The sequence below is a fragment of the Shimia sp. R9_3 genome (genome assembly GCF_017743755.1).
GTDB lineage: Bacteria > Pseudomonadota > Alphaproteobacteria > Rhodobacterales > Rhodobacteraceae > Shimia.
On sequence record NZ_JAGHRP010000004.1, the window covers coordinates 1 to 114,237 of the forward strand.

Sequence of the window (114,237 nt, forward strand, 5' to 3'; positions counted from 1 at the left end):
CCCTTGATCGGCGGACGCCGCGCGAGGCATATTGGTACGGCTTGGAAGAGCAAAAAGCAGCATGAAACCTAAACCCGATACACCTTAGAAACGCTGCAAAACTGTCCAAAAAGATGGGACCACTTCAATCCGCTTTGCGGTCATTCGCTGCGATTGCAAAATCGAGCCAGTGGCGAACTGGGTGTCTGCGTGACCATGGTACCTTTGCTTAATTTGAAAAGGCCGGCAATTTTGCACGCTAACTACCAGTTGCAAGGAACCGTGCTACGAACTTAATCGCGTCGTTAGCTTTAAGCATTAAGTCTGTGGCAGTGTTGACGCGGTCAACCGTTTCCCAGTTGTTCTCTGGGCGGCGAGGTATTGCGCCACGACGCGACACCCTTGAGACGCCATTTGAAAAAGACAAACTACTGATGGCTGTATGTATGGCTTCTAGCTTGTTCTTTTCATCACTGAGTTTTTCAGCGAGAGATTTCGCAGATTGCCTATCTAACGAACCAAATTCTTCTTCGCGAAGATTATCAATCCGTTTTTGAAGGCTAAAAATCTTTGGCCAGCGATTGTCCAACTTTGCAGCAGGAAAGTCCGACAAAAAGCTTTGCATGACAACCGACTTCTGTTCCTCGTTCAACTCACTTGACGATAATGCTGACAATATTGGTAAGGCCTTATCAACTGACGAGGCATACTTTGTCACGATACCATGAGCGGCTTTCTCGATCTTCTTAAGCTTAGCTTCTGCTTCGCCCGCATGCCCCTTGCTCGCCTTGATCCGCTGTAAAATCTCGGGTGCTTCAAAGTCTCTTAGCAACAAATCTCGTTCGACACGCTCGATTAAATCGGCCACTTTTTCTAGCCACTTAATCAGGTGTTCTTCGGTCGGCTGCGCGGGGCACTTTGTGACGTTGAAGGTGTGCACCCCCTTCACCAAAGTTATCAAGCAGGGCAACTCAGATCGCGAAATTCCGTAAAGTTCCATGAAGTCCGGCACCATTCGTGCCGTGCTTTGAGCGAGAGCTTTGCTGGCATCTCTGTAGTATTCTTTGTCTGACAGTTGATCGCCGTTCCGCCACCTCTCCATGTTGAACTCTGAGATAAATTCTCTCGCGACAAGAGTTTCGGCTTGGGGTCGTTTATATACGCCATTGATAATGTTCTCCCTCCCGCCTGGCTGACCGACCGAAGAAGCTGCGCGAAGGCCGTCTGCACAGAGCAGAAAACCCGTTTTTCGACCTATGATTCCATCAACGTGCGAAGCCTGTTCGATCAGCCAACTAAGCATTTCTACGTCCTCTCTGGACGTTCCCAAAAAGATGCTCAGTACAATCTCGTCGGTTTTCTCAGTTATGAACCAATTGTGGATGTCTTCTGCCGTTCCTTCCTTAATGATCATACAAGCTCTCCATTAAAGGTATTCCCGTCCAACAAAGCCCCTCAGGTGGACCGTCTGTCATGCTTTTTAACCTGCTTTGACATTTCGGACACTAGTGCACATATCAGCATGAATAACAAAGGGCTCGGTACCGACATTCTCTGCGTTCTATACAGATGTCAGCAGCGCAAACATAACCTCCGGTTAACCAAACCTTAACGCGCGTAAGTGTATAATTTCATTGTGCCTTTTGAAGACAAATACAATGAAACACGACTAGCGGAACGTTTTGCAAGAGAAGCGCGGGACTTTAGCGACCTACAGAACGAGATAGCTGGCCGCGATGTAGGCAGGATTGGACGTTTCTTGTCTGACGGCGTGAAGAACGCTGATCCTTCGGGCAAGGCGAGACAAGAACACGCCGAGACGCTGACGCGCCTGCAACTGGTGCTTCTGAACGATCCGGCCTATGCCGCACTCTATGATGAAACAGCCCAAGCCTTGAACGATGCTCAGAGCCGCCTAGACAGACTGCTAGAACGCGTCGCCACGGAAATAGAGAGCGGCAAAAACGCACTTATGGAAGCCTTAGATCAAGCTGCCAATCTTCCAGATGGCACCAAAGTATTCAGAGACAAGAACGGTGATGCGCGCACACGTGACGGTTCTCTTGCCTCAGACGAGCTAGTCGAAACCATTGTATGGCGGGGGAATGAGCCGAGCTATGAAGATATCCAAGAACAGATCGAACGCCTCGCACGTCTGCGTGCGATAGAAGCAAAAATCCATTCTGGTCAGGCAGAAATAGGTGATTTGCAAATCGCTCTTGGCAACGCAAACGATGTTAAATCTCCCGATGAACTGCACGACACGCAAAAACGTGCTGAAGACATTGTAGACGACGTGGAAAGCAGTTTTGCTGCTGAGCTAGAGCGAGATCACATAGCCCCTGAAACAGAAAGACCTAACGTTGAAACTTCATCTACAATAGCCGTTCCAGAGCTTTAGAAGTCTCCGCATTCTTTTTCAACAACTGCCAGAATGACCGCCTGTGGGTGGTAGTTTGACAGTCCCTTCATTACTTCACGAATCTGAGCAGACCGAGCAGACTGGCTGTCGTTGCCGCCTCCATGCCAAGCGTCGATACATCTGGCTATATGCTCTTTTCCTTCAACTTGCGTCGCAACAATCCCGATCATCGTTACAGAGGATTGAAAATATCCGTCCTGCTGCTTTTCGCTCCACTCCAACACGTCGGCACTTGTGAAGCCGTCCGCCAGGGAAGGCTGTGGAAGAAATGCAAGAAGACCAATAAAAATATTTGAAATCAGTGTTTTGCGGGTGATCATATACGAAGGATTTTGAACACCTATACTTTAAAGAGGCATATGAAAACAGTATATTCCAGAACGTATGGAAACCGAGGCTTTCACCGATTGCATCCACATTCAATCGCGCTTAGCGCCGCCTGTTCAGAAAGGTTCGTTTTTGATCAGGAGGTCGCATGAGCATCTGGCCACACATAGCAACGACAGGGCGACTTATCGGGTACGCGCGCGTTTCCACCAAGGACCAAAGGCTGCGAATGCAGCTTGATGCGCTAAACGGTGTGAATTGCGATCTTATCTATAAAGACCACGGCGTTTCCGGCGCGAAAGCCAGCCGAAGTGGCCTGGACGCCATGCTGGCAGAATTGCACGAAGGCGATACTGTGGTCGTATTCAAGCTCGACCGCTTGGGCCGTTCAGTTCTGCATCTTGCAGACCTGCTGGTACGATTTCAAAACGAGGGTATCCACTTTTGCTCCATCAGCGAAGGCATCAACACCACGACACCTGGAGGTAAACTCGTCTTCCACCTGTTCAGCGCTTTCGCCGAGTTCCAACGCGACATTATCGCAGAGAACACGCGGGCAGGGCTCGATGCCGCTCGAAAGCGAGGGGCAAAGCTTGGTAGGCCACCTGCGATTGATATCGGTGTCGTTTTGGAAGCTCACCGCACGATCCAACAAGAAGGCTTGACGATCTCCGGTGCCGCACGGCTATTGGAGGTGGACCGGAGCACTCTTTCTCGACATCTCAACAATACACGAACGCTCAGTTTTTGATTAAAAACTCTTGATAGCAGCCAATCTATGTTTCAAGGGTTTAGGTCGCATGAGTCTGAGAACGTATTTGTAAAGGTGCAGCCGAGGAATTGATCGCCATATGCCCAGACGACTGTGCCAATGAGTGTCAGCGCCAGGCTAAATTTTGCTGCTTTCCTTTCCGCAAATTCCATTGGCAAACCAAGAATATTCTGGACCGATTTCTTGAGGTTGTCTCTGGTAGTATTATTGCCAACCTGCTCCCATCTAGCACGAATCGTACGAACTTCGCGCGCGGCATTCATTGTCGATAGGAGCCCAGCGATTACTACTATTGCTCCTGCCCGTGGAAACTCCGAAGGTTGTCCAGTTTCTACAGATCGCAAAACCCCAAGAACTAGCAACGCAGAGGAGAATACCAACAGACCAATATTGTATCTATCGACAAACCAAGTCGATCCGATCATCCGATAAGCCAAGTGTCTCTTTATCGAACGAACTGGGAAACGGATTGCCTCACCGTCTGCGGGGGGAAAGCCAATACTTGAGACATGTCGAAGAAACATGAAATGCTCTAAAATTTTGTAGATGCAAAAAACCAGGCAGGCCAACAAGAAAATGTAAATAGCACCAAGTCGATGTCCAATTGCATCCCAAAATAATTCTTGCAACAATATTTAGTCCTTGAGTAAGTTCATTCTTCTTGCGGCAAAGTCTAGGCAGCCATCCGCTCTACGAGCATTCAAATCGACGTGCCGAATAGCAATAAGCGTCCCGGTTCGTTTTGATAAATTTAGCATGAAGGTAGCTCTCAAACCAAGTGTTTCAATGAAGTGGAAGGCAGAAACCTCCTTCATGTTAATGAACTCGGTCGGTATTCCTGACCTTTCGCATTCAACATCCGAAGCTTTTCGAAAATTTTGATACTCTATCTTTCCTTCCGACCTCTTTATAAGTCGCCAAATGGACTGAAATTTTAACAGCGAATTTCGAGCTAGAGGATCATTATCAGTTTCACTATCCATCGCTTCTATCACATCGTGCATTATCGAATCGATGTCAGATTTACTAACCTCCTCGTGTTCGTTGAATACGGAAATAATGGTCGATTTCGCAATCAAAGAAAGTATCCAATAAAACAAAAAGACAGCAACTTGAGCCTAGGTCGGCTCGTCAAGTTTCTGAAGGGCTTTAGCTATTCCATTAGCAGCAACTGACTTACTCGTTCCAGCAGGAACAGACACAGCATCAAGATCATCCCAATCAAAGTTCATCTTTTGGTTCTGCATAGGCATAGTCACCTCACTTTTTGTGGGTTTCGCACCAAATTTAAACAATTTCATAAGTGACTCCAGCATTTTCGATTTTACTATTACATGAATTTGACAAAAGGTCAATAGAGTGTACCTATTTGTTCAGCCTAGCAATAAAAGTAATGTCAATTTGGTCTGCGCGTAACGCGCGATATGTGCTCTGGATGGTCCAAAGCCTGATGTGCGAGATGTGCTTTGAAGGGGCCAAAAACTGAACTGAATCGATCGTACGCAAGATGTGTGCGTGGTAGTACCACTCACATCTTGGCAAGGGGGCCCGCTCCAGAACTAACGTCCTTGCGCGCCCCCGTTGCATCCCCCCGGCCTATGGCTCCGATCAGGGCATTGAACCCTTGCCGTAGCCAGTAGAACGTGTGGCCGTTCAATCACCACCATGTCATGGAGACCAACCCTTCGCGGTTTGGATGCGCGCCACTTCATGGAGACGATTTCATCGAGACCAGGAAGGAAGCACTTCGTAGCTGCCCTTACCTTGGAACCTTCCCATCGAGCCAAGGTGCTATCGCGCCCCCTGACAACCCACTCTTTGGACTTGGAGACGTGCCTCTCCACCAACACCGAACCAAACACGAACTGTAGGTTGCTCGACCACCGACATCTACCCACGATATTGCGACCCTCTCCTGTGGATAGAAGCACATTCCGAAAATTTAGAGATGAACACGCTGTATGTGCCTGCTACGATTGGTTAAAACGAGCGGAAAACAAGTCGAGAGGCAGAGCGTGTCACGTTTAACCGATCTATTAGAACTGGCGAAAGCCAAAGACGTCGATCTCGGGTGTGATGAATCGGACTATATCTTATGACTGACGAGCCGATAGAGGTAGTCGCAAAGATCGCCCAGAATTGCATCCAGAACGTTCCCGCTATTGTGCTCGGCAGCGGCGCGTCAATTCCCCATCAAATTCGAGGGATGGGGCCGCTTGCAAAGCATTTGATTGAACACGTCGATCCAGTTGGAGACGAAGAAATCGACGCGTGGACCTTAATCCGAACTGCACTTGCGAACGGCGACGGGCTCGAAGAAGCACTCCTAGGAACGGCTGCCCCAGCTTCTTTGGTGAAAAAAATAGTACACCAAACATGGACGGCGATAGCGCTTGATGATCTCGCTGTATTACAACGTGCCACCACCGCAGCAGAGGCATTCCCGCTATCGGATATGATCCAAGGGTTGTTCAAGAGCACGGCCAGCACCGTGCATATCGTTACGCCAAACTATGACCGGGTCGCCGAGTACGCCAGCGATGTAGCTGATGTCGTTCACATTAACGGCTTTGTCCCTGGTTTGATCCGTCGCAGAGAAGGCGCAGACACAATTTTGATCCGGCGAGGCAACTATCCAGCAAGGACAGTTCGCATCTGGAAAGTTCATGGGTCTTTGGACTGGTTTGAAGACCAGCATGGGGCTGTGTTGTCCCTTCCTCTTTCAGGCAGCATACCTGACGGCCTTCGACCACTCATAGTCACTCCCGGTGTTAGCAAGTATGAACGCACCCACGACGAACCCTTTAGGTCTGCGCTTCAAGGCGCAGACACGGCACTCAGCGCTGCCTCGGCTTTTCTATGTGTAGGCTATGGTTTTCGGGATGCGCATATCCAACCCAAGTTGGTCGAACGTTGCCGCCAGAAAAACGTACCCATCGTGATCCTCGCAAGAACGCTCACTGACGAAGCCAAGCAGTTCCTCCAGAACAGTGCGGGCAGAGCGTATTTGGCCATGGAACACCATGACGAAGGAACGTGTGCATATTCACCGGATTTCCCTAAGGGAATTACAATACCAGGGCACAGTCTTTGGTCCTTTGACCAGTTTAACAAACTCGTGTTGTGAGGATTTAGATGACTATATTCGATTACAAAGACAATGAAGCTCTTGGCAGAATTATCGCTGTTGACAGCGCAGTTGTCGTTGTCCGTGTCGATGAGTTGGAGCGTCTTAAACGTATTCAAGTCAATCGCCTTGTCGCACTTCAAAGCAGTAAGGCGGGGCAGCATCTCGTCGGGGTAGTTTCTCGCATAACAAGAAAAGCTCCGGACGGCACCGTTGAGGCAGAGCCAGAAGACGCCGAAGTCATTGAGCTCCCAGAAAACAATCTCGTTCGCATCTCTTTAATTGGCACGCTCATTGACCATATCGGCACCGCAAAGAACGTCTTCCGCCGAACCTTAGAAACTGTGCCCGAAATTGATGCCAACTGCTTCGCTTTGGAAGGGGAGCGCCTAACAAACTTCATGCAGGTGATCTCGAACGTCATCGGCGACGGTCCTCAACTGGAGATCGGCAAATACACGCTCGACGAAGACGCCACAGCCTACCTCAACGGTAACCGGTTGTTTCAGCGACATGCGATTGTTGTCGGAAGTACAGGTTCGGGAAAATCCTGGACGACGGCGCGATTGTTAGACCAAGTCGCAGCTCTGAAGCAAGCCAATGCAATCCTGTTCGATATACACGGTGAATACAAGACGTTGGTTGGAGAGGAATTCAGGCATTTCAGAATAGCCGGACCTGGAGATTTGGATGGGGGCGACGCTCTGAGTGACGGTGTTTTATACCTGCCATACTGGCTCCTTGGGTACGAGCCGATGGTGTCCTTATTTGTTGAACGATCTGATCAAAATGCACCCAATCAAGCGATGGTTATGGCGCGCTGTATCACGGATGCTAAACGTGCCTATCTCGAAGGTGGCGGACACACAGACATTCTTGAGAATTTTACGGTCGACAGCCCTGTGCCGTTCGACATCAATTCTGTGGTCGACGAGTTGGAAAGGTTAGACAAGGAACGCGTTGAGGGGGCCAAAGCTGGAACCACTAAAGCGGGTGACTTTAACGGCAAGCTGAGCCGACTGATAGCTCGGTTCGCTTCCAAGCGCCTTGATCGTCGTCTTGGTTTCTTGTTCCAGCCTCACGCCGAATGCATGGAAATGGATTGGCTTGTGCATGTTGCGCACAACCTCATTGGTGGGCGAGGTTCTCAAGAGGACGGAAATGGCGGAATTAAGATCGTCGATTTCTCAGAGGTTCCATCCGACATCCTGCCGCTAATGGTGAGCCTACTGGCAAAGTTGATATTCACAGTGATGCAGTGGACAGATATCGAAAAAAGGCACCCCGTCGCGCTCTTTTGTGACGAAGCTCATCTTTATATTCCAGAGCGGCCCAGCAGTGAATCCGTAGACGATATTTCTGTTGGAATTTTTGAAAGAATTGCGAAAGAAGGTCGAAAATATGGCGTGGGGCTAGTCGTAATTAGCCAGCGTCCTTCTGAGGTTAATCGCACAGTACTTAGCCAGTGCAACAACGTTGTCGCGATGCGTCTTACCAATGGCGAAGATCAGGCTGTCATCAGGCGATTGTTACCCGATAGTCTCGGCGGTTTTGGTGACTTGCTACCTGTATTGGACGTCGGTGAAGCACTGGTTGTAGGCGATGCCAGTTTGCTTCCAACGCGTGTGCGTGTGGCCGAACCAAAGTACAAGCCTGACAGTGCGACCGTTCAATTCTGGGATCGATGGAGTGAAGACGATCCTGTCTCTGACACGGAAAAAGCTGTTGAATCCTGGCGAAAACAGAGCGTTCAATAGTCTTTTTCGGCGTAATACTGACGCGAGAGGTCTCGGACATGCAGCATCCATTTCATGCGTGGCCTCAGACCTACTGCGAGCGGCTTATACTGTCTCTTTTGGTTTAGGACCTTGCTAGCGCACGGACTTCAGTCCGTGATCAAAGTCGAGGATAGAGATGAAGTTGCCGCAAAAAGTGGCCCCCAAAAATATGAGGAATTTGTGCAATCTGATCAATGTGGTAGCATCCTGCTATGACTGAACCGCAATTGCCACAGACTGCGCCAGAGGTATTTTTCCAGCTCTTGCGCATAAACGAGGAACGTAAAGCTCGTGAAAAGGATGAGGTTGCGTCGGAAATTGGAACTGCAGCACTCCCATTGCCCGACGACTTACTAGCCAAAGTGTTGGGCTTATTCCCGGCCACTGCTAAGGAAGTCCTTAGAGAACATCCTGGATTTATTTTGTCCGAACGCCGCAGTCACTACTTGGCAAGCCTGTCTATAATGCGTTTGGCATTCGATGATCTGTTCGCACTACTGATAAGTTTCGAGAACCTCATCAGCACAGGCAAAGCAGAGATCACGAAACTCAAAAACCGCAATAAATTGGAAACCCTTGAACTGCGAATTCAAAAAGAGCTTTACGCAACCGCCAGTGCAGCAGCTTCAGTTGTCGACCATTCTAGGCGGCTTCAAAAGCGTTTCGAGTTCAAGCAGTTTAGAGTTCAGCTTGGCCAGGCATTTGGTGACGATGGCTTGCATGATCTAATTATCGGTATGAGAGTGCTTTTGCATCATCTCCATATGTTTAAGGCCAGCTGGAGCGAGCAACGCGATTTTCGCACTGGTGTCAGCACAGGTGCCTTTGAGGTGTACAAATCCGATCTTGAGCATGCAATCGATCTTCATCCAGAACGGTTTGGCGGCAAAAAAGGCAAGCCCCTAAGGGATTTCGTGAGTGGTAGTCCCGATAGGATAAATCTGCGTTTTTTGTTTGAGGACTATCAGAAACGTTTTGAGAGATTCCATAAATGGATGGAAGGACAACTGATAGTAGCAGCACCTGAAAAACTTCGTGACTATGACCGTTGCATCCTTTCCGTGGATCAGCGATCAAGCCGTATGATGTGGGATGCGCTGATCGGCAACTGGTTACAATGGGAACGTATCCCTAGCATTCACGATTACCTCCAAGACTATTTCGATTGCGAGCAGCTTAAAGAAGTCTACCAGCTACCGCGCAATTCGAAAGAACAGGCTGATAAGATCATTGATTTTCTAGATACATTTGGCGCTGCCGATTGCGAATTCCGCGAACGTGTCCATCAACTTTTCGAGCGTCTAAATGCTCAAGAGAAAGGCATATAGCAAATCTAGAGGAATGAAGAACGACCAGCTTTGCGGCTGGTCGTGGGTAATTTAGAAGCTTGGAGTGCGACACGCCAGCTCGTGCTCGATTGCTTCGAGTGACGCCAGTGCATCGCGGCGTTGCTGAGAGCCGCGCGGGGCGGAGGCAAGTGCGTTGAACGCCTGACGCAGTAGACCATGCAGCTCTTCGAGACTGAGCCTAGCCGCTTCATGTCGTGTGATAAGTTTCATTGTATCCTCCTTGAGGTAAGGAGGCCCCGACCATCGGAGCCTTTCGGCCCCGGACACCCACATAATTATTGGGGTTAGAAGGCATCCGCATGGACGGCGGACACCGCTAGGTCATGGATGATCGGTGATACTTGTCTTGGTGATGTAAAGCGGCTTTAGGCCAGCAAGGCGCGCAGCATGGTTTCTTGTTCTTCAAGGTCAGGCACTTGCTTCCGCCACGGCCAATACTCGCGTTCTTCAGCAATCAGACGGTCGAGCTTGGCTTGGTCGAGGTTAGTCTGGCCGTGCTGTATGGCGTTCACATAGGCGAGGAGGCGGTCGCGACCTTCGCTGCCTTCGGTCAGATACTTGGTGGCTTTTCCGGCATCGTACATGTGGCCTTGTTTCTGGAAGTTTGCCTGCGCTTGGCGCAACGAATACCCAGAGTTTGGGCTTCCGCGTACTTCATCGTCGGGAAGGTCTTGGCCATCGGCTTCCCACCAGCAAATCGAACACGTCGCGGCAATAAGAGTTGGCAGCGACGGAAATCCGCAGCACGGGCATGGGTATCTGTGCGTTTGTTCAGCCATGGTCTGCATATAGTCGCTAGAGCGGTTGGATTGAACCGTTGAGTAGCCGGACGGCTACAAGAGTTTTGATTTAGAAGGCTTTGGGGCTTTGCCCCCGCGCGGCGCAAGGGGTGGGTCCTCGCCATGCTCGCTTCATTACATTGCAGCTCCGCGTGCTTCTGGTCCCGCTCTTCGAGCGCTCTGGCACCTTGCTCCCCCTCACTTCGCCAGTGGGTCAGCTGGTTTGCATGCGCAAACCATAACAGGAGGAAAAGACATGAGTTTTCAAAATGAAATCATCTGCGGAGAGTCCGTAAAAACACTAAAAACCATATCAGAGGGCAGCATTGATCTAATCGTGACAGACCCGCCTTACGGCGTGAACTATCGTGACCGGACAGGCCGTAAGGTAAAAAACGACGACGACTTACGCTTTGTGTTGCCAGTCTTTGAACAAGCGTTTCGGGCATTGAAGCAGGATAGCTACTGCATTTCATTCTACGGTTGGAACAAGGCGGACCTGTTCTTGAAGGCCTGGAAAGATGCAGGGTTTCGGGTTGTGGGGCATCTGGTCTGGACGAAGAACTATGCTTCTCGAACAGGCGTGGTGAAATACCACCATGAGCAAGCCTATGTATTGGCGAAGGGAAGACCATCAAGACCGAAGAATCCCATTGCAGACGTGTTGCCGTGGACGGCGACAGGGAACCGCGCTCACCCAACAGAAAAAGCGGTTCAATCACTTACGCCGTTGATCTGGTCCTTTTCAAAACCGGGTGAACTGGTGTGTGACCCATTCGCAGGGTCAGGTAGCACATGCGTAGCGGCAGCGTTGGCAGGCAGGAACTATCTCGGAATTGAACTCGAAGACAAATACTGCACCCATGCCCGCAAGCGCCTTTCGGGCGTAGAGCGATACATGGCGACCAAGGAACGGAAGCAAGCTGCCTAGAAGCATAAATACTTGAAAAAGAGAACACCGCCCCAGCGATGGAGCGGTGTTAAGTGTTCTGGGATTTGATCTTATTCATTGTCAAAATTTTCCTCGCGCTTTGCGCTCGGTTTGAACTTCGGAACAAGGACATCTGGCTTGCCGATGCGTGCATGCGCCAGCCGAATGGCCAGCCGCACCGTGTCCTCGGCTTTGAGCCGGAAGTGCTTGGTTAGATCGTACAATTGTGCGGCGTGCGCCGCATCCAGATTGAGCATCAATGTATGTCGCATATGTTCAGTCATTGGCGACCTCCTTTCTTTTTGCTCGTTAAAACTCAGCTCCATAGCCGCGATCACGACCACGTTCGCGGGTACGTTCATTGCGAACGCGTTCTCGCTGGGTGTCATCGCGCTTGTGTTGTTGGTCTTTGTTTTTGGCTGTCTCTTTGGCTTGGTAGGCCGCATCAAGGCTTGGTACATCGCCGCGCTTCATCGAGATGTATGCAGCAATTTCCCGCTTGATTTCAGCCACTTCCTTCGCACGATCCTCGCGCATCTTGTTGAGTGCAGACTGGAGTCTTTGGCGTTGATCAAGCTGCTTTTGAACAAGCGAATCCTTCTCGGCGCGGTCACGCTGCCATGAGCGAAGCGCAGCAAATTCGTTCTCTCGTTTGATGTCCGATAGCTTGCCCGTCAGGCGACTCCAGAGAGCGCTGAAGCCTTTGGGCAGCTTGGCCGCGCGCTCGGCCATCTCGCGTTGTTCGCGCTGCAAAATGCGGCGGTTGTTCTCCTCGCGTTGGCGCTGATGCGCAGCAATCATTTCCTGCTTTTTCAGCTCGACGGCAGGAGAGACCCGCCTATGCGCAGCATCAACTTCTTCCACGTAAGCCTTGAGCTTATCAGTCATGCGAGAAGCGATTTGCGCTTTGGTGTCATCGACGCTCGGAAGCTCGATATCCTTTCCAAGACGCTCGCGCACATCCTTTGTCTTCACGCCCGACCAGCGGGAGAGTGAGTAGACCTCTCCTTTTACATCGACGGCCACGGCTGCCCGCCTGTCACCTTTGGCCAGGAAGAAGCCTTTCTCTTCCAGCGCCGCTTTGAGCGTTTCGGCATTGTCGGATGTGCGCCAGCATTCCTGAATTGCGGCTTTGAGCAGCCTCGGGTCTTGTTTGGCACGTTTGGCTTGTTGCCATTCAGCATGGCTATAGTTGAGCGGATTGCGCATGGAGCGGTCCAGTAGCCCAGCGGGCATGTCCCATCCATTCTCCAGGTACAGATCGCGGGACACGTCCATCAGCTTTTGCTTGTAGAAGGACATGTTCTTCGCGCGCATCTCTTCGGAATCGATGCGGCTCCAGACAGCATGCGCATGCCGACGGCCTTCTTTTTCATGAAAGACAATGGCGCGTTGATGTTCGGTCAGCTCCAACTTGCGCTCGATCTTATCAATCGCTTGTTCGAAGATATGCCGATCCACTTGTTGATCTTGCGGCGGGTTCAAGCTCATGGAGAAGAGATGCTTCTCGCATTTGGTGCCTTTGGATAGGGCTTCCGCCTCTTCAAAGGCCGATTCCAGATCATCGCTGACGAAGCCGCGTAAATCGTGCAGCTCGACATGTTCATTGCCTTCCATCGAAAGCAGGTATTTTGCGAGCTGGGGAGCGTTACCACGTTCTTTGGCCTTTAAGATCATGAGCTGCCTCCAATCTGGAGGGCACGCATCAGCTCTGCGCGCATAGCCGCGATATCGGCGCAAGCCTGCTTGATCTCGTCTTCCGTCTCAGGCGTGACAGGCAGGGCGCCCATATTTGTCGCCCGTGCGAGCTGGTTCATGTTCTGAGACAGGCGCGACTTGCCTAGCTGCCCTAAGACACGGCCTAGGCTTTCAGTGTCCACCGCCGGAGCAGCCGGAACACCTTTGTCCTTCGCAATCGCCTCGCGCAGGATCGCCTTGATCAATCCGCCAATCGGTTTGCCCTTGGCCATCTTTTGCAGCGCAGCACGCTCTTCAAAGCTCAAACGCAGCGAGAACGGCGCTTCACGCTTCTTTTTGGGCTTAGTAGACGCTATGTCATTGAAATTATTCCGAGGACTGTTCATCGCCGCACCTCGGATCATTGTCCTGAGTTACGGTGTTAAGAGAGTTCTCAATAGCTTGCAGATGGCGCTCCCACTCTTCTAGAGCCTCGAAGAGAGAGTTCGAACTTTCTCCTCCTAGGTGCGCCATTTCTCCTACAAAAAACTCTCGTGAACCGAATCTGCGACTCGCCCTAATGGGGTGTTTTTGTGGCAGTCGGATCGATTGTGTCAGCCAGGTTGAGGCAGTGAGTCGCTCGCGTGTTTAGAATGTGGCAAGAATTGGGCGATCAGCATCTTCTTAAAATTTTGACAATAGGATGCAATTGTCTGGCGGATTGTTGCACTTTGAAAATCATATTATTTACAGTGACTTACGTCGAAAATCTCCCAAGTTTTTAGTTCTCTGCAAATTTGAGAGAACTTGAAAATTCAATGTTTTGGCTTCGTTAAGCGGAAAGTCCTACCAATAGAGGTGGGATTTGTAACGGCCTGGGAAGGCCTTATCGTGGGGACACAGTCATGTTTCTCAAGCAGTACAGCTTTGCCAAGAGCAAGCCGCATAGCCAGGACGCTATGCCTTTAGGCGGACGTATGGCCGCACAGCAGGTCGCAGGACGCGCCGCGCACTAATACTCAGTCTGAGGACAGTTTGATGCCTATCACCATTACTGTGGATCGCAGTAGTGCGCCAGTCGAAGTGCGCGCGGAAATGTTTGGAGCCAACCTCCTTGGCACAACCAATGAGGTCAATGGCGTCCCCACAGACGAGTTTTCTGATGCCATTGACGTTCTGGGCTCCACAAGGCTGCGCTATCCCGGTGGCCGCGCTGCGAGCGAGAACATCATTGAGCTGGACCGCTCTGAAAGCGGCACGGACCAGCTGCGCGAGGATCTGCGGAATTATCTCGACTGGGTGATGGAGACCGGCAACCGGACCACTTTGGTGGTGCCTGCGCTGTCACCTGAGAACGCCAATCAGCAGGATGTGCGCGATTGGGCCAACCTGATGCTGCAGTATATGGGCGATAAGGCGGAGCTGATTGTCGGCTATGAAATCGGCAATGAGTTCTGGCAGCACATTGATGAGCGCGAATACGGCGAATACGCCCATGACATTGCGCGCGGCCTGAGCGGGGCTTCGATCAATGGCTATCAGCCCGATATCTGGGTGCAGAGCTCCAATGTGGTCGGGGATGGCTCTAACTATAAAGGCGGCAGCTTTGGGAGCATTTCGGATGAAGATGCGATTGCGGCCATGCAGCATTGGGACCGCGACGTGCGACCGGCGGATTGGTCTGACGCGCAATCTGGCGAAGACTATTATCGCAGCCTGAGCGGCTTTGAAAAACGCATCGTGAAGGGCAACCTCGAGCTCATCGAGCAGTTGGATGCCGACCGCGATATCACCAACGGCTTCCAGACAGACAGTGCCTCTGGCGCTGTCGACGGGGTGATTGCGCATTACTATTTTGACGATGAGGTGGACGGCTATGACCTCAGCCCGGCCGCCAGCCGTTCGGAGCTGAAGAACCTTGATCTGCGTCTGGCAACCTGGGAGGGGCTGATCCCTAAGGACCTCGATCTGCAACTTACGGAATGGAATGTCGAAATCGGCCATTGGTCCTATCTCGGCCTGCGCGCGGCTGGCGCGATTGTGGAGCAATTCCACAGCATGGTAGAGCTGGGCGTGGATGGGGCGGATTTCTGGACCATCCGCCACAATACCGCGTCCGCGATTGCGGGTGGCAACAATGATGCTGGTCCGGTTGAACTGACCCCCGCGGGTGTCGCGCTGAAACTGATGACCGAGAGCCTGCACCCGGAGAACGGCGCGATGTATGCGGTCAGCCTAGGGGGCTTTGATCCGACGCAGCTGGAGGTGAATGCCTTTACCAACGGCTACCGGACGGTTGTCTATGTGACCTCCCACAGCGAAAATTTTGGCCAGGACTTTACGCTCGATTTGTCCGATCTTGCAGGTATGGCTGAAAGCTGGAGCGGGCGGCTGATCGGGTTTGACGCGGCAACCTCTGACGGTTTGAGCGACAATGCGGCCTATGATGAATATGGCGATCTGGCCTCGCGTAACCCGCGGCGGACCATTGATCAGGCTGAGCTGAATGCGCTGCGTGATGTTCTGGGAGATGCCTGGGATGACAGTTTGATCAAAACTGTTGGCGGAGCGACCAAAACCTACCTGCCGCAGCCACAGGACATTCTGTTGCGCCCCGGTGTGTCGCGTGCAACCAGCCTGAATGATTTCTATTTCGCGACGGAAACCGATATCACGGGCACGATCACCGATGTCTCGCAGCAGGCGCTTGGTAGCGATGTTTCCAATCTGACGGCGACGCTCAATCCCTATGAGGTGATTGAAATCACCATCGTGCATGAAGATGTCATCTTCGGCACCAATTCCGCAGAAGTTCTCGAAGGCGGCGACGGCGAAGATGGCTTTGATGGCAGCGGCGGGGACGACTATATCAACGGGCGCGACGGGGATGATTTCCTGGTGGGCGGCACCGGCGATGACACCGTTATTGGGGGGCGCAACGACGACCGTTTGGAAGGGCGCGACGGTGAGGACCGGCTTTATGGCGGCAGCGGCGATGACCGGCTGATCGGCGGGGATGGCGATGACTATCTGCGCGATGAAAACGGCAGGGATGAGTTTGTCGGTGGCGCTGGCAATGACACGGCCTCCTATTGGGGGCACCACTACGGCGTTTATGTTGATCTGCACACCGGCAAGAACAACAGCTCGGACACTTATGACAGCATCGAAAATCTCTACGGGTCCAATGAAGCCAATGACACGCTGGTGGGCAGCCGTGGTGACAATCTGCTCTATGGTGCTTTCGGGGATGACCGCCTCTATGGGCGCGCCGGGGACGACACGCTGAGAGGTGGTGATGGCGATGACTATCTGCGTGATGAAAACGGCCGGGATGTCTTTGAAGGCGGTGCCGGACAGGACACTGTGTCTTACTGGGGGCACAAATACGGTGTGGCGGCGAGCCTGACCACCGGCAAGAACACCAGTGGTGACACCTATGACAGCATCGAGCACCTGCTTGGGTCCAATATTGCAGACGACCGTTTCTACGGCAATGAGGTGGCAAACCGTCTGGACGGGGCTGGCGGCAATGACTCGCTGCATGGCTATGACGGGCATGACACGCTGATCGGTGGAGAAGGCACAGACCGGCTTTATGGCGGCGAGGGCAATGACCTGCTGGAAGGTGGTGCAGGGGATGACTATCTGCGCGATGATGACGGCAACGATGTGTTTGACGGCGGCGAAGGTTTTGACACCGCCAGCTATTGGGGCCATGCGACCGGCGTGACTGCCAACCTGCAGACCGGCGAAAACTCCAGTTCTGACACCTATGTCAGCATCGAAGGGCTTGTGGGATCGCAAGAGGCTTCCGACCATCTGACCGGTGATGCGGGTGACAACTATATCCGTGGTGCGGCAGGCAACGATACGCTGATTGGTGGTGGTGGTGATGACACCCTGCGCGGCGATGCGGGCAATGACCGCATGACAGGTGGCATGGGCGTGGATGTGTTTGTCTTCCACAACGGCTTTGGCAACGATGTGGTGACCGACTTTGACGTGGATGGTGATGCGGATGTGCTGGACTTCTCTGAGGTCACAGAGATCAAGAGCTTCTCCGATCTGATGTCAAATCACGCCAAGCAGAGCGGGGCTGATGTGGTGATCTCGCTGGGCAGCCACAATATCACTTTGGAAGATGTGCAGCTCAATGATCTGAGCAGCGACCACTTCCTGTTCTAAGAGTGCTGTTCTAAGATCTCTTCTCTAAGACTGGGGCGCGGCTTGGGTTTGATCCTGCGCCGCGCGCCAGTTTTCCCATTGCTCCGGTGTGTCCAGATCAATGAGGGCATGATCGCCGGGCAAAGGGATCAGCTTCACCACATCATGGTTGGCTTTCAAAATATCGCGCGCGCCGACATCGCCTGACAGTTTGCGCAAATCTTCAAAGAAGCGACTTGGAAAGAGTACCGGATGGCCGGGTTTGTCGGTGCTGGTTGCCCCCCGCAGAATAGCTTTTGGATCGTCTTGATGCGCGGCAGTGAGTGTTTGAAAATCCTCGGCCGTGAGCTCCGGCATATCCGCAGGCAAGATCATCACGGCGCTGGTCTTCTCCGGCAATGCCGCAATACCGCCGCGCAGAGAGTGGGCCATGCCTTCATGTGCATCAGAAACTTCAACGATGGCGACGTTCAGACCGTCCAAAGCGTCGCGGCGCTGACGCCTGTCGGTGGGCAAGGCAACCAGAACCTCTGCGCCGGTCTTCATGGCCCGTAGGGCCAGAGTGCGCAGCAGTGGGGCGCCCTCTACCTCCTCCAGCAATTTGTCTCCGCCCCGCATGCGAGATGAAGATCCTGCTGCAAGTATCAGTATCGAAATCATTTTCTTGATTTAGTACCCATTTCGGGCGCCGCAGGTGTTACGGCGCCTTTGTTTTCTAAGGCGATACTAGCCCCGCATGCGCGTGCCGTCTGCATCAAATGGCGGAGTTGTCATGATCTTCGCCGGGCGCATTTTTCCGAGGATTTCGATCTCGACCTCCAGATCAGCGGTGATCTGTTTGGTGGGCACAAAACCAATGGCGATGGATTTCTGCGCGTGATGCGAGTAGCCGCCGGATGTGCAGAAGCCAACGACCTTACCATCGAGCCAGATCGGCTCATAGGCGTGAACATCGGCGTCCTCTGCCTCAACCTCAAAGCAGCACAGTTTGCGGGTTGCGCCTTCGGCTTTCTGAGCTTCCGCTGCTTCACGACCGATGAAAGCGCCTTCTTTCTTAAAGGAGATAAAACGGTCCAATCCGGTTTCTGCGGCGGTGTAATCGGGGGAATATTCCGAAAGCCAGGAGCCGAAGAATTTGTCGAGCCGCAAAGACATCATGGCGCGCATGCCAAAGGGACGCATGCCAAGCGGCTCTCCGGCATCCCAAAGTGTGTTCCAGAGGGCGCGTTGTGCCATCGGATCGCAGTAGATCTCAAAGCCCAGATCACCTGTGTAGCTGACCCGTTGGACAATGCAGTCCGCCATGCCGATGGTCAGCGGCCGCACATCCATGAAGGCCATGTCTGAGATATCGCTGCGGGTGCAAGCCTGCAGGACTTCGCGGGCTTTGGGACCCGCGATTTGGAAACCTGTGAGGCGGTCAGACACGTTTTTGACCAGCACGCCTTCGGCCTCGTTCTGCTCAAACCACCGCATGTGATAGGCTTGCGCGCCGTAAGAGGCGGTCAACTGGAAGGCATCCTCTGACAGGCAGGACACGGTGAAGTCGCCGATCAAGCGGCCTTTGTGGGACAGCATAGGGGTGAGGCTCAGGCGGCCCGGTTCCGGAATGCGGCCCGCCATGATCTTGTTGAGCCATTTGCGGGCATTCGGGCCGGTGACCATGTATTTCCCGAAGTTGTGGACTTCGTTGATGCCCACGGCTTCGCGCACGGCTTTGACCTCGCGCGCGGTGGCGTCAAAGGCGTTCGAGCGGCGGAAAGACGGGGTTTCATAACGCGGTTCATCGCCTTCTGCGAAGTAGTTCACCACCTCAAGGCCAAACTGCTGCCCCCAGACAGCACCCATTTTGTCAAACACGTCATACATCGGCGTCTGCCGGAACGGGCGCGCGGCGGGCAATTCTTCGTTTGGATAGGAGACCGAGAAGCGGGTTTGATAGTTTTCGATGACTTTCGGGCGGGTGTAGCCCGGTGTGATCCAATCGCCAAACCGTGCGCAATCCATGGCGAAGGTGTCGCGCTCGCATTCTCCTTCGACCATCCATTGCGCCAGCATCAGCCCAACGCCGCCGCCCTGGCTGAAGCCGGCCATCACGGCACATGCGGACCAGTAGTTGCGCATACCGGGCACGGGGCCGACAAGCGGGTTACCGTCCGGGGCAAAGGTGAAGGGGCCGTGGATTACGGATTTCACACCTGCCGTCTGCAGGGCAGGGAAGCGGTTATAAGCAAAGGCAATGCTGTCTTCGATCTTGTCAAAATCATCCGGCAGCAGCTCATGGCCAAAGTCCCAAGGGGTGCCATCGACCGCCCAGGGGCGGCAGGGTTGCTCATAAAAGCCGATGCAAAGGCCGCGGCCTTCCTGACGGAAATAGCTTTCTCCGGCGGGGTCCATCACATGCGGGTGCTCTTTGCCGTCCTGCATCATTTCGACAATCAGAGGCACATCTTCGGTGACGATGTATTGATGCTCCATGGGATGCAGCGGGAAATAGACACCGGCCATGGCCCCAACTTCGCGCGCCCAGAGGCCCGCCGCATTGACCACATGCTCCGCATGGATTGTGCCCTTGTCGGTGATCACATCCCAGGTGCCATCAGCGCGCTGTTTGGTGGCCAGAACCTTGGTGTGGGTCTGGATCGTTGCACCACCAAGACGTGCAGCTTTGGCGTAGGCATGGGTGGTGCCGGAGGGGTCAAGGTGCCCGTCCAGCGGATCATAGAGCGCGCCGAGGATGCCCTCGATATTGGTGGCAGGGGCGAATTTCTGAATTTCCTCCGGCGTGAGGATTTCGGTGTCCAGCCCCATAAAGCGATGCTTTGCCCGTTCGGCCAACAGCATGTCAAACCGGTCCTGATTGTCTGCCAGCGTGACGCCTCCGACGTGGTGCAGGCCGCAGGACATGCCGGTGAGTTCTTCAAGTTCCTTGTAGAGGTTGATTGTGTAGCCCTGAAGGGCCGCCATATTGGTGTCGCCGTTCAACGTGTGAAAGCCGCCCGCAGCGTGCCAGGTCGAACCAGAGGTCAGCTCATTGCGCTCCAGAAGCATGACGTCAGACCAGCCAAGCTTGGTCAGATGGTACAATACCGAGCAGCCAACAACGCCGCCCCCAATAACGGCCACGCGGGTGGTGGTCTCCATGGCGATCTCCCTCTTGTTGTTGGTTTCATCAAACGAACAACGCAAACGCCCCGGCATGTCGGATTGCGACAGAAAGTGTCGCATCTGGATTTTGGGGGCTCACGATCTTTGGTGGTGCCGGTTCTGGGAGGCTCGCTTTTCTGGCGGCACTGGCAAACAAAAAGGCCCGCTGCAGCGCAACGGACCTGATCCCCTCAGATGGGGTAAACCTGTGCCTGACGGGCTGTTATTTCTTGATCGGTACTCCGTAGAGTTCCAGCCGATGGCCCTTGAGCGCATAGCCGAGCTTTTCGGCAATCTTTTCCTGAAGCGCTTCGATCTCTGGATCGACAAATTCAATGACCTCACCGGAGTTGATGTCAATCAGGTGGTCATGATGGGCGCGCTCCGCATCCTCATAGCGCGCGCGGCCGTCGCCAAACTCGTGTTTGTCAAGGATGCCCGCTTCTTCAAAGAGTTTCACGGTGCGGTAGACGGTGGCCAGTGAAATGCCGGAATCGCGCGCCGAAGCGCGGGCATAGAGTTCTTCGACATCGGGGTGGTCATCACAGTCCTGTAAAACGGCCGCGATGGTCCTGCGTTGTCCTGTCATGCGTAAGCCTTTGGCTTCGCAGCGTTCTATGATGGTGTCGCCCATGATCGCCCGTTTTGGATGCCTTGTTTTTCTGGCTTTCCTGTCTATCCAAAGACGTCATCAAATTCCACAGCAATTTGCCAAGATTTCTGGGGAAAACTCCGGATTAGAGGGTCAGATTCCCTGACATGACCCGCACGGCGCTCCCCGCGACGGCCACGCCTGCGCTGTCGGCCCGCACGGAGATCTCGCTGCGCCGTCCCATGTCTTCGCCCTGTACGATGGAGAGCGACACCTGCACGCCTTCGATGCGGTGGAGCAAAGCACCAAGGGTGGCGCAGGCGCTGCCGGTCGCTGGGTCTTCGGGAATATTGTCTAGCGGGGCAAACATGCGAGCATCGACATGGTTGCCGTCGCGCACATAGGCAAATTGCGCAAAATCAAGGCCGGAGGGGTGTTTGGCGTTGCCTTCCCTGAAGGCAGTAATGTCCGTGGTCAGGTTGGCGAGCACCTCACGGGATTTGAGCTGTGTGATTGTGAAGGGCAATCCAAGAGAGGCCATGACGGGCGGATGGGTGGCAAAGACGATGTTGTCGGTGCGGGTGCCAAGTGCTGCGGCAACCAGCGCGGGGTCAGGTTCGGCCTGCAAATCCAGCGCGGCGGTTGTGACAAACTCTGCATGTCGTCCGTTGATCTTGCAGGCAACGGGGCCGATGCCGAGTTCCAGCGTCAGATCTCCCTGGGCGCCTTCATCGGCGAGCGCGAGCGCGGTGCCGACAACCGGATGCCCGGCGAATGGGATTTCCATGGTCGGGGTGAAAATTCGAACCTTTGTAGTGTGTTGCGCCTCATTTGGCGGGTAAACGAAGGTCGTTTCAGAGAAGTTGAACTCGCGGGCGATCTTTTGGAGCTGATCTTCGGCGAGCGTTGTCGCGTCGGGGATCACCGCCAAAGGATTGCCACCAAAGGGCGCTTCGGTGAAGACGTCATAGACAAAATATTTGGTCATAAAGAGCCCTTTGTGTTTGCTTTCTAAAGCGCGTTTAGGTGCCGCAGAAGGTGTGTGTGACGACCTCTCCCGGTTCTGGAGGTGCGGTGAGGTCGGCAAATTCCTCAATGACATCATAGGGCTGCGCGAGTGCGGCGTGCAGCCTGTGAAACGGGGCATAGTCACCCTGAAGCGCGGCTTGAATGAGCGCTTCGATGCGGTGGTTGCGCGGGATGCGCACCGGGTTGGCCGCAGCCATGGTGGCTTTGGGATCAGTGGTTTCCGCCTCCAGGCGACGCTGCCATCTGCTGTGCCAGTCCTGGAAGGTGTCAATGGCACCAAGAGGTGACTCTGTGGCAGTTCCATCCGTTAGGGCACTGAAACTATTGGTGAAATCGACCTTGGTGTCGGTCATGATTTCCAGCAAGTCCGCAATCAAGTCTTCATCCTCGGCCACAACTTCCGTGATGCCCAACTTGGCGGCAAAGCGGTTGCGCCACCCGGTGCGGATCATCTCGGGCATGGCGTGCACCAGCTTGGTGAATTCTTGCACAGCGGCGTCGGAATTGCTTTCCAGCGGCAGCAGTGCGGTGGCCAGTTGTGCCATGTTCCAAGCGGCGATTTCCGGTTGATTGCCATAGGCATAGCGGCCGTAGTGGTCGATGGAGGAGAACACTTTTCCGGGGTGGAACGCATCCATGAAGGCGCAGGGGCCATAGTCGATGGTTTCGCCCGAAATGCTGCAGTTGTCTGTGTTCATCACCCCATGAATGAAGCCTAGGGCCATCCAATGGGCCACCAGCGCGGCTTGGCGTGCGATGACGGAGGCCAGAAATTCCGCAGGGCTCGAAGCCTCAGGATAATGGCGCGCGCAGGAATAGCTCATAATGGATTGAAGCCCCTCAATATCTTGGCGGGCAGTGAGGACTTGAAAGGTGCCAACACGGATGTGGCTGCTGGCGACACGGGTGAGGATGCCACCGGGTTGTGGGCGCTCGCGAAAGACGGTTTCACCGGTTTCCACGGCGGCAAGGGCGCGGGTGGTTGGAACGCCGAAGGCATGCATAGCCTCGGAGACAATATACTCGCGCAGAACGGGGCCGAGCCACGAGCGGCCATCGCCACGACGGGAGAAGGGGGTTTTCCCAGAGCCCTTGAGTTGAATGTCGTAACCTTTTGATTCTCCTAAGAGAACCGCACGACCGTCACCCAGTTGCGGGTTCCAGTTGCCAAACTGATGACCGGCATAAAGCTGTGCGATTGGGTCTGAGCCTTCTGGCAGCTGGGTGCCAGAAAAGACCTGCGCGAGTTCTGCCTCGTCCGTGTCCTCAGTGATGCCCAGTTCCGCACCAAGGGGCGCGTTATAGGCGATCAATTTGGGGGCACGGACCGGGGTGGGTTTCTGGCGGGCAAACAGGCGATCGGGGAGATCGACGTAGCTGTTTTCAAAGGGAATATGCAGGCTCATATAGGCAAGATAATCCGCCCGCTCCAGAAATCCAGAGGCTTTGCGTCAGCGTTTCGTGCGGGTCATCAAAGCGTAGCGGTCACGACGTGTGAACCCCGCGCGCTCATAGAGCTTCTGCGTGGAGGCATCTTCGCGATCCACTTCGATATGAAACGCGGTTATGCCATTGGTTTCAAGCGCTTCACAGATGCTGTAAAGCGCGCTGGAGGCCATGCCACGGCCGCGTACATTGGGGCGGATGTAGAATTCGTCGATGGCGGTGTCCATTCCGGCAAACTCCACCGACCAGCTGAAGGTCACCACAAGATAGCCAACCGGGGCGCGGCGCGGGCCGATCAGGTAGGCGCTTCCATAGGGCGAGCCATTTAACAGCGGCACCAGCGCATCGGCGCGCTTCTCTGGCGAGCTTGCCATGTGCATTTCAGCGTGAAATGCGGCCACAAGCGCGTCCAGACGGTGAAAATCTGCCTCGGTGGCGAGATGTACGGCGCCGCTCATAGTCGTGCGAGCCGTTCGGTGAGCAGGCCAAAGAAGCCGTCAGCATCCACATCGCCAATGAACAGCGCGTTGGGTTTGCGGTCGGTGACGCCCCACCAATCGGCGACGGTCATGCCCATGGTCAGTTCTGACTGGGTTTCAATCTCCACATTGATGTGGCGGCCGGTGAACAGATCGGGGTTGATCAGGTAGGCGGTGACGCAGGGATCATGCAGCGGTGCGCCTTCGGAGCCGTATTTCTCGCGATCAAAACGTTCAAAGAAATCAGTCATTTCTGCAACGGCGACGCCGGCTTTGGTGCCCAGCGCGCGGAAGGCGTCGTTGCGGGATTTGGTCACCAGCGCCTTATGGGTGACATCCAGCGGCATCACCACAATTGGAACGCCGGATTTAAACACGATATCAGCGGCTTGCGGGTCCACATATATGTTGAACTCGGCTGCGGGCGTGATGTTGCCCACCTCAAAGTAGGCGCCGCCCATCAGGACAATTTCCTGAACCTTTTCAATGATATCAGGCGCTTTCTCAAAAGCCGTCGCGATGTTGGTGAGCGGGCCAAGCGGGCAGAGCGTGACGGTGCCAGCTTCATGTGCGCGCAGGGTTTCGATAATGAAATCAACGCCGTGCATGTCCTGAAGCGGCATTTCAGGATCGGGAAGCACGGGGCCGTTGAGGCCTGTTTCGCCGTGCACATGCTCTGCGGTCACCAGAACGCGGCCCATTGGGCGTTCACACCCGGCAAAGACCTTCACGTCGGATTTGCCTGCTAACTCACAGACAATACGCGCATTTTTAGCAGTCAGAGAGAGTGGCACGTTGCCAGCAACGGCGGAGATGCCAAGAACGTCGATCTCCTCGGGGCTGGCCAGCGCCAGCAGAATGGCGACGGCGTCGTCTTGCCCGGGGTCCGTGTCGATGATGATCTTGCGCGCGCTCATAGCCGTCCTCTTTGATGGTTGAGAGCGCACACTTACAATGTGGGCAGGCGATGTCTAGCGGCCATGGCGCTGGCGGGGTTAATTCTTTACCGTTCGGTCGAAATCCGCTCATTTTTGGCTTCGGTATCGCGTCGGTATTGCGGCTGTATCGCGGAGGTGCCGTTTTGCGCCGCATTGCAGTGCAACACCGCGCAACAGGCAGGCTTTTCGTCGCCGTAAATCACGTTTTGGTAGAAGGGTGTTACAGGGCTCTGGCTTGGGGTATCCAAGGGCAAATTGGACGGATGAGGCGCAGAGACAGAATGCCGATGACTGCTGACAGGATGCTGACCCGCGATCTGGTTCTGGTGGGGGGCGGCCATGCCCATGCGCTGCTGTTGCGCATGTGGGGGATGCAGCCGGTGGCCGGTGTGCAGGTCACGCTGATCAATCCCGGAGCGACGGCGCCCTATTCGGGGATGCTGCCGGGACATATTGCCGGGCATTACAGCCGGGAAGCGCTGGATATTGATCTGGTGAAGCTGGCGGCATGGGCCGGAGTTCGGGTGATCGATGGTGCGGCAACCGCGATTGACCCTACGGCACGGGTTGTGACGGTAGAGGATGCCATCCTTGGAACGCGTGAAATCCCCTACGATGTTGCGTCGTTGGACGTGGGGCTGCATGCGGTTACGCCTCATATTTCCGGATTTGCCAAATACGGCGTTGGGGCGAAGCCCTTGGGGCTTTATGCTGACAGATGGGCGGGGTTCCTCAAACAAGTCGAGATGGGACAGGCTGAGGGCCGTGTGGCGGTAATTGGCGGCGGGGTCGCCGGATCGGAGCTGGCAATGGCGATGGCGCACCACCTGCGCCAGATTGGCCGACCGGGCGGGGTGCATCTGATTGAGGCGGGGGCAAAGCTTGGCACTGGGGTGCCGGGAGCGGATGCGCCATTGCGCGCCGCCATGTCAGCGCTTGGCATCACGGTGCATGTGAACGCGAAGGTGAGCCAGGTGCGTGCGGATGCGGTGGCCCTGAAGGGCGCTGAGGATGTAACCTCTGAGTTCACCGTGGCAACGGCGGGTGGTTTTGCCCATGACTGGGTTGCTGGCTCCGGGCTTCCCTGTGACGCGGATGGCTTTGTGCAGGTGGATGACCGGCTGTTGGTTGAAGGGCAGGAAGATCTGTTTGCCGTAGGTGATTGCGCGCATCTGCTGGCATCGCCGCGCCCCAAGGCCGGGGTGTTTGCGGTGCGGGCCGCGCCGGTTCTTCTGGCCAATATTCGTGCCGCGCTGTCCGGGGGCAGCTATGAGAGGTTCCGTCCGCAGGGGGATTACCTGAAGCTGATCTCTCTGGGGGGCAAAGAGGCGATGGCTGCGAAATGGGGTCGTGTGCTGCGCGGCCCGGCCAAGACGCTGTGGACCCTCAAGGATGGGATCGACCAGAAATTCATGCGCCAGTTTGACGAGCTGCCAAACATGGCGCCCGCTGCCAAAGCTGAGCCGGTGGCACAGGGCGGCCCTTCGCTGGGTGCCGATCAAATGTTGTGTGGCGGCTGTGGAGCCAAGGTGGCGCCCAAACAATTGGCACAGGCCGTGGCAGCCTTGCCAGCGGGCACACGCGATGATGTGTTGAGCGGTCCGGGAGATGATGCGGCGGTATTGCAGATGGGCGCGGCGCGTCAGGTGATTTCCGTGGATCACTTGCGTGGCTTTATCCAAGATCCCGGGCTGATGGCGCGGATAGCGGCGGTACATGCCTTGGGAGATGTCTGGGCCATGGGGGCTGCGCCGCAGTCTGCATTGCTATCCGTGACGCTGCCGCGCATGACGCCGGAGCTGCAGGCGCGGGCGATGGCGGAGGTGTTGCAGCAAACTGATGTGGTGGTGCGGCAGGCGGGGGCCGAGATTGTCGGCGGGCATTCGACCATGGGGGCTGAGCTGAGCATTGGCCTGACCGTCACGGGATTGCTCGACAGCGCGCCGATTACGGTGGCGGGTGCAAAAGCCGGGGATCGCTTAATCCTGACGCGGCCCATCGGTTCTGGAACGTTGCTTGCAGCGATGATGAAAGGCAAAGCGCAAGGGGCGGATGTGACCGCCGCGCTGGCGCAGATGGCGCAGCCGCAGGGAGATGCGGCGGCGATCCTTCGGGGTGCCCATGCGATGACGGATGTCACGGGCTTTGGCCTTGCCGGTCACTTGATGGCGATTTGTGCGGCCTCCGAGCTGGCGGCGGAGCTCGATCTGGCGGCGGTGCCGGTTTATGCTGGTGCTGAGGCGCTGGCAGCCGCAGGGCACCGCAGCACGATCTACAAAGATAACGCCGCGCATACGACGGTGTTTGGCGGGGAAAGCCCGCGGGCGGTTTTGCTGCATGATCCGCAGACTGCGGGTGGCCTGTTGGCGGCGGTGAAGGCAGAAGAAGCGGCAGGCTTGGTGGTGCAGTTGCGGGCGCTGGGACATGACGCGGCGGTGATTGGCACCCTCAACGAAGGCGGGCCGTCCATTACTCTGACGTGATCACTCTGCAGCGATCAGATCGGCGGCGGTGGCGGCGAGCGTATCCTCAGACAAATCTTGCAGGGCGAGCTCTTTGGCGGCCGGAGCATGCGCGCGGCTGATGCGGGCGTAGCGCGGGTCGTAATGCGTTGTCACCAGAGCCTGAATGAGGGGAGCAAAATCACGGGCCTGCGCCAAGGTCTGCCACTGTTGCACGATTTCATGGCCGTGATAGCGGGTCAGTTGGCTGAGCACATCGACGAGTTTGGCGCTGTCTTCCAGCATGTCGGGATAGGCGGTCATCAGGTGGGTGACGCGGGCCTGCAAGGGGGCGGTGAGGCGCAGATTGGGCGCGGCGATCATGGCCTGCCAGAGGGCTGGCGGGATGATCAGGCGGCCAATCTTGGAGCTTTCGGCCTCCACATAGACCTGACGGTCCGGCTTGAGCGCGGCGAGGCCCATAGCCAGCCGGCTTTCAAAGGCTTTCTGGCTCGGCTGCACCTCTGAGATCGGGCCAAAGAGAGAGCCGCGATGGGCGGCCATGGCCTCCAGATCGAGCGTTTGAGCGCCTTGGGCTGCGAGGTGATGCAAAAGACGGGTTTTGGCCGTGCCTGTGCCTCCGTCGATCACCACCACGGGGCAGGGCATCGTTCCATCATAGAGCGCCTTTGAGACCAGACGGCGATAGGCCTGATAGCCGCCCTCCACCGTGTCCGCGCGCCAGCCGATTTGTTTAAGGATGATGGCCACGGAGCCAGAACGCTGACCGCCGCGCCAGCAATAAACCAAGGGTTTGTAACTGCCCTCGCGATCGGCCAGCGGGCCTTCAAGATGCGCCGCCATATTGCGCGACACCAGCGCCGCCCCGATTTTGCGGGCTTTGAACGGGTCTTCCTGCACGTAGATGGTGCCGACGCGGGCGCGTTCCTCATTGGAAAGCGCAGGCAGGTTGATCGCGCCGGGCATGTGATCCTCGGCAAACTCGGCAGGGGAGCGCACATCGATGACCTCGTCAAACGGCAGGGCGGCGAGGTCGGCAAGCTGGGTGAGCGCGAGAGGCATGGGCGGCTCCGAAGTGGTTGCAGGCCAAGGGGTAGCGCGCCGCATGTCTTTGAACAAGCGGCTTATTGCGGCCCCTTGACGGGCTGCTAGTAGGCCACCATGGTCAGGAGCTCATATTCGGCCACCGCCTCATCATCCTGATTGGTGAGGCGCACGTGCCAGCGGACCTCGCCGTAGTCGTCATTGCGCTTGGTTTTCTGCTTCACCGTCAGCGCGACCTTGATGCTGTCACCCGGCGCCACCGGTTTCATGAAGCGCAGGCCATCAAGGCCGGTGTTGGCGAGCACGGGGCCTTCGTTGGGTTCAACAAAGAGGCCAGCGGCGAAGGACAGCAGGAGATATCCGTGGGCGACGCGGCCGGGGAAGAAGGGATTTCGGGCAGCGGCAGCTTCATCCATGTGGGCATAGAAGGTGTCGCCGGTGAAATGGGCAAAGTGTTCGATGTCTTCAAGCGACACTTCGCGAGGCGCGGTGTGCAGGGTCTCCCCGATCTGCAGTTCTCCAAAGCGGCGGGTGAACGGGTGGGCAGGCGCGGGCTGTTGCGCGGCACCGGGCACCCACTGGCCGGTGATTTTGGCGAGCATGTCAGGGCTGCCCTGAATGGCGGTGCGCTGCATGTAGTGTTTGACGGCGCGGATGCCGCCAAGTTCCTCGCCACCGCCAGCGCGCCCGGGGCCGCCGTGGGTCATATGGGGCAGGGGCGCGCCATGGCCTGTGGCCTCGGCCATGCTGTCGCGGTTGTTGATGTAGATGCGGCCATTATAGGCTGCGCTGCCCAGCGCGACGTCGAGGGCAATATCCGGATCATGTGTGATCAGTGAGGTGACCAGCGAGCCCTGTCCTTTGTTGGCCAGCGCAATGGCGTGGTCGAGCGTGCGGTAGCTCATGATGGTGGAGACCGGGCCGAAGGCTTCGGTGCCATGGGTATGGGTGGCAGTGTCCGGATCGGCGCAGTGAAACAGCATGGGCGGCACAAAAGCGCCCTTGGCGAGGTCACTGGCAAGCTCCATGTTTCCGGCCCCGTCAAACACCTGTTCGCATTCGGTGGCGAGAAGCGCGGCTTTGGCATGCACATCGCGTTTCTGCGCGGCGGAGACCAAGGCCCCCATTTGGGTGTTGGGCGCGCGGGGATCTCCGATCAGGGTGTCTGACAGGCGCTGGCTGAGCGCGTCGATCACGCTTTCGGTCGCGTTTTCTGGCACGATGATGCGGCGGATGGCGGTGCATTTTTGGCCCGCTTTGGTGGTCATCTCCTGCGCGGCCTCTTTGATGAAGAGGTCAAATTCCGGTGTGCCCACAGTGGCGTCTGGTCCAAGGATGGAGGCGTTGAGGCTATCGGCCTCTGCGGTGAATCGGGTTGAGTTCTGCAAAATCAGCGGGTTGGAGCGCAGTTTTAATGCGGTCTGTGCGGAGCCGGTGAAGGCCACAGCATCCTGACAGCCGAGATGATCGAGCATGTCGCCAAGGCCGCCTGAGACAAGTTGCAAAGCGCCTTCGGGGAGGATGCCGCTGTCGATGATGAGACGCACGCAAAGCTCGGTGACATAGCAGCTGGCGGTGGCGGGTTTTACAATGGCGGGCACACCGGCCAAAAGCGTGGGGGCGAGTTTTTCAAGCATGCCCCAGACCGGGAAGTTGAAGGCATTGATGTGGATCGCGACGCCTTGCAGCGGTGTGCAGATGTGCTGGCCCAGAAAGCTGCCGTTGCGGGAAAGTTGCTCGACCTCGCCATCGGGATAGACCGTGCTGTCGGGCATCTCGCGGCGGCCTTTGGAGGCGTAGACGAGCATGGTGCCGATGCCGCCGTCGATGTCGATCAGGTGATCGGTTTGCGTGGCTCCGGTATGAAAGGAGAGATCATAAAGCGCCTGCCGGTGTTCGCGCAGATGCAGAGCCAGTGCCTTAAGCATGCGGGCGCGGTCATGGAAGGTCATCTGGCGTAAGGCTGCGCCGCCGGTCTCGCGGGCGTAAGACAGCATCAACTGCACATCGAGCGTGTCATTGCCCGCAGTTGCGAAAGGCGCGCCGGTGATCGCGCAGTCAATTGCGCGCGCGGCGCTGTTTGGCGCAATCCACTGGCCTGCGGCGAAACTTGCCACCTGATGAATGGACATGGCTGCCCCTCCCTGAATGTCTCCTTTGGTTATTTATTGACCAACCGTTCGGTTTATGCAAGCTGGGAGAGAGGAACATCACGCAGGGGAGGCAGTGATGGGGAGGACGCGATGGGAGAGCTGACGCCAAAGGCGCGCGCGGAAAAGGCTGCGGCGGCGATGTGGGCGAGCGATCGCGCGATCCAGCATATCGGCATGGAGATTGCCGAGGTGGATGCCGGGCGTGCGGTGCTGACACTGACGGTGCGGCCTGAGCATTGCAACGGACATGGGATCTGTCACGGCGGCATCACCTTTATGCTGGCGGACAGCGCCTTTGCCTTTGCGTGCAACAGCCGCAATCAGATGACGGTCGCGCAGCACAACGCCATCAGCTACCTCGCGCCCGGACAAGAAGGCGATGTGCTGCGGGCTGAGGCGCGGGAGATCAGCCTCACCGGCCGCAGCGGGCTTTATGATGTCACCGTAACCAATCAGGACAATCAGGTGATTGCCGCCTTTCGCGGGGCGTCGCGTGCGGTCAAAGGCGCGGTATTTGAAGAAGACTAGCGGGGAACTTGGGAGGGTTTCATGAAGGATTTGTCACCACGGCGGGAGGAGCTGGAGCCAATCGAGATTGCCTCGATTGACGAAATCCGGGCGGTGCAGCTTGAGCGGCTGAAATGGTCGCTGCGCCATGCCTATGAAAATGTGCCGATGTACCGACTGCGGTTTGATGCGGCGGGGGTGCATCCGGATGATCTGAAATCGCTGAGCGATCTGGCGAAATTTCCCTTCACCTACAAAGACGACCTGCGCGACAACTATCCCTTTGGCATGCTGGCAGTGCCACGGGCGCAGATTGCGCGGTTGCATGCCTCCTCCGGCACCACGGGCAAGCCAACGGTGGTGGGCTATACGCAAAAAGACATCGACAATTGGGCGGATTTGATGGCGCGCAGCCTCCGGGCGTCGGGATTGCGCGCGGGTGACATGATCCACAACGCCTATGGCTATGGGCTGTTCACCGGCGGGCTGGGCGCGCACTATGGGATTGAGCGTCTTGGGGCAACAGTGGTGCCGATGAGCGGCGGGCAAACCGAGAAACAGGTTGGGTTGATCACAGATTTCAAGCCGGACGGGATCATGGTGACGCCGAGCTATATGCTCAACATTCTGGAGGCGTTTCAGGCGGCGGGGATCGATCCGCGCGAAAGTTCGCTGAGTGTTGGGGTGTTTGGGGCTGAGCCCTGGACCGACGCAATGCGCAAGGAGGTGGAAGCCGCCTTTGATATGCATGCGGTCGACATCTACGGGCTGTCGGAGATCATGGGGCCGGGTGTGGCCAATGAATGTGTGGAAACCAAAGATGGGCCGGTGATCTGGGAGGATCATTTCTATCCGGAGATCATCAACCCTGAGACCGGCGAAGTGGTTGCAGACGGGGAAATTGGCGAGTTGGTGTTTACCACCCTGACCAAAGAAGGCCTGCCAATGGTGCGCTATCGCACGCGCGATTTGACCCGGCTGCTGCCCGGCACGGCCCGCTCGATGCGCCGGATGGAAAAGATCACCGGGCGCAGTGATGACATGATCATTTTGCGAGGGGTGAATGTGTTCCCCTCACAAATCGAGGAACAGGTGCTGGCCACGGAGGGGCTTGCGCCCTATTACCAGATCGAACTTTACAAAGACGGTCGGATGGACGCGATGCGGGTGCATGTTGAGGCGCTGCCGGAAGCGGGCAACACAGAAGAGGCTACGCGGGTTTTGAGCAAACATATCAAAGCGATGGTCGGCGTTTCTGCAGCGGTTTCTGTGGGTACGCCGGGCTCGGTGGAGCGTTCTCAGGGCAAAGCGCGTCGGGTTGTAGACCGGCGGAGCGAAGGCTGAGCCCATGGCGCGCACAATTGCCAAAGATCACGATCAGAAGCGGGCGCATATCCTGAAGGTGGCGGCAAAAGTCTTTGCCGCCGAAGGGTTTGACCGCGCGTCTATGACGGTTTTGGCAAAGGCCTGCGGCATCTCCAAGGCCAATATCTATCACTATTACAGCGGCAAGGATGCCTTGCTGTTTGATGTGCTGGACAGCTATTTGCGCGCGCTGCGTGATCGGGTTTGCGGCTTGGAACTGGCGGAGTTGGCACCTGAGACGCAGCTGCGCGCGCTGTTGCGTGAAATCCTGTTGGCCTATCAGGGTGCTGACGATGAGCATCGGGTGCAGAGCAGCGGCATTGCGCGCCTGCCTGAGGCAGAGCAGCAGGTGCTGCGCGGTTATCAGCGTGACATGGTGGCGGTGATGAAGAGGGTTGTGGCGGCCAATGCGCCAGAGCTGTTTGCCGAGGATGCAGCGCGCCTGCATGAAACCACCATGTCGATCTTTGGCATGCTGAATTGGTACTATATGTGGCAGAGCGCTGCGGATCAGGCCGCGCGGCTGCGCTATGCGGATGTGGTGACCGATCTTGTGCTGAACGGGATCACAGGGACCACAGAAATCACAGGCACCGCAGGGGGCAGGAAACCCTGACCTGACAAAACATCCTTAATATGCGTTAATATTTGCACTGGTCAGCGCCGGTGTTAAGATTTGTTTTTTGGTTAATTTGTTTGAGGGATTTTCATGAAGACCTATATGAAATCTGTTGTTTTGGTAACGGCGCTGGCTGGGCCGACCTTCACGCAAGCTGATCCGTCCTTTGGTTTTGGTGTCACCTTTGTGTTTGGCGGCGACGTGGCTGCGGGCATTCGCGTTTTCAGTGATGACGAGCCGGAAAGTGCGGTTCTGGCGATCGGGGCGGACTATAAGTTCGGCTCCGGTGCGATCCGGCCCACGGTGGGTGCGGCCTGTCTGGATGAGGATTTCTACGTCGATTTCAGCCTTGGATATGATCTCGGCATTGGTGCGCTGGATTATGGTATCGGTATTGGCGGCGCGTTTGACACCGAAGAGGAGAGCTCAGGCTCTCCAGCGCCTCCAATCTAAGAAAATTCCATACATGACATGGTGTTAGCGGCCTGAATTTAAGCTCGCTCATTCGTCATATGACACCACCACGCGGTCGCTGAGCGGGTAGGACTGGCACGATAGCACGTAGCCTTTTTCCACCTCGTAATCCTCAAGCGCGTGGTTGGTGTGCATGTCGACCTCGCCTTCAAGCACGCGGCAGCGACAGGTGGCGCAGACGCCCGCCTTACAGGCATAGGGCACATCCAGCGACTGCGCGCGTGCGGCGTCGAGGATGGCGGTGTTCTGATCCATGGTGATGGTCTGCGTGGCGCCATCCAGCGTGATCGTCGCGGTCACTTTGTCGGCCTCTGAGGTCGTGCTGGCCGCTTTCTGTCTGGCGCGGCCGGGCTGGCTGCTGGCGAAGAGTTCAAATTTGATCTGCTCTTTGGCAAGACCGTGATCCTGCAGCGCTTTTGCGATGCCAAGCATCATCGGCTCCGGCCCGCAGATGAAGGCGGTGTCGACGCTGTTGATGTCGATCCAGCCTGAGCCAAAGAGCTGCGCGCATTTCTCCTCTGTCACCAGCCCGGTGAAGAGGTCGATTTCCTGACTGTCACTTTCCAGCACGTGGATCACGTTGAAGCGGCCCATGTAGAGGTTTTTGAGGTCTTCGAGTTCCTCGCGGAACATGATCGTGGTGACACCTTTGTTGGCGTAGATCAGGGTGAAATTGGCGCGTGGTTCGCGGCTGAGGGTGGTTTTGATCAGGGAAAGCACCGGTGTGATGCCGGAGCCGCCTGCAAAGCCGAGGTAGGTTTTGGCGGCATCTGCATCAAGATCGGTGAAAAACGTGCCCATGGGTGGCATGGCAGAGAGCGTGTCGCCAATTTTCAGGTCGGTATTGGCCCATGTGGAGAAGGCCCCGCCGTCGACCCGTTTGATACCCACCTGCAGCACGCCGTCGTCTTTGCCAGCGCAGATCGAATAGGAGCGGCGCAGCTCTTCGCCGTCAAAATCTCGCTTGAACGTCAGGTATTGGCCTTGGGTGAAATCAAACACCGCCGCGTCATCAGCAGCCGGGGCGAGGGTGACCACCACCGCGTCCCGGATGGTCTTTTGGATGTCTGTGACCGTGAGGTCATGAAAACGCGCCATGGTGGTCTCCTCAGATGCATTTGAAGTGGTCGAAGGGTTCCAGACAGCTCTTGCAACGCCAAAGAGATTTGCAGGGTGTGGAGCCAAATTGGCTGATCTTTTCAACAGCTTTCGCGCCACAGTTCGGGCAAGAATCTGGCCTGCCAGAAGCGGTTGGCGGGGCGATGCCATAGGCTTTGAGCTTGGCGCGGCCCTGATCTGTCATCCAGTCGGTGGTCCATGCCGGGCTGAGCTGGCTGCGCAGTTTGAGGTCGCTAACGCCGTGGTCTCGCAGAGCGGTTTCGATATCGAGGTTGATGATCGAGGTGGCGGGGCAGCCGGAATAAGTGGGGGTCACGGTGACGATGAGCGTTTCACCTTCATAAGCCACATCGCGGATCACGCCGAGATCGGTGAGCGAGATCACCGGAATTTCCGGGTCAGGGATGGCGTGGAGCCAGGTCCAGATTTGCTCAATACTCGGCAAAGCCGAGTCGCCTGGCGATAGGCCGGGCAGCGCCCAACCGCCCCCATGGGCGGGCGCTTCGCTTCCGCCCGCGATTGCACGATGCCCTTTGATCACCACGTTGCCCCCGGATAGGCGCGCTGCAGCCACTGCATTTGGGTCAGCAAATGCCCGAGGTGTTCGGTGTGCGTCTGACCAGTGCGACCACCTTTGTGCGCAAATGTGCTTTCCGGGACCGTCAGCGTGGCCTCAGCGAGAACTCTGCCCACCAGAGCGTCATATTCAGTGCGCAGGTTGGCGGGATCGGGGGCGATGCCGGCCTCGGCCATGGCGGCATCCACCGGATCGCTGGCAAACATCTCTCCAATGTAAGGCCAGAGCCGATCGAGCGCGGCTTGCATACGGTTGTGGCTTTCCTCGGTGCCATCGCCAAGACCAACCACGGTGTCAGCTGACCGCTCCACATGATAGGCGGCTTCTTTACTGGCTTTCTCCGCAATCTCAGCGACGCGCGGATCTGAGGATTTTGCCAGACGGGGCAGGTGGATTGACTGGAAGGCGTCAAAGAGGAATTGGCGCATCAGGGTTTGGCCAAAATCGCCATTGGGCAGCTCGACCAGTAGGAGATTGCGGAAATCCCAGACGTCGCGCAAAAAAGCGAGGTCGTCGGCGGTTTTGCCGTCGCCCATGACCTCTGCGGCATAGGTGAGCCAGAGCTGGGTTTGGCCCATCAGGTCGAGCGCTGTGTTGGCGAGCGCGATGTCTTCTTCGAGCACGGGCGCATGGCCGCACCATTCAGAGGTGCGGTGGCCGAGGATCAGGGCGTTGTCGCCCATACGCAGCAAGAACTCTGCAAGTTGGGTGTTGTCCTGCGCCATCACATATGCCCCACGTCATCAGGAATGTCGTAGAAGGTGGGGTGGCGGTAGATCTTGCTCTCGGACGGCTCATAAAGCGGGCCTTTTTCCGATGGTGCCGAGGCTGAAATATTATTCGCTTCCACGACCCAGATGGACACACCTTCGTTGCGGCGGGTGTAGACATCGCGTGCGTTTTTGATGGCCATTTCCGCATCTGGTGCGTGCAAGGAGCCGACGTGGCGGTGGCTGAGGCCGTGTTGGCCACGGATGAAGATTTCCCAGAGGGGCCATTCTTTGGACATGTCTGCCTCCTATTCCGCAGCGGTTTTGCGGGCGCGTTTCTTTTCTGCATGGGCCAGCAAGCCCTCGCGCACCCATGCGCCGTCGTCCCACGCTTTGTTGCGTGCCTCCAGCCGTTCTGTGTTGCAGGGGCCATTGCCTTTCAGGACGTCAAAGAACTCTGACCAGTCAGGCTCGGAGAAGTCGTAGCCGCCTTTTTCCTCGTTCCACGCAAGGTTTTCATCCGGCACGGTGAGGCCGAGAAATTCCGCTTGTGGCACGGTTTGGTCGACGAATTTCTGGCGCAGCTCGTCGTTGGTGTTCATCTTGATTTTCCATGCCATGTTCTGGGTGGAATGCACCGACTCTGCGTCAGACGGGCCAAACATCATGAGCGAGGGATACCAGAACCGGTTGAGTGCATCCTGCGCCATGCGGCGCTGCGCCTCGGTGCCCTGTGCCATCTTCATCATGATGTCAAAGCCCTGACGCTGATGGAAACTTTCCTCTTTGCAGATGCGGATCATGGCGCGGGAATAGGGGCCGTAGGAAGTGCGTTGCAGCGGGACCTGATTCATGATGGCTGCCCCATCCACCAGCCAGCCGACCGCGCCGATGTCGGCCCATGTGAGGGTGGGGTAGTTGAAGATGGAAGAGTATTTCATCTTGCCAGACAGGAGCTGTTCGGTCAGGTCATCGCGGCTCACACCGAGGGTTTCAGCGGCGCAGTAGAGGTAGAGGCCGTGACCGGCCTCATCCTGCACTTTTGCCAGAAGGATCATTTTGCGCTCAAGCGTGGGCGCGCGGGTGATCCAGTTGCCCTCGGGCAGCTGACCGACGATCTCGGAATGGGCATGTTGCCCAATCTGGCGGATCAGGGTTTTTCTGTAACCTTCGGGCATCCAATCACGTGGCTCGATCTTGATGTCGGCATCAATGCGGGCCTGAAACTCCGCTAGTTTTTGCGGATCATCCTGGCTGGCTTCTGACTGGATCATCTGAGCGTACATGATTGGTATCCTCCTCTGGCGTCGGGCTGAGAAATGTCAGACCCTTTCGAGAATAAGTGCGGTGCCTTGGCCAACGCCGACACACATGGTGCAAAGCGCGTAGCGGCCGCCGGTGCGTTTGAGCTGATAAGCGGCGGAAAGCACGAGGCGTGCGCCGGACATGCCGAGCGGGTGGCCGATGGAAATGGCGCCGCCGTTCGGGTTCACATGGGGCGCGTCATCAGCCACGCCGAGTTCGCGCAGCGATGCGAGGCCCTGAGCCGCGAAAGCCTCATTCAATTCTATCACATCCATCTGTGCGATGGTGAGACCTGTGCGCTTCAAAACTTTGCGCGTGGCCGGTACCGGGCCGATGCCCATCACGCGTGGCGCAACGCCTGCGGCGGCCATGCCCACGATGCGGGCCATCGGGGTCAGCCCGTTGGCGGCGGCGGCCGCTTTGGTGGCCATCAGCAATGCGGCGGCGCCGTCGTTGACGCCTGAGGCATTGCCCGCTGTGACGGTTAGATGGGCGCCATTCACGCCGCGCAGTTTGGCGAGCTTTGCAGCGTCTGTGCCGGGGCGGGGGTGCTCATCTGTGTCGACAATCAGCGGATCGCCTTTGCGCTGTGGCACGGTCACCGGGGTGATTTCTTCAGCGAAATAACCGGCGGCATGGGCCGCGGCCCAGCGCGCCTGAGAGCGGGCGGCAAAGGCGTCCTGATCTTCGCGGTTGATGTGATAGTCTTCGGCAACATTGTCCGCGGTTTGCGGCATGCTGTCGGTGCCATACATGGCCTTCATTTTCGGGTTCACAAAGCGCCAGCCGATGGTGGTGTCAAACACCTCATTGGCACGCGAAAACGCGGCGGTGGCTTTGGGCATAACGAAGGGCGCGCGGGACATGCTTTCGACGCCGCCTGCGATGGCCATGTCGTAGTCACCCGCGCGCAGGCCGCGCGAGGCCATGCCAACCGCATCCATGCCAGAGGCGCAGAGGCGGTTGATCGTGGTGCCGGGCACGTCGGTCGGCAAGCCTGCGAGCAGGGCGGCCATGCGCGCCACATTGCGGTTGTCTTCGCCCGCCTGATTGGCAGAACCGAAAATCACGTCATCAAGTGCAGCCCATTCGACTTGGGGATTGCGTGCCATCAGTGCGGCGATGGGCGCTGCGGCGAGATCGTCTGTGCGCACCGAAGAAAGCGCCCCGCCGTAGCGGCCAATTGGGGTGCGTGTGGCGTCACAGATAAAAGCGTCTGACATGTTTCCTCCCGGGATCTCTGCGTTTCGGCACGTGCCGCGATCCCTTGTGTTTTCCTAAGCGTCGGTTCGATTCGTCGCAAGTTAAAGTTACGTTATTTGGTTTTTGTGGATATTTGTGTAACGCTTTCCGTTACCAAAAACCGCACATGCTTCGCAAATGAAACAAACAACTTTAGTGAGTTGAAGCGTGAACACGAAAAGGGACCCCGCGTCGTATCGCTGTGCGCCAAGGTTTTTTTGAGGGGACTGCTGTGGGGCCAGAATGCGCTGCGTCTTAGCGCTCATTGCCGAAATGCTCTGAGAGGGCCAAAAAATCGATGCGCCAAACATGCATGTTTTGACACACGCATAGCTTGAGGTGTACGCTGGGGAAGTCGCGAATATGCAGTTGTAATTGTTGAGTTTAACCTCTGCCTCGGCAGATAAAAGCTTCACTAAATCGGCGCATAATGATCTAGGTCAATTACGCAAGCCTATTTGTGGCGCAAGAACGCACTTACGACTTCAAGACCCGAACAGAATTTTTCTACGGTGTTTACGTGACGTTAGAGATGCGACATTCGCCTGAGCGCCGTGCCCTTTTGACCGGGCAGTTTGCGCGCACACAGGCGTTGCGTCCGCCGGGCGCACTTGAGAGCGGGCTGTTTGAAGAGGCCTGCTCCCATTGTGGAGACTGCGCGGCGGCATGCCCGCAAGCCATCATTAAAGCCGATGACGCCGGCTTCCCTGTGGTGGATGTGAGCGACCACGCTTGTGATTTCTGTAACGCCTGTTCGGACGTTTGCACCGCTGGTGCGATCCTGCCCGCGACCGGATGGGAGGTACGCGCGGTTGTCGCGGAGAGCTGCCTCTCGCTGCAGGGTGTGATGTGCCGCACTTGCGAAGATCATTGCGACGAAGGCGCCATTCGTTTTCGCCTTATGACAGGGGGACGGTCGCAGCCCAACATTGATGTTGTTGCCTGTAGCGGATGCGGGGCCTGTGTTGCGCCTTGTCCGGCAGATGCTCTGTCGCTTCACCATCCTGCGCCCGCAGCCGCGGCGGAGGACGAGACTTCCCCAGCCAGCCTTTCCCAAGCCAGCGAGTTGCCAAAATGTACAATATCTGCGGATGCCTAGTTCATGCGATGCCTGAGCGTGTCTCAGAAATCGTCGCTGATATCAAAGCCACGGAAGGCTGTGAGGTGCACGCCCAAGAAGAGGGGCGGATTGTCACCACCGTTGAAGACACCGAGACCAGACGCGCCTCGGAGATCATCATGGACATGCACCAGATCCCCGGTGTGATCACCATCACGCTGACCTATCACCATTTCGAACCAAGCGGCGCGGATGCAGCCGCATCCAAAACGCTCTGAAGGAGGTCTAGCCATGACATTGCCAACGTCCCGACGTAGTTTCCTGAAGGCCTCGGCCGCTGCGGCCACGGCCTCTGCCGCAGGGATCACCTTGCCCAAAGAGGCGCAGGCACAGGTAGGCACGCCCGATATCCGCTGGGACAAAGCGGCCTGCCGGTTCTGCGGCACGGGCTGTTCGGTCCTGGTGGGGGTCAAGGATGGCAAAGTGGTTGCCACCCAAGGCGACCCGAAAGCGGAAGTGAACCGCGGCCTGAACTGTATCAAGGGCTACTTCCTGTCCAAGATCATGTATGGCGCGGACCGGCTGACCCAGCCGATGCTGCGCAAGACCAATGGAGTCTATGATAAAGAAGGTGAGTTCACGCCGGTGAGCTGGGATGAAGCCTTCGACATCATGGAAGAGAAGTTCAAAGCTGCGCTGAAGGACAAAGGTCCGACCGGCATCGGCATGTTCGGCTCTGGTCAGTGGACGGTCTGGGAAGGCTATGCCGCCGCCAAGCTGATGAAGGCGGGCTTTTTGTCCAACAACATCGACCCGAATGCGCGCCACTGCATGGCCTCTGCGGTGGTTGGCTTTATGCGGGCCTTTGGCATCGATGAGCCGATGGGCTGTTATGATGACCTTGAGGCGGCGGACACCTTTGTGCTCTGGGGCTCCAACATGGCGGAGATGCACCCGATCCTGTGGTCACGCATCAGCGACACACGCCTGACCAAGCCCGGCGCGCAGGTGCATGTGCTCTCCACCTTTGAGCATCGCTCGTTTGAGCTGGCGGACAATGGCATGATCTTCACGCCGCAGACCGACCTCGCCATCCTGAACTACATCGCGAACTACATTATCGAAAATGACGCGGTGAACTGGGACTTTGTGAATAAGAACGTTAATTTCACCAAGACTGCGACCGACATCGGCTATGGCCTGCGCCCAGAGCATGAGCTTCAGCAAGCGGCGGCGAACCCGAACAGCGGCAAGCTCGAAGCGATCGATTTTGAGGCCTACAAAGACTATGTCAGCGAATACACGCTGGAATATGTGAGCGAGCTGTCCGGCGTGCCGGAGAGCAATCTGCTGCGCCTGGCACAGCAGTATGCCGATCCGGATCGGAAGGTGATGAGCCTCTGGACCATGGGTTTCAATCAGCACTCCCGTGGTTCTTGGGTGAACGGCTTGATGTACAATGTGCACCTGCTGACCGGTAAGATTTCAGAGCCGGGCAACTCGCCATTCTCGCTAACAGGGCAGCCTTCGGCCTGTGGGACGGCGCGTGAGGTGGGGACATTTGCCCACCGTCTGCCGGCTGACATGGTGGTGGCCAATGATGAGCACCGTGCGATTGCCGAGAAGAAGTGGAAACTGCCCAGCGGCATCCTGAACGCCAAGCCGGGTTCCCATGCTGTTCAGCAGAACCGAGACCTAAAAGACGGCAAGATCAACGCCTATTGGGTGCAGGTGAACAACAACATGCAAGCCGCGCCCAATATGAATGAGGAAGGCTATCCGGGCTATCGCAACCCTGACAACTTCATCGTGGTGTCTGATCCCTATCCAACGGTCACTGCATTGGCGGCAGACCTGATCCTGCCCACAGCGATGTGGGTGGAAAAAGAGGGCGCCTTTGGCAACGCGGAGCGCCGCACGCAATTCTGGCGTCAGCAGGTGGATGCGCCGGGTGAGGCAAAGTCGGATCTATGGCAGCTGATGGAATTCTCCAAACGCTTCACCACTGATGAGGTTTGGCCCGCCGACATTCTGGATGCCAACCCTGAGTTCAAAGGCAAATCCCTGTTTGATGTGCTGTTTGCCAATGGGCAGGTCGACAAATACGCGCTTTCGGAAACCGCAGAGGGCTTCGCCAACGCGGAATCTGAGGACTTCGGCTTCTATGTGCAGAAAGGCCTATTTGAAGAATATGCCGCCTTTGGGCGGGGGCACGGGCATGATCTTGCGGACTTTGACGTCTATCACGAGGAGCGCGGTCTGCGCTGGCCAGTGGTTGACGGCAAGGAGACCAAATATCGTTTCCGCGAGGGCTACGACCCTTACGTGAAAGAAGGCGAAGGCGTTAAGTTCTACGGACACAAAGACGGCAAGGCGAAGATCATTTTTGCCCCATATGAGCCGCCAGCGGAGGTTCCGGATGAGGAGTTCAATATGTGGCTCGTCACCGGCCGTGTGCTGGAGCACTGGCATTCCGGTTCCATGACCCGGCGTGTGCCCGAGCTGCACCGTGCTTATCCTTATGCGCAGGTGTTCATGCATCCTGAGGACGCCAAAGAGCGTGGCCTGCGACGGGGGCAGGAGATCACCATCGCCACCCGCCGCGGCGAGATGCACAGCCGGGTGGAAACCCGTGGTCGCAACCGGATGCCGCGTGGCGTGGTGTTTGTGCCATGGTTTGATGAGGGCCAGCTGATCAACAAGTTGACACTGGATGCGACCTGTCCGCTGTCCAAGGAAACGGACTTCAAAAAATGTGCCTGCAAGGTGGAGCGCGCCTGAGGGGCGTCCCACCCAACATAGCCAGCGCGGGGCGCGGCCCAAGGCCACCCCCGCAAGCTACGGAGATTGTAAGATGAGAAAATACAGTTTTGTCAGCACCTTGGCAGCGGTTGCTGTGGTTGTGGGCAGCGGCTTTGCGATTGCGGATCAGGCGGGCACCGTGAAGAGCCTACGCAATGATCAGATTGACCACATCAACCGGATTGATGAGGTTCTGCATCAGGAGAGCCGCCGGTTTGTGCGCAATTATCGCCAGCAACCGCCGCTGATCCCGCATTCCATCGATCAGTATCAGATTGATCTGAGCGCCAATCAGTGTCTTGCGTGCCATGACTGGAGCAATGCCGGGGATCGCGGCGCACCAACGCTGTCGATGACCCATTATCTGGGGCGTGAGGGCGAACAGCTTGATCAGGTCGCGGGCACCCGTTGGTTCTGTAACCAGTGCCACGTGCCGCAGGCCAACACGCCGCCGTTGGTGGAGAGCACCTTCACCCCGTCCCAATAACGCAGCAGGAAAGGAGTTGAGACATGTCTGATCATGATGACAAACCCGGCTTTTTCCGGCGTGTGTGGCGCACGGTGACTTCGCCCACGACAACCTTCTCTCTGGGTGGGTTGCTGATTGGGGGCTTTGTGGGGGGCATCCTGTTTTGGGGGGGCTTCCACTGGGCGCTTGAGCTGACCAACACCGAAGAGTTCTGTGTCTCTTGCCACGAGATGGAGACCAACTTTGTCGAGTACAAAGAGACCGTGCATTACAACAACCACTCCGGTGTGCGGGCGACCTGTCCGGATTGCCACGTGCCAAAGGAATGGCAGCACAAGATCAAAGCCAAGATTCTGGCCAGCAAAGATGTGTATCACACGCTGGTGGGTACGATTAACACGCCGGAGAAATACGAGGAACACCGGCTTGGCATGGCGTCCAAATCCTGGGTGAAAATGAAGAGGTCCGACAGCCGCGAATGCCGCAACTGTCACAACTTCGAATATATGGATTTCACCATTCAGGAGAACCGCGCGGCGGCCAATCACCAGCAGGCGCTGGATGAAGGCAAAACCTGTATCGATTGCCACCAGGGCATCGCCCATAATCTGCCGGAGAACTATCTAGAGACCTACCGGTCGCTGGTGGAAGAGATGGCTGAGGCCGGCGAGATACCCGCGCCCAAAGGGCGTGACGTGGCCCGCGCGCAAAGCGATATCCAATCCTATCTAGGTGCAAACTAACGCATCCACAAAGCAGGGTTTCAGGCGTCCCGGATTGGGGCGCCTTTTTTTCTGCGCGGCGCTTGATGGCGTTTGGGGGATTTGGTGCTGGCTCCTTGGAGTAGAGCCAGCACCAGCCTTGGTTCTGTGAGTGGTCTGGCATGGGCACAGACATTGCAAAACCGCCAAGGCGTAGCGATCTTGCGCCCAACCAGCGCCACCGGGAGGGAGAGCGCGCGCCGGTCGTCCGGGGCCAGGCAGCACATTTGGAGAGGCTGCTGCATGACCCTTAAGGAAGGCTGCGGCTGTGTCCCCAGACCGCGTCTTCCCTCTGAGACCAGTGTTAGAGCCAGTTTCTGAAAATATCCTTTTAGACTGTCATCAGTTTTTAGCGGTATTTACCTAAAATTTTAGGAGGCGACCCAAATCCCCTGCGTCAGAGCTGGGATTGTTGGATTGGGGTCATGGAAAACCCCTTTTATTCAATCTATTATGGTGGCGAACTGAAGTTGCTGAATGTGAGTGGGGCTGTTGAGTTTCCTGCAAAGTTTTTTTGAAGCCGTCCGCAGATTTGGATCAAAAGGCGGTGCTGTGCGCAGCTCGCACCTTGCGCTGTCCTTTCTCTTTGCGATTTTTCCCTTCTGTCTGTTTGCGCTTTCATTGGCGGGGGTGCTGAGCCCGCAGGCGCATATCGACGACGTGGTCGAGTTCACCATTGGCGCCTGGCCGGATGCGATTGCGGATTCCATTGAGAGCGAGCTGCGCGCGGTGCTGCAGGCGGGGAGTTCCACGCTGACCTTCGGGGCGGTTCTGGCGATCTTTTTTGCCTCAAACGGGGTTCAGGCCATCCGGCTGGTGATCACGGATGCGTACCGCGATGAAGATCCGCGGCCGTTTTGGAAAACGCGTGCACTGGCGATCCTGTTTGTGATTGCGGGGTCCGGCGTGATTGTCGTGGCCGGGGCGTTCAACGTGATTGTACCGTTGGCGGTGCACTACTTTGATGATCTTGTCCCTTGGCTAGGACAGTCGATTTTGAGCAACGAACAGTTCCGTCAGATCGTGACCTTGTCCGTTTCGGTTTTCTTCCTGTTTGCCTGTCACAAATGGCTGCCGGGCATGCCGCATTCGTCGCGCGAGCTGTTGCCCGGTATCTTGCTCTGTATTGTCCTCTGGTGGGCGGTTTCAAAAGGGTTTGGGTTCTACCTCAGCCGGTTTTCGACTTATTCGGTCACCTATGCCGGGCTTGCCGGGATTATGTCGACGCTGGTCTATCTCTATCTGATGTCGGCGATTTTTGTTCTGGGCGCGGAGTTCAACGGCCAGCTGATGGATGCCCGCAAGATGCAGGAAAGCGGCGCCGCCTAGGTGTTTCTACGGTGATTGCGCTCGCTGTGCGCTCCGCTAAAGTCGCGCGCCAAGAAGAGGGAGGAAGGCTCATGAGCATGACGATTGGTGCGCTGTTTGCCGCACGGGCTGAGACCTATGCTGACAAGCTGTTTTTGCAGGTTCCAGCCAACGCAGAGCGCGCATATCACCCGGAGGGATACCTCTGCACCTATGGCGAGGCGCAGGCGCAGGTTTCGTCGATGGTGGCCACGCTGAAAGCCGCAGGCTATGGCCATGGGCACCGGATCGCAGCGCTGCTGGAAAATCGCCCTGAGATGCTCTTGCTGAAATTGGCCTTGTCAGAGCTGGGCATCAGTTGGGTGCCTGTGAATCCGGACTACCGCCCCGCAGAGGTGGCCTATCTGCTGCAAGACAGCGGCGCGGAGCTGGCGCTTGTGGTGCGGGAGCAGCGTGCGCTGATGGAGGCCGGGATCGCGGAGAGCGGTCTGGATGTGCCGATGGTGGAGATGGGCACCACGTTGCCTGTGCTGCCACAGAGCAAAACCGCTGCGCCCAACACGGGTCCAATCACGCAGGAGACTGAGGCCAGCCTGATCTACACCTCCGGCACCACGGGGCGGCCCAAGGGCTGTATGCTGAGCCATGGCTATGAGGTGGAGATGGGGCAGTGGTATGCCTCACGTGGTGGCCTCATCCAGTTTGAGGCGGGGGTGACCAAGGTCTATTGCCCCTTGCCGCTGTTCCATGTGAACGCCGCGATTCTGCTGTTCATGGCGGTGATTGAAACCGGCAGCGCGCAGATTACGCCCGAGCGGTTCCGGGCCAGCGCATGGTGGCGCGAACTGGCGGAAACAGAAGCCACAGCGGCGCATTATCTGGGGATCGTCATTCCGGCGTTGATGAACCGAGCACCTGAGGCTTGGGAAAAGAAACACAAAGTGAAATTCGCCGTCGGGGCAGGGGTGGAGCCCACGCTGCACCGCCCGTTTGAAGAGCGCTTTGGCTTTCCCTTGATCGAGGTCTGGGGCATGACGGAGATGTGCCGGCTGCTGGGCGACTATGAGGAGCCGCGCCGCATCGACACCCGCGCCATGGGCCGCCCGCAACCGGGGCTGGACGTGCGCGTGGTGGATGGCGACGACCAAGAAGTGCCACGGGGCACACCGGGCGAAATGGTGTTGCGCTACAGTGAAGAGACCCCGCGACGCGGCGCTTTCTCAGGCTATCTGAACTTGCCCGAGGCCACAGAAGAGGCCTGGCGCGGCGGATGGTTTCACACCGGCGACACGGTGATGATGGATGAAACCAACATGATCACTTTTGTGGACCGCAAGAAAAACATCATCCGCCGGTCTGGCGAAAATATTGCGGCGGCGGAGATTGAGGCTTGTCTGCAGGACCACCCGGCTGTTGAGCGCGTGGCGGTGGTGGCTGTGGCAGACGAGATGCGTGATGAAGAGGTGATGGCCTGTGTGCAGGTGATCGGCGCGGAGAGTGAGGCTCTGTCACAGGAGCTGTTTGATTGGTGCTTTGCACGGCTGGCCTATTACAAAGCACCGGGCTGGATCCGGTTCCATCCGGATATTCCGGTGACCGGGACGCAGAAGATCCAGAAACACAGCCTGTTTGGTGAAGGTGACGATCCCACGGCGGGAGCTGCTGACTTCCGCGCTCTTAAGAAGCGCGGATAAGCCTCTCACATAAAACAAAAAAGCCCGCATCAAAGGATGCGGGCTTCTTCGTAAGATCAGGGAGCGCTTAGGCGCGACGGCGACGGCGACCGCCCCGGCCACCTGCGGCTGCATCTGCAGGGGATTTGTTGAATTTGATCCACTCAGCACCACCTTCGTCGTTGTTGGTCAGGAAGTTGGCGGCGCGGATGGCCTCCATCTCTTTGCCTGCGCGGGCTTTGGTGGAGCCCAGACCGAAGGTTTCGCAGAAGGTCTCGTCATCCATGTCCTCTGGGATGATGATGCCTTTGGCGGCGATTTCGGCTTTCTTCTCGGCCAGCTTTTTGGGGCCAACAGGCAGGGCAATCGGGTTCATGATCGCGGAGGTCATGCCGGTCGCCATTGCCATTGGCAGGAAGGCGTTGTTGATGCCGTGACGGTTTGGCAGGCCGAAGGAGATGTTGGACGCACCGCAGGTGGTGTTCACGCCCAGTTCGTTGCGCAGGCGGCGGTTCAGTTCAAACACCTGCAGGCCAGCAGTGCCCATGGCGCCGATTGGCATCACCAGCGGGTCAACCACGATGTCATGCGCCGGGATGCCGAAGTCAGCTGCGCGCTCAACGATCTTTTTAGCCACGGCAAAGCGGACCTCTGGGTCCTCGGAGATGCCGGTGTCGTCGTTGGAGATCGCCACCACAGGCACGTTGTATTTCTTGACCAGCGGCAGAACGATTTCCAGACGCTCTTCTTCACCAGTTACAGAGTTCAGCAGCGGACGGCCTTTGGCCGCTTCCAGACCCGCCTCAAGCGCTCCGGGCACGGAGCTGTCGATGCAGAGCGGGCAGTCGGTGACTTCCTGCACTTTTTCCACCAGCTGGCGCATCAGGTCAGGCTCAACAAAGTTGTTGTCCGCGTAACGTGGGTCTTCGGCCATTTTGTTGGAGAAAACCGCGCCGGAGTTGATGTCCAGAACAGTGGCACCAGCAGCGACCTGCGCCAGAGCATCGGCTTGCACGCGGGAGAAATCGCCCGCTTCCAGCTCTGCGTTCAGGATCTTGCGGCCGGTTGGGTTGATGCGCTCACCGATAACGGTGAACGGCTGGTCAAAACCCATGATCGCTGTTTTTGTTTGTGATTCAATGATGGTCCGGGTCATGTTTTATCCTGTCAGACAGAGGTGCTTTGTGGGGCGGCCGGCTGCGTGGAGGCGCCGCCGTTTTCGATTGCCCAGTTGGCGTTGGTTTTGATGCCGCCAAGCGGGAAGAAGTGGACTTTCTCGATGTTGAAATCCGGGTTTGCCGCTTTGTGGGCGGCCAGACCGGCAAGAACTTCGGTTGGCTCATGCGGAAGCAGCAGTTTAGAGACGTCTTTGGCGCGCTTCTGAAGCACTTTGAGAGACGGGCCAACGCCGCAGGCAATGGCGAATTTGATCATGGTCTGCAGCTTGGCAGGACCTGCGATACCAATGTGGATCGGCAGGGTCATGCCGCGCTCTTTCAGCGTGTTGGCCCATTCGATCACCGGATCTGCCTCAAAGCAGAACTGGGTGGCGAGCGCCATATCGGCGTCGGTGCGCTTGGAGAACTCAAGCTTCCAGTCCAGAGCGGCGTAGGTGTTGGCGCGACCGCCGTCCGGGTCGATGTCCATGTTAGGCTCTGGGTGACCCGCAACGTGCAGGTTGGTGAAACCGGCTTTGTCAAACAGGCCTGTGTCCAGCAGCTGCATGGAGTCAGAGAAATCGCCATGTGGGTTGGCAACGCCACCGGCCAGCAGAAGCGCCTGTTTCACATCGGCTTCGCCCTGATACATGGAGATCCAGTTCTCAAGCGTTGCCTTATCTTTGATAATGCGCGCCGGGAAGTGGGGCATCACGTCATAGCCTTCGCCTTTGATGCGCTTGGCGGTGGCGACCATATCCTCGATCGGGGTGCCCTCGATGTGGGCGATATAGACGCGGGTGCCCTCAGGCAGAAGCACGCGGAAGTCGTCGACTTTGGCGGCCGTGCGCGGCATCACTTCGATGGAGTAGCCTTTCAGGAAAGCTTCCATTTCCGGTGTGGCGGATTTGACCTCATCGGTCTTGCGCTTGAAATTCAACAAAGCCATTGCGGCCTCCCAAATCGAGGGGCGTGTCATGCCCAGCCTTCATTGTCGATCAGCGCCTTGATGCGCGTCTGATCGTACTCTGCTTCAAGCCGTGCGACTTCTTGTTCAACAATCGCCTGCGGCTCGCCCTCAACCGGATACGGATCTGCCTTCCGCCACTCTGCTAGATAGGCATCCGTGTCGGATGCGCCAACCTTCATCGCTGCTCGGTCGATTGCTTGCTCAAACCGTTCAGCCAAAGGTTTCTTTGCGCCGCGACGCCCTTTGCCAACGATCACCTGAGCAGGAATATCGCGCCAGTAGACAATGGTGACATCAGGCATGGGGTTGATTCCTCCGGTATCAGTACATCATACGTAAATCAGGGCCGCCTGTCGCTTTGTGTCAATTTCGACACGAAGACAGCATTCCGCGACCTAGCGCTTTGTTGTGAGCTGCTTGTAGCGGTCGGAGCGGCGCTCTGGCTATTGCGGGGCGCGTGAAATCTTTGCATGAAAAAGATGAGCTTCCGGGGCGTTGTGCCAAGAGCGCGCCCCAAAGATGCGCGGCGTCATCCAAGGAGGGATTGCGCGGGGGGCAGCGAAAGACTAGGTTGAAGGCAACACGAAATGGAGGGCGTGACGATGGCGCCCAAGCGTCCCAAAGGTGCGGGCGCATTCCCAAAACCGGTTGAGAGCCCCGCGCCGAAACCGCCTGATCCAAGTACGCTTTACGCGGCCTTGGATCTGGGCACGAACAGTTGTCGCATGTTGATTGCCCAACCCAAGGGCAGTCAAATTCATGTGGTGGACAGCTTTAGCAAGTCTGTCCAGTTGGGCTCCGGGCTGGAAAGCACCGGAAGGCTTTCCCGTGGCTCCATGCGGCGCACGATCCAAGCGATGCGGATCTGTCAGCAGAAGCTTAAGCGCCATAAGGTCAAACGCATGCGTTTGGTGGCCACTGAGGCCTGTCGGCGCGCCAAAAATGCGCGGGATTTTGTGCGGCAGGTGCGGCGTGAGACAGGTTTGCAGCTGGAAATCATCCAGGCTGAGGAAGAAGCGCGTCTGGCGGTGATTAGCTGCGCGCCGCTTGTCTCCATGAAGACCGAGCAACTTCTGGTGGTGGATATTGGCGGCGGGTCAACAGAGCTTGTCTGGATCGACCTGTCCTCTGTTCCGCCGATTGAGCGGTCGCGCGCAATCATGCGTCTGCGCGGCGGGTTTCACACCGCTGACAGCCCGTTTCCGGCCGCCAAAGTGGTGGATTGGATCAGCGTGCCGCTGGGTGTGGCCACTTTGCGCGACCAGTTTCGCGATGTGGAAGATGATGCCGCGCGTTTTGCATTGATGAGCTGGTTCTTTGAGGAAAATCTGAGCGAGTTTGCACCTTATAAGGATGCGCCGCCGAGCGAAGGTTTTCAGATCATCGGCACAAGCGGCACGGTGACCACCGTGGCGGCAAGTCATTTGGGGCTGCGCCGCTATGACAGGACCAAAGTGGACGGTTTGCGTATGACCAGTGACCAGATTGATAAGGTCATCCGGGGCTATCTGGATCTTGGCCCGAAGGGGCGACGCAACGACCCGCGGATCGGGCAGGACCGGCAGGCGCTGATCATGAGTGGCTCGGCGATTTTGCAGGCGCTGCTGCGCTGCTGGCCGACAGATCGGCTTTCCGTGGCGGACCGGGGGCTCCGTGAAGGACTGCTTTATGCGCAGATGAGCGCGGACGGCGTGCTAGAGGATGGGCCGTTCTGAGCGTGCAAGACAGCTTGAAGTGACGGCAAAAATGACTAGAAGGCTTTGTTTCAAAGCAAAGTGGTGAGCGAGATGGCCAAGAAACCGACCGGCAAGAACACATCCGGGCGCGGACAGCGCGATTTGACCGTGAAGGTGAAGTCTGCGCGCGGGCGCAAACTGTCGAGCACCCGCTGGCTGCAACGTCAGCTCAATGATCCTTATGTGCAGCGCGCAAAGGCCGAAGGCTATCGTGGTCGCGCGGCGTTTAAGATCATGGAGCTGGACGACAAATACCGCTTTCTGGTGCCTGGTGCCCGGGTGGTGGATCTAGGCTGTGCCCCCGGAGGCTGGTGCCAGGTGGCCGTGCCGCGCGTAAACGCGCTGGGTGAAAAATCCGGCAAAAAGGTTGGCACTATTCTGGGGATCGACCTTCAGGAAGTGGAAGCCATTGCCGGCTGTGATATCCATCAGCTCGACTTCATGGAAGACGATGCGGATGTGAAGGTCAAAGACTGGCTCGGCGGCAAAGCGGATGTGGTGATGAGCGACATGGCGGCGGCCAGCTCGGGTCACAAGCAGACCGACCACTTGCGCATTATGGCGCTGTGTGAGGCGGCGGCTTATTTTGCCTTTGACGTACTGGAAGAGGGCGGCACCTTTGTGGCCAAGGTTTTGGCCGGTGGGGCCGAAGGCGAGCTGCAAAAGCTTCTGAAGCAGAAATTCACCAAAGTGGCAAATGTGAAACCCCCAAGCAGCCGCGCGGACAGTTCCGAGAAATTCGTGGTGGCCACAGGGTTCCGTGGCTAAAGCCCTCAGTTGTTGAGTTGGTTAGGCGCTGCGCAGCAGGGACTCTGCGGCGTGTTTAACCATGCGTTCGGCGCGAAATTCAAAGTGATCCGCCTTAAACATATCAACGGGTTGGCGCGCGAGCGCCTCTTCATGCGCCAAGGCCAGATTTTGCTGGCGCAGCAGCTCAAACAGGCGCGCATGACGCGCGGGTTTGGCGTAGGTGGACGAGCGGACGTGGAACACAACAGTCTCCTTTGGCAACAGTAACCCGCAAAGTCGTTTCTGGGGTCACCGACCTTGCTAAAGGAGCGAAATGGTTAAAAAGTTGCGCAAATGGGATGATTTTGTGGAATAATTGCAGCGAATGCTCAGGGCATTTACCGCGCACGATCCTCAGATGTGTCATTTCCGGCGCCACGCCAGCGGTTGTGGGTCCACATCCATTGGCCGGGATAGGCGCGGATCAGCGCTTCTAGGCTATCGTTCAGGGCCTGCGTCATTTCTTCCGCAGTGGTGTGCGGCACTGGAGCCTCGGTCTCGATCACATAGGTGCCGTCAGGCTGGCGAATGCCATAGCAGGGCACAAGGTCAACTTTGTACTTGAGCGCCAGTTCAGCAGCAGAGGTCGCGGTGCGCGCGGGTTTGCCCAAGAAGTCCATCACAGGCGCATCATTGATACGTTGATCCTGCACAATCCCCAGAAAACCGCCGCTGCGCAGATGTTTGATCATGCCGGACATGCCGCGGCGGCCACGCTCAAACACCGGTTTGCCAAAGTCTTCCATCGCAGCCACATAGTGCGCGTTGAAATAGGGGTTCGACATCTTTTTGTAGAGCCCGCCAACCGGAATGCCCTGCGCCAGAAGGGCGGCGCGGACGGCGAGGTAGTTGCCAAAATGACCGGTGACCAGCATCGCGCCTTTGCCCTCTTCCTTTGCCGTTTTCAGAGCGGCAAGGCCGGGGCCTTTGATCGGATAGGTGGCCACACGCGCGGAGAATTCCTCGGCGGAATACATCTCCATCAGCATCCGGCCCATGGTTTCCGGCACTTCACGCACGATGGCTTCGCGCGCCTCCGTTGACAGCTCGGGCATTACCAGGGCGAGATTTTCGCGGATGCGGCGACGGTTACCTGTGAGAGGCGCGATCACTTTGGTCATGATCTGACCGCAGGTATTGATGCGCGTTTCATAGGGCAGACTGCGCATCGCAGACAAAAAGCTGCGGATGGCCGTATCAGTGAGCCAATGGCCAAAGGAGCGGGAGAAAAGCGGCATGGGTGGTGTGATCAATCATTCTGCGCCAACAAGATAGCCGATACATATGGTTTGCGGATTCTCCGCGCAAGCCGTTTGCCAGTTTGGCGTTGCGTGGTTTTGGGGGCTTGCGTAACAAGATCACAGCAGGGCGGCGCGTCGTTTCGCGCTGGACGGGCGCGGCGCGCTTGCGATACTGGCAGGCAAGACGCATAGAGCCCGCAACACAGGAGAGCCATTTATGATCCTTGGTCACATCGGAGCGCGCAAAGGCTCCAAAGGGGTGGTTCGCAAGAACTTCAAAGACTTATGCGGCAAGCCGATGATTGATTGGTCGCTGGATCAGCTTTTTGCCCACCCGATGGTGGATGCGGTTGTGGTCTCGACAGATGATGAAGAGATGTATGAGCATGCGGTTGCCAAAGGGGCGTTGCCAATCGGGCTGCGGCCTGCACATCTTGCCACGGATGAGGCCCCCAAGTGGGGGGTGTGGCAACATGCGATGGAAGCCGGTGAGGCGGCAGCAGGCAAGGCTGCGACAGCTTTTCTGGATCTGGATTGCACCTCGCCCTTGCGCCTGCCGGAAGACATCACGGGGGCGCTGGAGCTTTATCAGACAGAGCAGCCAGACATGGTGATGAGCGTCTGTGAGGCGCGCAAAAACCCCTATTTCAACCTTGTGGAGCCGGATGAAACCGGCGCGCTGCATGTGAGCAAGCCGCTGCCTGGGGGCGTCTGGGCGCGTCAGGCTGCGCCCACTGTCTATGAGCATGCGGCCTCCACCTATGTGGTTGCGCCCAAATATTTGCGCGAGGCGCAGACCATTTATGAGGGGCGGGTGATCCCGTTTGAGATGCCGTCAGAGCGCTGCATCGACATTGATTCCCCTTTTGATTTCAAATTGGTAGAGCTTCTTCTTCAGGAACAGCTCGACAGCAAAGGCTGAAGGAGGCCGCAAGATGGACAAACAGTTGGACGGGCGCACGGTATTTATCACGGGCTCTGGCGGCGTCTTGGGCTCCACCTATGTGCGCCGCATGCTGGAGGTGGGTGCAAAGGTTGTGGCCACCGATCTGCCCGGCGCACGCGCGGATGCCCTCAAAGAGGCGCATGGCGACAATCCGAACTTTGGCTATTACGATCTGAACGTCGGCGTGGAAGAAGAAGTGGTTGAGATCTTCAAGCGGGTGATGGCGGATGGCTGGCAGCCCAATGTGGTTCTCAACAACGCGGCCATCACCGGTGAGATGCTGATGGGGGCGGGCAAGCCGTTTCCGGATTTTGCCGACACCAGCGTGGAAGATTTTGAGCGCACCATGCGTACCAACCTCACCGGTGCTTTCATGATTGCGCGTCAGATGGATCGCGACATCGTGGGCAAATACCCAAGCGCGCTGATCAATGTGGCGTCGATGTATGCGCTCAACGGCGCGCATCACCCGATTTATGACGGCATGCCGTTCAAGAATTTCTCCGCTTACGGGGTCTCCAAGGCGGGCATCCATGGCATGACCGTCTGGCTCGCGGGCTATTGGGCCAAGCGCGACGCCACCGTGAACACCATTGCGCCGGGCGCGGTGTTCAATGGTCACTCTGAGGAGTTCCAAAAACGGGTTGGCGCGCTGATCATGCAGGACCGCATGGCGCAACCTGATGAAATCGCGGATGTGATGCTATTTCTTGCCAGCAAGCACGCAGGCCATATGACCGGTCAGATGGTCAATGTGGATGGGGGCTTCTCCGCGTGGTGATTGCGGTCATCGGCGCGGGCTCGATTGGCAAACGCCATGCGGCCAATCTGGCCGCATTGGGCGAGGCTGTTGAGCTGATCGGCTGGCGCGGGTTTGACCGTGCCAGCTTTGAGGCGCGGCAGGACATAGAGGCGGTGGTGATTGCCACCTCCACACCGATCCGGCTGGAGCTGATCGAGATGTGTGCCGCGCGGGATTGGCCGTTTTATGCGGAAAAACCGCTGGCCTGGCGGGTGGCGCAGGTTGAGGCCATTCACGCGGTAGCGGCCCCCGTGGCGGCGCGTTCCATGGTTGGGTTCATGATGCGCTATCACCCGGCAGTGCGGGCGCTGGGCGCGCTGAATCTGAGTCAGACCTACGGGTTTTCATTCGAGATCGGCCATGACGTGCGCCAGTGGCGGGAAAACTGGTCTTTTGCCGGGAGCTATGCTGCAGAGCCGGAAGGCGGCGGCGTCTTGATGGATCTGTGTCACGAAATGGATCTGGCGCTGGCGGTCATGGGCCCACTAGAGATTTCTGATGTGCGCGCTTTGGCACATAAAGACTTCCCGCAGATTGATTTTGCCACCCGCGTGGATGTTGTCGCGGCCAAGGGGGCGGTGGGGACCATTTCGATGGATTACGTCTCACCCGTGTCGCTGCGCAAGGCGGCGCTGCGGGGGCGTGACCGTGTGGTGGATCTTGATTTCCTCGCACCGAGCCTGTCTGAAGATATGGGGCAGGGCATGAAGACCACGCCCTATGTCTTTGAACGCAATGACATGTTCATGGATATGATGCGTGATTTTCTGGCGCTTGTGCGGGGTCAGGACACATCAGGCAATCCGCTGATGCCCCGTTTTGACACCATGCGTGACAGCAGCCTGTTGATTGCGCGCGCCTGGGAGGCGCGGCGTTTCACAGGCAGGGTGGACATGGATATGTCCTGAAACATCAAGCCTTTCAGGCGTTGTCCTGAAAGGCTTTTTGCAGGCCCTGGGTCCAGAATGTGTCGCTGTTGAGCAGATCCACAAAGCGGTCTGCGGAATGGCCTTCACCAAAGCCTGTGTGCGGCGCGTGGGGCTTGCCCCATTGGATGGACAGGAAATCACGGATTGCGGCGCGATCAGAGGCGGCGCAGGACATCACAGACCCTGCTTGCGCGCGATTGGTCTGACGGGTGCCCACATCCAGTGACGGCAGGCCGAGGAAGGGCGCTTCACGCACACCTGCGGAGGAATTGCCGATCATGCAGGCGGCATTTTTCATCAGCTCTGAAAAATGATTGAACCGCATCGACGGATATTGACGGAAGCGGTCTTTGGGTAGCGCGTCGAGCACTTTGAAGATGTCTTCAGAACCGGGATCATTGTTGGGTGCAATCACGATGAAGTTTTTGCCCGATGCGTTCAATTCATCAAACAGGTCTTTCGCCTGTGCGCCCATGGTGGCCTGCTCTGAGGTGACCGGGTGGAAGGTCACAAGACCAAAATCGTCAAACGGAATGTCGTAGTGTGCCTTGACCTGATCCAGCGTCACACCGGACGGCCCCGCGTGGAAATCCAGCTCTGGGGAGCCGATCACATGGATCGCACCCTCCGGCTCTCCCATCGCCATCACGCGTTTTTTTGCGGCGTCGGAGCTGACAAAATGGTGGCTGGAGAGCTTGGTGTTGCAGTGGCGGTAAATCTCATCAATCGTACCGGAGACCTCGCCGCCCTCGATATGGGCGCAAGGGATGTAGTTGGTCGCCGCCACAAGCGCGCCCGCTAGCGCCTCGATACGGTCGCCATGCACGACCACCAGATCCGGCTTGGTTTCGGTGATGTAGTCTGAAAATCCCACCACGGTTTTGGCCAGAATGATATCTTGGGAGTCACCGGGACGCTGGTTGAGGAATTCGTGTTTGGTCACACCAGGCATGCGGTGCACTTCGATCTTGGTCAGCCCGTAGCGCGCCAGCATATGCATGCCGGTGATGAAAAAAGTCACGTCAAAGCCTGCATCCCGCGCCGCAACGGCGAGCGGTTCCAGCTTGCCAAAATCCGCACGGGTGCCGGTTAGGAAGAGGAGGGAGCGGGTCAATGTGTGATCTCTTCGATAATGGTGTCTACTTTGGCCTTGAATGCCAGTGTAGCGTCGCGGCATGTCTGCAGCATTTCTGGTGTTGCGATGCCGGTATCGAGTTTGTCCTTCCAATTTTTGGGCGTCGCATAGGCGGGTTTGAAGCGGTAGCCGTAAAACTTGTTTGAAAACGGAACGCAGATTGTTTTGCGTCCCATAAGCAGGGACCAATAGACACCGTGATACGAGTTTGACACAACCGTCTTGCCACTCGCGATAAACGCCAGCGCTTCTTCAAGGGAATTGCAGTTGTTTGATAGTTTGGGCATGTCTTCCGGGATGCCGAGTTTCTGTTTCTCGGTCTTGCCACCATGAAAGTAGAACACTACGTCGTGTTTAGGGGGGAACGCCGTATCAAACAGAGGCGACATACAGCTTGCACAGGGAGCGTAGTCATAGCGCGTGTCACCATAATCGCGGCTCCCGATCAGATCGCAGAGTTGGCGCGCGCGGCTGTATTTGCGTGAAATCGGGAAGGTTTGTCGTGTGCCCACACCCCAAGCTATATGCTTGACGCCATCTTGCTTGAGAATGCCGGCTTCATCAGCGAGCCCGCCGAAGATTTTGCCGCCGCCGTAAATTCCTATTTTGTAGTCTGGGCTTGGCGTGCGCAGGTCTTTGGCTTGTGCATCCGGCCAGTCAAAATAGTCAAAGGGGCTGCACATTGCATCGCCAACATTTTTGGTGTCGCGCAGGTGTTGAAACATCAAAGCGGACATGGATTACCCTCGAAATTTGTCTGCAAAATCATTGGCGTGTTTGACGCCATGGCGGGAGAGAAACTCCAAAGCGGAATTGTCTGTGATTGGGTTAGCTTCGATCAAGATCTGTTTCTCCCGCAGAGATTTTGCCCGTGTGTCGTTGGAAACTCCAGACACGGCTCCGCGGTTGATTTTGTCATCGGTTTCCTGTCGGGACAGTAGATAATAGTGATTGAGCTGCAAAACTTCGTTCGTCACAAAGGCGGACGATTTGCGTGTTTTGTTACTCGCGCTCTGACCCAACGTATTGACCGTTTGTTTGCCCATACTAGCGGTTTCAAACTTGTGCACACTTACTTTGGTGACATTGGTAGGATCGATGATGCATTTGAAATTCAGCAACGGGCCTGATTGCTCAGCTGCGCGTTCAGTGTAGTTAAACGGAATTGGCCTTTGTGTCGGTGTCTCGTGTCCATTGTGGCCAAACATCGCCCATGGCAAAGAAATATTGCTGTGAGCCTCCAGCGGTTTCAGAGCCTCCGGAATAGACATTGCGTCTTTAGGTACGATGTACTCATCCAGATCAACCATGCTCATCCAGCGAAATTTGGATCCGAAGGTGCAGAGCGCATGGCAGTAGGCAATTATCTGACGGGGCAGGATCAAAACTGGTGAGTCGGTTTCTGTATGCAGCTGCCAAGGTATGACAGTGACCTTCATTCCCTTGAAATTGCGCGCTATCTCGGCTGTGCGATCCCCTGACATATTGTCGTAAAGAATGACCTCTCGCACACCTGCAAGCGAGTGAAATGTCAGCCAGTCTTCGATTCTGCGCTCTTCGTCTTTTGCGATGGCGACGAGAGCGATGCCATGGCGATCAGCATCCGGTTTCGGCGGTCTGATGGAGATGCGGGACGCACGTCCCTTTTTTCTGGACTTGGAAAACGGCCAGATCATGTTTTGCCCTGCCAGATGCCTGAAGTGTCGTTGTCGCTCAAGCGTTGCGCAATCAGGTCGAACGTCGGTGTTTCTTCGATGTTCGGGTAGTAGACCTGATCTAGAAAAGACATGAAGGCGTCGCGAGCTTCGGTTGAGAAGGAAAGCGTGTCGGGCTCTGCAAATAGTGATGTCAGTGCAGCCGTGTCGGGCGCGCGCATGGCAACGCCATCAATGGCCCAGTAACACTGTCCGCAAGCCACCACTGGTTTATCATAGAACATCGCTTCAAGACCGACAGAGGAATTCACCGTGACGACACCGCGGCTTGTGGCGACCTGCGAAAAGGTGTCATTAGCGTTGTCCAAAAACACTTTGCCGGGCAGGGCGCTTTGGATCTCGGCGGCGAAGGATTCCGGCGCGGTGGGGTGTTCCTTGATGCGGATGTGCCATCCTTCTGGCAGGGCCTCTGCGGCTTTGGCAATGGCGTCTATCAGGTGCGGAACGGTGGGGAAATTGCCGCCAAATAGGCGCAGCTGGCTGTCACCCGGTGTCTGGAGTGCCACAAAGATAAAGGGATCACTGAGCAGAGGGGCATCTACGGCTTCGGCGTCTCTCAGAGCGCTGCGCTGTTTGATCTGGCCTTTGATCTCGCGCCAGTTGCGTTTTTCTGCTGTTTCATACCAATCTGCGTAAGGCGTGATGTCACGCGGCAGGCAGCTGGCGTTGTTTACGCCCTGTGGGTCCACGGTGATCCGGCCCGGAAAAGGCCCAAGCTCAAAGAACAGAGTTTTGGCACCTGCGGCCTTGGCGCCCTGCATAAACACCCGGCGCGTGCCGTTAAGCCCGTTCCAGCAGACCGCAACCTGATCGGCGTGTTTGGCAAAATAAGCGCGTGCGCCATTGTATTGCAGCTTGAGCAGCCACAGATGCAGCGCCTGCGAAAGGCCGCTGGCACCGCGGTCTTTGGACATATCCAGCGCTTCGCGCGCCACTTCTGCGGTTTCCGGCCAGCCGCGTAGGCTGAGCGGGGCCAGTTTGCACCAGTGGATCGGCCCGCCTTCTGAGAGTACGCGGGCAATGGTGGCGCGCTTCTTTTTGCGTGGATCCAGACAAGTGAATTGGAAGTGCTGCATCTGGCCTCAAACCTCCAGATCTTCCCATTTCACCTGGGTGTTGCGGGTGACCGCGCGTGTCAGGGTTTTGCCAACCACTTTGTCAAAGTCGTAGCCGGGAATTTCGCCGGAGCCCGGGCGGCGGGCCCAGATGTCTTGTTCGGTGATCACATGGCCTGCGGGCAGGTCTTTATCGGCCACGACAGAGGCGCGGGCGAAGGCATAGACGGGCTCTTCGGCCTCAGTACGCTGTTTGGGGTTGTTGGCAGCAATCCAGATCTCGCGGGAGCGCTCGATCAAAAAGCGCAGCTCGGATGGGTCCATCGAGTTGATGATATCGGGGCCCTGACGGTAGCGGGTGTCGGTATAATGACGCTCCAGAATACAGGCGCCAAGCGCCACAGAGGCCAGTGCCATTTCCGGGCCGATAGAGTGATCAGAGAAGCCCACAACTGCGTTTGGGAAGGCATCTTTCAGATCGGTCACGCCACGCAGGGAAACGATTTCAGGCGGGGACGGGTAGAGGTTGGTGCATTCCAGCAGAGCGTATTCGACGCCGGCCTCTTCGAGGATGGCGACAGAGCGCTGCATGGTTTCGATGGTCTGCATTCCGGTGGACATGATGACCGGTTTGCCAAAGGACGCGATGTGGCGGATCAGGGGCAGGTTGTCGGCCTCACCAGAGCCGATTTTGAAAGCGGGTACATCCGCCTCGGCCAGAAAATCTGCGGCTTTGCGCGAAAACGGCGTTGAGATGAAGATCATGCCGAGCTCTTCGGTGTAGCGCATCAGCTCCAGCTCTTCTTCGCCGGACAGCGCGCATTGCTCCATCACTTCCCAGATCGAGACATCTGCGTTGGGCGGGAAAATCTGCTTGGCCTCTTCGGTCATTTCATCATCCACAAAATGGGTTTGATGTTTGACCATTTCACAGCCTGACAGGGCGGCGAGGCGCACCATCTCTTTGGCCACGGCCAGATCGCCGCCGTGATTGATGCCAATCTCTGCGATCACGAGGGGCGGGTGATTGGGGCCAATGTCACGGTTTCCAATACGCATAACGCTTCCTTTTATTTGTCTTTTCCGTCGCAGAAGGGTGACCTGAGTGCTACCGCCTTCGGTGGCAGGTGTAAAGCTGGGCCGACGTTTTCGCGGGTTCAGCGCCCGAGGACAAGATCGGCGCGCAGCCCGCCAAGCTTTGTGCTCTCGCCAAGGCGCAGGATGCCGCCGTGGGCACGCGCCACATCAGCTGCAATAGATAGGCCCAATCCCACCCCCATGCCTTTGTTCTGGTTGCGGCCCGGTTCCAGCCGCGCAAAGGGTTTCAGGGCTTCTTCATAGCGCTCCGGCGCGATGCCGGGGCCGTCATCCTCCACCCGTATACGGACGTATTTCTCGGTGATCTCGACGGAGACCTCGGCACGGGTGCCATAGCGGATGGCGTTGCCGATCAGATTGTCGACGGCGCGGCGGACACTGGCCGGGCGCAGCGGAATTTCGCCCGCCCCGACCGGTTCATTCAGAGTGACCGCTGCGCCGCTGCGGGTGTAGCTGTTGACGAGATTCTCCACGAGCGCCGTTGGATCGATGTCTTCGCTTTCGTCCGCATATACGCCTCGGGCAAAATCAAGAAAAGCATCCAGCATGCGCTGCATCTCCTCAACGTCTTTCTCCAGCGGCTCGCGGTCTTCGTCCTCCAAAAGCGACAGCCCGAGTTTGAAGCGCGTGAGCGGCGTGCGCAGATCGTGGCTGACGCCCGACAGCATCAGCGTACGTTGCTCGATTTGGCGCTCAATCCGGGCACGCATGTCCAAAAAGGCATTGCCCGCAGCGCGCACTTCGATGGCACCGCGCGGAGAGTAGGGCAGGGAATGCCCACGTCCGAAGGCCTCGGCAGCCACTGCCAGCCGTTTGATCGGGCGCAGCTGATTGCGCAAATAGAGATAGGCGACAAAGGTCAGTAGCGCCCCAAAGACCAGCATGTTCACAAACAGCTGGTGGGAATTGGAGGCCGAAACGCGCTTGCGGTCAAATTCCACCACCAGAGGGCCTGAGGCTGTGGCCAGATTCAGCACAACTTTGCTGTCATCGATCAGCTCAACGGCCTGCACATCCGGCAACAGCTTCTTGAAATCGCGCGTCATAATGATGCCGGAGAAATCATACCAAAGACGGGTGTCCGCCGTGGCGAGCACCTCGGGATGGGACACCGAGATATCCAGCGTTTCCAATACGGTGGGCAGCGCGTCTGGGTAGGTGTCGCTCACCTCCATGGCCTCAAGAACCAGCATGACTTCGCGCGATGTGGCAAAGGTCATCTGTTCTGTCACGCCTTCAAAATGGCGGCTGACCAGCACAAAAGACACCACCACCTGCAACAGTACCACCGGGAGGATCAGGATCAGCGCAGCGCGCCCGTAGAGGCTGCGCGGCATATAGTGTTTGAGCCAGCGAAAAAACATGCCTACACCTTGGTCATTGACTATCCCGAGAGGACGACAATGGACCCGCAAATCTTGGCTTTCAACCCTGAACCCGGTGTGCCCGAGCAATTGGAACCCAATGTGCGGCGGCTGTTGTGTCCCAACCCGTCCCCCATGACCTTTCGCGGCACCAACACTTATCTGATTGGTAAGACAGAGATCGCGGTGATTGATCCGGGTCCGCAGAATGCCGAACATCTGCAAGCCATCCTCGCGGCCCTGACACCTGGGCAGAGCATCACCCATATTATTGTCACCCATGCACATCTGGATCATTCCCCGCTGGCCAAAGCTTTGTCCGAGGAGACCGGGGCACCGATTTATGCCTATGGGGATGTGGACGCCGGGCGCAGCGCAGTTATGCAGGAGCTCGCAGACAGCGGTCTGGCTGGCGGCGGGGAGGGCGTCGATGCGGATTTTATGCCGGACCGGGTGGTCTGTGGGGGCGAAGTGCTACGCGGACGTGGCTGGGCGCTTGAGGTGATTCACACGCCCGGACATTTCGGAAACCACATTTCGCTGGCGATGGAGGACATCTGTTTCTGCGGAGATCATGTGATGGGTTGGGCCAGCTCGCTGGTGTCGCCGCCTGACGGGGATCTGACAGATTTCATGGCGTCCTGTGAAAAGCTGCGCGCACGCGACTGGCGGGTGTTTCACGCAGGCCATGGTGCACCGATTGACGATCCTGCAGGGCGCCTTGATTGGCTGATGACGCATCGCAAGGGGCGGGAGGCAGAGATCCTGAAAGCTTTGCAAGACGGGCCAGCAACCGCTCAAGCGCTTGCGGAGATGATTTACGTGGAAACACCCGCTGCCTTACTGCCCGCAGCCACGCGCAATGTCTTTGCACACCTCATTGATTTATATGGAAAAAATATGGTGTCTGCGCCGGTCGGATTGAGCGCTGAGGCGGTTTTTGAACCTCTGTAAAAGTTTTTTGCGGAATTTCAAAAAACTTCCAAAAATCCTCTGGACGTCTCTTAAAAGCAAAGCTATACCCCGCCACATCTTCTGAGGTAGCTCAGAGATGCATGTTCCGGCGTAGCTCAGCGGTAGAGCAGTTGACTGTTAATCAATTGGTCGTAGGTTCGATCCCTACCGCCGGAGCCATAAAAAGCCCTTAAGTCGCAAAGACTTGAGGGCTTTTTTGTTTTTTGTGAATTGGGCTAAAGACCAGCAATCACAGGCGCTCAAAAACGCCGTGTGATGCCGATTTGGCTACTTCAAATACATTCACTGAAATAGCAAAACACGGCCGGATCGGCCGTGCTCTTTCGTCAATACGCTATCTGGAACTAAAGCGCCATCAGGCGATATACGATCTGGGCAGCGGTGAAATCCCAGGCTTCTTCGCCATTGGGGGCCAGTTCTACCACATCAAAGCCCACGCAGCGGCGGCCTTTGAGGGCGTGTTCGACCAGATGCAGTGCTTGGTAGAAGCCGAGGCCGCCGGGGACCGGCGTGCCGGTGGCGGGCATTTGGCTTGGGTCGAGGCCGTCTACGTCAAAGCTCACGTAGACCAGCTCCGGGAAGTCTTCGGGCAGGTCGATAGCGTGGATATTGTTGACCACAAGTTCTTCTGCATCGACATAAAAGACATTGTTTTCTTTGCGACTTTCGGCCTCTTGCGGGCAGAGTGCGCGGACGCCGAACTGGGCCAGTCGGATGCCATCTTCAGACAGGAGATGCATGACCGAGGCGTGAGAGTGTTTTTCGCCCTGATAGGCGATGCGCAGATCCGGATGGGCGTCGATTTGCACGATGCCGATGGGTTGGCCCAAAGCGCGGGCTACGCCGCTAACAGCGCCGTAGCTGAGGGAATGCTCGCCACCAAGTGTGACGGGCAGTTTTCCTGCGTTCACAACAGCTTCGGTCTTGGCGGCCAAGCGCTCCATGACCTCGGGCAGCGGGCCGTTACAGTCCAGCGCAGCATGGGTGTAGATGCCTTTGGCGCAGGGCTCGATGCCTTTGCAGAGGCGCTCAAGCTCGTTGGAGGCTTCGATGATGGCGGCGGGTCCGGCCTCTGTGCCAGCGCCATAGGAGACGGTGCGCTCCAGCGGCACCGGGATCACGTGGAAAAACGCGTCCTCAGTACGCTCGGCTTCAGTCAGTTCGCTGTCCAGAAAAACGCTCATGACAGGCGCTCCTTAAAATCAGTGTAGTCAAATTCGCGCACCATGGTGAGCTCGTCGGTTTCGCTGTTCCACAGGGCAATGGCGGGCAGAGGCACGCCGTTGAAGGTGTTGGTTTTCACCATGGAATAATGCGCCTGATCGAGGAAGGCAAAGCGCTGGCCGATCTCAAGCGGCTGCGCCCATGTGTAGTCGCCAATCACGTCGCCCGCGAGGCAGGAGGGGCCGCCAAGGCGATAGCTGTGTCCCGCGTTCGTCTCATCCAGAAGGGCCGGGCGATAAGGGGCTTCGATCACATCGGGCATGTGGCAGGTGGCGGAGATATCGGTGATCGCCAGATCCATACCGTTGGTGGGCAGATCGAGGATTTCGCCAACAAGAATGCCGGCATCCAGCGCCACGGCTTCGCCCGGCTCCAGATAGACCTCTACACCATAGGTGCTGCGGATTTCTTGGATGAAGGATATCAGCGCCTCGCGGTCATAATCCGCTCGGGTGATGTGGTGCCCGCCGCCGAAGTTGAGCCATTTGAGATCTGCCAGATAGGGGCGCAGTTTGGGCTCCACCGCCGCCCATGTGCGCGCGAGAGGTTCAAAGCCCTGTTCACACAATGTGTGCATGTGCAGACCATCCACGCCTTCAAGAATTCCCGGGGTGAGTTGGCTCACCGGAGTGCCCAAACGCGAGCAGGGGGCGCAGGGGTCATATTTGGGGATTTCGCCCTCGGAATGTTCGGGATTGATGCGCAGACCGATCTGAACTTTGGCCGCTAGAGCTTTGTTCAGAAAACGGTTTTTCTGTGCGGGGCTGTTGAAGATGATGTGGTCAGAAAGCGCGAGGATGTCGTCGATATCGCTGTCTTTGTAGCCTGCACAGAAGGTGGCAACTTCACCGCCGTATTCCTCGCGGCCCAGACGTGCTTCATAGATGCCACTGGCGCAGGTGCCGCCGAGGTATTGGCGCACCAATGGCGCCAGAGAGAACATGGAAAAGGCTTTGAGCGCGCTTAATACATGGGCGCCGGAGCGGTCAGAGACATCTTTTAGGATGCGCAGGTTGCGCGTGATAGCGGCCTCATCCACCACAAAACAGGGGCTGGGCACACGGCTGAGATCGAAGTCGCGAAACGCGCCTGCGTCCCCGGCCTGGGTTTGCATCATATCAGACATCTTTGGCTCCACGCGGCTGAGGATGGAAGGGGGCGCGGCCCCCGTCACCGCAGGCGGTGACTCCCCCGGGATATTTGGGGCAAGAGGAAGGGGCGGCCCGTATCAGGCCGCCGCATTGCGTGTTTAGAAATCGACCGGACCGTCGAGTTCATGTACCTGCCAGGGCAGGCCGTGTGCATTGAGCATGTCCATGAAGTTGTCCGGATCCAGCTGCTCCATGTTCCACACGCCGGGCTCTTTCCAGTTGCCTTTCAGAACCTGCGCCGCGCCGATCATGGCAGGAACGCCGGTGGTGTAGGACACCGCCTGAGAGCCGACTTCTGCATAGCACTCTTCGTGGTCGCAGATGTTGTAGATGTAGAAGGTCTTCTCGCCGGAGCCGTCTTTGGCCTGGCCGGTGGCAATGTCGCCAATGCAGGCTTTGCCTTTGGTCAGCGCGCCCAGATCACCCGGATCGGGCAGCAGGGTTTTCAGGAACTGGATTGGAATGATTTCCTGGCCGTCATGCATCACCGGATCAATGCGGGTCATGCCAACGTTCTGCAGCACCGTGGCGTGCATGATGTAGGCATCGCCAAAGGTCATCCAGAAACGGGCGCGCTCGATTTCCGGGAAATGCGTCGCGAGGCTTTCCAGCTCTTCGTGATACATCTGGTACATGTTTTTCATGCCAACACCGGGGAAGTCGAATTCCACCTTGTTGGTCAGCGCCGGGCTGTGCTGCCATGCGCCGTTTTCCCAGTGACGCACCTCGGCGAGCACTTCGCGCAGGTTGATCTCCGGGTTGAAGTTGGTGGCAAAGGCCTGCCCGTTGTCGCCGCCATTGGCATCCAGAATGTCGATCTGGCGGATGGTGTCGAGCTTGTGTTTCTTCAGCCAGGTGGCAAACACGGAGGTCACGCCCGGATCAAAGCCGGAGCCGAGGATGGCGGTCAGGCCGGCTTCTTTGAATTTGTCCTGATAGGCCCACTGCCAGTGGTATTCAAACTTGGCCACATCTTCGGGCTCGTAGTTTGCGGTGTCCAGATAGTGGCAACCCGCTTCAAGACAGGCATCCATCAGCACCAGATCCTGATACGGCAGGGCGAGGTTCACCAGAAGCTCGGCACCGGTCTCTTTGATCAGCGCCACGGTGGCGGCCACATCCATGGCGTCCAGCTCTGCGGTCTTGATCTCCACGCCCACGCGCTCTTTCACACTTGCGGCGATGTCATCACATTTGGATTTGGTGCGGCTCGCCAGCGTGATCTCGCTGAAGATATCGGCATTCATCGCCATCTTATGAACGGCGGCATGGCTGACGCCACCAGCGCCGACGACAAGTGTCTTTCCCATGAGGTTCTCCTGACTGTTGGTCTTCAGAGGGTTATTCAAAATAGGTGTATCCGTTCATCGAGTCCCGATAGGCTCCGATGAGGGTTTTGCGTTCTTTGGATTGCAGGTGGCCGGCGGAGATCGCCTCATCCACCATTTTGCGGAAAGCGGCAATGCAGTCTGCCGGGTCATATTCCACGTATGAGAGCACCTCGGCGATGGTGTCACCTTCCTGCTCATGCAGCAGGTCAAAGCCGCCATCGGCGCGCAGATCAATGGTCACCACATTGGTGTCGCCAAAGAGGTTGTGCAGATCGCCCAGCGTTTCCTGATAGGCGCCCACAAAGAACACCCCGAGGTAATAGGGGCGATCTTCGGGCAGGGTGTGCACCGGCAAGGAAGGCGCGATGTCTCCTGCAAGAATGAATTTGTCCATCTTGCCATCGCTGTCACAGGTGATGTCAGAGAGCACCGCACGTCGGTCCGGCATCTGGTTGAGCATTTGCAGCGGGACAATCGGGTGCAGCTGGTCGATGGCCCAGACATCCGGCAGCGATTGGAACAGAGAGAAGTTGCAATGGTAGACGTCGGCCACCTGTTGCAGCTCTCGATCCAGATCGCTGTTTGGTTCACTTTCGCGCGCTATCACTTTGATATCAGACATCAAACGCAGGAAGATGCGCTCCGCACGCGCCATCTGGCGCAGGTCGATATGGCCGCGGCGAAAAAGCGCGCGCAGCTCGTCGCGGTAGAACCGCGCGTCGTTCCAGCATTCCTGCACGCGCGCCGGAATGAGATAGCCGCCAATCGCTGCAAGGTCTGTGACATAGTGGTGGTCGTCTGGCTGCACCTCTGGCGCATCGGGTGCGTCGTAGAGCGTGCTTTCGAGCACATCAAACACCAGCATGGAGGATGTAGCAGAGACCGCGCGACCGCTTTCTGTGACCAGCACCGGATGGGGCAGCTCCGCCTCATCCATGGCGTAGCCCACCGTTTCCACAATATTGGCGCAGTATTCTTCGACCGTGTAGTTGATCGAGTTTTCAGAGGCGCGTTTTTCACCGGTGTAGTCCACGCCCAGACCGCCGCCGAGATCCAGATGGGTGAGCGGCACGCCTTCGCGGGTGAGTTCGGTGAAATAACGGCAGGCCTCAGAGACGGCGCGGCGCACATCGTTCACATCTGGCACCTGACTGCCGAGATGGGAGTGCTGCAGCTTCAGGCAATGCAGCAGGTTTTCGTTGCGCAGACGATCCACCACGCGCAGAAGCTGATCGGTGTTCATGCCAAAGGCGGAGCGGTCGCCGGAGCTGCTTTGCCATTTGCCGCTGATCTGGTTGGTGAGTTTCACCCGCACCCCAAGCAGCGGATCAATGCCCAGCTCTTTGGCAACCTCAATGACGATCTCCGCTTCTTTTGGGCTTTCCAACACGATGACGGTGTTGAAGCCCAAACGCTGTGACAGGATTGCGAGACGGACAAACTCCGCGTCTTTCACGCCGTTACAGATGATCAGCGCCTCTTTGGAAAGCCGATGCGCCAAAGCAATCACCAGCTCCGGTTTGCTGCCTGCTTCGAGGCCAAATTCATACTGACGCCCAAACTCCACAATGCGATCAACCACTTGCGACTGCTGGTTCACCTTGATCGGGAAGACACCGCGATAGCTGCCACGGTAGTTGGTCTTGATGATCGCTTGCGCAAAGCTCTCGTTGAGGTGCCGAATTTCCGCTTCAAGAAAGCTTTTGACACGCAGCAACAACGGGCTTGCGATGCCGCGCTGCTGGAGATCTTCGAGAATGCCGGGCAGGCTGATCGGCTTTGCGTCCGGAAAAGCCGGATCACAAAGCGCGACATCACCGTTCGGCAGAACAGTGACCAGTCCTTTGCTCCAACGATCGATGCCGTAAATGGAGTCAGAAAGCGGCTGTTCATGGGACATGAGAACAAACCTTAGCTGATATTTGATAAGATGGAAGAAGGGGCAGGCGATAACGCGATCGCAGGCGACTAGGCGGGCTCTATTTGCCCCGCATTACGAAGATGAAGCCATTTCATCTGAGCACACTCCCAAGCCATTTCTCAGCGGCAACGCTGCATGAAACTGCGCTGGCCATTAAGTTTGCAAAGACCCTCTGTCAAATGAAAAAATCACTGCCGTGCAGAAATCCTCAGAGGCGTCACCCGGAGGAGGCTTTGTCAATTGCCGTGCGCATCCAGCGTTGCAGGTGCATGACGGGATGCTCGGAGTTCACGCCGCCTTTTGGATCGACCACCAGCGGGCCTGGCTTGTAACCGCGCGATTGCAAGCCACGCTGCACGGATTCGACCAAGGTGATGTCCTCAGCCACCGTTGTGTCGCGGTCTTGCTGGGCAAGCTGGCGCAGCTTCGGATCCTCTGCGCCACCAACGGAATACCAACCGCGCCAGACCAGCACATGATCCGCATCCACCGCGCGCCAATGATAGGTGTTCAGCACATTGCCGGGATAGACCTGAAAAGAAAACATCGGCCAGAGAAACCAGCTGGAATATTCGTCAAAATGCTCAAAGCCGGAATGAATGTCATAGGTCATATCCTCAAGGCTCTGGCATTCGGTGGTGTGACGCAGGCATTTGCCCTGAGGTTGGATGTCATAGGTTTCAGGCTTCACCACGCCGCTTGCAAAGGTCGGATGATTGAGCGCGCAGTGATAGCACTCTGAGTAGTTTTCGACCGAGACTTTCCAGTTGCAGCGCTCTGGGATTTCGACCCATTCCAACGGTTTGAGATCGGCCCAATCGGGCACCCATTCAGACAGCTCGGCCCGTGCGTTTGGAAACCACTTCTCCATCGGTGCCGCCTCCGGATCAAGGTTCACAAAGAGAAAGCCCAGGAACTCTTCTGCCTGAACTTCCGTCAGGCAAACCGTTGATTTGTCAAAACCTTCCAGGGCCTTTAGATTGGGGCCTGCGCGCAGTTGGCCGGTAAGCTCATAGGTCCATGCGTGATACGGGCAGACGACAACACGGGTGCGGCCTGTGCCTTCGACCAACTGGTGTGCGCGGTGCTGGCACACATTGTAGAACACGCGGATTTGCTGATCCTGACCCCGGATCGCAAAGAGGCTTTCGCCCGCGATGTCAAAGGTAGCGTAGCTGCCCGGGTCGGGGAGATCCGAGGTATGGCAGGCGAATTGCCACGTCTGCGCCAGAAGACCCTGTTTTTCGATCCGGAAGACCTCCGGATCGGTGTAATAGCGAGCCTCCAGCGAGCGCAGAATGTCAGCCATCACCCTTCCTCATGATAAAGCCCCAGTTTGTGTCGGCGGGCGTGAAAGGTTTCGACACGCGCCACCACCTCGTCGCTCGCAACCGCAATCACAAAAGACAAAAGCGTCTCCAAGAGCGCGATGATGCTGACGGAGGAGGGAAAAAACTGTGGCGTGTCGCAGGAGACAAGAAAGCCGTGATCCGCGGCCCGGATGATCGGGCTTGCCGGACTGTCGGAGATGGCAATGATGCACATGCCCTGATCGCGTGCGGTTTCCACCGCCTGCACCACCTCAGAGCGGTAAGGGCGGCAGGTGATGGCGATCAGGACATCTTTGCCTGTCGCCCAGGCCAGATCGTCAATGGGCGTGGAGCCCGGTTTGGGGATCGCGTGAAAACGCACCATGCCTGTGGAGGCCAGATAGGTGAAATTGCGGGCGTTGGAATTGTTGACCCCCACGCCGAGCGTGAAGACATTGTCAGCGGCCCAGATGGCTTTGGCAGCGGCGTGAAGGTGTTCTGCACTGATCCCGCCAAAACTGTCTTCAATATTGCGCAGGGTGCTTTGCACCATATCCGCATAAAGCCCGCCCAGATCGCCGGATTTCTGAATGTCCTGTAGTAGACGCGCACGGTCGGGAAAATCCGCAGCCCCGCGGCGGATCGCCTCGCGAAACGGATCGCGGAAATCATCGTAGCCCTCAAACCCCACCTGCCGTGCCATGCGCACAACGGTGTTGGGCTTCACATTCGCGGCCTCGGCGATTTCACGCACGGTGGACACCCCCACGTCACGCGGGTTTTCCAGCACATAGGTCGCCGCCTTGCGCGTCTCTGGCGTCAGCGCAGGCAGTTCTTCCGCCAACCGCTCCAGAATCGTATTTGACACATTTGTACCATTCATGATTGACGATGGTATTTTTGATCGCTTAGCCTGTCGAGAGAAAAATGCGCTAGGAGGAAGCGGACGTGGCAACGGAATTTCCTACTCAGGCACGTGTGGTCATTGTCGGTGGCGGTGTGATGGGCGTTGGGTTGGCCTATCATCTGGGCCATGAGGGCAGGGGCGCAGAGACGGTTCTGATTGAGAAGGCAGAGCTGACCAGCGGCAGCACCTGGCACGCGGCGGGGCAGATCACCCATTCGACATCCAGCTTTGGCCTTGGCAAATGTGTCGACTACAACATCGGGCTCTATTCCGGTGCGCTTGAGGCGGAGACCGGCCAGCCTGTGACATGGCATGGCTGTGGCTCGTTCCGGCTGGCCTATACCGAAGATGAAATGGACTGGCTGCGCCACACGTTGTCGGTGGGCCGCGCACTGGGGTTCAATATCTCGCTGGTCGGGCCAGATGAGATCGCCAAACACCATCCGTTTTACAATCTTGAGGGCGTTCTGGGCGCTCTGCACACGCCGGATGATGGCCATGTGGATCCCACAAATGTGACCATGGCCATGGCGGCAGGCGCACGTCAAAAGGGGGTGCGGATCATCCGCCATTGCCGCGCCACCAACATCACCCAGGCATCAAATGGCGAATGGCTGGTTGAAACCGAGCAGGGCACAATCCGCTGTGAGCATGTGGTGAATGCGGGCGGAACCTATGCGCGGCAGATGGGCGAATGGTCTGGGCTGCAGCTGCCGATGACCTCGATGACGCACCATTACTTTGTCACCGAACCTGTGCCGGAGTTTGCAGCGCTTGAGCGCGAACTGCCTGTGATCCGCGATGATCGTAAGGTCTCGGGCTATATTCGCATGGAGCAGAAACGCGGGCTGATCGGGATTTACGAGAAGAATAATCCGAATTCTGTATGGCATGATCACTGCCCTTGGGACTATGAAAACTGGCTGTTTGACGCGGATTATGACCGCGTGATGCCCTGGCTTGAGGAAAGCCTAAACCGTATGCCAATTTTTGCGGAATTGGGCATCCAGCGCGAGGTCCACGGCGCGATCAGCCATCCGCCGGATGGCAACCCGCTGATCGGACCTGCGCCGGGTGTGCGCAATTATTGGTGCTGCTGTGGCACGCAAATCGGCATCGGCTGGGGGCCGGGGCTGACCCGTGAGCTGGCGCGCTGGATGGTGCATGGGGCGGCGGATATCTCCATGCGGGAGTTTGATCCGCGCCGCTTTGGAAGCTACGCCAGCAAAGCATGGCAAGTCACAAAGGCGGAGGAAGACTACTGCCTGCGTCATGAGATCCCGTTTCCGCATTACAACCGCTTGGCGGGGCGACCGATCAAACCTTCGCCGCTCTATGAGACCTTGAAGGCCAAGGGCGCGGTGCATGAGGAAGTCTATGGTTTTGAGCGCCCGCGCTGGTTTGCACGGGGCGGCGTGGCGCAGCAGGATCACTATTCCTTCCGTCGTTCGGCAGTGGACGACGTCGTCGCTGCGGAGGTTAAGGCGGTACGTGAACGGGTCGGCGTCATGGATGTCACGGCGTTTACCAAAGTTGAGGTGTCCGGCCCGGATGCCTACGCGCTTTTGGACAGGCTGACCGCCAATCGGATGCCGCAGAAAGATGGGGCGATCACACTCACCCATATGCTCAATAAGCGGGGCCGGATCGAGTTGGAAACAACAATTCTACACATGAATAAAGATCGATATTATCTTGTTTGCGCTGCGTTTTTTGAACAACGCCTTCTGGACCATCTGGCGCACAGCCGCACCGATGAGCAGGTGGTGGTGACGCCGCTTTCAGAAGCCTGGGCCGCAGTGTCGCTCAACGGACCAAAGAGCCGAGACGTGCTGGGCGCTTGTACCGAGGCAGACTTGTCCAACGCTGCATTCCGCTGGCTGTCTGCTCAGGAGATCACCGTCGCGGGGCATCACGTCTGGGCGCTGCGCATGTCTTATGCCGGGGAGCTGGGCTGGGAGTTGCACATGCCTGCCGAGGCCTGCCTGGACGTTTACAACGCGCTTTGGGCTGCTGGCGCGCCGCATGGGATCGTGGATTATGGCAGCTTCACCATGAACGTGATGCGCATGGAGAAGGGCTTTAAAGGTGCCGGAGAGCTGACCAATGAGGTCACATTGGCGGAGGCAGACGTGTTGCGGTTTGTGCGCGCGGAAAAAGCGTTTCTCGGACGGGAGCTGACTCTGAACCATGATCTGCCTTGGGTCTGTGCTTACCTAGAAATTGAGCCTGACGGGCAGATTGACGGCCATGGCGGCGAGGCGGTTCTGCATAATGGTGAGGTGGTCGGGGCAACAAGCTCTGTCGCATATGGGCCAACTGTCGGCACAATCCTTGCCTTTGCCTATGTGAAACCCGCTGCCGCAGAACCCGGTACAGATCTGGAGGTGGTCATTCATGGGCAGCCGCGACAGGCGCGTGTGCTCGGGCAACCGGCCTATGATCCAGACAGTCTGCGCCCGAGAGCGGATGCGCGCGAGGTGGCCACATGTCCGTAGTCAAGCTTTCGCTCTGGTCCGTGGACCTGACCAGCCATGAAAACTACTACATGGCTGAGGGCAAAAGCTGCACAACCGTGGAAAGCCATGTGCTGTGTCTTGAGACAAAAGAGGGCCTGAAAGGGTGGGGCGAAGTCTGCCCGATCCCGCATTACCTGCCTGCGTTTGCAAAGGGTGTACCCAGTGCGGTTGTCGAGATGGCGCCGGAAATTTTCGGGGCCGAGTTGGCGGGCGTGGATGGGCTGATGCACCGGCTAGAAGCGCATCTAATCGGCCACCCGCATGCCAAATCGCTCGTCGATATCGCGCTTTGGGATCTTTGGGGGAAGATCACGGGGCAGCCGCTCTATGCCTTGCTTGGCGGGCGCACGCGGCGGGATATGCCGCTTTATCATTCGATCACCTGTATTGCGCCGGATGAGATGGCGAGGATCGCCAAGGAAGCATACGCCACAGGCATCCGGCAGTTTCAGGTGAAGCTTGGTGCGGATGCAGATTGGCAAGCGGATGCGGAACGTCTGATCAAAGTGCGCGAGGCGGTGGGTATGGGGCCGATTGTCTATGGCGACTGGAACTGCGGGGCAACGCGTCTGCAGGCGACGCGCACGGGGCGGGCGGTGGCGCATCTGGATGTGATGCTGGAGCAGCCCTGCAAGACGCTCGAGGACTGCGCGGCGGTGCGACAGGCCACAGGTTTGCCCATGAAACTGGATGAGGGCGCGTATGATCTCGCCACTTTGTTGAAAGCCTATGAGCTTGGCATCATGGATGCGGTGGCCCTGAAACTCTCCAAGTTTGGCGGACTATCCGTCATGCGCCGCGCGCGGGATCTCACGCTGCATCTTGGGGCTGAGATTTGTGCTGAATGCACCTGGGGATCAGACATTGTGACCGCTGCAGCGCTGCATTTTGCGGCCTCAACACCCAAAGGCGCGCTGCTGAACACCTGTGATCTTTCTGGCTATGTCAGCCCGCGATTGTGCCCTGAGGCGCCAACACGCAGCGCAGGCCGCATTGCGCCACCGGAAGGGCCGGGATTGGGGGTAACGCCGGATCTGGATGTCTTGGGATCGCCAATTTTAGAGCTGGAGTGAATGATGAACAGAGTGCACAGCCAAGCGGAGTGGATCGCGCGCGCGCAGGAAGTTCTGCCTGCAGCGGGATTTGGCAATTTTGACACCGACATCATCATCGCACGTGGTGAGGGCAGCCGGGTCTGGGATGAAAACGGCGAGGAATACGTCGACTATCTGATTGCCTCCGGTCCTATGCTTTTGGGGCATGGCCATCCGGAGGTTGTCGAAGCGGTGCTTGAGCAATTGCCGAAAGGCATGACGTTTTTTGCCAACAACGCCAAGGGCATCGCACTGGCAGAAGCGATCGTGGAGGCGGTGCCCTGTTTTGAGCAGGTGCGATTTGTCACCTCTGGCGGGGAGGCGGATATGTATGCCATCCGTCTGGCGCGGGCCTATACTGGGCGCGACAAGATCCTGAAGTTTGAGGGCGGCTATCACGGCATGAGCGCAGAGGCGCAGATGAGCCTTGCCCCGAGTAAGCGCGTGAATTTTCCGCAAGCTGTGCCTGACAGTGCAGGCATTCCGCAAGGCGTGGCGGATCAGATGCTGATCGCGCCCTTCAATGATCTGGACGCGGTGGCGGCGCTGCTCTCAGAACATGCGGATATCGCGGCAATCATTGTGGAGCCGCTGCAACGCATCATCCCGCCGGAGCCAAGATTCTTGCAGGGGCTGCGCGCGCTCTGTGACAAGCACCACGTGTTGCTGATCTTTGATGAAATTGTCACCGGATTTCGGCTGGCCTATGGCGGTGCGCAGGAGCGCTATGGCGTGACGCCAGATATTTGCACCCTTGGCAAAATCATCGGGGGCGGCTTTCCGCTCGCCGCGCTTGGCGCCAGTCGCGAGATCATGGCGCATTTTGACAAGCCCGTCATCGGCCCGGAAAAATGGCTCATGCAGCTTGGTACATTGTCCGGCAATCCTGTCGCCGCCACAGCCGGGCTGAAGACCATGGAGGTGCTGCGGCGGGAAGGCACCTATGACAAGCTGCGTGAAACCGGGCGCAGGCTGCAGGAGATGCAACGCACTGCGCTCACATCCGCTGGGATCACCCATCAGATCGTTGGAGATGAAACGCTGTTTGATCTCTATTTCACAGGATCACCTTGCCGGGATTATCGCAGCGCGCAGCACGATGTGCCGCAACAAAACGCGCTCTATAATGCCACCTTGCGCGCGCATGGCGTGTTTAAATCTCCGGGCAAACTCTACCCGTCTCTGGCGTTGACCGAGGATGATTTGGCGCTGACTGAGCGTGCTGTTTCTGAAGCCGTCAGGGCCATTACCGAAGGCTAGCCTTTGAAAAACCGAGTTCACAGCTCTGGGGCCGCCGCTATGCCTGCGCGACCCTTGGAAGCGCGCATATTTTGAGCGGTGCCATTTTTTTTGGCAAAGCTCTTGGGCGGCGGAGGAAATGTGTTAACGTGCTCCTACCTGAAACTTGACCAAGAAGTAAAAACACGAACGGTTGTTTCACAAGCCACCAACAGGGGAAAAAGATGAGTAAAATAGGCAATTTAAACCGGCGCTTATTGCTGGCGTCGGCATTGGGCTTTGGTCTGGTCGCTGGCGCAGGTGCGGCAGTGGCAGACGCGGTGAAAGTCTCTGCGATCTACACGCTGCCGGTCGAGCAGCAATGGATCAGCCGCATTCACAAGGCGCTGAACGCGGCGGCTGAGCGTGGCGACATCGAGTACACATTCTCTGAAAACGTGGCCAACTCCGACTATGAACGCGTGATGCGGGAATATGCGGAGCAGGGCGCGCAGCTGGTTGTTGGCGAAGTATTTGGCCTTGAGCGCGCCGCGCGCAAAGTGGCAAAGGATTATCCTGAAACCGCCTTCCTGATGGGCTCGTCCTTTGGTCCGGTCGCACCGAATTTCTCGGTGTTTGACAACTGGATCCACGAGCCGAGCTATCTCTCTGGCATGATTGCGGGCAAGGCGACCGAGAGCAATGTGATCGGCATGGTCGGCGGCTATGCGATCCCTGAGGTGAACCGCCTGATGCATGCCTTCATGGATGGCGCGCGTGAGGTGAACCCGGAGGTCACATTCATCGTGAATTTCATCGACAGCTGGTATGATCCGCCCAAAGCCAAAGAGAGCGCCTTTGCGATGATGGATGCAGGCGCGGACGTGATGTATGCCGAGCGCTTTGGCGTGTCTGACGCAGCGGTGGAACGCGGCGTGAAGGCCGTAGGCAACGTGATTGACACCTCCGGTGACTATCCGGGCACCATTCTGGCCTCAGCCCTGTGGCACATGGAAGCCACCATCGACAAAGCCATCGCCAACGTCAAAGGCGGCAGCTTTGAGGCGGCGGACTATGGTCAATACAGCTACATGGCCTATGGCGGCGGCTCTTTGGTGCTGGATGAGGCTTTGGTGCCTGCCGAGGTGGTCGACGCTGTGCGCGCCAAGGAGACCGAGATCATGGACGGCCTGTTCCGTGTGAACGTGAACGACGCACGCCCCGTGTCTGACAACTGATGACATAGGAGGCCGGCCATCCGCCGGCCTCACACATCCATGACACAGACAATTGTTCTATCCCTCAAAGGGATCTCCAAGCGATTTGGCTCGGTTGTGGCCAATGACGACGTGAGCCTTGATTTGCATCAGGGTGAGGTGCTGGCGCTGCTTGGTGAAAACGGCGCAGGCAAAACCACGTTGATGAATATGCTTTTCGGCCACTATTTGCCGGACAGCGGCGCCATTGATGTGCGCAACGAAATTGGCGCGATCGAGCCACTCTCGCTGGGCCATCCGCAGGCGGCGCTCTCTGCGGGCATCGGTATGGTGCACCAGCACTTTACCTTGGCTGAAAACCTCAATGCGCTCGACAATATCGTGCTCGGCTCTGAGCCGCTTTGGCGGTTGCGTCGCGACAGTGCCATGGCACGCAGTAAGATCGAAAAGATCATGTCTGACACAGGCTTGCAGGTCGCTCTGGATGTGCCTGTCGGGCGGTTGTCAGTGGGGGAACGGCAGCGTGTCGAGATCCTGAAGGCGCTTTACCGCGATGTGCGTATTCTGGTGTTGGACGAGCCGACCGCTGTGTTGACGCCGCAAGAGGCGGACACGCTTTTTGAGAACATCGGCGCGATGACCAAGCGCGGATTGTCTGTGATCTTCATTTCTCACAAGCTGCGCGAAGTGCTTGCGTTTTCCCATCGCATCGCGGTGCTGCGCCATGGTTTGAAGGTGGGCGAGATCGCCACCAAAGATGCGGATGAACGCAGCATTGCGCGCATGATGGTGGGCGCGGACACGCCCGAAACCCAGCGCGAGGACATGACGCCTGGCGCACCTATCATGACCCTAGAAAATGTCTCGGTGACGGGCCGCTCAAAACGCGACAGCCTGACCAACGTAAGTTTTCAGGTCGCGCGCCATGAAATCCTTGGCATTGCCGGTGTGTCGGGCAACGGGCAAAGCGCGCTGGCTGGGCTGATCTCCGGTCTGAACATCCCCAGCAACGGCGTGTTTAAGATCGACGGCGAAGCGATTGCCCATGGAAACCCCTCTGCGATGATCAAAGCGGGTGTGGGGCGCATCCCCGAAGACCGCCACCATGACGGCATCGTCGGCTCCATGAGTGTGGCCGAGAACATGGTGATCGAGCGGTTGAATGACCCTGAAGTGCAGTCCGGCGGCATTCTGAAACGTGAGGCGATCGCTGAGAACGCCGCGCGTTTGACAGAAGCCTATGATGTGCGTGGTCCAGGTGTGAGCGCGCGGGCACGGCTGCTGTCGGGCGGCAATATCCAGAAGCTCATTCTGGCGCGGGTGTTTGAACAATCGCCCAAGCTCATTCTGGCCAACCAGCCGACGCGGGGCCTTGATATGGGGGCTGCTGCTGAGGTGGCGCGGCGCTTGCTTGAGGCGCGCAAACAAGGTGCCGGTGTGGTGCTGATCTCCGAAGATCTGGACGAGCTGCTTGGTCTGTCGGACCGGATTATGGTGATCCACGACGGTGAGCTGATCGAAGCCTTTACAAGAGACCGAGAGGAAATCGGCCTGATGATGGCAGGAGAATACGAATGATCCGCATCGAGCCACGAAATGCGCCGTCGCGCGCTTTGACACTGGGCATTCCGGTGCTGTCAGCCTTGATAGCCTTGGCCTTAGCCGCCGTACCGTTAATGTTTGCCGGAGCCAATGTTGCCACGGCATACGGCGAAATGTTCCGAGGAGTCTTTGGCTCCACTTTTGCTTTCACCGAAATGCTGACCCGCGCGACGCCTTTGATCTTCACCGGGCTCGCCGCAGCACTCGCGTTCCGCGCGCGGCTTTGGAACATTGGTGCCGAAGGCCAGCTTTATCTTGGTGCCATGGCCGCTGTTGCCGTGGGTGCCGGGTTTCTAGATGTGCCTGCCATTGTGTTGGTGCCAACCATCATTCTCTGCGGTTGTGCCGCGGGGGCAGCGGGCATGGTGGCCTCCGCTGCGCTGAAGACCCGCTTTGGCGCGGACGAGGTGGTGACCACCTTGCTTTTGAACTTCATTATCTTGATTTTCCTACAATATATGCTGGAAGGCCCGTTGCAGGATCCCATGGGACTGGGCTGGCCACAAAGCGCGCCCATACTGGATCAAGGCATGTTGCCGCCGCTGATGGAGCGGATGCGCGTGCACAGCGGGCTGATCATCGCGCTCTTCTGTGCGGTGGTGGCGCAATTCATGCTCACCCGCTCCGTTTGGGGCTTCAAATTGCGCGCGGTTGGTGAAAACGCCGCTGCCGCACGCCATGCGGGCATCCCGGTAAACCGCACCATGATGAGCGTCGCCATTGTCTCCGGTGCGTTGGCTGGCATGGCTGGCGTAAGCGAAGTGGCGGGGCTGAAAGGTTATCTGACCGCCGATCTGTCGCCGGGTTTTGGCTACACCGGCATTGTGGTTGCAATGCTTGCCGGGCTGTCGCCGGTGGGCGTGGTGATCTCCGCCCTGTTCATTGCGTCGGTCTTTGTTGGGGCAGATTCCATGAGCCGCGCCATGGGCGTGTCGTCTTATCTGGCGGATCTGGTGGTGGCGATGTCTTTGCTCTGCGTGTTGATCGGGGGCTTCTTCGCCCGGTTCCGCATTGCGCACGTGACTTCCGGCAAAGGAGAAGTCGCATGATGGATATTTTGAACATCCTGTTGAGCGAAAGCTTCTGGGCTGCCTCTCTGCGCATCGCAACCCCGCTGATATTCGGCGTGCTCGGCGCGCTGCTTTGTGAGAAGTCGGGCGTGTTAAACCTCGGTATCGAGGGGATTTTTGTCGCTGGCGCCATGTCGGGTTGGATGGCTGTCTGGCTGGGCGCAGGTCTTTGGGGCGGGGTCTTGGTCGCCGCAGGAGCGGGGGCTTTCTTTGGCCTCATTCACGCATTGCTGACCGTGCCACTGGGCCTCAGCCAACACGTTTCGGGCCTCGGAGTGACGCTGTTTGCGACCTCAGTGAGCTATTTCACCTACCGCACCGCCTTGCCCAATGTCTCTTCACCACCACGCATCGAGCCCTTCCGTGCGCTTGATATTCCGGTGCTGTCTGACTTGCCGTTTCTGGGGCCTATGCTGTTTCAACAGACAGCGCTGACCTGGCTCGCGCTGCTGATGGTCGTGGTCATTTGGTATGTGCTGTACCGCACCCCGCTTGGCGTTGCGATTCAGGCCGTGGGCGACAATCCGGACAGTGTCGATGCGCAGGGGCTTTCTGTCTATGGCCTGCGCATTGGCGCGGTTGTGGCCGGCTCCGCGCTGATGGCGCTTGGCGGCGCGTTCCTCACCATGTCGGCCTTTGATGCCTTCTTCTTTGGCATGGTGAACGGGCGCGGCTGGATCTGCATTGCGCTTGTGATTTTCGCAAGCTGGCGGCCGGGCAAAGCGCTGTTGGGGGCCTTGCTGTTTGGGGCATTTGACGCGCTTCAAGTGCGGCTGCAAACCGAAGTTGGCGCCGTGATCCCGAGCCAAGCGTTTCTGGCCGCACCTTATGTGTTGTCCATTATTGCCCTTGTTGTGGCCGCCCGCCGCGCTGACTATCCGCGCGCGCTTCTGGCGCCATGGTTCAAAGGCCAACGTTGAGGATTGAGAGATGTTTGATCTGATTGTCAAAAACGCCACGCTGCCAGATGGGCGCAAGGGGCAGGACATCGCCGTGAAAGGCGGGATGATTGCCGCTGTTGAGGCGGGCATCACAGCTGAGGCCAAGGAGGTGATCGACGCAGGCGGAAACCTTGTGTCGCCGCCCTTTGTGGATCCGCATTTTCATATGGATGCCACTCTGTCACTTGGCACGCCGCGCATGAATGTCTCCGGAACACTGCTGGAAGGCATCGCGCTTTGGGGTGAGCTGAAACCCATCCAGAGCGTTGAGGACATCATCGCACGTGCCATGCGCTATTGCGATCTGGCGGCCTCTATGGGGCTTGGTGCGATCCGCACCCATGTGGACACCTGCGACGACGAGCTTAAAGGGGTCCAGGCGCTGCTGGAGGTGCGCGAGCAGGTCAAGGACTACATCGATTTGCAGCTCGTAGCATTCCCACAAGACGGCGTGCTGCGCGATCCGACAGCGATGGCCAACACCATTCGTGCGCTTGATATGGGCGTGGATGTGGTCGGCGGCATCCCGCATTTTGAGCGTACCATGGCAGATGGCGCAGAGTCCGTGCGTCAGCTTTGTGAGATTGCGGCAGAGCGCGGTCTGATGGTCGACATGCATTGCGACGAAAGTGACGATCCGCACAGCCGCCACATCGAAACGCTGGCCTATGAGACCCAGCGGCTGGGGTTGCAGGGCAGGGTGGCTGGCTCTCACCTGACCTCCATGCACTCAATGGACAACTACTATGTGTCCAAGCTGATCCCCTTGATGGTCGAAGCAGGCGTGCACGCGATCCCCAATCCGCTGATCAACATCATGTTGCAGGGCCGTCATGACACCTATCCCAAACGCCGAGGCCAGACCCGTGTGCGGGAGCTGCGCGATGCGGGTATCACCGTGGGCTTTGGATCTGACTGTGTGATGGACCCGTGGTATTCGCTTGGTAAGGCGGACATGCTTGATGTGGCCTTCATGGGGCTGCACGTCGGCCAGCTGTCGAGCCGCGAGGATATGGCCTGGTGCTTTGAGGCTGTGACCACCAACTCCGCCAAAATCATGGGGCTGGAAGGATACGGTCTGGCCCCGGGCTGTCGCGCCAATATGGTGCTCTTGCAGGCCCAAGACTCGATTGAAGCGATCCGCCTGCGGGCGCATCGTCTGGCGGTGATCCGCAGCGGCAAGGTGATTGCACAGAACGTACCGCAGGTGACAGCGCTGTCTCTGCCCGGCCGCCCAAGCCATGTGGATCCGGCAGCCTATGCGCCGTCCTCTGACAGCTAAAAGCCCGCACGCGCCGAGAGCATATCTTGGCGCGTGATCTTATGCAGAAATGCGGTAAGCTTTGGGGGTCTTACCGGTGCAGCGCTTAAAGGCGCGCACAAAGCTTGCGGTTTCCGAGAAGCCCAGAACGCGGGCGATCTCTTCGATGCTCAGATCCGCCTCGCGCAAGTATTTCACCGCAAGTTCGGTGCGCGTCATATCGACAATCTCGCTAAAGGTGGTTTCTTCGCGCTTCAGATGCCGACGCAGGGTGCGGCTCGTGAGGTTCATACGGTCAGCAATCTCTTCCATGCTGGAGGACAAATAACCGCTTTGCAGCAGGGTATTTCGAACCTGCGCGGAGATGGCATTTTGTTGGCTAAGCTCGGAAAGCTCCCTTTCGCACATCTGCACAACGCTCTGAAATGTCACAGTGTTTCCGCGCTCAAGTGGGCGCTCAAACCAATCGGGCGACACATGGAAGCGGTTTTGCGCGGCCCCGTACCGGATCTCTTTGGCGGCCTCCGGCGGCAAAGTGTAATCACCGTCCTCAGGATAGCGCAGCTCAATCAGGTCTGAGTGAAACCGATCCCCGACCACATCATTGTGCAGTGCATTGAAGATGCCCATCTGCAGGTTCACAAGGAAGGTGTAAAACGCCCGATCCGCATAAGCCGCGCCAAGCGGTTCTGCTTCCCATCCCTGTGCGCCGTCTTCAAAGGAAAACGCCAGCCGGGACGTCGGTGCCGCCAGATGATGAAACTTGCGCGCGAAAGCCACGGTCTCGAGATAGTTTGTGCTGCAAAGCACCGCGTAACCGTACATGCCATAAGCAGAAATCCGGATGTGGCTGCCGATTTCATACGGCAAATGCGGGTGCCAGAACCGTTCAGAGATATTCCTGAGGGCATGCAATATCTGCGCGGACGAGACGCGTAGAGCGCCGTCTTTCAATGCATTGGGTTCCAGCTCGGTGCCTTCAAAGACATGCGCCGTGTCGATGCCCCGTTTTTCCAATGCTGCCAAGGCCGCGTTGAGCTTGGCCGTATGGTAGATCTTGTCTTCCAAAACTGCTCCAGTACGTCCGCAAACGCCCTATGCAAAAGGCGATCGTCACAGTGCTTCACATATGTCCGATTTTTCCAGTCAGGTGCAAGCCATACGACCCAGCGTTTTCCTAATGTCTTACGTGAAAAAAGGGACTGCCCGTCAAACGGGCGCCTTGCAGCAGAGCCTTTTTGGCGTGAACGCCTTTACGCAACGCTCACCTTGCGAGGGAACCTCTGAGGTTAACCATATAACCTGCTGATTTAACTTCGGTAATTCCCCCATGTCCTAAATTGTCAAAATTCTGGCCTATGACGACATAGCATCCAATTTCGCTCTCCCGCATAAATACCGGTGGAGGACCAGGGAGGCGTCTGAAAACCGTTGGGGCAGGCCGCGCAGCATTCGTCTGCGTGATCGCATCAAGCCACCCTTAAGCTTATATGCGCTTGAGGGAGAGGTTATTTATGATGTGATAGCAAGGGCTTGCAGCACATAACGGTTTTTCAATCTGCCTTCCTCCGATCGGATAAGAACGAGGAGTAAGCCGATGAAATTTACCAAATTCGCCACCACCTGTGCGCTCGCATTGGGCGTTATGAGCAGCACAGCGCTTGCGGAAACCACTTTGAAACTGGCCACCGTTGCGCCGCTGTCGTCCCCATGGGGTCAGTGGGCACAGGGCGTGGCGAAAAAGATCGAAGAAGAGTCCGGCGGCGAGATGAAAATCGAAGTCATCGGCGATGCGCAGCTGGGTGATGAGCAGACCATTCTGCGCCAAGGCATGAAGGGCCGCGTCGATCTGGTGCTTGTGTCCAACATTCCGCTGTCTCTGATCGGTCAGGAAATGGATCTGGTGTCTTCTCCTTTCCTCTATGACAGCGTTGAGCAGGGCAGCTGTGTGGCCTTCAACCACCTCAGCGAAATTCTCGGCCCAAGCCTGCGCGAAGCCCGTCTGGAGCCACTGACATGGATGGAAGTTGGCAACTACATTGTCTTCTCCAAAGACGAGGCCCGCACACCGTCCGCTCTTGAAGGCCGCAAGGTCCGCGTGGCGGCCACCACCGCAGACGAGCTCTTTGCCCGCAAGATCGGTGCGGTTGGTGTGCCAATGGGCACCTCTGACACCATCCCGGCGCTGCAAACCGGCAACGTCGAAGCGGCCTTCTTGCCCGGCGTGTTTGGTATCGCGATCGGCACGCATAAAGTGGCGCCCAATGTCACCGTCAGCAACCACACCCGCCTGATTGGTACCGTCGCCGTATCCCAGCGCAGCTACAACAAGCTGAGCGATCAGGAAAAAGAATGGCTCTCCGCCTTCACCGAAGGTGGCGCGGCCCTGTCTGCTGCCGTGCTTGGTGCCGAAGGCGCGCTTTTGGGCAAACTTGAAGGTGCAGGGCTGCCGGTCGCGCGTCTGAGCGATGAGGAAGCGGCTGAATGGCGCGCCTCTGCGGATGGTTTGCGCGAAGAACTGGCAGAGCAGCTTGGTCCGAAGGCTGTCTCCATTCTGGAGCAGATCAACGCGGCCAAAGTGGCTTGTGGTTCCTGAAGTCAATGATGTTGCTTCTACGTTTTCTGATGAAAGCAGAGGCCATTGTGGCGGCGGCGGCTTATGCCGCCACCACTTTGCTATTGCTGGCGGATGTTGTCGCGCGTGAGTTTTTCTCCCAATCCCTCTGGGGCGCCCAACAGACCGCAATTCTGTGCAGCATCCTTGCGGGTATGATCGGTTTGACACTCGCCACGGGGCGCGGTGCGCATTTCCGGCCAGAATTTGCTGACGGTGTTCTGCGCTTCAAAGCGATTGACCGGATCGGAGATCTGATCTCGGCGGTGCTTTTTGCTGTGATTGCTTACTACGCGGTGGAGTTCGTTCGGGAATCCCGCGATTTTGGCGACCGTGTTCCGGTTGTTAATCTGATGCTCTGGCCGGTGCAGATCGTGGTGCCTTACGCGATGATCTCCTCTGCCATCAAACACGCCATATTTGCACTGAGTCCTCAGGCAAAAGACGAGCTGAGGACCGCTTGATATGGACGCTCTCATTCTGATTGGCATCGTTCTGGGCCTGTTGATCCTGCGCCAGAACGTCATTCTCATTCTTCTGGTGGTGACCGCCTATATCCAGCTGGTCTGGGCCGGTGGTGATATCCTTTATGTGGTCGAAGACCTCTGGTCCTCGATGGACAACCACGTCCTGCTTGCGATCCCGATGTATATCATCGCGGGCAAGCTGATGTCGCGCGGCTCCATTGCACGTGATCTCATCGCCATGGTGCGCGCAGCAACTGACTGGATGCCCGGTGGGCTTGGCATTGCCTCGGTGCTGTCCTGTGCGCTGTTTGCGGCCGTCTCCGGCTCCTCTGCGGCCACTTTGCTGGCCGTGGGCGTGGTCATGTATCCGGCGCTCAAGGAAGCCGGCTACACCGAGAAATTCGCCATTGGCGCGGTCACTTCGGCGGGCACGCTCGGCATTCTGATCCCACCTTCGATCCCGCTGATCATCTACGGGATTGTCACCGAGACCAATGTGGCGAACCTCTTCCTCGCCGGGATCATTCCGGGCATTCTTCTGACCGCGATTTTTGCGATCTACAGCATGACCACCAATCTCGGCAATGAGCGCGGCACATTCTCTGTAGCGCGTCTGGCAGAGGCGGTGCGCAAAGGGATCTTTGCGCTGATGACCCCAGTGATCCTGCTTGGCGGCATCTACACCGGCTATTTCTCACCAACCGAGGCCGCAGCCGTGGCCGTGGGCTATGCCATCTTGGTGGAGTTGCTGGTCTATCGCGAGCTTTCGGCCAAGGATTTCTTTGACGAGGCGGTCTCCACCGCGGTGATGCTTGGCACGCTTTTCCCGATTGTGGCCGTGGCCCTGTCGCTGAAATCGGTGCTGGCCATCGAAGGCATCCCTGGCGCCTTTGCGGAGTGGTTGCAAACCGTGATCTCCAGCAAGATCGCCTTCCTGCTTGCGCTCAATGTGGCTCTGCTCTTGGTCGGTTGTCTGATTGACGTGGTGTCCGCAGTCCTGCTGCTTGCGCCGGTCATGCTGGCGGCGGCGCAGCACTTTGGGGTGCACCCGATCCAGCTTGGCATCATCATGATCATCAACCTGGAGATCGGCCTGTTGACGCCGCCCATTGGCCTCAACCTCTTGGTCGCCTCAGGCGCCTTCAAAAAGCGCTTTGCCGAGGTCAGCTTGTCTGTGGTGCCCTTCATCCTCTTGATGCTTCTTGCGTTGATGATGGTGACGTTCATACCGGAGCTGACGCTCTATCTGATCAAATGAGAGCTCTCGGGTCAGATCGCTTTGGGCTGATCACAAAAGCCATTCCTCCCGGCGCAAATTACGCGCGCCGGGAGTCCCACACCGGCAGCACGCCATTTCCCATGAAGTTTCATGTCTAAGTGCCCTTCATACCCGCAGGACGGCCAAGAAGGGGTGATCCCTGTCATGTGCGTTGTTCAGGCTGGACAAGTCCCGAAATCAATGGAGACCAGCCTCAAGGCCCGCATCGGTGCGCTCACCCAACGTGTTTTTAACGCTGAGGCCGCCATTGTGTGGGTCGTGGTTCCCGAAGGCAGTGGCTTTACCGCGGCGCTGCCCTCCCGCACGGTGATCACGTCGATGCATGCCAACCGCGTCTTGGAAAGCGAAGAGCGGGCCTCGCTGCTCAAGACGCTCGGAGCGATCTGCATGGAAGAAATCGGCTGCAGCGCGGAAGAGGTGGTCACCTCGGTGCGCGATCCGGAGTAGGGGGCTGCCCAGCCTAATAGATCCATCGTAAGCGATAATCGAACCTGCAGGCGTCTCTAAAAGCAAAAAAGCCCTCAGGTCGCTGAGACCTAAGGGCTTTTTATGGCTCCGGCGGTAGGGATCGAACCTACGACCAATTGATTAACAGTCAACTGCTCTACCGCTGAGCTACGCCGGAACATCTATCTCTGAGCTGCCTCAGAAGATGTGGCGGGTATAACTTTGCTTTTCGGGGACGTCCAGAGGGTCTCTGCAAGAAATGTGACTTTTCTCGCAGAAGGACGTTTTGATCGGCCATGTGTTGGCCATCCAACTTGAAACGGCAGCCGGAAACTCATCATCAAGACCCGAAATTCCAGCATCAGCAGCGGTTGACAGTCTGACCTTAGGTGACAGAAAATACAGGTGTTTTATTGATTGAGAGCACTGTTCCGAACCTAATGAGCTCCCCATTGCAAAATGATCTCGAAAGCGCGCTGCTGGCCCGTGTAGCATCAGGTGACCAGACAGCCATGCGCGCTTTATATGAGGCGCATTCGGAAGCTGTTTGGCGCTTTGTGCGCAGTCGTTTGAGCGACGAGTTCGAAGCCAATGACATTGTCCATGAAACGATGATCACCGTATGGCGGACCGCTGCACGTTACGAGGGCAGGGCTTCTGTCAGGTCTTGGATGCTGTCCATCGCCCGCAACAAAGTGGTCGATCACCTGCGCAAACACGGGCGGCTCGATCTGAGAGACGCGGATAATACGGTTCCGGATGAGGCCCCAATCGCTGAGGTCGTGGTGGCCGCCGCTCAGGATGCCAATCGCTTGCGCGCGTGTATTTCCAAACTTGGCGAGCGCCAGCGCGCGGCGATTCACTTGTCCTACTTCGAAGAGCTCACCTATGCGGAAATCGCTGAGATCGAACACGTGCCGGAAGGCACAATCAAATCGCGCATTTTTCACGCCAAGCAGCTTCTGATGCGCTGCCTGTCCAAAGGGGAGCAGTAATTTTGAACCTTTGTGAAGCGCCAGTCGACCAATGGGCAGACGTGTCATGCGACGCGATGTGCCTAAAGTAAGCGAGAGTATCGATGAGCGATGAATGGGAACATAGGTTCAGCGAAGAAGACGTCACCGCGTTTGTGCGCGGGCAGGCGACACCGGCGCTTGTAGAAGAGATCGAACGGGAGATGGCGCACAACGACAAACTGCGCGCGGAGATTTCCCTACAGCAAGGCCTCAGAGCCGCGCTTTCCGCGATCGCAACAGGCATGCCACCGGGTGAGCTCGGATGGCGGCGTCTGGAGGTTGCGCTGGCGGATGCCCCTCAATCCAACGAAACATCCGCCCCCACGCAGCCAGATTATTGGCGCATCGCAGCCATTGCCCTTGGTGTTGCCGTACTTATTCAGGGCGCATTCCTTGTTGCGCCGTCGTTTGCACCCAATGAGGCAAGATTTCAAACCGCGTCTCAGCCCGAGGCGGCTATCGAATTGGCCATCGCGTTTGAGGCAGAGGCCAGCATTGCTGAAATTGGCACTCTTCTGGATAATGCAGGGGCACAATTGGCGGATGGGCCGAGCGCTTTGGGGCTCTTTCGTGTGAAGTTTGAGACGCAACAGGCTCTGATTGATGGAAAAATCCTTTTGGAGAGCTCAGATATCGTGACCCTCGTGGCGCGGCCGTGATAGGGCTTAGACCCAAACAGGTGAGGGAATGTGCATGTCCAGACTTATCGGAGTTCTGCTCGGAGCGCTTTTGCTAACCGCATGTGTCGGCTCACGTCCCTCTACCGTCGCACGCGCGGATGTGCGCGACGCACGCGAACTCATTGTTATGGTTGCCGGTGCACCAGATGAGCTGATCAGCAACGCCGAAAACCTTGGCTATGCCACCCGGTCAGTGCGCCCACTTGAAGAGCTTGGGGACGTGCTGGTCGCCTTCACGATTCCCGAAGGGCTCTCTATACCCGAAGCGATTGTTCAGATTGAAGAGGCCGTGCCGGGAGTCACCGCGGGGGCGCATCATGTGTATCGCCTGCAAGCCAACCCATTTACCGCATCCGGCGCCAATTACGCGAATGGGCTGATCGGGTGGCGGGACGACGGCTGCCGCGCGGTGCGTCGCGTCGGCCTGATAGACAAAGCACTGCCCCAAGCGCACGATCATTTGGCCTCAGGGCGGGTTGTGCAAAAATCTTTTGTCGCTCCTCAGCCCCCTGCCAACGCAGAGCATGGCGCGCAGATGGCAAGCCTTTTGATTGGAGCGGGGCGTCTGTCGGATACAGTGCTGTACAGCGCTGGTGTGGTGGAAGAAAGCAGAGCCGGAGACACCACCGCTGGTGTCAGTGCGATCCTTGAGGCGGTGAACTGGCTTGCAACGCAGGATGTCGAAGTCGTCAACATCAGCCTTGCGGGGCCGCGCAACAAATTGCTCAACCGTGGTATGGAGCGTGCCGCCGATGACGGCATGATCTTTGTCGCAGCGGCTGGCAATCAAGGCGCCAGCGCCCCGCCGCAATTTCCGGCAGCCTTTCCTTATGTTGTGGCCGTGACGGCGGTCGATAGCGCACTTGAGGTTTATGACCGGGCCGTGCAGGGCGCACAGATCGATGTTGCAGCCCCCGGTGTCGACATTCTGGTGCAAGACAGCACCGGCACACGCATCCTCAGCGGCACCTCGGCCGCAACGCCCTTCGTGACAGCTTCCATTGCAGCCAACAGCGGCTGGAAAGCGCTCTCGGTCGAAGAGGTCAAAGAAGACCTACGCACGATCACCCGAGACATTGGCGCGCCGGGGCAAGATGACGTGTTTGGTCAGGGGCTGATACAGGCACCAGCGGCCTGTCGGTAGCAATGAAAAGATAATGGCGGAGAGACAGGGATTCGAACCCTGGGTCCCCGTGAAGGGACAACGGTTTTCGAGACCGCCCCGTTCGACCACTCCGGCACCTCTCCGTCCGCATAGACCGTGGTCTTGGTGAGGGCGTCGTTTAATCACCTTTCGATTTCGGCGCAAGTGGGATTTGCATTGTTTTGCCCAAAGCCTTTCGATTGATTGTTGGGACATAACAATACGTCGCAACCCTCGGAACCTATAGACATCGCGGGCACTTCAAAATCTCGTTGTGTTTCAACTTAATCTCGAAACGCTTTGGGAAATGAACTAGCTTAAAGCTATGAGTACACTCACCGCCCGTCTGGCCCCGTCCACTGTCTTGCTTCCGCGTCTGGCAACTGTTCTGCTTGCTGGTATTTTTGCGTGGTTCAGCGCTTTTGCGCCAACGGCGCAGGCCGCTGATCGTGCGCGGGTCGAAGCCTTCCTGCAGGTGACCGGTTTTGATGTGGCCATTGAATCCATTGCGCTGTCCGCTTCCTCCGCACCGCTGCTTCTGGGGCTTGAAGAGGAAGATTTCGGGCTGCAATGGACCTCCCTGACCAAGGAGGTTTTTGACACGACCTTCATGCACAACCGGGCGCTCGATATTCTGGAGGCAACGCTGGATGATGAGAGCCTTGCCCATGCTGCGGCCTTCTATGCCAGCGATCTTGGGCAGCGTTTGGTCGAGGTCGAAAATGCCGCGCATATGGGCGATGATGAGGAAAAAGAATTGATCGGCGGAGCCTTGCTGGCGGATCTTGAAGCCGCAGAGGACCCGCGCGTGGATCTCTTTCGCCGCATGACCGTGGCGATTGACCCCGAAGATGTCGGCTCTGATGCCATTCTGGAGATCCAGGTGCGGTTTATTTTGGCGGCCTCTTATGCGGGCGTGATTGATCTGCGCACGGATGAGGACGGTTTGCGCGCGGCCTTGAGCGAAAATGCCGCGGAGATGGAGGAGGAGATCGCGCTGGCGACCCTGCGCAATGCCGCCTATACTTATCAGGACTTCTCGCTTGAAGAGCTCATCGAGTACACCGAAGCCTTGGAAGACCCAACCATGATGACGGTCTATGAGCTTATGAACGCGGTGCATTTTGAGGTCATGTCAAACCGCTTTCAGGCTCTGGCTGCTCGGATGGCCGATTTGCAGCCGGCACAAGAGCTTTAAAAGGCCGCTTTGGAGGGCGCAAAGCGCCTGCAATATAAGGCTTGACCCAGAGCAAAATCCGACGCATAAGCGCGCCACCGGCGTGGAGTATGTACTTTGCGCCGCGTTTTTGTTGTAACACAGCCCCAACAAGGGGCGCGCTGTTCGAGGCGGCACCGTCGAAAGACAAAGCCACAAACGCCAAACCCGCAAGGGGGAGGGGCCACAGGACGCGATCAGATCGAAGGAATAGGACATGTTCGCAGTCCTGAAGACCGGCGGCAAACAGTATAAAGTACAGGCAGGCGATGTCCTGCGTGTCGAAAAACTGGCTGCAGACGCTGGCGAAAAAATCCAATTCAACGAAGTGCTGATGGTTGGCGGTGACAACACCGTTGTTGGCGCACCTTTCGTTGAAGGCGCAGCCGTGCAGGCAGACGTGATCGACCAGATCAAAGGCGAAAAGCTGATCAAATTCGTGAAGCGTCGTCGTAAGCACAGCTCCAAGCGCACCGTGGGCCACCGTCAGAAACTGACTCTGGTTCGCATCACCGACATTCTCGCGTCCGGCGCAGACAAGTCTGGTGTAAAAGCGGCAGTGGGCGCAGGCTCCGTTGCAGCACCTGCAGAAGCCAAACCAGCCAAGAAAGCGGCGAAGGCAGAAGCAAAAGCAGAGGCACCTGCCGCTGCAGCAGCTGATGACCTGACCGCAATCAACGGTGTAGGCCCGGCAGCAGCGAAAAAGCTGGCAGATGCAGGCATCACCTCTTTTGCACAGCTCGCAGCGGTTGACGTAGACAGCTTTGACGCTGTTAAAGTGAAGCCTGAGTGGGTTGCACAAGCAGCCGAACTGGCGAAGTAAGCGAAGTATAGGAGACTAACGATATGGCACATAAAAAAGCTGGTGGTAGTTCCCGTAACGGTCGCGACTCCGCGGGTCGTCGTCTTGGCGTGAAAAAATACGGTGGCGAAAACGTGATCCCAGGCAACATCATCGTGCGTCAGCGCGGTACCAAGATGTGGCCAGGTGAAGGCGTTGGCATGGGCAAAGATCACACCATCTTTGCAACTGTTGACGGCAACGTGAAGTTCCACAAAGGCCTCAAGGGCCGCACCTTTATTTCGGTCCTGCCAGTGGCGGAGGCCGCAGAGTAAGCCGACCTTAAGGGTAATGAGACATTTAAGGGACCGGCGAAACAGCCGGTCCCTTTTTCGTTTGATGAGGTTCAGTCAGAAAGATGAGCGTCGCAGTGATCAGTTTTGGCGTCTTTGCCGCAAGCCAGGTGGGCACACCTGGGCCTGCGAATATGGCGCTATTGGCCACAGGTGCGCGCTTTGGCTTTCGCGCCGCTTTGCCTTTTGTGGCGGGTGTGGCCTTGGGCAAACAGCTGATCATCTGGCCCATCGGCTTTGGTCTGATGGAGCTTGCCGACACGGTGCCCGGTCTTTTTGCCGGGCTGAAATGGGCAAGTGCAGCCTATATTTGCTGGCTGGCTTGGAAAGTGGCGCACCTGCGCCTCTCTGCTGATAAGGATGCGGTGACCCAAGCGCCCGGTTTTGCCGCCGGTCTGCTGGTGCATCCGCTCAACCCCAAAGCCTGGGCGATGATCGTTGCAGGCTTCACAAATTTTGTAACACCTTCGACACCGGCGTTGCAGGCCACGGCCACCATCGCCATCTGTCTTTTGGCGGCGCAAGCCGTTTTTCATCCGATCTGGACCTATGCAGGGGACCGGATCGCCCAAACCGTCGCCGGAAAACCCGCCGAACGTTATTTGATGCGCACTTTGGCCGCGCTCACTGTGGCCTCTGTGCTATACGTAGTTCTTTGAGGAGGAGAACAGGCATGAAACTGGATACTATCGTCAACCAGCCTGTGATCGAAACCGAACGCTTTGTGTTGCGCCCGCTGCGCCGCTCCGATCAGGGCCTGATCGAGATGCACACCGCAGACCGCGAATTGGCGCGCATGACCACGAGCATCGCGCATCCGGTGCCCCCCGGCGCGACCGAAGCCTTTATCACGCGCGCCCAATCTGAAGGCCGCGTGGAAGATGTCTGGGCCATTGATGGCAGCTCGGATCAGCAGCCCGAGGTCATGGGCCTCATCGGTTTGACACGTGTTGACGAAGGTCAGGTGGAGATCAGCTATTGGATTGGCAAAGCCTTCTGGAACACAGGTCTGGCCTCTGAAGCGGTGCGCCTCTTGATTGCGGCCAACCCGTTGAACAGCAGCACCATCTTTGCCAGCGTTTTTCAGGACAATCCGGCCTCTGCTCGTGTGCTGACCAACTGTGGTTTCCAGTATCTGGGGGACGCGGAAAGCTTCTCTTTGGCGCGCAACGCCAATGTGCCCACTTGGACCTACAGCCTGAAACTGGATTGAGCCTTGCCGTCAGGCAGGGTATGAGCGCAGAACGCGCCGCAAAAGGACAAATGTTATGAAATTCCTCGACCTTGCCAAAGTCTACATCCGCTCGGGTGGCGGCGGGGGTGGCTGTGTGTCCTTCCGACGCGAGAAATACATCGAATACGGTGGCCCCGATGGCGGGGACGGCGGCAACGGTGGCTATGTCTGGGCCGAGGCCGTCGACGGGCTGAACACGCTGATCGACTTCCGCTATCAGCAGCACTTCTTTGCCAAATCCGGCCAGCCCGGCATGGGCAACCAGCGCACAGGTAAATCCGGTGACGACATCGTGCTGCGTGTGCCTGTGGGCACCGAGATTCTGGATGAGGATCAGGAAACCCTGATTGCCGACCTGACCGAAGTGGGCCAACGCGTCCTGCTCGCCAAAGGCGGTAACGGCGGCTTCGGCAACCTGCACTTCAAATCCTCAACAAACCAGGCCCCGCGCCGTGCCAACCCCGGCCAGCCGGGTGTGGAGCGCACCATCTGGCTGCGCCTGAAGCTGATTGCTGATGTGGGCCTGCTGGGTCTGCCAAACGCCGGCAAATCGACCTTCCTTGCGGCGACCTCCAATGCGCGGCCCAAGATCGCGGATTACCCGTTCACCACGCTGCACCCGAACCTCGGAGTTGTGGGTGTTGATGGCGTGGAATTTGTGGTGGCTGACATTCCCGGCCTGATCGAAGGCGCGAGCGAGGGCAGGGGTCTTGGTGACCTCTTCCTAGGCCACGTAGAGCGCTGCGCGGTGCTTCTGCATCTGGTGGATGGCACCTCCGGCACCTTGCTGGAGGATTACAAAACCATCGTGCAGGAAATCTCCAACTACGCTGACATCCTCGCGGACAAACCCCGCGTGACGGTTCTGAACAAAATCGACTCTTTGGATGCGGAAGAACGTGAATTCCTCAAGGAGGAGCTGGAGGCGGTTGTTGGCGGCCCCGTGATGCTGATGTCTGGCGCGAGCCATGAGGGCACCACTGAAGTGCTGCGTGCCCTGCGTGCGGAAATCGACGATGACCGCCTGCGTCAGAAAATCGAAGAGACCGCTGACGAGGAAGAGGCGCCGTGGCAACCCTGAAGACTGCAAAACGGGTTGTTGTAAAAATCGGGTCAGCCCTGCTTGTTGACCGCAGCACCGGCCTGTTGAAAGCCGATTGGCTCAAGGCCCTGGCCGAAGATGTGGCGATGCTGAAGGCGCGCGGCACCGATGTTGTGCTGGTGTCCTCAGGCTCCATTGCCTTGGGGCGCGGCGCCCTTGGCCTGCCTGCCAGCGACCTGACGCTGGATCAATCTCAGGCCGCCGCCGCCGTGGGCCAGATCCGGCTCGCTCGTGCCTATGAAGAGGCGCTTGCGCCGCATGGTATCACCACCGCGCAGGTGCTTGTGACACTAGAGGACAGCGCCAATCGCCGCCGATATCTGAACTCCCGTGCCACGCTGGACCAGCTGCTCACATTGGGTGTGGTGCCCATCGTGAATGAAAACGACACAGTGGCCACAGATGAAATCCGCTATGGCGACAATGACCGGCTTGCCGCTCAGATTGCGCTGACCACTGGCGCGGACCATCTGATCCTGCTCTCGGATGTGGATGGCTTCTATTCCGCCAATCCCATGACCGACCCAAGCGCCAAACGCTTTGAGGTGATCGAGACCATCACGCCTGAGATCGAAGACATGGCCGGTGAAGGGGTTTCTGGCCTCTCCAAAGGCGGCATGATCACCAAGCTGATGGCCGCCAAAACCGCCACCGCAGGTGGCTGCGCCATGGCGATCACCGAAGGCTCCGCGATCCGTCCTGTGCAGGCGCTGGAAAGTGGGGGCAACGCCACATGGTTCACCGCTCAAGGCACCCCACAGCTGGCGCGCAAACGCTGGATCAACTCGATGAAACCGCAGGGCGCTCTCGTGGTGGACGCGGGTGCCGCGCGCGCGCTGGCGGCGGGCAAAAGCCTGCTGCCTGCCGGGGTTACCGCGGTCAACGGCGATTTCAGCAGGGGCGACCCGATCGAGATCACAGACAGCACCGGCCACCGTTTGGGGCAAGGGCTTGCGGCCTACACCTCCAAAGATGCGGCCAAGATCAAAGGCCACCACAGCCGCGAGATCGAGGACATCCTTGGCTACCCGGGCCGCGCCGCGCTCATCCACCGCGACGACATGGCGCTTTAGCCTTCCTCTTGCTAAAAATATCCTCGCCGAAGGCGAAACAAATCCAACCAAAGACCCTCAACAAAGGACAGATCTGATGAAAGACATCGCAGACATCCCCGCCCTGATGGCCCAGATTGGCGCGCAAGCCAAAGCGGCAAGTGCGGAGCTGGCCTTTGCCCCGCCGGAGGTGAAACGCGCCGCGCTTGAGGCCGCCGCAGATGCGGTCTGGTCTCGCCGGGCTGAGATTATTGAGGCCAACGCCAAAGACCTCGAATTTGGCCGCAACAAAGGCCTGTCTGACGCGATGATGGATCGCCTGATGCTCGATGAAGACCGCATCGGTGGCATCGTCACCGGCCTGCGCACGGTTGCGGCACAGGACGATCCCGTGGGGGAGGTGCTCACCGAATGGGACATGCCCTCCGGCCTCAACATCCGCCGCGTGCGCACCCCTCTGGGGGTTGTGGGCGTGATCTATGAAAGCCGCCCCAATGTAACCGCCGACGCCGGCGCGCTTTGCCTGAAATCCGGCAACGCCGTAATCCTGCGTGGCGGCTCAGAGAGTTTCCATAGCTCCGGTGCCATCCACGCCTGCCTTGTCGAAGGCCTGACCTCTGCAGGTCTGCCCGAAGCCGCCATCCAGCTTGTGCCCACCCGTGACCGTGCTGCAGTTCAGGAACTGTTGACCATGGTCAACACCGTGGATGTGATTGTACCGCGCGGCGGCAAAGGCCTCGTGGGCCTTGTGCAGCGTGAAGCCCGCGTGCCGGTTTTTGCCCACCTCGAAGGCATCGTCCATATCTATGTAGACGCCGCTGCTAACGCCCAAAAGGCGATGGATGTGATCCTCAACGCAAAGACCCGGCGCACCGGCATTTGCGGCGCTGCGGAATGTCTGCTGATCAACGAAAGCCTTGTTGACACGCTTGGCACTGCGCTCATTCAGATGCTGCTTGATGCAGGTGTGCGCGTGCATGCCGATGAAACGCTCGCCAAGATCGCAGGCACCACTGCGGCCACGTCCGAGGATTGGGGCAAAGAGTATCTCGACATGGATATCGCTGCCAAAGTGGTTCCTGATGTTGATGGTGCCATTGCGCATATCCGCCAGTATGGTTCCAACCACACCGACTGTATCCTCACTGAGGATGACGCCACCGCTGCGCGTTTCTTTGAACGGTTGGACAGCGCCATCCTGATGCGCAACGCCTCCACGCAGTTCGCGGATGGCGGCGAATTTGGCATGGGGGCGGAAATTGGCATTGCCACCGGCAAAATGCACGCACGTGGTCCGGTGGGCGCGGCGCAGCTGACCAGCTTCAAATATCTGGTCGAAGGTGACGGCACCACGCGCGCCTGACACAGCGACACCTGAGAAAAAAGAAAGGCGCCGATCTCCGGCGCCTTTTTCGTGTTTAGAAGCGCACTTCCAAACTCATATCGGTCATAGAAACGCTGAGCGGACGCCCAAGCAGCTTTGCGCCTTGAGGCAAAAGCCCAAACTGAACTTTTGCAGGCACCAACCCCTCAGGCACTTCGCCATGAGACACCGGCCCCCAAAGTTCCGTGTCCGCGCGCAGTTTTTCGCTTTCCGCCAGCAGGTACCAACCCGCGCCTTCTTTCGCGATGCTGATCGTGCCGCCAAAGGGCATGGAGGCCTCAAAACACATAAGGGTGAGGAAGGCGAGGCGCAGCTCGGGCCGCGCCACAGCGCCTTCAACTTCCCAAAAGGTTTCCACCCGCGAGCTCGGTGCCAGATCCGCAAGGATGGACTGGATCTCCTGCGCGCCGACCATCTGCTCATCTCCCGGCTGACCAAAGGCCACCCGGAAGAGACGGATGCGGGCGTTGGCGTTTTTCACGCTGTCCTCGATCATCTCCATTTCCGGGCCCTTGGCGTCGCCTGTCAGCGAGAGCAACTCAAGCCCGTTGCCGATGGCACCCACCGGGCTGATCAGGTCGTGGCAAATCCGTGACCCTACCAATGCGGAGAAATCCGTATTATCTGACATCTGTATTCCTTTTAGAGACGAGTGGCCCAATGGACGATCTCAATGCCTTTCTTGAACCCGGAATGTTGGTGACCCATCCGGACCAACCCGACTGGGGGCTGGGACAGGTGCAATCCAACATCGGCGGCAAAGTTACCGTCAATTTCCGAGACGCGGGCAAAGTTGTCATCGATGGAACGCGTATCATGTTGATGCCCGCATCAGAAACCTAATTTGGTTAACAAATTGTGCATGCGCATCTGAAAACGTCAACAAGCCGACCCAACGACGCCGGTTGATTTTGCGCACTTCCCTGCCTAAGAACCCAAAAAACAAAGAGGAAGCCTCATTCCCATGACTGCGCAGGCGCCAGACTTCGAAGTTAAAATTGTGAGCTCTGAGGCCGAATTAAAGGCCGCTCAGCGCCTGCGGTATCGCGTTTTTGTTGAGGAGCTCGGCGCAGATGGGCCGATGGTGGATCACGAGGCCAAACTTGAGCAGGACCGCTTTGATGCGCATTTTGACCATCTGATCCTGATGGATCACGCGCGGGATGCCGATCCCATCGATCAGGTGGTCGGCGTCTACCGTCTGCTCACCGATGAGAAAGCCCAAGAGATCGGACAGTTCTATTCAGAGGATGAATATGATCTCTCCACCTTGAAGGCCTCAGGCCGCCGCCTTCTGGAACTGGGCCGATCCTGTCTGCATCCGGACTACCGCGGCGGAGCGGCGATGTTTCATCTCTGGAATGCGCTGGCCGCCTATGTCGCCGCGCATGAAATCGAGGTGCTCTTTGGGGTCGCCAGTTTCCACGGCACCGATGTGGCCGAACATGCGGCCGCGCTGTCCCTGCTGCACAGCCGGCATCTGGCCCCTGAAGGCATTCGCACCCGCACACAGGCCGATGTGTTCCAGCCGATGGACCTCATCCCTGAAGAGGAGATCGACCGCCGCGCAGCCATGCTGTCGGTTCCCCCTCTGATCAAGGCCTACCTGCGTCTTGGCGGCTTTGTCGGGGAGGGGGCCTATCTCGACCATGCATTTAACACCACGGACGTTTGCCTGATCCTCGACACTGCCCGGATGAACGAGAAAAACCGCGCGCTTTATACCAAGGAGCGTTCGCTGTGAGCACCTGGGAAAGCGAAGACGGCTATCCAACACTGCCCAAACTCGGGGCCATGGGCATAGTACGTGCCATCCTGCGCGGATTTCCTTTGGCACTCCTTGTCTTTGGCTGCCTCGCGCTCTTGCTTCTGTTGCGCCTGATCGAGCGGCCAATCTTTGGCTTGCGCCGCCCATGGACGCCCTACATCACGCAATTTGTCTGCAGAAACGCCTTCCGCCTCTTGGGCATCCGCTTTTCAGTTTCCGGCATGCCAATCAAAGATCGCGGTGCTGTGGTGGCCAACCACTCCTCCTGGCTTGACATCTTTGCCCTCAACGCGCCGCAGCAGGTCTACTTCGTCTCCAAAGCAGAGGTGGCAAATTGGCCCGGCATCGGCTGGCTGGCCCGCGCAACGGGCACGCTGTTCATTCGACGGGACCGTCGCGAAGCACGGGCGCACAAAACCATGTTTGAGGATCGCCTGCTGGCCGGGCATCAGCTCCTGTTCTTCCCGGAAGGCACCAGCAGCGACAGCTTGCGGGTTTTGCCTTTCAAAACAACACTCTTTGAGGCGTTCTTTGATCCCCGCCTGCGCGAGGAGATGCTGATTCAGCCTGTCACAGTGCATTACACGGCCCCAAAAGGGGCAGAGCCGCGGTTTTACGGCTGGTGGGGGGATATGGACTTTGGCCCACATCTTCTATCGACCTTGGCTGCTGCGCGGCAGGGGAGGGTAGAGGTGGTCTATCATCCGCCCCTGAAGGTTTCAGACTTCGCCAACCGCAAAGCGCTTGCGCGAGCCGCTGAAGATCAAATCCGCGCAGGGCTTGGCCGGTAAATGTCGCCAATGGGGCGCGCTTGATCAGCTCAATACGCCCCACAGAAACCTTCTGTCACCCGTTGTCACGCGCCACTGCGCGCTGAAACACCGGCCGCACCTCAATCGCCGCAACATAGGCCGCGAGTTTGGGGTAGGTCTCTGCCAGTCCCAACCGATGGATCGCAGATTGCGCGGGGAACAGCATCATCACATCCACAGCAGACAGTTCGTCCAGCACAAAATGACCTGACGGGCGGATCAGCCCCTCCATATAGTCAAAGTGGTTCTTAGTTTCTGACTGGATGCGCGGTTGCAGCGGTGCGGCGGCCTCGCCCAGAATGCTGGTATAGATCCCCAGCAACAAAGGTGTCATCGCGGAGCCTTCAGCGAAATGCATCAGCTGCAGATGTTCAAGAGAGGCCGCCACATCTGTGGCGGCCGGTATCATTTGCGGCGCGAATCTTTGGCACAGGATCTCGACAATCGCGGCGGACTCTGTGATCAGCTTCCCGTCGATTTCCAGCATCGGCGCTTTGCCCAGCGGGTGGATGTCTTTCAGCGTTTCGGGCGCCAAAAAGGTCTCGCTGTTCCGCTGAAAAGCGCAAAGCTCATATTCAACTCCTATTTCTTCCAGAAGCCACATGATACGCAGGGAACGCGAGCGGTTGAGGTGATAGAGTTTGATCATAAAAACAGCTCCTTAGCTGAGTGGTCGCAGAGCTAAATGCACCGCCTTTGGTCAGCGGCGCTTGCTTTGCAATCGTAAACCTATTAAGGATTTTGCCGTGCTGTGAGGTAAGGTCAACCCAAAGCGCGCGGTGTTTTGCACCTTTTGCAGCCAAGTCTGCCACTCGGCCCTTGCATGATAGTAAAACCTGCTGTAAACGCGCGCCATTCAAACCCGCAGGCGGGGTTTGGGCTTGGGCAGGGGAGACATCCCTGTCGGTCCGCCGGTTGGAGCATCCGCTCTCACTTCTCCCCGCCAAGGCGTAAACCGGAAAAGGAAAATAGCATGGCTCTTCCCGAGTTCTCCATGCGTCAGCTGCTGGAAGCTGGCGTTCACTTTGGTCACCAAACACAGCGCTGGAACCCACGCATGGGCCCGTTCATCTACGGCTCCCGCAACGGCATCCACATCATGGACCTGACCCAGACCGTTCCTATGCTGGACCAGGCTCTGACAGCCGTACGTGACACTGTTGCAAAAGGCGGCCGCGTTCTCTTCGTTGGCACCAAGCGTCAGGCCGCAGCGCCGATCGCAGATGCAGCAGAGAAATCCGCGCAGTACTTCATGAACCACCGCTGGCTCGGCGGCACGCTGACCAACTGGAAAACCGTTTCCCAGTCCATCAACCGTCTGAAAGAGATCGACGAGAAACTGGCATCCGGCGCAGAAGGCCTGACCAAGAAAGAGCGTCTGGGCATCGAGCGCGACCAGGAGAAGCTGCAAGCGTCTCTCGGTGGTATCCGCGACATGGGCGGCGTTCCTGACCTGCTGTTCGTCATCGACGTGAAAAAGGAAGCACTGGCCATCGCCGAAGCCAACAAACTGGGCATCCCAGTTGTGGCTGTGGTTGACACCAACTGCTCCCCAGACGGCGTTGACTACATCATCCCAGGCAACGACGACGCATCCCGCGCGATCTCCCTGTACTGTGACCTCGCAGCCCGCGCTGCTCTGGACGGCATGACCGCACAGCTGGGCGCCGCAGGCGTGGATCTGGGCGAATTCGAAGCTCCGGTTGAAGAAGCCGTGGCCGAAGAAGCCGCAGCAGACGCGTAAGCGACGTTACAAATCTGACATGGGGGCAGGGTACACCCGCCCCCACAATCCGAATTCTGACGAGGAGAGCCACAGATGGCGATCACAGCAGCAATGGTTAAAGAACTGCGCGAGATGACCGGCGCAGGCATGATGGACGCGAAAAAAGCGTTGACCGAAACCGATGGCGATCAGGAAGCAGCAATCGACTGGCTGCGCACCAAAGGCCTGGCAAAAGCGGCTAAAAAATCCGGCCGTACCGCAGCCGAAGGTCTGGTGGCTGTCACCGTTGAAGGTGGCAAAGGTGTTGCCGTTGAGGTGAACTCCGAAACCGACTTTGTTGGCAAAAACGCTGACTTCCAGTCCATGGTTGCAAAAATCGCCGGCGCAGCAATCAACGTTGCTGACGTTGACGCGCTGAAAGCGGCGGATCTGGGCGGCAAGACCGTTGAAGAAACCGTAACCGACGCTGTTGCCACCATCGGTGAAAACATGTCCGTGCGCCGCATGGCGTCCGTGGAAGGTGACGTTGTGACCTCCTACGTGCACAACCCAGCGACCGACGGCATGGGCAAAATCGGTGTTCTCGTAGCCCTGAAAGGCGGCGACGAAGCATTCGGCAAGCAGGTTGCCATGCACATCGCAGCGGCCAACCCGCAGGCCCTGGGCGAAGCAGATCTCGACCCAGCTATCGTTGAAAAAGAGAAAAACGTTCAGATCGAAATCGCACGTGAATCCGGCAAGCCGGAGCAGGTGATCGAGAAGATGATCGTGGGCCGCATGAAGAAATTCATGTCCGAAGTGACCCTGCTGGGCCAGAACTTCGTGATCAACCCAGACCTGACCGTTGAAGCAGCTGCCAAAGAAGCAGGTGCGGAAATCGTTGGCTACGTCCGCATGGAAGTGGGCGAAGGCATCGAGAAGAAAGAAGAAGACTTCGCAGCAGAAGTGGCGAAAGCCGCTCAGGGCTAAGCCTCTCTGAAGTCGAAGATTTTGAACGCCGCACACTGCAGAGTGTGCGGCGTTTTTGTATCTGAATGGCTATGTTTTTTTCATCTACAGAGCTTTTAGGGGCAGGGGGCTGCATCTCTCCGGCTCTCATCCTAAAGGCCGCCATACGGCCTTCTCAGAAGGCCAGAATGCATAAGGGGACCCTGAAACAGGATCCCCTCATCTGGTTCTACAAGCTGCGTTGATCAGGCCGCGATGTGCTGCGCTTCCGTCTCAGTGGCAACATCATTGTCAGCGGAGCCATCCGCTTCTTCGATCTCAAAGACGGACAACTGCTGGATCAACTCAACGGAGTTGTCTTCCAGCGTTGTGCAATGCTGCTGTGTCTGATCGACCATCGCAGTGTTCTGCTGCGTGACACGATCGAGCTGCGCAATACCGGTGTTGACCTCTGCAATCGTATTGGACTGCTGATCCACCACCTGCACAATTTCTCCGACCACATCGGAAATCCCGCCAACCTTGTCAGCGATGCTCTTAAGCTCACCGCCCATGCGCGCCACCAGATCCACACCTTCAGACACCTGATCCGAGCTGACCGCGATCAGATCCTTGATCTCCTGCGCGGAATCCGTGGATCTGAGCGCCAGCGAGCGCACTTCGGAGGCAACAACCGCAAAGCCCCGTCCAGCCTCTCCGGCGCGGGCCGCTTCCACACCTGCGTTCAGCGCCAACAGATTGGTCTGAAATGAAATGTCCTCGATCACCGCGATGATCGCCGAAATCTGGTTAGAGGAGGTCTCGATCTTGGTCATTGAAGACGCGGCCATAGTAACAATCTCGCCGCTTTGATCCGCCTCTTCCCGCGCTTCAGACACAATCTGCTCGACGTTGCGCGCGCTCTGCGCTGCAGACTTTGCGCTCGCCGTCAGCTCCTCCATAGCGGAGGTGGTTTCATCAAGGGTCGCGGATTGGCCTTCGGTACGTTGTGCCAACTCACGAGACGCGCTCGCCAACTCAGAGGAGAAGTGCTTCACGGTCGAAGAGTTTGCACGGATCGCAGCCAACAGGGAGTTCAGCTTCTCCGCTGAGGTGTTGAAGTCTTTGCGCAGAGTGTCCATCGAGCCGGCAAATGCTGTGTCCAGACGATAGGTCAGATCGCCCTTCGAAAGCTCTTTAAGTCCCTTGCCGAGCGCCTCGACAACGGTTTCAACCTGCCGAGCATTCTCGCGGATTTCCTCTTCCTTGCGCTGATTGTCTTCAAGCGCCTCACGCAGAGACGCCACCACACGCGCCAGCGCACCAATCTCATCTTTTCTCTGGGCAAGGCTGTCGTCCGGAGTCACATCCCCATCCGCCATACGGCTCAGCAAGGCCTGCAGGTGCGCGATCGGGCGGGTGACAGAGCGGGTGACCGACAGCGCGGCAAAGGCAGACAAAACAACGGCTGACAAAAGGATGATCACCACATGCATGCCAAAGCTGTCCATTGCGGCTGTTACTTCTGTCCCGGCCGCCTGGTTCGCGGCTTCTTCAAAGTCGATGAACTCGTTGATCACCCCGAGCCAGTCAGAAAACAGAGGCGACACCACATAAAGCAGCTCGAGCGCCTGCGCTTGCTGCTGAGGGTCACCCGAATAGATCTTGGCGGCGATCTCATCAACCAGTGGATTGGTTTTGGCCTGCACTTCAGCAATACGCGCGGCGATTTCGATTTCTTCAGGCTGCGCCTGCGTGCTATCTGACAGCAGTTTGGTCAGTTGCACCTCGTTTTCCGCATAATCCGCAGCCAGTTTTTCAATCAGATCAACCTGCGCATCGCGTTCGGTGCCAGCAGGGATCAAAACAACATCGCGGATAGCAATGGCTCTGTCGTGTACGCTGCCGCGAAAATTGATCGCATGACGTTGCTTCACAGAATTGATCTCGTTGATTTGCGCCAGCGTTTCGCGGGCTGCTTCAACCCTCCAAACGGCGACCATCGCGAGGCCAATCATGAGAATCAACATAAAACCAAACGTGACAAATAATCGTGTACCGATGGCTAGGTTGTTCATGTCTTCTCCATTTCCAATAGCCTGTAGCGATCGCCACAGAAGCCACCGCATGTCTTTTGGCGACACTCAGAAATTGGCGATAACGAACGGTTAAACGCGCAAAAGAGTTGATCAGGCGTTTGATGAGGGGAGGGCGTTTTGAGAGCCATCTCGCATAGGCGTAGCCTGAAGAAATGGCAGTGAAATTGCCTCAAAAACAAAGGCTTAAAAAAGATAGGGCCAGCTCGAATGGCTCTTTACGTTACAACAAAGCCGTTGGTTCACTTTATGCATTTAGGTGCAAAGGTCTGAGAGGCAAAAGGCCTTCCATCTCTCAGAATGCACGCGCAAGGTGATCGTCCTCGTCATACCTTAAACCCTAACAGTACAGCGCCTTGCCCACGTTGGTATGAAACCGAATCTTCTAAGCCGTTGATTCTCGGGAGTGCAAAAACTCCGCACCAAACAGAAAAGCGACGCCACCTAAAGATGACGCCGCCCTTTTTCAAGGCCTCCAAAACATGGGGATGGGGAGGCCACCGAAAAGTGTCAGCTCCTAGTTAAAATAAACCAAAGCTAACGTCCGGGTTGATACCGGTCGACCCAGAGAGCCTCGTAATTGCGAGGATCAGTGCCGATGTGTTCCAAGGCCAAAGCCACCACTCACGGAACAATTCGATAGTGCCAGTCTGACAATTAACCAACAAGTCAGGGATACCATACTAATGACCCTATCATGCGTCAGTTTTGCCCCTCTAGCAAGTAAATTTGACGCATAAATGACGCCTTTAGCAAAGCTTGCGCCGTTGTCTCTACATTCATGGCGTCTCTGGCGAGTCGCAAATGCTTCTCAACTGTCGCGGGAGTGCGCTCGATCAACAGAGCAATATCCTGAATAGTTTTGCCGTCACCGACCCATTCCAGAACTTCTCTTTGACGTTTTGTGAGTTCGCGTTCTGGGTTTTTATAGGGCAGTGACTGTATTTTAAGATGTACCACATTATTGATTAAAGAGATTTCCCGCCCCACAGATTTCCAGAGCTTATCGACCTCTTCCTGAGACATGTCTGTGCGTGCACCCAGTGAAATCGCACCCTTGTGCCGTGACGAAACCGTCGGAAAACTAATAGTGTAGCCAGCGCTCAAACCGTAGCTTCTGTTGACCTCATAAACGCGCATCTGTTTCTCGGTCAGATTTCCAGCCGCAAAGGCGTTTTGAATGATGCTCCAACTTTGTGCGCCAGCATTGTCCAGCGACCATTTCATCATCGGACCGTCGAAATAAAGCCCTTCACCGATATATTTGTCGAGATAGTCGCGCTGGTGGTTGGACAGGATAAAGAAATCTTCCACATCGCCCAGCGACATACCGCTGCGATAGTTGGTGTAGCCATAGATGATTTTGTCAAAACCATAGGTCGCCATTTTGGCGCAGTGCAATTCCCAGAGCGCTTCAAGACTGGTCTGGTTCATCACCGTTTCAACATAATCCAAAGATTCGTCCATACGTGCATCCGTTTGGCAAGTAGACGAACAAGCGCCGGATCGGTTTACGGGCGCTCATTTCGGCAGAATTTCAAGTTTTCATCAGGACCGTTCATCCCCACGAACTAACCCTTAAGGTATAGTAAAGCCCAGTTATGTGTCCAGAGGTGGTTTCATTATCGTTGGAGTATCACTAGATGACATAATACCAATTATATGAAATACGGACCACATAGCCAAGCTTGATCCAGCATCCGAACTTCTCTTGATTATCAGCGGCATACAAGGCGCACCTCAATGCGCCCTGCCTGCTTAATGAGGCAAAAGAAAATCAGCCAAGCGCATAGCCTGCGCCGCGCACTGTTCTCAGCGGATCTTCTCCGCCATGCACACAGAGCGCTTTACGCAGCCGCCCGATATGCACATCCACCGTGCGGCTATCGACGTAGATGTCACGGCCCCAAACCCGATCTAGAAGCTGCTCCCGGCTCCAGACCCGGCCGGGCTTCTCCATAAAGGTAGCGAGCAACCGGAACTCGGTCGGCCCCAAACGCAGCGCTTCATCAGAGCGCGTCACGCGATGGGTTTCAGCGTCCAGAATGATATCCTCATAGGTCAGCGTCTGACCCACCGAGGATGGTCGCACACGGCGCAGCTGGTTGCGCACCCGCGCCATCAGCTCCATCACAGAGTATGGTTTGACCACATAGTCATCTGCGCCGGTCTCAAGGCCGCGGACACGGTCCACTTCCTCAGAACGCGCAGACAACATGATCACCGGAATGTCTTTGGTCTCCGCGCGGGTTTTCAGGCGCCGACAGATTTCGATGCCAGATGTGCCCGGCAGCATCCAGTCGAGCACGATAATATCGGGCAGCACTTCCTGAACCATCAGCAGTGCCGTGTCGCCATCTGCGGCGGCCTCCACATCAAAACCCTCTGCCTGAAGGTTGTAGCTCAGCACTTCGCGCTGCGCCGGCTCATCTTCTACAACGAGAACTGTGGGATGATCTTTTGCCATCTGCTTTGCCTCTCAAACCGCCGTTAGACGTCCAGTCGGGTCGCCTTGGGGCGCGCTTCTTCCGGCATGGAGCCGGTCACCAGATAGATCACCTGCTCGGCAATCGCGGTCACATGGTCGCCCATGCGTTCGGTGTTTTTCGCCATGAAATGCAGGTGCATACAGGGCGTGATGTGGCGCGGATCTTCCATCATGAAGGTCAGGAATTCGCGGAACAACGCATTGTACATCTGGTCGATGTTCTGATCGCGCTCCAGCACATCCTGGGCCAAAGCCACGTCGCGCTGGATAAAGGCATCCAGCACATCTTTGAGCATCAGCTGCACTTCCTGTGCCATCCGGCGCAGCGAGCTGTGCGCGCCCTCAACTTGCTCCATATGCACCAGAACCGCGGTGCGCTTGGCCATGTTTTTGGCATAGTCGCCAATGCGTTCCAGGTTGGCGGCGATTTTCATCACCGACAGCACAACCCGCAAATCCACGGCCGCTGGCGCACGCAGCGCAATCAAATTGGCGCATTGCTCGTTGATCAGATCTTCAAGCGCGTCCACTGCCTTGTCGCCCTTGCGCACTTCAGCTGCGAGCTCTTCGTCGCGGTTCTGCATGGAGGTGGCCGCATCACCGATCGCCGCCTCAACAAGGCCGCCCATTTTCATCACATGCGCCTGAATGCCCTCAAGGTCACGGTCAAAGGCAGAGGCAATATGTTGGTCGTTCATAATCCAGTCTCCTTAGCCGATCCGGCCAGTGATATAGCTTTCGGTGCGTTCGTCTTTTGGGTTGGTGAAGATCTGCGAGGTCTCCCCAAATTCCACCAGATTGCCCAGGTGGAAGAACGCGGTTTTCTGGCTCACACGTGCGGCCTGCTGCATGGAGTGCGTCACGATCACCACGGAATACTGGTGGCGCAGCTCGTCAATCAGCTCTTCGACCTGTGCGGTGGCAATCGGGTCAAGCGCTGAACATGGCTCGTCCATCAGCAGCACTTCTGGCTCGGTTGCCACAGCGCGCGCGATACACAGACGCTGCTGCTGACCACCAGACAGGCCGGTGCCCGGCGCGTGCAGGCGGTCTTTCACCTCATCCCAAATCGCACCACGGCGCAGGGATTTCTCAACGATATCATCAAGATCCGCTTTGTTCTTGGCGAGCCCGTGGATGCGCGGGCCATAAGCGATGTTGTCATAGATCGACTTTGGGAACGGGTTCGGTTTCTGGAACACCATGCCCACTTTGGCGCGCAGCTGCACCGGATCGACACGCTTGTCATAGATGTCTTCGCCATCAATCAGGATGTCGCCCTTCACACGACACACATCAATTGTGTCGTTCATCCGATTGATACAACGCAGGAAAGTCGACTTACCGCAACCGGACGGACCGATAAAGGCGGTCACAGCTTTGGCGTCGATATCGACGTTCACGTCTTTGATCGCATGGGTGTCGCCGTAATAGACCTGCACGTTACGGGCGGAGATTTTGGTTGAATTCTGGTCCACAGCGGCCCCCAGTTCAGCTTGATCGTACATGTGTTTCAATCCTTTGCTTACCAACGGCGCTCAAACCGGCGGCGCAGGATGACTGCGAGAGTGTTCATTGAGATGAGGAAGACCAACAGAATGATGATCCCGCCCCAAGCGCGTTCATAATAGGCCGGGTCAGCCCGTTTTGCCCATTCATAGATCTGCGCGGGCATCGCGGAGTTCGGATCGAGCAGACCGCTGGCAATACCGTCCGGCGCGTTGGAGGCGATATAGCCTACCATACCGATCAGCAGCAGAGGTGCGGTTTCCCCAAGCGCCTGCGCCAGACCAATGATGGTGCCAGTCAGGATGCCAGGCGCAGCCAGTGGCAGCACGTGGTGGAAGACCGATTGCATCGTGGAAGCCCCTACCCCCAGCGCTGCATCACGGATGCTTGGCGGCACGGATTTCAGCGAGGCACGGGTCGAGATGATGATGGTCGGCAAGGTCATCAGCGTCAGCACCAGACCACCCACCAGCGGTGCGGATTGCGGCAGGTGCATGAACTGGATGAAGACCGCCAGACCAAGGATACCGAACACGATGGATGGCACCGCTGCGAGGTTGGAGATATTCACCTCGATCAGATCTGTCAGGCGGTTCTTGGGCGCAAATTCTTCAAGATAGATCGAAGCGGCCACGCCCAATGGCAGCGCCAGGAACAGCACCACAAACATCATGAACAGGGAACCCAGCATGGAGACACCAATACCGGCTTGCTCTGCGCGGCTTTCGGATGCATCCGCGCCGAAGATGAAGGCCGGGTTGAATGTTTTTGCGAGAACGCCCGCTTTCTGAAGCCCATCCACGATGTCGAGGTGCTCTGCGTCGATGTTCTTGTCACGCGCCAGATGTTCGCGCTTCACGCGGTCCTTCAGATAGCCATCAACGCGGCTGGAAGCGAGGAACTTGAACTCTACGGTTTGGCCAATCAGCGCCGGATTGTCGATCACCGCCGCGCGCACCTGACCAGCTGCGGAGGCCGAAATCAGCGCCTTCATGTCTTTGGACTTTTTCAGCGGCGTTTCAATGCCCGCATCCTCAACCGCTTTCAGAACAGCCTTTTGGATCAGAGGGTTATAGCCGAAGGTTGAGACCTTCTTGATGTCGTCGATGTTGCGGTTGCCCTTTTTGTCGAGCTTGGCTTCATCCAGATAGACCGGCACCGTAATGAAGGTCTGCTGGAAGGCGCCAATACCGCTTGTCACGATGGAAAACAGCAACACGATCAGAAACAGGATGCCTGTCGAAATCGCCGCGACACCATAGGCGCGGAAGCGTTTCTCGGCGGCATTGCGCTTCTTGGTGCGCGCGTCCACGGTCGTGAGCGAGCCGGACTGCGGCTTTGCGCCAGCGTTGGGAAGGCTTGCGTCGGTCATTCGTACTGCTCCCGATACTTACGGACGATGTAGAGGGCAAAGACGTTCAGCCCCAAAGTCAGAACAAAAAGTGAGATGCCAAGGGCAAAGGCGACCAGCGCCTCAGGGGAGGCAAAGTCAGAGTCCCCGGTCAGCTGAGAGACAATCTTGGCGGTCACGGTGGTCATGGCCTCAAACGGGTTGAGAGACAGCCTTGCAGCGGCCCCTGCCCCCATCACCACAATCATGGTCTCGCCAATCGCGCGGCTTGCAGCCAGAAGGATCGCGCCGACGATGCCCGGCAATGCGGCTGGCAGGATCACCTGTTTGATGGTCTCAGACTGGGTTGCGCCCAGACCATAGGAGCCATCACGCATCGCCTGCGGCACAGCATTGATGATGTCATCAGACAGCGAGCTCACAAACGGGATCAGCATGATGCCCATGGCGATACCAGCGGTCATCACTGCGCGGCCACCGCTCATCCAACCTGCGCCACCTTCGCCGAACACGGAAACAAGTAGCGGCCCAATGGTCAGCAGCGCGAAGAGACCGTAAACGATGGTCGGGATACCCGCGAGGATCTCAAGCAGCGGCTTGGCAATGCCGCGCACCCGTGGTGTGGCGTACTCAGACAGATAGACCGCAGCGAACAGGCCAATCGGCACCGCCACCAGAAGCGCGATGATCGAGATATAGATCGTCCCCCACAGCAGCGGCAGGATGCCCAGCTTGGAAGCGCCCCCACGGCCGGAGAAGCTTGGCGCCCATTCCAGCAGCGTGAAGAAGTCCGCCGCCGGATAGAGGCGGAAGAACTCGGCGGTGTTGAACACCAGCGAGAGCACGATGCCAATGGTGGTTAGGATAGCGACAGAAGCCGCCGCCATCAGCAGCGCCAGAACGCCCTGCTCCACCACATTGCGCGCTTTGTAGTCCTTGTCCGCCTGACGCACGGCAAAGCCCGCAGCACCCAGCGACACCAAAAGCACCAGTGCGGCCAAAATCAGGCTGCCGGTGTTGGTCATGGTGCGGTAGGCCTGCGCGGCCAGCAGAATTGGCTGGGTGATGGTGGAGGTCACAACCTGCCCCGCCTCTTTCAGGCTGGCGGTCAGCGCCTCGACATCGGCACCCGGATCGTTGGACAGATCCTGAGAGATCACACCGGCGGCCACCGCGTTGTTCAGCCCGTCCGCGGTGCGGCGCACCTCGGCCATCACGAGGCCAATGCTGGAGCCTTCTTTGATCTCGGCTTCAGGGATCATACCGGAAATGCTGTTCTGGATGACAAGTGGCTGGGCAATCAGCCAAACAATCATCAACCCGAACGCGGGGGCCACGACTTTCATAGACACATTCCAGCCGTAGTAGTTCGGCAGGGAATGGAGATTTCGTGCGTCACCACCAGCGCTGCTCAACGCGCGCTGTCTCCCAAAAATAAAGCCGACGATGGATATCGCCAGCACAATCACACAGAGCCAAATTACAGGCATGGGTCCCCCAGAGGTCTTATTCCAAGACAAATTGGAAAAGAGGCGGCGACGAGCGCCGCCTCAAGTTGTTTCATCGACACTCAGGTCGGATTAGCTGTCGCCGCCCATGGTTTTCTCAGCAGCAACTGCATCCTGAGTTTCAACCAGTGCTGGGTCGGACACCAGGCCGTACTCTGCCAGAGGGCCGTCGCCGCCTGCGATCTCATCGGAGATGAAGAACTCAGCATATTCTTTCAGGCCTGGGATCACGCCGATGTGCGCTTTCTTCACGTAGAAGTACAGCGGGCGGGACACTGGGTATTCACCGGTGGAGATGGTTTCGGTGGAAGGCTCAACGCCCGCCATGGTCGCCACTTTCAGCTTGTCGGTGTTGTTCTCATAGAACGCCAGGCCAAACACGCCGATGCCGTTTGCGTTGGAGTCGATGGAGGCCAGGGTCTCGGTGTAGTCACCGTCAATGTCCACGGCGCGGCCGTCAGACATCACTTCCAGACATGCGTCTTCTGCATCGTCCTCGGACATGCCAGCGTGGATCATCGCTTCAAAAGCGCCAGTGGCTTCACAGCCTGCGGCCACAACTTTCTCTTCGAACACTTCACGGGTGCCGTGCTTGGTGCCAGGGATGAACGCCAGGATGTCTTCGGCTGGCAGGTCCGCGTTGAAGTCGGACCATTTTTTGTGTGGGTTGTCGACCAGCTTGCCGTCAACCATAACTTTTGGTGCCAGCGCGTTGAAGATGTCAGACTGCGTGAAAGCCACATACTCAGGGCCGTTCAGCTGGGAAGCAAACACGATGCCGTCATAACCGATGCGCACTTCGATGATGTCGGTCACACCGTTCTCGGCACAGGCTTTGATTTCTTTGTCACGGATTTTGCGGGACGCGTTTGCAACGTCGGTGTGCTCGGTGCCAACACCCTGGCAGAAGCGCTTCAGACCTGCGGAAGAACCACCGGATTCAACAACCGGGGTTGGGAAATCGAAGTTTTCGCCGAAAGCTTCTGCAACGATGGAAGCGTAAGGCAGAACCGTGGAGGAACCGGCGACCTGAACTTGGTCACGCGCGGCGGCAGAAGTGGCAGCAACGGCCGCGATGGCCAGAGCAGAGGCAGTCAGTTTGACAGACATTAATTTAACTCCATGTGTTGTGGACTGTGTCGTTGCCAGTCTCACGACGCGGTCTAATGCGCCTGTTCGAAGCTTTTGTGACGGCTATGTAACAGCTGTATGACAGTGGGCCAGAAAATATGTCTTTTGCGCAAAAAAGACGTTAGGTAAAGGTTAACGCAGCGGTAGCAACACTTTGAAAACACTACCTTTACCCACCACGCTGTCGATCTGCAGACGCCCCCGGTGACGGTTAATAATGTGTTTTACAATTGCGAGGCCAAGGCCGGTTCCGCCCATTTCCCGCGACCTATGAGAGTCGATCCGGTAAAAACGCTCCGTTAAACGTGCAATGTGCACAGAGTCGATTCCCGGACCGTCATCTTTGACCGCCAGCGCAAAGCCCGGCCCCATCACGCCATTGCTATTGCTGCGCTCTTTGAGGGTCACGGTCACCCGCGTGCCGCGCCCGCCGTATTTCAACGCGTTCTCCACAAGGTTTGTGACAACCTGCAAAAGCTGATCCGCATCGCCTGCCACCACGGCCGGATCGCGCTCCCGCTCATAGATCAGCGCGCAATCGTTGTCTTCTGCCATTGGCCCAAGATTTTGCAGCACAGAGCGGACCACCTGATCCAGATCCACCGGATCCGTGGGCCGCATCCGTGAAACCTCTTCCACACGGCTCAAAGACAGCAGATCCCCCACAAGGCGGTTCATCCGGCTTGCTTCTGCCGACATGATTCCAAGGAAACGGTCCTGCGCCTTGGGATCCGCCCGCGCAGGCCCTTGCAGCGTTTCCACAAACCCAAGGATTGCAGTCAGCGGCGTGCGCAGCTCGTGGCTCACATTGGCCACAAAGTCGCGGCGCATCTGATCGAGCTGCTGCATTTCAGTGACGTCCTGAAAACAGATCAACACACCTTTGAAGCTCTGCCCGCCCTGCGGCAGACGCAAGCCCCGTGGCCCGCGGTCATCAGGTGTCAGTGTCACGGGCGAACAGGTCACATCATAGCGGTGTTCCTGTGGACCTTCGCTGTGCAGATAGATCGCGCGCTGCGCGTCGCCCTCGCGCAGGCAATCCTCAACCGCCGTGTTCAGGCTCGGCTGGCGAAACACCAGAATCAGGGGGCGATCCCCATCCGCATGCGGGTTCAGCTTCACCGCCGCCGCATTGCCGCCAATGATCCGGGCGCGGCTGTCCACCAGCACCGCTGGTAGGGGGATGGCCTCCAGATAAGACCTGTAAAACTCACGCTGCATGTCGACTCCCTGCCTCAAACACCGCGCCAATCCGGCATGGCGCACTTGCAAGGCTCAAACCGCAGATTTGTAACAGAGATATGACAAACCCGGCCAGCAAAGCCAGCTTTGTCATATTTCACCACCCACGCGTCAGATTTCGCGCAGCCCGGTTTTGTAGCGCAGGAAGTTCTCCTGATAATGCAGCGCCGACAGCCGCAGCTTGGCAATCGCCGCCTCATCCAACGCGCGCACCACCTTGCCTGGCGTGCCCATCACAAGGCTGCCATCCGGGATTTCTTTGCCTTCCGGGATCAACGCCCCTGCCCCGATCAGGCAGTTTTTGCCGATCTTTGCGCCATTCAGAACGATTGCACCCATGCCGATCAGGCTGTTCTCGCCGATGGTGCAGCCATGCAGCATCACCTTATGGCCAATCGTACAACCCGCGCCGATCGAAAGCGGAAAGCCCATATCCGTGTGCAGCACACAGTTTTCCTGCACATTAGAGCCAGCGCCAATGCGAATTTCTTCATTGTCACCGCGCAACGTGCTGCCAAACCAGACCGAGGCACCAGCCTCCAACACCACATTACCGATCAGATTGGCATCCGGCGCGCACCAGCTGTTCTCGTCCTGCTGCGGCTGCACCCCATCCAGCTCGTAAATCGCCATCAGGACATCTCCTCAAACTGCATCTGCAATTGGCGCACATGATCCTGAAGCTCCGGCTGCTGAATCCGACGCATCCGCTCGGCCTCGACAATGGTTTTCAAGCGCGCTTCAGTCTCATCCAGATCATCATTGACCAGCACATAGTCATAATAGCCCCAGTGGCTGATCTCGTCCCAGCTCTTGAGCATACGTTTGGCGATCACATCCTCACTGTCCTGCGCGCGGGTTTCCAGACGGCGGCGCAGCTCGACAATGCTGGGTGGCAGGATAAAGATCGACAGCGCGTGTTTGCCGAGATCCGAATTGCGGATCTGGATCTCGCCCTGCCAATCGACGTCAAACAGTACGTCTTGACCGGAATCGATGGTCTCTTTCACAGGGCCCGCTGGGGAGCCGTAGAAATTCCCGAAGACGTGAGCGTGCTCCAGCATCTGGCCTTCCGCCACCTGCGCTTTGAACGCATCTTCTTTCATGAAGAAGTATTCGCGCCCGTGCTCTTCGCCGGGGCGTGGCGCACGTGTGGTGGCAGAAACCGAAAACTTCAGCCCCGGATCCCAGGCCATCAGGCGCCGCGCCAGCGTTGATTTCCCTGCGCCGGAGGGGCTCGACAAAATGATCAGAAGGCCGCGTCTGTTGCTCATAGTCTCATTCCACGTTTTGAACCTGTTCCCGCATCTGATCTATCACGGCTTTGAGGTCCAGCCCAATCCGCGTCAAATCCACCGATTGCGCCTTGGAACAGAGCGTATTGGCCTCACGGTTGAATTCCTGCATCAGAAAATCGAGTTTGCGGCCAATCGGGCTGCCGGTTTCGATCAGCCCACGCGCGGCCTCAACATGGGCACGCAGCCGGTCCAGCTCTTCCATAACGTCGGATTTCACCGCCAGCATCGCCAGCTCTTGTGCCACTCGGGCTTCATCCGCCCCGTCACTGTTCTCAAGAACCCGCGCCAGATTGCTGCGCAGGGTGTCCGCACTTTCCGCCCGCCGCGCCTCTGCCGCCTCCGCCG

General features: G+C 57.4%; 109 protein-coding genes and 3 tRNA genes (1 of these 112 only partly in view). 54 read left to right on the top strand and 58 right to left on the bottom strand.

What is annotated here, in order from left to right; genetic code table 11:
* Nucleotides 1–238 precede the first annotated feature (238 nt).
* The gene (locus tag J7412_RS11370) at nt 239–1,393 is read right to left on the bottom strand and encodes a hypothetical protein (protein ID WP_209078771.1); all 1,155 of its coding nucleotides are present in this window, start codon (nt 1,391–1,393) and stop codon (nt 239–241) included.
* 207 nt (nt 1,394–1,600) lie between these two features.
* On the opposite strand from J7412_RS11370, the gene J7412_RS11375 reads away from it, so the two are divergent.
* A complete protein-coding gene (locus J7412_RS11375) occupies nt 1,601–2,380 on the top strand; it encodes a hypothetical protein (RefSeq protein ID WP_209078772.1) in 780 nt (259 codons plus the stop codon).
* On the opposite strand, the gene J7412_RS11380 is transcribed toward J7412_RS11375, so the two are convergent.
* A complete protein-coding gene (locus J7412_RS11380) occupies nt 2,377–2,721 on the bottom strand; it encodes a hypothetical protein (protein ID WP_209078773.1) in 345 nt (114 codons plus the stop codon). The genes J7412_RS11375 and J7412_RS11380 overlap by 4 nt on opposite strands.
* 155 nt (nt 2,722–2,876) lie before the next feature.
* Here J7412_RS11380 and J7412_RS11385 point away from each other — a divergent pair, with 155 nt between their 5' ends.
* Nucleotides 2,877–3,479, top strand: a complete 603-nt coding sequence (locus J7412_RS11385; protein ID WP_209078774.1) for a recombinase family protein — start codon at nt 2,877–2,879, stop codon at nt 3,477–3,479.
* Nucleotides 3,480–3,511: 32 nt separating this feature from the next.
* Here J7412_RS11385 and J7412_RS11390 read toward each other — a convergent pair whose 3' ends face one another.
* On the bottom strand, nt 3,512–4,132 hold the full coding sequence (locus tag J7412_RS11390) for a hypothetical protein (RefSeq protein ID WP_209078775.1): 621 nt from the start codon (nt 4,130–4,132) through the stop codon (nt 3,512–3,514).
* Between the two features lie 486 nt (nt 4,133–4,618).
* Nucleotides 4,619–4,801 carry a hypothetical protein gene (locus J7412_RS11395; RefSeq protein ID WP_209078776.1) on the bottom strand — a complete coding sequence of 61 codons (183 nt, stop codon included), beginning with the start codon at nt 4,799–4,801 and terminating at the stop codon, nt 4,619–4,621.
* A 794-nt stretch (nt 4,802–5,595) separates the two neighbouring features.
* On the opposite strand from J7412_RS11395, the gene J7412_RS11400 reads away from it, so the two are divergent.
* The 3 genes from J7412_RS11400 (at nt 5,596) to J7412_RS11410 (ending at nt 9,733) form a co-directional block, all read left to right on the top strand.
* Nucleotides 5,596–6,627, top strand: coding sequence for an SIR2 family protein (locus J7412_RS11400; RefSeq protein WP_209078777.1), 1,032 nt, complete (start codon nt 5,596–5,598; stop codon nt 6,625–6,627).
* Between the two features lie 8 nt (nt 6,628–6,635).
* Nucleotides 6,636–8,384: an ATP-binding protein gene (locus J7412_RS11405; RefSeq protein ID WP_209078778.1), complete on the top strand. Its 1,749-nt coding sequence runs from the start codon at nt 6,636–6,638 to the stop codon at nt 8,382–8,384.
* Between the two features lie 233 nt (nt 8,385–8,617).
* Complete coding sequence (locus tag J7412_RS11410) at nt 8,618–9,733, top strand: hypothetical protein (RefSeq protein ID WP_209078779.1); 1,116 nt, start codon at nt 8,618–8,620, stop codon at nt 9,731–9,733.
* A gap of 51 nt (nt 9,734–9,784) precedes the next feature.
* On the opposite strand, the gene J7412_RS11415 is transcribed toward J7412_RS11410, so the two are convergent.
* Together J7412_RS11415 and J7412_RS21865 are read right to left on the bottom strand one after the other, a co-directional pair.
* Nucleotides 9,785–9,964, bottom strand: coding sequence for a hypothetical protein (locus J7412_RS11415; RefSeq protein ID WP_209078780.1), 180 nt, complete (start codon nt 9,962–9,964; stop codon nt 9,785–9,787).
* A gap of 155 nt (nt 9,965–10,119) precedes the next feature.
* The gene (locus J7412_RS21865; protein WP_247743899.1) at nt 10,120–10,338 is read right to left on the bottom strand and encodes a hypothetical protein; all 219 of its coding nucleotides are present in this window, start codon (nt 10,336–10,338) and stop codon (nt 10,120–10,122) included.
* 451 nt (nt 10,339–10,789) lie between these two features.
* Between J7412_RS21865 and J7412_RS11425 the strand changes: the two genes are divergently transcribed.
* On the top strand, nt 10,790–11,464 hold the full coding sequence (locus J7412_RS11425; protein ID WP_209078782.1) for a DNA methyltransferase: 675 nt from the start codon (nt 10,790–10,792) through the stop codon (nt 11,462–11,464).
* A 71-nt stretch (nt 11,465–11,535) separates the two neighbouring features.
* Here the strand turns inward: J7412_RS11425 and J7412_RS11430 are convergent, their stop codons facing one another.
* From J7412_RS11430 to J7412_RS11440, 3 genes are read right to left on the bottom strand one after another with little or no spacing between them, the layout of a single operon-like run.
* Entirely contained in the window at nt 11,536–11,748 is a 213-nt protein-coding gene (locus J7412_RS11430) for a hypothetical protein (protein WP_209078783.1), read from the bottom strand.
* Nucleotides 11,749–11,773: 25 nt separating this feature from the next.
* Nucleotides 11,774–13,141, bottom strand: a complete 1,368-nt coding sequence (locus J7412_RS11435; protein WP_209078784.1) for a relaxase/mobilization nuclease domain-containing protein — start codon at nt 13,139–13,141, stop codon at nt 11,774–11,776.
* Entirely contained in the window at nt 13,138–13,548 is a 411-nt protein-coding gene (locus J7412_RS11440; protein WP_209078785.1) for a hypothetical protein, read from the bottom strand. Before J7412_RS11440 ends, J7412_RS11435 begins: the two co-directional genes overlap by 4 nt.
* Nucleotides 13,549–14,179: 631 nt before the next feature.
* Here J7412_RS11440 and J7412_RS11445 point away from each other — a divergent pair.
* Nucleotides 14,180–17,329: a calcium-binding protein gene (locus J7412_RS11445; protein ID WP_209078786.1), complete on the top strand. Its 3,150-nt coding sequence runs from the start codon at nt 14,180–14,182 to the stop codon at nt 17,327–17,329.
* Nucleotides 17,330–17,353: 24 nt separating this feature from the next.
* Here the strand turns inward: J7412_RS11445 and J7412_RS11450 are convergent, their stop codons facing one another.
* The 7 genes from J7412_RS11450 to J7412_RS11480 form a co-directional block, all read right to left on the bottom strand.
* Nucleotides 17,354–17,968, bottom strand: a complete 615-nt coding sequence (locus J7412_RS11450; protein ID WP_209078787.1) for a nucleotidyltransferase family protein — start codon at nt 17,966–17,968, stop codon at nt 17,354–17,356.
* 66 nt (nt 17,969–18,034) lie between these two features.
* Complete coding sequence (locus tag J7412_RS11455) at nt 18,035–20,452, bottom strand: FAD-dependent oxidoreductase (RefSeq protein WP_209078788.1); 2,418 nt, start codon at nt 20,450–20,452, stop codon at nt 18,035–18,037.
* A 226-nt stretch (nt 20,453–20,678) separates the two neighbouring features.
* The gene (locus J7412_RS11460; RefSeq protein WP_209062882.1) at nt 20,679–21,089 is read right to left on the bottom strand and encodes a Fur family transcriptional regulator; all 411 of its coding nucleotides are present in this window, start codon (nt 21,087–21,089) and stop codon (nt 20,679–20,681) included.
* A gap of 103 nt (nt 21,090–21,192) precedes the next feature.
* A complete protein-coding gene (locus J7412_RS11465; protein ID WP_209078789.1) occupies nt 21,193–22,035 on the bottom strand; it encodes a PhzF family phenazine biosynthesis protein in 843 nt (280 codons plus the stop codon).
* Between the two features lie 34 nt (nt 22,036–22,069).
* A complete protein-coding gene (locus tag J7412_RS11470) occupies nt 22,070–23,482 on the bottom strand; it encodes a protein adenylyltransferase SelO (protein ID WP_209078790.1) in 1,413 nt (470 codons plus the stop codon).
* 45 nt (nt 23,483–23,527) lie between these two features.
* Nucleotides 23,528–23,980: a GNAT family N-acetyltransferase gene (locus J7412_RS11475; protein WP_209078791.1), complete on the bottom strand. Its 453-nt coding sequence runs from the start codon at nt 23,978–23,980 to the stop codon at nt 23,528–23,530.
* A complete protein-coding gene (locus J7412_RS11480; protein ID WP_209078792.1) occupies nt 23,977–24,918 on the bottom strand; it encodes a nucleoside hydrolase in 942 nt (313 codons plus the stop codon). The genes J7412_RS11475 and J7412_RS11480 overlap by 4 nt, the downstream gene beginning before the upstream one ends.
* Before the next feature lie 302 nt (nt 24,919–25,220).
* On the opposite strand from J7412_RS11480, the gene selD reads away from it, so the two are divergent.
* Nucleotides 25,221–27,422 carry a selenide, water dikinase SelD gene (selD, locus tag J7412_RS11485; RefSeq protein ID WP_247743901.1) on the top strand — a complete coding sequence of 734 codons (2,202 nt, stop codon included), beginning with the start codon at nt 25,221–25,223 and terminating at the stop codon, nt 27,420–27,422.
* On the opposite strand, the gene mnmH is transcribed toward selD, so the two are convergent.
* Nucleotides 27,423–28,463: a tRNA 2-selenouridine(34) synthase MnmH gene (mnmH, locus tag J7412_RS11490; RefSeq protein WP_209078793.1), complete on the bottom strand. Its 1,041-nt coding sequence runs from the start codon at nt 28,461–28,463 to the stop codon at nt 27,423–27,425.
* A gap of 86 nt (nt 28,464–28,549) precedes the next feature.
* Nucleotides 28,550–30,577, bottom strand: a complete 2,028-nt coding sequence (paaZ, locus tag J7412_RS11495; protein ID WP_209078794.1) for a phenylacetic acid degradation bifunctional protein PaaZ — start codon at nt 30,575–30,577, stop codon at nt 28,550–28,552.
* Nucleotides 30,578–30,697: 120 nt separating this feature from the next.
* Between paaZ and paaI the strand changes: the two genes are divergently transcribed.
* The 4 genes from paaI (at nt 30,698) to J7412_RS11515 (ending at nt 33,542) form a co-directional block, all read left to right on the top strand.
* Nucleotides 30,698–31,126, top strand: coding sequence for a hydroxyphenylacetyl-CoA thioesterase PaaI (gene paaI, locus J7412_RS11500; RefSeq protein ID WP_209079103.1), 429 nt, complete (start codon nt 30,698–30,700; stop codon nt 31,124–31,126).
* Nucleotides 31,127–31,147: 21 nt separating this feature from the next.
* Complete coding sequence (paaK, locus tag J7412_RS11505) at nt 31,148–32,449, top strand: phenylacetate--CoA ligase PaaK (RefSeq protein ID WP_209078795.1); 1,302 nt, start codon at nt 31,148–31,150, stop codon at nt 32,447–32,449.
* Between the two features lie 4 nt (nt 32,450–32,453).
* Complete coding sequence (locus J7412_RS11510) at nt 32,454–33,086, top strand: TetR/AcrR family transcriptional regulator (protein ID WP_209078796.1); 633 nt, start codon at nt 32,454–32,456, stop codon at nt 33,084–33,086.
* A 93-nt stretch (nt 33,087–33,179) separates the two neighbouring features.
* Entirely contained in the window at nt 33,180–33,542 is a 363-nt protein-coding gene (locus J7412_RS11515) for a hypothetical protein (protein ID WP_209078797.1), read from the top strand.
* Nucleotides 33,543–33,590: 48 nt separating this feature from the next.
* Here J7412_RS11515 and J7412_RS11520 read toward each other — a convergent pair whose 3' ends face one another.
* The 6 genes from J7412_RS11520 to pcaF all read right to left on the bottom strand — a co-directional run bounded on the left by J7412_RS11520 (nt 33,591) and on the right by pcaF (nt 38,497).
* Nucleotides 33,591–34,661 carry a 2Fe-2S iron-sulfur cluster-binding protein gene (locus J7412_RS11520; protein ID WP_209078798.1) on the bottom strand — a complete coding sequence of 357 codons (1,071 nt, stop codon included), beginning with the start codon at nt 34,659–34,661 and terminating at the stop codon, nt 33,591–33,593.
* A gap of 10 nt (nt 34,662–34,671) precedes the next feature.
* Nucleotides 34,672–35,127, bottom strand: coding sequence for a 1,2-phenylacetyl-CoA epoxidase subunit PaaD (gene paaD, locus J7412_RS11525; RefSeq protein WP_280637733.1), 456 nt, complete (start codon nt 35,125–35,127; stop codon nt 34,672–34,674).
* A gap of 92 nt (nt 35,128–35,219) precedes the next feature.
* Nucleotides 35,220–35,984, bottom strand: coding sequence for a 1,2-phenylacetyl-CoA epoxidase subunit PaaC (gene paaC / locus J7412_RS11530; protein ID WP_209078799.1), 765 nt, complete (start codon nt 35,982–35,984; stop codon nt 35,220–35,222).
* Nucleotides 35,984–36,268, bottom strand: a complete 285-nt coding sequence (gene paaB / locus J7412_RS11535; protein WP_209078800.1) for a 1,2-phenylacetyl-CoA epoxidase subunit PaaB — start codon at nt 36,266–36,268, stop codon at nt 35,984–35,986. The genes paaC and paaB overlap by 1 nt, the downstream gene beginning before the upstream one ends.
* A gap of 9 nt (nt 36,269–36,277) precedes the next feature.
* Nucleotides 36,278–37,255, bottom strand: coding sequence for a 1,2-phenylacetyl-CoA epoxidase subunit PaaA (gene paaA / locus J7412_RS11540; RefSeq protein WP_209062854.1), 978 nt, complete (start codon nt 37,253–37,255; stop codon nt 36,278–36,280).
* A gap of 36 nt (nt 37,256–37,291) precedes the next feature.
* Complete coding sequence (gene pcaF / locus J7412_RS11545) at nt 37,292–38,497, bottom strand: 3-oxoadipyl-CoA thiolase (RefSeq protein WP_209078801.1); 1,206 nt, start codon at nt 38,495–38,497, stop codon at nt 37,292–37,294.
* 551 nt (nt 38,498–39,048) lie between these two features.
* Here pcaF and napF point away from each other — a divergent pair.
* From napF to J7412_RS11580, 7 genes are all read left to right on the top strand, one after another.
* Nucleotides 39,049–39,615, top strand: coding sequence for a ferredoxin-type protein NapF (gene napF / locus J7412_RS11550; protein WP_209078802.1), 567 nt, complete (start codon nt 39,049–39,051; stop codon nt 39,613–39,615).
* Nucleotides 39,616–39,623: 8 nt separating this feature from the next.
* Complete coding sequence (locus J7412_RS11555; protein ID WP_247738735.1) at nt 39,624–39,854, top strand: chaperone NapD; 231 nt, start codon at nt 39,624–39,626, stop codon at nt 39,852–39,854.
* 13 nt (nt 39,855–39,867) lie between these two features.
* Nucleotides 39,868–42,357 carry a nitrate reductase catalytic subunit NapA gene (napA, locus tag J7412_RS11560; protein ID WP_209078803.1) on the top strand — a complete coding sequence of 830 codons (2,490 nt, stop codon included), beginning with the start codon at nt 39,868–39,870 and terminating at the stop codon, nt 42,355–42,357.
* A 73-nt stretch (nt 42,358–42,430) separates the two neighbouring features.
* Nucleotides 42,431–42,865, top strand: coding sequence for a nitrate reductase cytochrome c-type subunit (locus J7412_RS11565; protein ID WP_209062844.1), 435 nt, complete (start codon nt 42,431–42,433; stop codon nt 42,863–42,865).
* Nucleotides 42,866–42,888: 23 nt separating this feature from the next.
* Entirely contained in the window at nt 42,889–43,590 is a 702-nt protein-coding gene (locus J7412_RS11570) for a NapC/NirT family cytochrome c (RefSeq protein WP_209078804.1), read from the top strand.
* Between the two features lie 501 nt (nt 43,591–44,091).
* Nucleotides 44,092–44,937: a YihY/virulence factor BrkB family protein gene (locus J7412_RS11575; RefSeq protein WP_348540495.1), complete on the top strand. Its 846-nt coding sequence runs from the start codon at nt 44,092–44,094 to the stop codon at nt 44,935–44,937.
* Between the two features lie 71 nt (nt 44,938–45,008).
* Nucleotides 45,009–46,610 carry an AMP-binding protein gene (locus tag J7412_RS11580; RefSeq protein WP_209078806.1) on the top strand — a complete coding sequence of 534 codons (1,602 nt, stop codon included), beginning with the start codon at nt 45,009–45,011 and terminating at the stop codon, nt 46,608–46,610.
* Between the two features lie 67 nt (nt 46,611–46,677).
* On the opposite strand, the gene J7412_RS11585 is transcribed toward J7412_RS11580, so the two are convergent.
* From J7412_RS11585 to J7412_RS11595, 3 genes are read right to left on the bottom strand one after another with little or no spacing between them, the layout of a single operon-like run.
* A complete protein-coding gene (locus J7412_RS11585) occupies nt 46,678–47,745 on the bottom strand; it encodes a methyltetrahydrofolate cobalamin methyltransferase (protein ID WP_209078807.1) in 1,068 nt (355 codons plus the stop codon).
* A gap of 11 nt (nt 47,746–47,756) precedes the next feature.
* Nucleotides 47,757–48,695 (bottom strand): methylenetetrahydrofolate reductase, encoded by a 939-nt coding sequence (locus J7412_RS11590; RefSeq protein WP_209078808.1) that lies wholly within the window; start codon nt 48,693–48,695, stop codon nt 47,757–47,759.
* A gap of 26 nt (nt 48,696–48,721) precedes the next feature.
* A complete protein-coding gene (locus J7412_RS11595) occupies nt 48,722–49,018 on the bottom strand; it encodes a virulence factor (RefSeq protein ID WP_209062831.1) in 297 nt (98 codons plus the stop codon).
* 300 nt (nt 49,019–49,318) lie between these two features.
* On the opposite strand from J7412_RS11595, the gene J7412_RS11600 reads away from it, so the two are divergent.
* Nucleotides 49,319–50,431: a Ppx/GppA phosphatase family protein gene (locus J7412_RS11600; protein WP_209078809.1), complete on the top strand. Its 1,113-nt coding sequence runs from the start codon at nt 49,319–49,321 to the stop codon at nt 50,429–50,431.
* Between the two features lie 72 nt (nt 50,432–50,503).
* Nucleotides 50,504–51,220 carry an RlmE family RNA methyltransferase gene (locus J7412_RS11605; RefSeq protein ID WP_209062827.1) on the top strand — a complete coding sequence of 239 codons (717 nt, stop codon included), beginning with the start codon at nt 50,504–50,506 and terminating at the stop codon, nt 51,218–51,220.
* Nucleotides 51,221–51,241: 21 nt separating this feature from the next.
* Here the strand turns inward: J7412_RS11605 and J7412_RS11610 are convergent, their stop codons facing one another.
* On the bottom strand, nt 51,242–51,445 hold the full coding sequence (locus J7412_RS11610) for a hypothetical protein (RefSeq protein ID WP_209078810.1): 204 nt from the start codon (nt 51,443–51,445) through the stop codon (nt 51,242–51,244).
* Between the two features lie 134 nt (nt 51,446–51,579).
* The gene (locus tag J7412_RS11615) at nt 51,580–52,494 is read right to left on the bottom strand and encodes a lysophospholipid acyltransferase family protein (RefSeq protein WP_247743903.1); all 915 of its coding nucleotides are present in this window, start codon (nt 52,492–52,494) and stop codon (nt 51,580–51,582) included.
* Between the two features lie 205 nt (nt 52,495–52,699).
* Between J7412_RS11615 and J7412_RS11620 the strand changes: the two genes are divergently transcribed.
* From J7412_RS11620 to J7412_RS11630, 3 genes are read left to right on the top strand one after another with little or no spacing between them, the layout of a single operon-like run.
* Entirely contained in the window at nt 52,700–53,404 is a 705-nt protein-coding gene (locus tag J7412_RS11620; RefSeq protein WP_209078811.1) for an acylneuraminate cytidylyltransferase family protein, read from the top strand.
* Nucleotides 53,405–53,417: 13 nt separating this feature from the next.
* The gene (locus J7412_RS11625) at nt 53,418–54,209 is read left to right on the top strand and encodes an SDR family oxidoreductase (protein ID WP_209062821.1); all 792 of its coding nucleotides are present in this window, start codon (nt 53,418–53,420) and stop codon (nt 54,207–54,209) included.
* Nucleotides 54,203–55,138: a Gfo/Idh/MocA family oxidoreductase gene (locus tag J7412_RS11630; RefSeq protein WP_209078812.1), complete on the top strand. Its 936-nt coding sequence runs from the start codon at nt 54,203–54,205 to the stop codon at nt 55,136–55,138. The genes J7412_RS11625 and J7412_RS11630 overlap by 7 nt, the downstream gene beginning before the upstream one ends.
* 13 nt (nt 55,139–55,151) lie before the next feature.
* On the opposite strand, the gene neuC is transcribed toward J7412_RS11630, so the two are convergent.
* The 6 genes from neuC to J7412_RS11660 all read right to left on the bottom strand — a co-directional run bounded on the left by neuC (nt 55,152) and on the right by J7412_RS11660 (nt 61,526).
* Entirely contained in the window at nt 55,152–56,273 is a 1,122-nt protein-coding gene (neuC, locus tag J7412_RS11635; protein ID WP_209078813.1) for a UDP-N-acetylglucosamine 2-epimerase, read from the bottom strand.
* Nucleotides 56,270–57,031, bottom strand: a complete 762-nt coding sequence (locus J7412_RS11640) for a hypothetical protein (RefSeq protein WP_209078814.1) — start codon at nt 57,029–57,031, stop codon at nt 56,270–56,272. Before J7412_RS11640 ends, neuC begins: the two co-directional genes overlap by 4 nt.
* A gap of 3 nt (nt 57,032–57,034) precedes the next feature.
* Nucleotides 57,035–57,970, bottom strand: coding sequence for a glycosyltransferase family 92 protein (locus J7412_RS11645; RefSeq protein WP_209078815.1), 936 nt, complete (start codon nt 57,968–57,970; stop codon nt 57,035–57,037).
* Nucleotides 57,967–59,085 (bottom strand): capsular biosynthesis protein, encoded by a 1,119-nt coding sequence (locus J7412_RS11650; protein WP_209078816.1) that lies wholly within the window; start codon nt 59,083–59,085, stop codon nt 57,967–57,969. The genes J7412_RS11645 and J7412_RS11650 overlap by 4 nt, the downstream gene beginning before the upstream one ends.
* 6 nt (nt 59,086–59,091) lie before the next feature.
* Nucleotides 59,092–60,123 (bottom strand): N-acetylneuraminate synthase family protein, encoded by a 1,032-nt coding sequence (locus tag J7412_RS11655; protein ID WP_209078817.1) that lies wholly within the window; start codon nt 60,121–60,123, stop codon nt 59,092–59,094.
* 98 nt (nt 60,124–60,221) lie between these two features.
* Nucleotides 60,222–61,526 (bottom strand): ATP-binding protein, encoded by a 1,305-nt coding sequence (locus J7412_RS11660; protein ID WP_209078818.1) that lies wholly within the window; start codon nt 61,524–61,526, stop codon nt 60,222–60,224.
* Nucleotides 61,527–61,565: 39 nt separating this feature from the next.
* Here J7412_RS11660 and J7412_RS11665 point away from each other — a divergent pair, with 39 nt between their 5' ends.
* Nucleotides 61,566–62,480: an MBL fold metallo-hydrolase gene (locus J7412_RS11665; RefSeq protein ID WP_209078819.1), complete on the top strand. Its 915-nt coding sequence runs from the start codon at nt 61,566–61,568 to the stop codon at nt 62,478–62,480.
* A gap of 105 nt (nt 62,481–62,585) precedes the next feature.
* Nucleotides 62,586–62,660, top strand: a tRNA-Asn gene (locus J7412_RS11670).
* Between the two features lie 185 nt (nt 62,661–62,845).
* On the opposite strand, the gene speB is transcribed toward J7412_RS11670, so the two are convergent.
* From speB to J7412_RS11700, 6 genes are all read right to left on the bottom strand, one after another.
* Nucleotides 62,846–63,685: an agmatinase gene (speB, locus tag J7412_RS11675; RefSeq protein ID WP_209078820.1), complete on the bottom strand. Its 840-nt coding sequence runs from the start codon at nt 63,683–63,685 to the stop codon at nt 62,846–62,848.
* The gene (gene nspC / locus J7412_RS11680) at nt 63,682–64,851 is read right to left on the bottom strand and encodes a carboxynorspermidine decarboxylase (RefSeq protein ID WP_209078821.1); all 1,170 of its coding nucleotides are present in this window, start codon (nt 64,849–64,851) and stop codon (nt 63,682–63,684) included. Before nspC ends, speB begins: the two co-directional genes overlap by 4 nt.
* A 123-nt stretch (nt 64,852–64,974) precedes the next feature.
* On the bottom strand, nt 64,975–66,186 hold the full coding sequence (locus J7412_RS11685; RefSeq protein ID WP_209078822.1) for a saccharopine dehydrogenase family protein: 1,212 nt from the start codon (nt 66,184–66,186) through the stop codon (nt 64,975–64,977).
* A gap of 31 nt (nt 66,187–66,217) precedes the next feature.
* A complete protein-coding gene (speA, locus tag J7412_RS11690; RefSeq protein WP_209078823.1) occupies nt 66,218–68,107 on the bottom strand; it encodes a biosynthetic arginine decarboxylase in 1,890 nt (629 codons plus the stop codon).
* 238 nt (nt 68,108–68,345) lie between these two features.
* On the bottom strand, nt 68,346–69,437 hold the full coding sequence (locus tag J7412_RS11695; RefSeq protein WP_209078824.1) for an aromatic ring-hydroxylating dioxygenase subunit alpha: 1,092 nt from the start codon (nt 69,435–69,437) through the stop codon (nt 68,346–68,348).
* Entirely contained in the window at nt 69,437–70,321 is an 885-nt protein-coding gene (locus J7412_RS11700) for a MurR/RpiR family transcriptional regulator (protein WP_209078825.1), read from the bottom strand. Before J7412_RS11700 ends, J7412_RS11695 begins: the two co-directional genes overlap by 1 nt.
* A gap of 65 nt (nt 70,322–70,386) precedes the next feature.
* On the opposite strand from J7412_RS11700, the gene J7412_RS11705 reads away from it, so the two are divergent.
* The 8 genes from J7412_RS11705 (at nt 70,387) to J7412_RS11740 (ending at nt 81,288) form a co-directional block, all read left to right on the top strand.
* On the top strand, nt 70,387–72,843 hold the full coding sequence (locus J7412_RS11705) for an FAD-dependent oxidoreductase (protein WP_209078826.1): 2,457 nt from the start codon (nt 70,387–70,389) through the stop codon (nt 72,841–72,843).
* The gene (locus tag J7412_RS11710; RefSeq protein WP_209078827.1) at nt 72,834–73,937 is read left to right on the top strand and encodes an enolase C-terminal domain-like protein; all 1,104 of its coding nucleotides are present in this window, start codon (nt 72,834–72,836) and stop codon (nt 73,935–73,937) included. The genes J7412_RS11705 and J7412_RS11710 overlap by 10 nt, the downstream gene beginning before the upstream one ends.
* A 3-nt stretch (nt 73,938–73,940) precedes the next feature.
* The gene (locus J7412_RS11715; RefSeq protein ID WP_209078828.1) at nt 73,941–75,218 is read left to right on the top strand and encodes an aminotransferase class III-fold pyridoxal phosphate-dependent enzyme; all 1,278 of its coding nucleotides are present in this window, start codon (nt 73,941–73,943) and stop codon (nt 75,216–75,218) included.
* A gap of 203 nt (nt 75,219–75,421) precedes the next feature.
* Nucleotides 75,422–76,414: a BMP family protein gene (locus tag J7412_RS11720; protein WP_209078829.1), complete on the top strand. Its 993-nt coding sequence runs from the start codon at nt 75,422–75,424 to the stop codon at nt 76,412–76,414.
* 39 nt (nt 76,415–76,453) lie between these two features.
* Nucleotides 76,454–77,971, top strand: a complete 1,518-nt coding sequence (locus J7412_RS11725; RefSeq protein ID WP_209078830.1) for an ABC transporter ATP-binding protein — start codon at nt 76,454–76,456, stop codon at nt 77,969–77,971.
* Nucleotides 77,971–79,044 (top strand): ABC transporter permease, encoded by a 1,074-nt coding sequence (locus tag J7412_RS11730; RefSeq protein ID WP_348540502.1) that lies wholly within the window; start codon nt 77,971–77,973, stop codon nt 79,042–79,044. Before J7412_RS11725 ends, J7412_RS11730 begins: the two co-directional genes overlap by 1 nt.
* Complete coding sequence (locus J7412_RS11735) at nt 79,044–79,985, top strand: ABC transporter permease (RefSeq protein WP_209079106.1); 942 nt, start codon at nt 79,044–79,046, stop codon at nt 79,983–79,985. The genes J7412_RS11730 and J7412_RS11735 overlap by 1 nt, the downstream gene beginning before the upstream one ends.
* 10 nt (nt 79,986–79,995) lie before the next feature.
* A complete protein-coding gene (locus J7412_RS11740; protein WP_209078832.1) occupies nt 79,996–81,288 on the top strand; it encodes an amidohydrolase family protein in 1,293 nt (430 codons plus the stop codon).
* A gap of 39 nt (nt 81,289–81,327) precedes the next feature.
* Here J7412_RS11740 and J7412_RS11745 read toward each other — a convergent pair whose 3' ends face one another.
* On the bottom strand, nt 81,328–82,335 hold the full coding sequence (locus J7412_RS11745; protein WP_209078833.1) for an AraC family transcriptional regulator: 1,008 nt from the start codon (nt 82,333–82,335) through the stop codon (nt 81,328–81,330).
* Between the two features lie 529 nt (nt 82,336–82,864).
* On the opposite strand from J7412_RS11745, the gene dctP reads away from it, so the two are divergent.
* From dctP to J7412_RS11765, 4 genes are all read left to right on the top strand, one after another.
* Nucleotides 82,865–83,863, top strand: coding sequence for a TRAP transporter substrate-binding protein DctP (gene dctP, locus J7412_RS11750; protein WP_209078834.1), 999 nt, complete (start codon nt 82,865–82,867; stop codon nt 83,861–83,863).
* Between the two features lie 8 nt (nt 83,864–83,871).
* A complete protein-coding gene (locus J7412_RS11755; RefSeq protein WP_209078835.1) occupies nt 83,872–84,345 on the top strand; it encodes a TRAP transporter small permease subunit in 474 nt (157 codons plus the stop codon).
* Nucleotide 84,346: 1 nt separating this feature from the next.
* The gene (locus J7412_RS11760; RefSeq protein ID WP_209062765.1) at nt 84,347–85,606 is read left to right on the top strand and encodes a TRAP transporter large permease subunit; all 1,260 of its coding nucleotides are present in this window, start codon (nt 84,347–84,349) and stop codon (nt 85,604–85,606) included.
* Between the two features lie 111 nt (nt 85,607–85,717).
* Nucleotides 85,718–86,074 carry a hypothetical protein gene (locus J7412_RS11765; RefSeq protein WP_209078836.1) on the top strand — a complete coding sequence of 119 codons (357 nt, stop codon included), beginning with the start codon at nt 85,718–85,720 and terminating at the stop codon, nt 86,072–86,074.
* Nucleotides 86,075–86,177: 103 nt separating this feature from the next.
* Here the strand turns inward: J7412_RS11765 and J7412_RS11770 are convergent.
* A tRNA-Asn gene (locus J7412_RS11770) sits at nt 86,178–86,252 on the bottom strand.
* Between the two features lie 274 nt (nt 86,253–86,526).
* Between J7412_RS11770 and J7412_RS11775 the strand changes: the two genes are divergently transcribed.
* From J7412_RS11775 to J7412_RS11785, 3 genes are all read left to right on the top strand, one after another.
* The gene (locus tag J7412_RS11775; RefSeq protein WP_247743904.1) at nt 86,527–87,069 is read left to right on the top strand and encodes a sigma-70 family RNA polymerase sigma factor; all 543 of its coding nucleotides are present in this window, start codon (nt 86,527–86,529) and stop codon (nt 87,067–87,069) included.
* Nucleotides 87,070–87,152: 83 nt separating this feature from the next.
* Nucleotides 87,153–87,749: a hypothetical protein gene (locus J7412_RS11780; RefSeq protein ID WP_209078838.1), complete on the top strand. Its 597-nt coding sequence runs from the start codon at nt 87,153–87,155 to the stop codon at nt 87,747–87,749.
* A 34-nt stretch (nt 87,750–87,783) separates the two neighbouring features.
* Entirely contained in the window at nt 87,784–88,914 is a 1,131-nt protein-coding gene (locus tag J7412_RS11785) for a S8 family serine peptidase (protein WP_209078839.1), read from the top strand.
* A 14-nt stretch (nt 88,915–88,928) separates the two neighbouring features.
* Here the strand turns inward: J7412_RS11785 and J7412_RS11790 are convergent.
* Nucleotides 88,929–89,018 (bottom strand) — tRNA-Ser (locus J7412_RS11790).
* 221 nt (nt 89,019–89,239) lie between these two features.
* Between J7412_RS11790 and J7412_RS11795 the strand changes: the two genes are divergently transcribed.
* The 8 genes from J7412_RS11795 to J7412_RS11830 all read left to right on the top strand — a co-directional run bounded on the left by J7412_RS11795 (nt 89,240) and on the right by J7412_RS11830 (nt 96,015).
* Nucleotides 89,240–90,112 carry a DUF2059 domain-containing protein gene (locus J7412_RS11795; protein ID WP_209078840.1) on the top strand — a complete coding sequence of 291 codons (873 nt, stop codon included), beginning with the start codon at nt 89,240–89,242 and terminating at the stop codon, nt 90,110–90,112.
* A gap of 235 nt (nt 90,113–90,347) precedes the next feature.
* Complete coding sequence (locus J7412_RS11800) at nt 90,348–90,953, top strand: 50S ribosomal protein L21 (protein ID WP_209078841.1); 606 nt, start codon at nt 90,348–90,350, stop codon at nt 90,951–90,953.
* A gap of 23 nt (nt 90,954–90,976) precedes the next feature.
* Nucleotides 90,977–91,246 (top strand): 50S ribosomal protein L27, encoded by a 270-nt coding sequence (rpmA, locus tag J7412_RS11805; RefSeq protein WP_209062735.1) that lies wholly within the window; start codon nt 90,977–90,979, stop codon nt 91,244–91,246.
* A gap of 83 nt (nt 91,247–91,329) precedes the next feature.
* Nucleotides 91,330–91,923: a LysE family translocator gene (locus tag J7412_RS11810; RefSeq protein ID WP_209078842.1), complete on the top strand. Its 594-nt coding sequence runs from the start codon at nt 91,330–91,332 to the stop codon at nt 91,921–91,923.
* Nucleotides 91,924–91,937: 14 nt separating this feature from the next.
* Nucleotides 91,938–92,477 carry a GNAT family N-acetyltransferase gene (locus J7412_RS11815; RefSeq protein WP_209062731.1) on the top strand — a complete coding sequence of 180 codons (540 nt, stop codon included), beginning with the start codon at nt 91,938–91,940 and terminating at the stop codon, nt 92,475–92,477.
* Between the two features lie 55 nt (nt 92,478–92,532).
* On the top strand, nt 92,533–93,579 hold the full coding sequence (obgE, locus tag J7412_RS11820; protein ID WP_209078843.1) for a GTPase ObgE: 1,047 nt from the start codon (nt 92,533–92,535) through the stop codon (nt 93,577–93,579).
* Nucleotides 93,567–94,673, top strand: coding sequence for a glutamate 5-kinase (gene proB, locus J7412_RS11825; protein WP_209078844.1), 1,107 nt, complete (start codon nt 93,567–93,569; stop codon nt 94,671–94,673). The genes obgE and proB overlap by 13 nt, the downstream gene beginning before the upstream one ends.
* A 76-nt stretch (nt 94,674–94,749) precedes the next feature.
* Nucleotides 94,750–96,015 (top strand): glutamate-5-semialdehyde dehydrogenase, encoded by a 1,266-nt coding sequence (locus tag J7412_RS11830; protein WP_209078845.1) that lies wholly within the window; start codon nt 94,750–94,752, stop codon nt 96,013–96,015.
* A 55-nt stretch (nt 96,016–96,070) separates the two neighbouring features.
* On the opposite strand, the gene J7412_RS11835 is transcribed toward J7412_RS11830, so the two are convergent.
* Nucleotides 96,071–96,667 (bottom strand): histidine phosphotransferase family protein, encoded by a 597-nt coding sequence (locus tag J7412_RS11835; protein ID WP_209078846.1) that lies wholly within the window; start codon nt 96,665–96,667, stop codon nt 96,071–96,073.
* A 29-nt stretch (nt 96,668–96,696) separates the two neighbouring features.
* On the opposite strand from J7412_RS11835, the gene J7412_RS11840 reads away from it, so the two are divergent.
* The 3 genes from J7412_RS11840 (at nt 96,697) to J7412_RS11850 (ending at nt 98,595) form a co-directional block, all read left to right on the top strand.
* Nucleotides 96,697–96,879 (top strand): DUF3553 domain-containing protein, encoded by a 183-nt coding sequence (locus J7412_RS11840; RefSeq protein ID WP_209062721.1) that lies wholly within the window; start codon nt 96,697–96,699, stop codon nt 96,877–96,879.
* 121 nt (nt 96,880–97,000) lie between these two features.
* The gene (locus J7412_RS11845) at nt 97,001–97,780 is read left to right on the top strand and encodes a GNAT family N-acyltransferase (RefSeq protein WP_209078847.1); all 780 of its coding nucleotides are present in this window, start codon (nt 97,001–97,003) and stop codon (nt 97,778–97,780) included.
* A complete protein-coding gene (locus J7412_RS11850; RefSeq protein WP_348540496.1) occupies nt 97,777–98,595 on the top strand; it encodes a lysophospholipid acyltransferase family protein in 819 nt (272 codons plus the stop codon). Before J7412_RS11845 ends, J7412_RS11850 begins: the two co-directional genes overlap by 4 nt.
* 55 nt (nt 98,596–98,650) lie before the next feature.
* Here the strand turns inward: J7412_RS11850 and J7412_RS11855 are convergent, their stop codons facing one another.
* Nucleotides 98,651–99,265, bottom strand: coding sequence for a glutathione S-transferase (locus J7412_RS11855; protein ID WP_209078848.1), 615 nt, complete (start codon nt 99,263–99,265; stop codon nt 98,651–98,653).
* 324 nt (nt 99,266–99,589) lie between these two features.
* Between J7412_RS11855 and rpsB the strand changes: the two genes are divergently transcribed.
* Both rpsB and tsf read left to right on the top strand, forming a co-directional pair.
* Nucleotides 99,590–100,360, top strand: a complete 771-nt coding sequence (gene rpsB / locus J7412_RS11860; protein ID WP_058240801.1) for a 30S ribosomal protein S2 — start codon at nt 99,590–99,592, stop codon at nt 100,358–100,360.
* A 75-nt stretch (nt 100,361–100,435) separates the two neighbouring features.
* Entirely contained in the window at nt 100,436–101,311 is an 876-nt protein-coding gene (gene tsf / locus J7412_RS11865) for a translation elongation factor Ts (RefSeq protein WP_209062716.1), read from the top strand.
* A gap of 224 nt (nt 101,312–101,535) precedes the next feature.
* On the opposite strand, the gene J7412_RS11870 is transcribed toward tsf, so the two are convergent.
* The 12 genes from J7412_RS11870 to J7412_RS11925 form a co-directional block, all read right to left on the bottom strand.
* Nucleotides 101,536–103,347: a methyl-accepting chemotaxis protein gene (locus tag J7412_RS11870; RefSeq protein WP_209078849.1), complete on the bottom strand. Its 1,812-nt coding sequence runs from the start codon at nt 103,345–103,347 to the stop codon at nt 101,536–101,538.
* Between the two features lie 720 nt (nt 103,348–104,067).
* The gene (locus J7412_RS11875; RefSeq protein ID WP_209078850.1) at nt 104,068–104,832 is read right to left on the bottom strand and encodes a LuxR family transcriptional regulator; all 765 of its coding nucleotides are present in this window, start codon (nt 104,830–104,832) and stop codon (nt 104,068–104,070) included.
* A 310-nt stretch (nt 104,833–105,142) separates the two neighbouring features.
* On the bottom strand, nt 105,143–105,832 hold the full coding sequence (phoB, locus tag J7412_RS11880; protein WP_209062710.1) for a phosphate regulon transcriptional regulator PhoB: 690 nt from the start codon (nt 105,830–105,832) through the stop codon (nt 105,143–105,145).
* Between the two features lie 23 nt (nt 105,833–105,855).
* The gene (gene phoU, locus J7412_RS11885; RefSeq protein ID WP_209078851.1) at nt 105,856–106,551 is read right to left on the bottom strand and encodes a phosphate signaling complex protein PhoU; all 696 of its coding nucleotides are present in this window, start codon (nt 106,549–106,551) and stop codon (nt 105,856–105,858) included.
* Between the two features lie 12 nt (nt 106,552–106,563).
* Entirely contained in the window at nt 106,564–107,361 is a 798-nt protein-coding gene (gene pstB, locus J7412_RS11890; protein WP_209062706.1) for a phosphate ABC transporter ATP-binding protein PstB, read from the bottom strand.
* A 17-nt stretch (nt 107,362–107,378) separates the two neighbouring features.
* Entirely contained in the window at nt 107,379–108,734 is a 1,356-nt protein-coding gene (gene pstA / locus J7412_RS11895) for a phosphate ABC transporter permease PstA (protein WP_209078852.1), read from the bottom strand.
* Nucleotides 108,731–110,203, bottom strand: a complete 1,473-nt coding sequence (pstC, locus tag J7412_RS11900; RefSeq protein ID WP_209078853.1) for a phosphate ABC transporter permease subunit PstC — start codon at nt 110,201–110,203, stop codon at nt 108,731–108,733. Before pstC ends, pstA begins: the two co-directional genes overlap by 4 nt.
* 90 nt (nt 110,204–110,293) lie before the next feature.
* Nucleotides 110,294–111,331 (bottom strand): substrate-binding domain-containing protein, encoded by a 1,038-nt coding sequence (locus J7412_RS11905; RefSeq protein ID WP_209078854.1) that lies wholly within the window; start codon nt 111,329–111,331, stop codon nt 110,294–110,296.
* Nucleotides 111,332–111,484: 153 nt separating this feature from the next.
* Nucleotides 111,485–112,573: an ATP-binding protein gene (locus tag J7412_RS11910; protein WP_209078855.1), complete on the bottom strand. Its 1,089-nt coding sequence runs from the start codon at nt 112,571–112,573 to the stop codon at nt 111,485–111,487.
* 132 nt (nt 112,574–112,705) lie between these two features.
* A complete protein-coding gene (locus J7412_RS11915; protein WP_209078856.1) occupies nt 112,706–113,227 on the bottom strand; it encodes a gamma carbonic anhydrase family protein in 522 nt (173 codons plus the stop codon).
* Nucleotides 113,227–113,868 (bottom strand): guanylate kinase, encoded by a 642-nt coding sequence (gene gmk, locus J7412_RS11920; protein WP_209062693.1) that lies wholly within the window; start codon nt 113,866–113,868, stop codon nt 113,227–113,229. Before gmk ends, J7412_RS11915 begins: the two co-directional genes overlap by 1 nt.
* A 4-nt stretch (nt 113,869–113,872) precedes the next feature.
* A protein-coding gene (locus tag J7412_RS11925) for a YicC/YloC family endoribonuclease (protein ID WP_247743905.1) crosses the window boundary here: on the bottom strand, nt 113,873–114,237 show its final stretch. The gene runs 526 nt beyond the window's last position; only the last 365 of its 891 coding nucleotides appear in the window; its start codon lies off the right edge, out of view — the gene reads right to left on this strand; it ends in the stop codon at nt 113,873–113,875.

Coding starts and splice junctions, on each gene's coding strand:
- pstA (WP_209078852.1), bottom strand. CDS start 108,734: ATGACCGACGCAAGCCTTCCCAACGCTGGCGCAAAGCCGCAGTCCGGC.
- paaB (WP_209078800.1), bottom strand. CDS start 36,268: ATGTCCAAAGAATGGCCCCTCTGGGAAATCTTCATCCGTGGCCAACAC.
- J7412_RS11465 (WP_209078789.1), bottom strand. CDS start 22,035: ATGACCAAATATTTTGTCTATGACGTCTTCACCGAAGCGCCCTTTGGT.
- J7412_RS11440 (WP_209078785.1), bottom strand. CDS start 13,548: ATGAACAGTCCTCGGAATAATTTCAATGACATAGCGTCTACTAAGCCC.
- J7412_RS11460 (WP_209062882.1), bottom strand. CDS start 21,089: ATGGGCGACACCATCATAGAACGCTGCGAAGCCAAAGGCTTACGCATG.
- J7412_RS11830 (WP_209078845.1), top strand. CDS start 94,750: ATGAAAGACATCGCAGACATCCCCGCCCTGATGGCCCAGATTGGCGCG.
- J7412_RS11755 (WP_209078835.1), top strand. CDS start 83,872: ATGTTGCTTCTACGTTTTCTGATGAAAGCAGAGGCCATTGTGGCGGCG.
- J7412_RS11620 (WP_209078811.1), top strand. CDS start 52,700: ATGATCCTTGGTCACATCGGAGCGCGCAAAGGCTCCAAAGGGGTGGTT.
- J7412_RS11725 (WP_209078830.1), top strand. CDS start 76,454: ATGACACAGACAATTGTTCTATCCCTCAAAGGGATCTCCAAGCGATTT.
- J7412_RS11470 (WP_209078790.1), bottom strand. CDS start 23,482: ATGAGCCTGCATATTCCCTTTGAAAACAGCTACGTCGATCTCCCCGAT.
- speB (WP_209078820.1), bottom strand. CDS start 63,685: ATGAGCGTTTTTCTGGACAGCGAACTGACTGAAGCCGAGCGTACTGAG.
- J7412_RS11400 (WP_209078777.1), top strand. CDS start 5,596: ATGACTGACGAGCCGATAGAGGTAGTCGCAAAGATCGCCCAGAATTGC.
- J7412_RS11380 (WP_209078773.1), bottom strand. CDS start 2,721: ATGATCACCCGCAAAACACTGATTTCAAATATTTTTATTGGTCTTCTT.
- J7412_RS11510 (WP_209078796.1), top strand. CDS start 32,454: ATGGCGCGCACAATTGCCAAAGATCACGATCAGAAGCGGGCGCATATC.
- obgE (WP_209078843.1), top strand. CDS start 92,533: ATGAAATTCCTCGACCTTGCCAAAGTCTACATCCGCTCGGGTGGCGGC.
- J7412_RS11430 (WP_209078783.1), bottom strand. CDS start 11,748: ATGACTGAACATATGCGACATACATTGATGCTCAATCTGGATGCGGCG.
- J7412_RS11835 (WP_209078846.1), bottom strand. CDS start 96,667: ATGTCAGATAATACGGATTTCTCCGCATTGGTAGGGTCACGGATTTGC.
- J7412_RS11445 (WP_209078786.1), top strand. CDS start 14,180: ATGCCTATCACCATTACTGTGGATCGCAGTAGTGCGCCAGTCGAAGTG.
- gmk (WP_209062693.1), bottom strand. CDS start 113,868: ATGAGCAACAGACGCGGCCTTCTGATCATTTTGTCGAGCCCCTCCGGC.
- J7412_RS11405 (WP_209078778.1), top strand. CDS start 6,636: ATGACTATATTCGATTACAAAGACAATGAAGCTCTTGGCAGAATTATC.
- J7412_RS11655 (WP_209078817.1), bottom strand. CDS start 60,123: ATGCGTATTGGAAACCGTGACATTGGCCCCAATCACCCGCCCCTCGTG.
- J7412_RS11710 (WP_209078827.1), top strand. CDS start 72,834: ATGTCCGTAGTCAAGCTTTCGCTCTGGTCCGTGGACCTGACCAGCCAT.
- J7412_RS11800 (WP_209078841.1), top strand. CDS start 90,348: ATGTTCGCAGTCCTGAAGACCGGCGGCAAACAGTATAAAGTACAGGCA.
- J7412_RS11600 (WP_209078809.1), top strand. CDS start 49,319: ATGGCGCCCAAGCGTCCCAAAGGTGCGGGCGCATTCCCAAAACCGGTT.
- J7412_RS11410 (WP_209078779.1), top strand. CDS start 8,618: ATGACTGAACCGCAATTGCCACAGACTGCGCCAGAGGTATTTTTCCAG.
- J7412_RS11565 (WP_209062844.1), top strand. CDS start 42,431: ATGAGAAAATACAGTTTTGTCAGCACCTTGGCAGCGGTTGCTGTGGTT.
- J7412_RS11720 (WP_209078829.1), top strand. CDS start 75,422: ATGAGTAAAATAGGCAATTTAAACCGGCGCTTATTGCTGGCGTCGGCA.
- J7412_RS11435 (WP_209078784.1), bottom strand. CDS start 13,141: ATGATCTTAAAGGCCAAAGAACGTGGTAACGCTCCCCAGCTCGCAAAA.
- J7412_RS11520 (WP_209078798.1), bottom strand. CDS start 34,661: ATGGCGCGTTTTCATGACCTCACGGTCACAGACATCCAAAAGACCATC.
- J7412_RS11555 (WP_247738735.1), top strand. CDS start 39,624: ATGCCTGAGCGTGTCTCAGAAATCGTCGCTGATATCAAAGCCACGGAA.
- J7412_RS11595 (WP_209062831.1), bottom strand. CDS start 49,018: ATGCCTGATGTCACCATTGTCTACTGGCGCGATATTCCTGCTCAGGTG.
- J7412_RS11875 (WP_209078850.1), bottom strand. CDS start 104,832: ATGGACGAATCTTTGGATTATGTTGAAACGGTGATGAACCAGACCAGT.
- selD (WP_247743901.1), top strand. CDS start 25,221: ATGCCGATGACTGCTGACAGGATGCTGACCCGCGATCTGGTTCTGGTG.
- J7412_RS11455 (WP_209078788.1), bottom strand. CDS start 20,452: ATGGAGACCACCACCCGCGTGGCCGTTATTGGGGGCGGCGTTGTTGGC.
- J7412_RS11740 (WP_209078832.1), top strand. CDS start 79,996: ATGTTTGATCTGATTGTCAAAAACGCCACGCTGCCAGATGGGCGCAAG.
- pstB (WP_209062706.1), bottom strand. CDS start 107,361: ATGTACGATCAAGCTGAACTGGGGGCCGCTGTGGACCAGAATTCAACC.
- J7412_RS11385 (WP_209078774.1), top strand. CDS start 2,877: ATGAGCATCTGGCCACACATAGCAACGACAGGGCGACTTATCGGGTAC.
- paaZ (WP_209078794.1), bottom strand. CDS start 30,577: ATGTCCATTCATCAGGTGGCAAGTTTCGCCGCAGGCCAGTGGATTGCG.
- J7412_RS11715 (WP_209078828.1), top strand. CDS start 73,941: ATGAACAGAGTGCACAGCCAAGCGGAGTGGATCGCGCGCGCGCAGGAA.
- J7412_RS11625 (WP_209062821.1), top strand. CDS start 53,418: ATGGACAAACAGTTGGACGGGCGCACGGTATTTATCACGGGCTCTGGC.
- J7412_RS11640 (WP_209078814.1), bottom strand. CDS start 57,031: ATGTCCGCTTTGATGTTTCAACACCTGCGCGACACCAAAAATGTTGGC.
- J7412_RS11855 (WP_209078848.1), bottom strand. CDS start 99,265: ATGATCAAACTCTATCACCTCAACCGCTCGCGTTCCCTGCGTATCATG.
- J7412_RS21865 (WP_247743899.1), bottom strand. CDS start 10,338: ATGTACGATGCCGGAAAAGCCACCAAGTATCTGACCGAAGGCAGCGAA.
- mnmH (WP_209078793.1), bottom strand. CDS start 28,463: ATGCCTCTCGCGCTCACCCAGCTTGCCGACCTCGCCGCCCTGCCGTTT.
- J7412_RS11815 (WP_209062731.1), top strand. CDS start 91,938: ATGAAACTGGATACTATCGTCAACCAGCCTGTGATCGAAACCGAACGC.
- J7412_RS11685 (WP_209078822.1), bottom strand. CDS start 66,186: ATGGGAAAGACACTTGTCGTCGGCGCTGGTGGCGTCAGCCATGCCGCC.
- nspC (WP_209078821.1), bottom strand. CDS start 64,851: ATGTCTGATATGATGCAAACCCAGGCCGGGGACGCAGGCGCGTTTCGC.
- paaC (WP_209078799.1), bottom strand. CDS start 35,984: ATGGCGCAGGACAACACCCAACTTGCAGAGTTCTTGCTGCGTATGGGC.
- tsf (WP_209062716.1), top strand. CDS start 100,436: ATGGCGATCACAGCAGCAATGGTTAAAGAACTGCGCGAGATGACCGGC.
- dctP (WP_209078834.1), top strand. CDS start 82,865: ATGAAATTTACCAAATTCGCCACCACCTGTGCGCTCGCATTGGGCGTT.
- J7412_RS11665 (WP_209078819.1), top strand. CDS start 61,566: ATGGACCCGCAAATCTTGGCTTTCAACCCTGAACCCGGTGTGCCCGAG.
- phoB (WP_209062710.1), bottom strand. CDS start 105,832: ATGGCAAAAGATCATCCCACAGTTCTCGTTGTAGAAGATGAGCCGGCG.
- J7412_RS11515 (WP_209078797.1), top strand. CDS start 33,180: ATGAAGACCTATATGAAATCTGTTGTTTTGGTAACGGCGCTGGCTGGG.
- J7412_RS11905 (WP_209078854.1), bottom strand. CDS start 111,331: ATGTCTGTCAAACTGACTGCCTCTGCTCTGGCCATCGCGGCCGTTGCT.
- J7412_RS11915 (WP_209078856.1), bottom strand. CDS start 113,227: ATGGCGATTTACGAGCTGGATGGGGTGCAGCCGCAGCAGGACGAGAAC.
- napA (WP_209078803.1), top strand. CDS start 39,868: ATGACATTGCCAACGTCCCGACGTAGTTTCCTGAAGGCCTCGGCCGCT.
- J7412_RS11650 (WP_209078816.1), bottom strand. CDS start 59,085: ATGCAGCACTTCCAATTCACTTGTCTGGATCCACGCAAAAAGAAGCGC.
- J7412_RS11415 (WP_209078780.1), bottom strand. CDS start 9,964: ATGAAACTTATCACACGACATGAAGCGGCTAGGCTCAGTCTCGAAGAG.
- J7412_RS11570 (WP_209078804.1), top strand. CDS start 42,889: ATGTCTGATCATGATGACAAACCCGGCTTTTTCCGGCGTGTGTGGCGC.
- J7412_RS11695 (WP_209078824.1), bottom strand. CDS start 69,437: ATGGCTGACATTCTGCGCTCGCTGGAGGCTCGCTATTACACCGATCCG.
- J7412_RS11660 (WP_209078818.1), bottom strand. CDS start 61,526: ATGTTTTTTCGCTGGCTCAAACACTATATGCCGCGCAGCCTCTACGGG.
- rpsB (WP_058240801.1), top strand. CDS start 99,590: ATGGCTCTTCCCGAGTTCTCCATGCGTCAGCTGCTGGAAGCTGGCGTT.
- paaA (WP_209062854.1), bottom strand. CDS start 37,255: ATGTACGCTCAGATGATCCAGTCAGAAGCCAGCCAGGATGATCCGCAA.
- J7412_RS11870 (WP_209078849.1), bottom strand. CDS start 103,347: ATGAACAACCTAGCCATCGGTACACGATTATTTGTCACGTTTGGTTTT.
- J7412_RS11845 (WP_209078847.1), top strand. CDS start 97,001: ATGACTGCGCAGGCGCCAGACTTCGAAGTTAAAATTGTGAGCTCTGAG.
- J7412_RS11585 (WP_209078807.1), bottom strand. CDS start 47,745: ATGACCCGGACCATCATTGAATCACAAACAAAAACAGCGATCATGGGT.
- pcaF (WP_209078801.1), bottom strand. CDS start 38,497: ATGTCAGACGCTTTTATCTGTGACGCCACACGCACCCCAATTGGCCGC.
- pstC (WP_209078853.1), bottom strand. CDS start 110,203: ATGCCTGTAATTTGGCTCTGTGTGATTGTGCTGGCGATATCCATCGTC.
- J7412_RS11370 (WP_209078771.1), bottom strand. CDS start 1,393: ATGATCATTAAGGAAGGAACGGCAGAAGACATCCACAATTGGTTCATA.
- J7412_RS11480 (WP_209078792.1), bottom strand. CDS start 24,918: ATGAGCGCGCGCAAGATCATCATCGACACGGACCCCGGGCAAGACGAC.
- phoU (WP_209078851.1), bottom strand. CDS start 106,551: ATGAACGACCAACATATTGCCTCTGCCTTTGACCGTGACCTTGAGGGC.
- paaK (WP_209078795.1), top strand. CDS start 31,148: ATGAAGGATTTGTCACCACGGCGGGAGGAGCTGGAGCCAATCGAGATT.
- speA (WP_209078823.1), bottom strand. CDS start 68,107: ATGTCCCATGAACAGCCGCTTTCTGACTCCATTTACGGCATCGATCGT.
- J7412_RS11475 (WP_209078791.1), bottom strand. CDS start 23,980: ATGAGCGGCGCCGTACATCTCGCCACCGAGGCAGATTTTCACCGTCTG.
- napF (WP_209078802.1), top strand. CDS start 39,049: ATGCGACATTCGCCTGAGCGCCGTGCCCTTTTGACCGGGCAGTTTGCG.
- J7412_RS11785 (WP_209078839.1), top strand. CDS start 87,784: ATGTCCAGACTTATCGGAGTTCTGCTCGGAGCGCTTTTGCTAACCGCA.
- J7412_RS11735 (WP_209079106.1), top strand. CDS start 79,044: ATGGATATTTTGAACATCCTGTTGAGCGAAAGCTTCTGGGCTGCCTCT.
- J7412_RS11765 (WP_209078836.1), top strand. CDS start 85,718: ATGTCTAAGTGCCCTTCATACCCGCAGGACGGCCAAGAAGGGGTGATC.
- J7412_RS11580 (WP_209078806.1), top strand. CDS start 45,009: ATGAGCATGACGATTGGTGCGCTGTTTGCCGCACGGGCTGAGACCTAT.
- rpmA (WP_209062735.1), top strand. CDS start 90,977: ATGGCACATAAAAAAGCTGGTGGTAGTTCCCGTAACGGTCGCGACTCC.
- J7412_RS11810 (WP_209078842.1), top strand. CDS start 91,330: ATGAGCGTCGCAGTGATCAGTTTTGGCGTCTTTGCCGCAAGCCAGGTG.
- J7412_RS11795 (WP_209078840.1), top strand. CDS start 89,240: ATGAGTACACTCACCGCCCGTCTGGCCCCGTCCACTGTCTTGCTTCCG.
- J7412_RS11450 (WP_209078787.1), bottom strand. CDS start 17,968: ATGATTTCGATACTGATACTTGCAGCAGGATCTTCATCTCGCATGCGG.
- J7412_RS11425 (WP_209078782.1), top strand. CDS start 10,790: ATGAGTTTTCAAAATGAAATCATCTGCGGAGAGTCCGTAAAAACACTA.
- J7412_RS11700 (WP_209078825.1), bottom strand. CDS start 70,321: ATGAATGGTACAAATGTGTCAAATACGATTCTGGAGCGGTTGGCGGAA.
- J7412_RS11910 (WP_209078855.1), bottom strand. CDS start 112,573: ATGCAGCGTGAGTTTTACAGGTCTTATCTGGAGGCCATCCCCCTACCA.
- J7412_RS11780 (WP_209078838.1), top strand. CDS start 87,153: ATGAGCGATGAATGGGAACATAGGTTCAGCGAAGAAGACGTCACCGCG.
- J7412_RS11395 (WP_209078776.1), bottom strand. CDS start 4,801: ATGAAATTGTTTAAATTTGGTGCGAAACCCACAAAAAGTGAGGTGACT.
- J7412_RS11760 (WP_209062765.1), top strand. CDS start 84,347: ATGGACGCTCTCATTCTGATTGGCATCGTTCTGGGCCTGTTGATCCTG.
- J7412_RS11605 (WP_209062827.1), top strand. CDS start 50,504: ATGGCCAAGAAACCGACCGGCAAGAACACATCCGGGCGCGGACAGCGC.
- J7412_RS11840 (WP_209062721.1), top strand. CDS start 96,697: ATGGACGATCTCAATGCCTTTCTTGAACCCGGAATGTTGGTGACCCAT.
- J7412_RS11590 (WP_209078808.1), bottom strand. CDS start 48,695: ATGGCTTTGTTGAATTTCAAGCGCAAGACCGATGAGGTCAAATCCGCC.
- J7412_RS11645 (WP_209078815.1), bottom strand. CDS start 57,970: ATGATCTGGCCGTTTTCCAAGTCCAGAAAAAAGGGACGTGCGTCCCGC.